Genomic DNA, 115,343 nt, shown 5'->3' on the forward strand with positions numbered 1-115,343 from the left:
ATGAAAGCCTTAGTGAAAGGCGGTGTGGTGGAGCAAATTAAACCCTTTGAACGGGATAAGTACCCCAGCGATATGCTCAATGGCATTAAAGGGTTAATTTATAACCCTTCACGTATTCGTTATCCTATGGCTCGCCTTGATTGGTTAAAAAATCGTGAACACAGTGATCGCAAGCAACGGGGCGATAATCGCTTTGTCCGCGTTACTTGGGATGAAGCGCTGGATCTGTTTTACGAAGAATTAGAGCGAGTGCAAACCACCTATGGTCCTTCTGGCTTATATGCGGGTGCCACCGGTTGGCGCCAAACTGGCCAGTTTCATAGCTGTGGTAGTCATATGCAACGTGGCGTTAATCTACATGGAAACTTTGTTGATAAAGTGGGCGATTATTCCACAGGCGCTGGCCAAGTTATTTTGCCCTACGTCATGGGCTCCACTGAAGTCTATGACCAAGGTACCTCTTGGCCGTTGATTTTAGAACACTCCGATACCATAGTGTTGTGGGCTAACGATCTTTATAAAAACCTCCAAGTGGGCTGGAACTGCGAAACCCATGGCTCTTATGAATATTTAGCCGAGCTTAAAGACAAAATTGCCAGCGGCGACATCACAGTCATTAGTGTGGATCCCGTTCAAAGCAAGACTCAACAGTATTTAAACTGCGAGCAGCAATACATTAACCCACAAAGTGATGTGGCCTTTATGTTAGCGCTCGCTCACACCCTCTATACGGAGCAATTGCACGATGAGCCATTCTTAAATACCTATACCTTAGGCTTTGAGCCTTTTATGGCATACGTATTAGGTAACGCCGACGATCAGCTAGAAAAGACACCCGAATGGGCGATGCCGATTTGTGGAGTCGATGCCGAGCGGATACGCGAATTTGCCCGTCTTTTAGCGAGTGGGCGCACCCAAATTATTTTTGGCTGGGCCATTCAGCGCCAGCAACATGGCGAGCAGCCCTATTGGGCCGGTGCTGTGCTCGCCGCCATGCTGGGCCAAATTGGGCTGCCTGGTGGCGGCATTAGCTATGCCCACCATTACAGTGGCATTGGCATTCCCCCACGGGCGCCAGTGTACCGGGGGGTTTCCAAGAAACTTAGAGCCAGGAAAAGAGCCTGAGCATCCCAGTACTGACTTTAAAGGGGCGAGCCCCATTATTCCCGTGGCACGCTGGATTGATTGTATTTTAGAGCCAGGCGCTAAGCTGCAATATAATGGCAGTGAAGTGACTTATCCTGATATTAAGATGTGTATCTTTAGTGGCTGTAATCCTTGGCACCATCATCAAGATCATAACCGCATGAAACGTGCTTTTTATGAATTAGAAACAGTAATAACCATTGATTACTCGTGGAATGCGACCTGTCGCTTTTCAGACTTAGTGTTACCCGCTTGCACTCAGTTTGAGCGTAATGACATCGACGTCTATGGCGGCTATTCAAAGACGGGGATTTTGGCGATGCACAAATTAGTGGATCCGCTGTTTCATTCGCGCACCGACTTCGATATTTTTACCGACTTAACACGTCGCTATCATCGCCATAAAGAATACACGCAAAATAAAGATGAGTTTCAGTGGCTGCGCGAGCTTTATAACGATTGTCGTCGTGCTAATGAAGGCAAGTACCCCATGCCAGACTTTGAGCAATTTTGGGCCGATGGCTACGTACATTTTGGAGAAGGTGAAAACTGGGTTCGCCATGCAAGCTTTAGAGAAGACCCCGAAGTTAATGCAGTAGGGACGCCATCGGGATTTATTGAAATTAGTAGCCGTAAAATTGGTAGTTACGGCTATGATGACTGCCAGCAATATCCAAGATGGATGGAAAAAGCCGAACGTTCCCACGGCGGGCCTGGTTCAGATAAACACCCTTTATGGCTGCAATCGGTACACCCTGACAAACGACTGCATTCGCAAATGTGTGAGTCTGATGAATATAGAGCCACCTATACGGTACAAGGTAGAGAGCCGGTTTTTATCAGTCCAGAAGATGCCAGCACGCGCGGTATTAACGATGGTGACTTAGTGCGCGTTTTTAATGATCGCGGCCAATTACTTGCCGGTGCCGTGGTATCCGAGTTATTTCCAAAAGGGGTGATCCGTATTCAAGAAGGCGCTTGGTATGGGCCAACGGATGCAAGCCTTGGCGCGCTAGATACCTATGGCGATCCTAATACGCTGACCTTAGATGTGGGGACGTCTCGCTTAGCCCAAGCGCCCAGTGCCAATACTTGCTTAGTAGAGATGGAAGTATTTAACGGCCCCGTACCGCCCGTCACCTCTTTTGGTGGGCCACAGCGGGTGGATGCTTAAACGCTGGACTTAATAATTAATCACCTTGAGAGAGCCATGACATTAACGACTGCCCCGCTCACGCCCGAGCAACAATTAGTGAGTGAGTATTATCAACATCAAGCTTTATTGTGCCAATGGTTTGCTACCTTATTTGCTCGCGAGTTAGATGAGGCTAGCGTGCAAACCTACCTTAAAGGCGGCGCTGATCCGTTACTGGATGAGCTGGAATTAATCGAAGAATTGGCGCCCCTCGTGCGCCCTTTCCGCCAAGCCATTGCCAGCTTAATATTGCTTAGGGAGCCACGCCTTGAATTGGCAGCAGATTTTGCCAGCTTATTTTTAAGCGATGCCCGCCATAGCCCAGCCCCCTACGCTTCATTATATTTAGATGAAGGACGCTTTAGCGGGCCGAGTTTAAGTAATATGCAGCAAAGATTAAATGAGCTGAATATGGCGGTGAGTGAGAGCTTAAATGAGCCCGCCGATCACCTTAGTATCATGTTGGAGTATTTAGCGGCGCGTTACCAAACGCTAGCCAGTTTGCCCACTCCCAGTGAGGAAGCTGAGCTGGTTCAGTTTAGTCAACAAGAGCTGGCCAGTTGGCTACCCCAGTGGGCACAGCGCGCGCAGCAGCTTGATACAGCCAGTGCTTTTTACCCTAGCCTAATGAGGCTGCTTAGCGCCTATATCTGTGCCTAACTGACACTAGTGTTAGCGCGTTTAGCAAAGGCGCTAACATTAGCCAGCAGCTCTTCAGTCATGTGTAGCTCGCTCATGGGGCGGGCTAAAAAGTAGCCTTGACCAAACTCACAACCCAGCTGTTGTAACTTAGTCTGTTGCGCTTTATCTTCAATGCCCTCGGCTACTATTTGCATATCCAAGCTTTGGGCTAAAGAAATAATAGTTTGTACCAAATTAGTGGCGCGCACATCCGTTGCCATATCACTCACAAACGACTTATCTATCTTTAATTTATTAATTGGCAATTGGCGCAAGTGGCTAAAAGAAGAATAGCCAGTGCCAAAGTCATCCAATGCAATCTCAATACCCAGCCCGCGCAACTGCTGTAAAATTTCTGTGGAGTCTGCCGTATCCCATAAGCTGGTATCTTCGGTAATTTCTAACACTAAACTGGTCGCTTCCAGCTGGGTTAAGCGCAATACTCGGCGCACGGTACTGGCTAATTCTCCGTCCATAAAAATACTGGGACTAATATTTACATTTACTTTTAATAAAGGGTGCCCTGCTTGCTGCCAGCGCCGCAATTGAGCGCAGGCACTTAATAACACCCACTCATTTAAGCGATGGGCTAAACCATGCTGCTCAGCTACCGCAATTATCTCTAATGGCGGCACCACGCCATAATCGGGACTCGTCCAACGTAATAAAGCCTCAACAGACTCTATGTTGCCGGTAGCTAGATGATAAATAGGCTGAAAATGTAACACTAAACTATGTTGCTCTATGGCGGCTTGTAACGCGATAGCCAGTTTTTGTCGGCGTAAACGCCGCTCATCCATGCCACTTTCATATAAGCGCGTAGCAAACTGGCGATTATGTTTTGCATAATACATGGCGGTATCGGCATGAGATAATAACTCAACCACTCCCTGAGCTTGGCTCGGATATAAACTGGTACCAATGCAGGCTTGGGGGATAAACAGCCATCGGGCAAGCTTACATCGCGCACTAAGGAGCGCCACATCATGACGGCCATGGCTTGGGCTTCTTCAAGCTCACTTAAGCGCTGAATAATAACAAACTCATCGCCGCCTAAACGAGCGACCTGATCCTGTTCGCCAATAGTATTTTTAAGCCGTTCCGCCACTACTTTTAATAACTGATCCCCTACTTCATGGCCCAAGCTATCGTTAATGGCTTTAAAGTCATTTAAGTCTACCATGTGCACCGCAAGCGCACTTTTATTAGTGTTAGCCCAGCTAATAGCCTCATCAATTAATTGATAAAAATACATACGATTGGGCAAGCCCGTTAAAATATCGTGATAGGCTAATTCTCGATTGCGCCGATTCTCTCGCACTAGCATTAATAAGATTAAACCGCCGCTTAATAATAAGCCGGCTAAATACAGCGCGCCTTCTAAGCGGGTATCTTTTAACACATCAAGTTGCAGCCAGGTATTTTCACTAGAATAATTTTCTACATTAATGGCACGAGCGGCGCGGTGAAAAGGCAATAACTCTTGGCGCAATTGCGCAATCTCAGCTTTATCTTCAGCCTTTAGGGCATAAATGCGCTCTTCCCATGACTCTAACTGAGACACTAAATTATTAAGGAGCTCTTCAACGCCGGCTTGTGCGCGCAGCGGCTGGCTTTCTTTACCTTCTAATAACGTGTTGAGCCGACTCCACAACAACTCAAAGTTGAGCTGGACAAATTCTTCATCTTCAAAGTTTGCGGCTAATGACGATAGCGCCAAATCAAACTTAACTACTTCAATCTCAAGCTCCGAGCTATTCCGCCCCATGGCTTTCATGGTGGAAGAGACATAGCGCACGACATCAAACTCACGAAAATAGCTGTAAATGGAACTGGCACCAAATACCAGCACAATGAGCATGAGGATCAGTAGTTTAATTTTTTTCACTTACTGGACGTCCAAGGTTTTTAATTGCCAAATTAATAGCTCATGATACCGTTTATTATTAAGCTCTTTTAAATCCGATAACGGCAGCATTAACCAAGTGGGGCCCTTATCTCGAATACGCATCTCTTTGCCATCTAAGCGCGTAGTTACCAATAATTGCTCTAACTCAAGATCATGGGTGTCTATTTCGGCAAAATACTCATTATAAGCAATGGCTTTAATGTGATGACCGGTGGCACCAACGCGTTCTAATACCTCTTTTAATAACACCCCACTAAATTGATGAGCACCGTTGGTCCAAGGAGTTTTAGTTGTAAATTCATGCTGCTCAAGCGCATCGAGCATAGCTAAATCAAATTCAGCTTTAGGTTGTTCAGACTTATCTGAGAGGGAGGTGCTATTGCTTACTTTAATATCGCCGGTAATGGTTAAGATAACGCGGCCTTGGGGTGGGTCAAGGGCAGGCAGGGTTTGGGCATTGGCTATCAATGCCACGCTATAAATGAGACCGCCAAGCAACCAAGAAGCCAGAGCAAAAGGATTTTTTATGGGTTTTATTAACATAATAAGCTTCCTCTATCGTCGCAAAATCATTTTAATTAATAAAAACAGACCCGAATTAATCGGGTCTGTGTTTAGTTTATAACCGATTAAGGCTAATCCCTGTTTCTGTCACTGGAGTTAAGGTGGGGTGCACTTGCTGCACATATTCAGTAAATGCCACCGCCGCCGCCTCACAGCTCACTTGAGCGTCTTGGCAATTTAAAGGCTGATTGATGTAATCGGGCGCTATCTTGCCGTGTGCATTTTTGGTTAAACGCGCCACGGGAAAGGCCGCCAGCTTGCCATTAACATAGGCAAGATCTAAGCGATCGGTAAGCACTTGTTGCGCATCAAATAACGTATCTTGGCTGTGAAAACCGCTCAAGGCGACTTGGTATTGCTGATTAGGCTTTAAGCGTGTCCACTGGCCTTGTTGTTGGTATTCTAGGTTATTTACATACCCTCGCCCTGGGCTGGTTTCATTAAATTCATAACGTAAACCGGCGACATAAGGAAACTGACTACCATCTGCGCCCTTAGCGATAGCACTATTAATGGCTTCTAAAATTACGCCCGCGACTTGGCGCCCACTTAATGACACTAAACTCAGCGCCTCTGTTGAGGGCAGCAGCCCCATGTTAATTTGTCCCGTTTTTAATACTCCAACTTCAATATTTTGTTGAGGCGTCCCTGCACTCACTAGTGCAAAGTCTACTTGGCGCCCCGTAACGGATTGCACAGCAGGAGTATTAGCCCAGTACCATTGGCTGGCAGCAACCAGTGGCGCTACTTGAGAGCTTTTACCATCCACCGGCTGCGTGGCATGATTTAGCGTATTAGGCACCATACCAATGGTTTTGCCATAGGCTTGAAGCAAGCTTGGGCGATATTGTTTCGCGATATATTGCTGTAGCGATTTATCTTCTTCTACTATTGCCACCTTACTCGAGTGCGCAATATGTTGGTTAACTTGCTCTAATTGAGCGTCATTAAGGCGCTGTTGTTCGTTATGACTAGCATCACGATAAAACCGACTATCGACTAATAAGGTATTATTGCCCTGACACTGGCTCACCCGACCGTCATAGGTAAAAGTTACGGTCACTTTACCCATGGCTTGGCCACGCTGGCCCGATTGCACCACACAGGTACGGCCTCGGCCATTAGGATTAGTGAAGCTTTGGGCATAAGGTTCATTCTTTGTGCCGCCGATATCACTAAAATCTCCTAATAGAGCATCAGCATGGCCGCCCACAATCACGTCTATGCCATTCACCGACTGCGCCAGCTCGCGATCTTTTTCCAGACCAAGATGGGTCAGCGCCACAATATAGTTAACGCCTTGCTCTTTAAGCGCATTCACCGTGCTTTGAGCGCGACTAATTTCATCACTTACCCGTAAATGACCTAAGTTGGCACCTTGGCTAGCTAAGTCTTGATTAATTAAGCCAAATACTGCCACTACCGGGTATTTACCCGCCTCTTTTACGCTAGCAACTTGTTGTTTCTTATTACCTTTAAAGCGATATAAAACATAAGGCTGCAGATTTTCTTGCTCACTCAGAGCAGGCTCTTGGCGAGTATCTAAGTTAGCCGCCAGCACCGGAAAGTTAACTTGCTCTATAAATGAGGCTAAGCGGGCATTATCCAAGGAGAATTCTCGCTCGCCTAACGTCATGGCATCAAGGTGCATCCGGCTTAGCACATCGGCACTCATTGCCCCTTGATGTTGTTTAAAATAACCGGTGCCTTGCCAGGCGTCCCCTGCATGTAAAAACAAAAAGGCATGCTGCTGATCTTTAGCCTGTTCGCTGAGTTGATTGGCATAGCTAAGCAAGCGCGCACTGCCCCCTGCTTGGGTGTAGACCGCATTATCGGCAAAGGTGAGGCGTACATCGCTGGCATCAAAATGGGCGTGAGTGTCATTAATATGGGCAATCGTCAGACTAAAGGGCTGATCTAATTGTGAGCTTGCACAGCCACTAAGCGTTAACGCTACTAGGCTCGCCATTAAGGTTTTCTTCATGTAGCAAAACACTCCACAACAAAGGTAAATTAAAAAAGGAAAAAGACCATATTACGATTAACCCGCTACTAAAAACTAGCTTTTTACTTTAGCGTTAATACGCGTCTTCAAGAGTCGCGCCTAAGACTGCGCGAATACGGCCACATCGACTGAGCAAGAATAGACTTTTGCCCTCTAAGCAGGACTGCAAAAGATAAAAACTTTGCGCCAGTTAAGACAGAATATTAGAACTATTGTCAGGTACTGCAATCACTTATCGGCAGGGGCTTAACTAGGACTAATTTTCTAAAAAAGTGCCCGATGGTGGCATTGAATGGGCGTGGGCACAGAGCTTAAGCGCCGTTAACTAAGCTGTTTTTCCATAATAAAACGAGTAAAAGCGATGTCTTCTTTTTCAACCCGCTCTTGGGCGACTAACTGATAGCCTCGTTGTTCAAACATGGGACGCGATAATACGCTGGCATCTGTGCCTAAGCAGCTAATGTGGCGGCGTTTAGCTTCTTGCTCAATATCTTCACACAAGCGCCCCGCAATCCCACGACCGGCGTGCTCGCCTAACACATATAAAAGTGCCAAGTGATCATCGGGGTGTAAGGTAGCAAACGCGACTGGAATTTGGTTACAGGCCATGACTCGGGTATAGCCGGTTAGCACTAAGCTTCTAAAGTCAGCGGCATATAAATAAGGAAAGGCCGCCCAAAACTCTACTTGTTCATCACTGTAGCCTTGGCGACCCTGTGCCATCACTGAGTCGTGATAAATTAACTCTAAACTACTGAGGTCGGTGTCTTTAAAATCCCTAATCAGATACATAACAGCTCCGATCAAATAACAAGTAAGCGATATAACTTAATTCAGTATTCATCATCATGACTCACAGCACTTGCTTTGCCTAAGTGTGGCACAGCCAAACACTGGCTTTTCCTTAAGCTTAAGCAAGGTGACACCTATTGTTGTCCCTTATCGGCCAGCGCCGCTAAAACTTAATAGCCGCTTGCCTAAAACTACAGTGATAATGGGCTTAACGTTTAGTCCCCCCTCTTTTGTTATACGCAGCTTGTGAACTAAACACCCCTAGAGCATAACAAAGCTAACTAGGAGTGGCAGCTGCCTTTGATAAGCTTAATGACACTATTGTTCGCTTAAACTAAGTCATACCTTTATAAAGCCATAAAAGCCTCACTTATGCACTCCATTCGCTCGACAGCCCTTTTCTTTTTATAGACTTGCGATATGCTGCCATGATGCACTTTTATTCTGTGTCCATTTTTGTAACCACCTTTATCTAACAACAGAGAACTCATGCTAAAACCATCTTATATCAGCGCCTTGATGCTGGGTGTTATCTTAAGCGGCTGCACTAGCCAAGCTAATACCGCGCCCGTGAGCTCTGAAACAGCGGCTCCCTTAGCCACCAAAGATAACGCCACTAACGCGACTCAATCAGCAACCGCCGCAAGTGCGCGCGCCAGTGAGCTGGCCGACTTTGCTCGCTGGCAGCAGAAGTTTCGCCAACGCGCCATAAAAAGTGGCATTGAACCTCTGATTTTTGACCGTGCTTTTAAATCCGTCACCCTAGATCAACAAGTAATCAAGCTAGACGGCAGCCAAGCTGAATTTACTCGCCAAATTTGGGAATACTTAGATACCGCCACCTCAAAAAGCCGCGTAACAACTGGCAAAGAGAAATGGCAACAACTGCGTACAACGCTGGCTGCCATTGAAAGCCGCTATCACGTGGATGCAAAAGTGGTGATGGCCATTTGGGGCATGGAAACTAACTATGGCTCTTATCGCGGTAATACCAATACCATAGCCGGCTTAGCTACCTTAGCGTTTGAGGGTCGGCGACGAGAGTTTGCCGAGTCGGAGCTGATCGGGGCGTTAAAGATTTTACAAGCTGGCGACGTCAGCCCTGAGAAAATGCGCGGCTCGTGGGCGGGCGCCATGGGGCACACCCAATTTATGCCGACTAGCTACTTGCGCTATGCACAAGACTTTAATAATGATGGCAAGCGAGATATTTGGTCTGAAGACCCCACAGATGCGCTGGCATCTACTGCGGCTTATTTAGCACACTTTGGCTGGCAACAAGGGGCGCCATGGGGAGTGGAAATTAAGCTTCCGGCTAACTTTGATTATGCGCTTGCCGAGCAAAGTAATGTTAAACCCACCGCCTATTGGCGCCAGCTTGGAGTTAGCACTATCACAGGCCAGCCTTTACCGGATTACGGTGACGCAGCCATTTTAGTGCCCGCTGGCGCACAAGGGCCGGTGTTTGCAATTTTTAAGAACTTTAATGTGATCCGTCGTTATAACAACGCCACTTCCTATGCCATGGCCGTGGGTCATCTCGCCGATAAGCTGGAGGGGGGTGGGGAATTTAGCGCAGCTTGGCCGCGCACCGAGCGCGCCCTAAGTCGCAGTGAAAAAGTTCAGTTACAACGCGTCCTCACCGCTAACGGCTTTAACACCCAAGGTGCCGATGGCGTCATCGGTCCTAATACTCACAGCGCCATTCGGGCTTATCAACAAGCAAATGGCCAAGTGGCAGATGGTTATGCCAGTGCCAGCTTATTAGAGCAGCTCACCAAAAAATAATCGCTTGCGCTATAGGTGACTTAAGTTAAAAGACCTACCCTTAAGCCTAAAAAGCAAAGCCTACGCTTTGCTTTTTTTATGCCCTTGCAGCAAAATTTAACTTCTTAAGTCGCGACTAACACTCCCCTTTTTGCTTTAAGAAGCGTGCCAAGGCGAGGTTTTATGCTGCAGCGAGTGCTTAAAATTTGCTATCATATGCCAGCTTGCTTGCTGGGATTAGCGCGGTTATTCACCCAGCACGGCGTCTTCTTTTCGTTAATACGGCGCAAGTGCGCTGGAGTTATTTATGTCATCAGCTGCTGTTACTAAAGACACCCACTTTGTGGTGTGCGCTCTTTATAAGTTTGTTAGTTTAGAAAATCATGAAGCGCTGCGTGAGCCGCTACAAAGCTTACTTGAGTCTCTTGCTATTCGTGGCACTTTACTACTGGCCAGTGAAGGAATTAATGGCACTGTGGCAGGCCAGCCGTTAGCCATTGAACAATTAAAAGCATGGTTTGCACAAGATGCGCGCTTTTATGGCATTGATTACAAAGAATCTCTCAGTACAGAGCAGCCTTTTTATCGCACCAAAGTTAAGCTCAAACAAGAAATTGTCACTATGGGAGTGGAAGGTATTGACCCGCTACAAGTGGTGGGCACCTATGTCGCAGCCAAAGACTGGAACGACTTAATCTCGGATCCTGAGGTAGTGCTAATCGACACTCGCAATGACTATGAAGTGGAAATTGGCACTTTTAAAGGAGCGCTTAATCCTAACACCGATAGCTTTCGTGAATTTCCTGAGTATGTTAAAAACAACCTCGATAGCACTAAGCACAAAAAAGTTGCCATGTTTTGTACCGGTGGTATTCGTTGTGAAAAAAGCACCGCTTACCTTAAAGAACAAGGCTTTGAAGAGGTCTACCACTTGCATGGTGGTATTTTAAAGTACTTAGAAGAAGTGCCTGCCGAGCAGTCATTATGGCAAGGCGAGTGCTTTGTGTTTGATAACCGCGTGACGGTGAATCACCAGCTGCAACCTGGCCAATATCAATTATGCTCGGCGTGTCGCGCCCCGTTATCGCCTTTAGCACTCACTCATGCTCACTATCAGCATGGGGTGAGTTGTGAGTATTGTTATAACACTCATACCCCAGAGCAACAGCAACGCTATGCAGAGCGTGAGCGCCAGTTACAATTAGCGAAGGCGCGCGGTGAAGCCCATATTGGCAGTGATGCTGTCGCGAACGCTCATCAAAGACGAATGGCTAAGCTGGCTCGCAAAAAGCAGCAACAAAGCAAGACAGAGTAAAGGGAATAAGTTACAGCGACTTTCCTAATCATCCACGCTAAATAGCTACCTAACTAAATAAAAGGGGTAAACTTAAGACCCACCTCGGTGAGGTCTGGGCTCTCCCCTTCACTGTTCACGAGACCTCAATGCTCTGGATCCCTTTTACGCTATTTGCCGCTTTTATGCAGGCATGGCGTAATGCCCTACAAAAACAACTTAGCCAAGACTTAGGCGCCACTAGCGTTACTTTAGCGCGTTTTATTTTAGCCGGCCCTTTAGCCGCCTTATATTTAGGCGCACTTTATCTTTGGTCCCCTCTTGAACCGCTGCCACACTTTTCTTGGCGCTTTAGCATATATATTGTCGGCGCGGCGGCGTGTCAAATTGTAGCAACGGCGCTGATGGTGCGCTTATTTCAATTACGTAATTATGCGGTAGGCGTTGGCCTAGCTAAGAGTGAAGCAATTTGGGCGGCCGTGCTAGGTACACTTTTTTTTGGTTCGTTATTAACGCCCCTTGGCTGGCTAGGCGTAATAATAGGAGGGGTTGCCGTGGCGTTATTAAGTGGGTTGCGTAATATTCACGGCGCCATGTCGCCTAACACCTTATTACTGGGGATAGCCAGTGGGCTTACTTTTGCACTCACCTCACTGTGGGTGCGAGAGGCCAGTTTATTACTTGAGCTGTCATTTCCTTTTTCTGCAGCTTGGGTGTTAGCACTGGTAGTCAGCTTACAAACCTTAGTGCTAGTAGCGTGGCTGGGGCTAAAAGAGCCGGCAAGCTTAGTAGGCTTAGCGCGCCGCCCTACGTTAACGGCATTAATTAGCCTATGTAGTTGCTTGGGCTCTATCGGTTGGTTTAGCGCCATGAGCTTAGAAAGTGTGGCACTGGTTAAAACGCTAGGCCAAGTAGAAGTGTTATTTACCCTCCTTATTTCTAGCTATTATTTTAAAGCTAAATTAGCTCGCCAAGACCACTGGGGTTTAGTCTTAATCGTGTTAGCAGCGCTGTGTGTAATGTGGGCTTAGCACTTATAGAGGCTCATTACTCGATAGCGAGGCATCAAAAGGATAGCGTTTAAACAAATAAATACGCCTCACTCCTTCTAATATTAATAAGCCCACCGCCAGCCAAATGGCAATATAAGTCGGCCATTCGCTGGCTTGAATGGTCTCGCCTAATATTAACGACACCACCACCAGCAATACCGGCTCCACATACCCTAATAAGCCAAATAAACTAAAGGGCAATAAGCGACTGGCCAAAATATAACACACTAAAGCCAGCGCACTGACTGTCCCCAGTCCTATCACCAATGGCCATAATACGGGACGCTCAGCAAACGCAGCAAAGGGTTGTTCCACCGATAGCACAAACCACGCCGCTACCGGCATGATAAGTAACATATCACACCATAAGCCGCCGAGATTATCGGTGCTTAGGCTCTTTCGCCATACAAAATAGGCAGGGTAACCTAACGCCACCACCAGTGTTTCCCAAGAAACGCCACCCGCTTGCCAAACCTCGTTACTCACTCCGATGGCCGCCAACCCCACGGCCATCCATTGGATGCGAGTAGGACGTTCTTGGTAAAAAAAGCGTCCAATAACGACCAGCACTAACGGCATCATAAAATAGCCCAGCGAGACCGGTAAGCCGCGCCCATTAATGGGCGCCCACATAAAGATCCATAATTGCACCCCCACCAGCGCTGCCGATAAGGGTAAGCCCCACCATAACTTAGGCCTATGTTTAAGATCTGTATAAATAGCGGCGATATGGCGCCAATCTCCGCTAAACAGCAAAAACAAGCCAACACACGGCATGGTAAGCAGCATACGCCAACCAAACACTACCTCACCGCTGAGCGGCCACATTAAGCTGGCATAATAATATAAAAACGAAAATAACACGGCAGAAAACACCGATAGCGCTATACCTCGAACCATGCTCCCTCCGTTAAATCGTTTAAATATAATGGGCAGCTTATCAGCTGGGCTCTTACTTTTGGCGGGCATTAAAAATAAAATAGGGAAATAACATTAAAATGCAGCACAGCTCACCACTTACTTACCTTTAAAGCGGTATTTAACAAGTAGAGCATTGTTACCTAGGCCCATAAATAGCCCGTTTATGAGTAAATAAAGACAGGCCTTGCACTTTAGTACTTAGCGTCAAGCTTTGAATACTGGCAAACTTTAATTATAAGATGCTCACTTAATCAAGGAGCAAAGATGCCCATTATCCTGTTACTGCCTGTGTGGTTATTACTGAGTGGCTGTCAGCCCGCTCCTGGACACCCGCTTATTTTAGAGCCAATAACTCATTTTGATGAGGCTTTAAAAGAAAGCTCAGGATTGATTGCTTATCAGCAAGGGTTTATTAGTCATAATGACAGCGGTAATCCAGCCGAATTATTTATGCTCACGCCTCAAGGCGACATTAGTCAGCGCCTCAGTGTGCCAAGCCCCAATCACGACTGGGAAGCTATCACAATGCACGAAGACACGCTCTATATTGGCGATATCGGTAATAATGGCGGTCGACGCCAAGACTTACACATCCTTAAATTACAATTAGCAGATAATAAAGTAGAGTTGCTCGCCAAGCTTGCCATTAGTTATAGCGAACAAACGCGCTTTCAACCGCCTATGCACCAGCATAATTTTGATGCAGAAGCGCTCACTTGGGTAGACGGTGAGCTGTGGTTATTTACTAAACGCTGGCTAGATGCCAACACCACCCTCTATAAAGTTGCTCCCAACCCACCATTAACAAGTGCTAGCCCGTTAACGGCCCAACAGCAATTAGCGCCGGCCATGTTAGTCACAGGTGCAGACTTTGACTCCCACACTCATACATTAATGTTAGTGGGTTATAGTAGAAACTGGCTTCATCGCCATGCATGGTTATGGTTGTATCCAATCGTCCAAGGCCAAGTGCTTGAAGAGCAAGGGCAACAATTTAAGCTCAGTGAGCAAGGTCAGTTTGAGGGAGTCAGCTTAGGAGCTGATGGCCATATTTATTTAACGCGTGAAGGCAAGGGGATTAATTTTTTTTCGCACTCAACAGCCGTTACGTGCCCTACTCACTTTTATTCCTAATAACTCGTAGCGATGAGCCACAGTGGCAACGCTAGAATAAGAGCCAAAATTCACTATGATGAAGACAGCGCTCGCACCCGTAAATTGCCTCGGCGCACAGCATGTTCACTCTAGCAGGAGCGAAGAATGACGTTAGCTATTTTTGACTTAGATGAAACCTTAATTGCCGGTGACTCCGCCAGCCTCTGGCTAGAATATTTAGTGGATCGCAAACTCGCCACCCCCGATATTTTAGAAAAAGAGCAAAGCTTAATGGCTGCTTATTATCAAGGCTTGCTGGATATGGATGCGTATATGGCCCTTACCTTAGCGCCAATCCGTTATTGGCCAAGCGAGCTACTTGCTCCACTGGTTGAGGACTTTGTAGTACATAATATTTTACCTATCGTCTATAACGATGCTAAGTCTCGACTTAACTGGCATTTAAACCAAGGCCATACGGTAGTCATTATTTCTGCCACCGGCGAACACTTAGTTAAGCCCATTGCACGGGCATTAGGAGTGGAGCACGCTATTGGTATTATGCTCGATCATAATAACGGTGCCTATACGGGCCTCACCCAAGGCGTTTATAGCTATCAAGAAGGCAAGCTCACCCGTTTAGAGCAATGGCTACAACAGCACCAGCTTCGTCCAAGCTTAAGTTATGGCTACAGTGACTCGCTTAACGACTTACCTTTATTAGAATATGTGGATCGTGCGGCGGTCGTGAATGCCGATAATAATTTATATCGCTTAGGGCTGGCTCGAGGGTGGGAATTATTAACGTGGCGCTAGTTACAAAAACAGCCCTGCTTATAATAAGCGGGGCTGAAATGCCCAGTTAAAGCAGAGTTAAATATCTTGTTTGGGATATTTAGCAAACTCACGAGAGATGTCAGCGTAAAGCTCAACCGCCCAGCGCGGTAAATTATCCGCAAAACCATCAAGGGGCTGGAGGCGTGGATCGTGCGGGGCTATCACTACTGAGGCATGGTGCACGCCCACTTTATTCACCAGTACAAATAACTCTTCAACTGCAATATCCCCCACCGCTAAGCAACCCGTAGACTGTGCTTTGCCATGAATATAAATATCCCCCCTAAGTTACGCCGGCCTTCTTTAGCGGCGCGCATTAAGTCATAAGAATTCGGATAGTCTAAGCGCATTGATAAATGAAACTGACTATTTGGATTAAGGTGGGTAATACGATACATACCCTCTGGCACTTGGCGATCCCCTTCTTTTAACTTAGGGCCGGAGACACCACTGGCTTTGCTAATGGGGTAACTACGAATAAATTTAAACTCACCTTCACTGCGCGCCCACAGCTCCAGTGCTTTTTCTTCTTTCGTCGCCAGCAATACCACCTCTTTAGGGGGATAGCTAACATTGGCCCGCATAAAATAAGGCTTCATACGAATTTCGGCTAAATAACCGTATTCAGACATCACCGCATCCACACTGCTATGAGGATAAGCGGTGGCATTCACCGACGTTGTCATAAATGAGGCCATCATCAAAGCCAACAGGGTACATCCTGGTAAAAGACGCATACGCAAGACTAAACCTTATAATAAAGAAATAAAATCATAATAACCTGTGCCGTCAGTGGATGAAATCTGTCGCAGCAAATTTTTATTGCTGGCCTAATCCTCGTACTCACAGCGTTATGTATTAGGATAGCGCTTAATCTTTCCTATTAGGAGTTTACGATGAATTCCACTCGAGTTACCAGCGCTATACTACTGAGTTTAATGCTCGGTGGCTGTAGCGCCTTGGACTCGCTCCCTTACCTTGGCTCAAGCGAGGCTGACATCAGAGAAAACGCCGCTCAAGGGATAGCCATTACCCAAACCCGTCCCGCTGAGCTAGAAAGCATCCGCTTTTTTACTGACACCCCCTTTGTGAGCGAAGCACTCGCGAGCTGTCTTGAAGAATACCTAGGAGCAAATCAAGACCATACTAAGCGCTATTATAGAGGGCGAGATGTTATTAGAACCAGTGGCACTATTTCAAACTCAGAGAGTACGCTAGGTATTAAGCTAGCAAGCTATAGCATTGACTTTGATTTAGCCGTTCTGGGCCAGCACAATGGCAGCCATTACGGTTTTAGTCAATTACGGCTGGCGCGGTCAGATAAGCTTAAACTTAACAGCCATGCGGCACAGCCTATCTTGGCTAACAGTAGTAGCGCTAAGCGCGCCTATCTTACGCTACGCCAGTTATTTATAAGCTTGGATAAGTGCGTTCAAGAAACAACAGTCGTCAAATAAATAAGCCCAGCCTAGGTAGGCTGGGCTTGTTAACGCTAATTAGCAGACACAAAAAAGCCACTCTTGTGAGTGGCTTTTTTGTTATTACTTTATTTGGTGCCCGGAGCCGGAATTGAACCGGCACGCCCTTGCGAGCGAGGGATTTTAAATCCCTTGTGTCTACCGATTTCACCATCCGGGCAGACTAAGCTAGTGGAGACTGGAGGCGCGTTCCGGAGTCGAACCGGACTAAACGGATTTGCAATCCGCTGCATAACCGCTTTGCTAACGCGCCGTCTGTGTTGCTTGCCTCACTCACTTGCTAGGCATTTTAATGATTCCCGCGCCTAAAGCAACACTAATCTATACTTAAAAGTTCGTTCGCACAATTTTTAAACGCTAAGCCCTATTTTTGTATATTTAATAAACCTTTTGCGTATTTTTTCACTCAATTAAAAGCGTACTTCACGCAGTACATGGGGCTTAAACTATTCAATTAAGTGAGAAAATTCGCCCGCTCACTTATTTTATTTTTTAAAATTACTCGCCAAGCGGTGCAAGTGATCATTATTTAAGCAGAACCGGTAAGATTTCCCCAAGCAGCTTTTAAATAATCATAAGCAGAGTATAAGGTTAAGCCGGTAGCGATATACAAAAAGGCATAACTGGACCAAATCATATAAATGTTGTGCTGCCAAATTAGCCCGATCAAGGCCACCATTTGAATAGTGGTTTTCCACTTCCCTATCCAGCTGACCGCAACTTGTGAACGCTGACCGATTTCAGCCATCCATTCACGCAGCGCTGAAATAATAATTTCTCGCCCTATCATGATCAGCGCAGGTATGGTTACTAACGCACTACTGTAATCTTCTACGATAATAATCAAGGCCGCGGCCACCATCACTTTATCGGCCACGGGATCTAAAAAAGCACCAAAAGGGGTATTTTGTTTTAAGGCGCGTGCTAAAAATCCATCTAGCCAATCGGTGATCGCAGCCAGGGTAAAGATAATGGCCGCCCACATATAAGCGCCCTCAAACTGCAGATAAAACAGTAAAATAAATACGGGGATCAGCAGTAGTCGAAAAAAAGTCAGTAAGTTAGGAATATTTATCATTATATTAACGCCATAAAAGCATGCCGCGCATGGTGAAGTTTAGTGATGCAAGGCATCGTGAATTTTTTCTGCTAATGCTTGGCTAATGCCAGGCACCTTGGCCAGCTCATCAATGCTAGCGCGTTTTACTTCTTGAATGCCGCCCAAATATTTTAATAAGGCTTGACGGCGTTTAGCACCCACCCCGGGGATTGACTCTAAGCTACTAGTGACACGCGCCTTGCCTCGCTGTGCTCTATGGCCAGTAATCGCAAAGCGGTGAGACTCATCTCTAATATGTTGAATAAGATGCAGCGCTGGCATATCGCCAGGCAAATGCCGCTCTTCATGACTGCCACCCATAATTAACGTTTCTAACCCCGCTTTACGGCTCACACCTTTTGCTACGCCTATTAATAGTGGCTGGCGGGGATTATCTCCGAGCTCTCTCGCCAGCACCGCTTCCGCACGGGCTAGCTGACCTAAGCCACCATCAATAAATAAAATATCCGGTAACTTATCAATATCCGCTTGGTGATAACGCCGACTTAAGGCTTGCTCCATCGCCGCATAGTCATCCCCTGGAGTGATGCCCGTAATGTTAAAGCGGCGATACTCACTTTTTTGTGGCCCTTCTTGATTAAACACTACGCAAGAAGCCACCGTTTTTTCCCCCATGGTATGAGAAATATCAAAGCACTCCATGCGAGAAATAGGTCCACAGCGCAAAACTTCTTCTAATTGCAGCAGGCGCTGGCGTTGAGTGCTTTTATGAGCCAAACGACTGGCTAGCGCTGTTTGTGCATTAGTGGTGGCCAATTTAATAAAGCGGGCGCGCTCAGCACGAGTACGACTACGAAGTTTTATACGCCGCCCATAATGCTCACTTAAAGTATCACTTAACAAACGCTCATCGATCAGGGTTTGATCAAGCAAAATTTCAGCCGGTGCTTCTCGCCCCCCACGCCGGAAAGATAAAATTGCAGGACAAAACTTTGTAATACTTCCTCAGCGTCAGTGCCCACCGGCACTTTCGGGAAATAACTGCGCCCGCCTAATACTTTTCCTTGGCGAATAAATAACACCTGCACACAGGCTTGATTGTCGGTAACGGCTAAGCCTATGACATCCAAATCATCTAAAAGATTACCACTGACAAACTGCTGCTCTTGTACGCGGCGCAATGCATGGAGTTGATCTCGATATTTAGCAGCTTCTTCAAAGCGCAGCTCTTGACTGGCCAGCTCCATACTATTAGCTAAGTCTTGTAAAACTTGTTGATTTTTTCCTTGCAAAAATAAGCGCGCCAGTTGCAATTGATGCGCATATTCTTCATCGCTGACTAAGCCTTTTACACAAGGGCCTGAGCAGCGCTTAAGTTGATATAACAAACAGGGGCGTGAGCGATTAGCATAAAAGCTATCGGTGCATTGGCGAACCTGAAACAGCTTTTGCATTAAGTGCAAACTTTCTCGCACCGCTGCCCCATTGGGGTAGGGGCCATAAAACTCGCCTTTTTTCTTGCGAGCACCACGATGCAGCGCAATGCGCGGATGGGGGTGAGCACTAATAAAAATATAAGGATAGGACTTATCGTCTCGCAGCAGCACGTTATAGCGAGGTAAGTGCTGCTTGATGAGATTATGCTCTAAAATAAGCGCTTCAGTTTCGGTGTGAGTAACCGTCACCTGAACATCAACAATATTGCGCACTAAAGCACGAGTTTTTTCCCCGCTCACCTGAGCCCGAAAGTAAGAAGATAATCGCTTTTTTAGGTTTTTTGCTTTGCCCACATAAATAATCACCCCCGCCTCATCGTACATAAGGTAAACACCGGGTTGGTCGGTGACAACAGCAAGAAAAGCTTTGGCATCAAAGGCGGTGGTCATTTGAGCTTAAATTTTTTCCGCATCCAGCATGCCATAACGAATGGCTAAGTGGGTAAGCTCCACATCACCATTAATATCCAGCTTGCTAAACAAACGATAGCGATAGCTGTTAACGGTTTTAGGGCTTAAATTTAGCTGCTCCGAGATATCTGTCACGCGCTGACCTTTGGTGATCATCAACATGATTTGTAGCTCGCGCTCCGATAATTGCTTAAAAGGATTTTCTTGATCGCTAAATTGGCTAAGCGCCATGCGCTGAGCAATTTCAGGAGAAATATAGCGCTGCCCACTTTGAACTAAGCGAATCGCTTTGATCATTTCCTCAGGCGCAGCTCCTTTGGTTAAATAACCACTGGCTCCGGCTTGCATCACCTTAGTAGGAAAGGGATTTTCAGTATGAATCGTTAGTACAATTATTTTAACTTCCGGACTGGCGCGCAATATCTTGCGCGTGGCTTCTATGCCGCCAATACCCGGCATATTCATGTCCATCAAAATCACATCTGGCTGCTGTTCACGACACCAAAGCACGGCTTCTTCGCCGCTTTTGGCCTCGCCCAAGACTTTCATTCCTTTGACGTCTTCAAGTAGGCGTCGGATCCCTGTGCGCACTAACTCATGGTCATCAACCAAGAATACGTTAATCAAAAGAGACTCTCCGACTGGCTTGACGTAGTTATCATCATAAACTCTGCCTTCATCATAACGAAGTTACCCTTGAAAAGAAAACGCTGCATTGCTTTAAGCTCTGTTACTTTAATATCAATAACTTCAACTAATATATAGTCAAAAAAAGCCATTAAAAAAGGCGCCGTAGCGCCTTTGTTATTAGAAGATAGCCTTATTAATTTTCCTCGGAGCTAGATAAATCACCGTACTTAATTTTTGCCGATGATTTTAACGCCATAATGAAACTGGCAAACTCTTTTTGACCTTGAATGCCTGCTTGTCCTTCCTGAATTTGTGCTTGTAACTCAGAGTCATCCTTAGGCGTCACCACCTTATTAAGCTTAACTACCGCAAGGCTTGCATCAGTTAAAGTGACCTTTTGTATACTGGCACTATCTTCGCTTGGGCTTGGCATGGCAAATAAGCGAGTAAGCAGCGCACTGTCTTGCTCACTCTCACGAGTCAGATCCTTTAGCTCTTCGACGCTAAGCTCTTGCTCTGCAAGCCAGGCATCTTGCTTATTATTGGCCCATGCTGTTTGTAATTCGCTCGCCGCTTGCTCGGCTAGTTTAGCGGTCGCGGCGGTTGTTGCTTGCTCGCGCGCTTTGTCTTTCACCTCTGCAAACTCACGAGGGGCGGCTGGGCGCTGTTCAAGCACATGAATAACAATTGCTTTATTATCACCTAATTCAATCACTTCCGAATTCATGTCTTGTTCGCGCAACTCTTTAGCAAACGCTTTACTAATGACTCTTTGGTCATTGAGCGGCGTGGGTGCGTCTTCGGCTGAGAAAAAGTCGGTACTGACCACAGATAAGCCTAGCTCTTGAGCTGCCATATCGAGGGAGTCGGGAAACTCAAACACGAGATCTGCTAAGCGCTGTTCTTGCTCATAAAAGTCATTGGCTGCTTGCTCTTTAGCAAGACGCGCAGCAATACGCTCGCGCACCTCGGCTAGCGGCTGCGTTTTCGCTTCTTTTTTATCTAGCAAAGTAATTAAATGAAAGCCTTCGTTACTTTCCACTACTTCTGATACGTCGCCTACTTCCTTTAAGGCAAACGCGGCGTTATCAAAAGCGGGATCTAAAGTACCTTCTTCAATCCAACCCAAATTCCCCCCCTGCTCGCCAGAGAAGGCATCTTCAGACTCTGTCTTAGCTAGCTCTGCAAATGACTCACCCTCAGCAATACGCTTGGCAATCGCCTTTAATTTGGCTTTCGCATCCTCGCTTTTGGTAAGCATAATGTGCGCTAATTCGCGCTGGCCAGGTTGGCGATATTGTTCAATGTTAGCCTGATACTCAGCTTCAATGGCGGCATCATCTATGTTATCACTGGCTTGGCGATGGCTATCGAGCAAGAGGTAATTAATTTTAACTTGCTCGGGGCGCTGAAACTTCGCTAAATTTTCCTCGTAATAGGCCTTTACTTGCTCCTCACTAAGTTGCACTTGCTCGGCAAATTTAGCTAAAGGAATACGTACTATTTCGCCACTGCGCTGCTGGCGGCTTAGTTTATCTAATAAACCACTTTCTACGGTTAAGCTAAAACTTGAGTCTAACAGCGTATTCACTAATAACTGGCGACTTAGGTCTTGGCGAATATTGTCGCGGAGTTGTTCGGCGCTGATGCCGCTGCGCGCTAATAATTGCTGATAACGGCTATTACTAAATTGGCCGTCTTCTTGAAATTCTGGCAAAGCACGAATCGCTTCGCGCACTTGGTTATCACTGGCATAAATGCCAAGCTCAGCCACTTTTTGATCGATTAAACGCTGCTCAATAAGCTGCTCTAATACCGAGCGACGCAGCTGCTCTACATAAAGGGGATCCGATAATAACTCACTAAATTGTGGGCCTAACTGATCTTCTAAGCGGGCGCGCTCATTACGATAACCATTTTCTAATGCTTGGGCGCTAATGTCTTCACCATTAACAACAGCGGCCACTTCTTGCTTAGGCTGAGAGACATAACTGCCTACGCCTGCCAAAGCAAAAGAAATAATAATAAGGCCTAAAATCACCTTGGACACGGTGCCCTGGGCGCCCGCTCTGAGTTTGTCAAAAAACATAATCTGTTATTACTCCCGCTAATGGGGTATGTCATTATTATCAAAAAAAAAGCGCACCAAGTGATGCGCCTTTTCATTGGGCTTAGCGATGACTGAGCCTCACATCAAAGCGATATTAATTATTCACCGCATCTTTTAGTGTTTTACCTGCTTTAAAACCGGGGGTTTTAGCCGCCGCGATCTCAATAGCTGCACCCGTTTGTGGGTTACGACCGGTACGTGCCGCACGCTCGCGCACAGAAAAAGTACCAAAGCCCACTAAAGAAACAGACTCGCCTTCTTGCAAGGTTTCGCTAATAGCGTCAACAAATGCATCCAAAGCACGGCCAGCCGCCGCTTTAGTGATATCAGCGCCTTCGGCAATCTTATCGATCAGTTGAGATTTATTCACATTCATTCCCCTTGTCGGTTATGCGTTGCTGTTATGAGGCAAGCGTCACTGTAACATTGTTATTAAAAAACGGATGACTCGCTCAAAGCCGAGCCCTAAATACTGGCACTCGTGTCATCCATTTGCAGCACCAGTGGTATAAAGTGTTCCAAGGCTACTGCGTGTTGGCGCTGCTGACAAGTCAGAAACTGCATCCAAACGCGAAAAGCTTAAGCAGATCCCACAGAAAAGCCTTCTGGTGGATGTTCTAGCGCCAATTCCAGCACTTCTTCTATCCAACGAACAGGGCGGATGTCTAAATCCTGCTTAACGTTTTCTGGAATATCTTCCAAGTCTCGCTCATTTTCTTTAGGAATGAGCACGCGCTTAATGCCACCGCGACGCGCAGCCAACAGTTTTTCTTTTAAGCCGCCAATAGGTAACACTTCCCCGCGCAAGGTGATCTCACCTGTCATAGCAACATCAGCGCGCACTGGGTTGCCCGTTAAGCTCGACACCAAAGCGGTACACATAGCCGCACCGGCACTGGGGCCGTCTTTTGGCGTGGCGCCTTCGGGGACGTGTACGTGGATATCACGTTTTTCATGAAAGTCGCTGTTAATACGTAAAATATCAGCACGCGAGCGCACCACTGTCATGGCGGCTTGCACTGACTCTTTCATTACATCACCCAACGAGCCGGTATAGGCAAGTTTGCCCTTACCCGGTACGTTAGCCACTTCAATGGTTAACAGCTCACCGCCTACCTCAGTCCAAGCTAACCCCGTCACTTGACCAATTTGGTTATGTTCTTCAGCTTTACCATAATCAAAGCGCTGTACACCCAAATAATGGTTAAGGTTTTCTTGATTAATAGTGACTTGCTTAATGTCTTTATTAAGCAATATTTCTTTTACTGCCTTACGACACAACTTAGATATTTCACGCTCTAAACTACGCACACCCGCTTCTCGAGTGTAATAGCGAATAATGCCAATAATCGCCGAGTCTTCGATGGTAATTTCGTTTTTCTTTAAGCCGTTTCGCTCAATTTGCTTCTCTAATAGGTGATTTTTAGCAATGTTAAGTTTTTCGTCTTCGGTATAGCCAGACAAACGGATCACTTCCATACGGTCTAATAAAGGACCTGGAATATTCATGGAGTTAGAGGTGGCGACAAACATGACATCAGATAAGTCATAGTCCACTTCTAAATAGTGATCGTTAAAGCTGTTATTTTGCTCAGGATCTAGCACCTCTAGCAAGGCTGAAGCCGGATCACCGCGCATATCAGACGCCATCTTGTCGATTTCGTCCAACAAGAACAGCGGATTACGCACCCCGACTTTGGCCATTTTTTGGATAAGTTTACCCGGCAAAGAGCCTATATAAGTACGACGGTGACCGCGAATTTCGGCTTCATCACGCACGCCGCCAAGTGCCATGCGCACGTACTTACGACCCGTAGCTTTGGCTATTGACTGTCCTAGTGAAGTTTTCCCCACCCCAGGTGGCCCTACTAGGCATAAAATAGGCCCTTTTAGCTTAGCGCTACGACTCTGTACCGCCAGATATTCAATAATGCGCTCTTTCACCTTCTCAAGGCCATAGTGATCGGCATCGAGCATTTGCTCAGCTTTCGCTAAATCTTTTTTAACCTTAGATTTTTTCTTCCACGGCACGGCCACCATCCAGTCGATGTAGCTGCGCACCACAGTCGCTTCTGCAGACATAGGCGACATCATTTTCAGCTTGGCAAATTCAGCATCGGTCTTGATCCGTGCTTCTTCGCTCATGCCGGCATCTTCAATCTTTTGTAGCAAGGCTTCAAATTCATCAGGCACATCATCCATCTCGCCCAATTCTTTTTGAATGGCCTTCATTTGCTCATTGAGATAATACTCACGCTGACTTTTTTCCATCTGTTTTTTAACGCGGGCGCGAATGCGACGCTCCACTTGTAACAGATCCATCTCTGACTCCATCATGGCCATCAGATATTCAAGTCGTTCACCCACATCGTTCATCTCAAGCACTTTTTGCTTATCTTCAAGCTTAAGTGGCATATGAGCGGCCATGGTATCGGCAAGGCGCGCCACATCTTCAATGGCAGACAGTGAGGTCAACACTTCAGGCGGTATTTTTTTATTGAGCTTAATGTAATTTTCAAACTGAGTGATGGCCGAGCGCACTAATACTTCTTGCTCACGCTCTGCAAGCTCTTCAGTTTCAATATATTGGACTTGGGCAACATAGTAGCCCTCGTCCTCTTGTAACTGCTCCATGCGCGCACGCTGGCCACCTTCAACCAGCACCTTTACGGTACCGTCAGGCAGTTTAAGCAATTGCAAAATATTAGCGACCGTTCCTACGTCATAAACGTCGTCGGCTTTGGGATCATCGGTCGCCGCTTCTTTTTGCGCGATTAACAGTACTTTTTTATCTTGCTCCATGGCCGCTTCTAAGCAACGGATGGATTTTTCCCGGCCCACGAACAATGGGATCACCATATGTGGGTATACCACCACGTCACGGAGAGGCAAAACAGGGATGTCGATGCGTTCACAACGCTCTAGGGTCATAGTGTCCTCTCAGCTTGAATGCAATGTAATAAGCGCTTGAGGCAGTATATGGGGGCTAGATCAGAAGATTCAATCATTGAATAGCCAAAAACACAAAAAGGGCCAATATGGCCCTTTAAAACGCTCAAAAATGACTCAAGTGCTGATTAATACAGCGTTATCAGCTTATAGTCTTGCAGCTAGAATTTAGCAGATTAGCGCTTTAATAAAAAACGCGGCCTAAGCCGCGTTACTATCTTTACTCTTCACCGGATACCGCTTGGGTCTCGTTTTTTTGATAAATCAATAACGGAGCAGACTCACCTTTAATAACAGTTTCATCAATGACCACCTTGGCCACGTCAGTTTGCGCCGGCAAATCGTACATAGTATCGAGTAATACCGCTTCTACGATAGAGCGCAGACCACGAGCACCGGTTTTACGCTCCATCGCTTTATGGGCGATAGCACGCAAGGCGTCTTCACGAAACTCAAGCTCTACGTCTTCTAACGCAAACAGCGCACCGTATTGCTTGGTAAGCGCATTTTTAGGCTCAGATAAAATTTGCACTAATGCCGCTTCATCTAACTCAGTTAAAGTAGCGACTACAGGTAAGCGGCCAATAAACTCTGGGATCAAACCGTATTTAACTAAGTCTTCTGGCTCAACCTGAGTAAAGGTTTGGCTTAAGCTGACCGCACTCTCTTTGCTCTTAACCTGAGCGCCAAAGCCAATGCCCGTACCTTTATCAAGACGCTGCTCAATCACCTTATCGAGTCCAGCAAAAGCACCGCCACAGATAAACAGTATTTTTGAGGTATCAACCTGCAAAAATTCTTGCTGTGGGTGTTTGCGCCCGCCTTGAGGCGGCACAGAGGCAATGGTGCCCTCGATAAGCTTCAGTAACGCCTGCTGTACCCCTTCACCGGAGACATCACGCGTAATGGAAGGATTATCGGATTTGCGAGAAATTTTATCAATCTCATCGATATAGACGATGCCGCGCTGGGCTTTTTCTACATCGTAGTCGCATTTTTGCAACAGCTTTTGAATGATATTTTCTACGTCTTCACCTACATAACCGGCTTCGGTTAAGGTGGTGGCGTCTGCCATGGTAAAGGGCACATCCAATAAGCGAGCCAGTGTTTCTGCCAGCAGCGTTTTACCGCAACCGGTGGGGCCAATCAGCAAGATATTAGACTTGCCTAGCTCGACGCCGTCGGTTTCACCGGCATTGCGCAAGCGCTTATAGTGGTTATATACCGCCACTGCCAGCACTTTTTTGGCGTGATCTTGGCCAATCACATAATCATCTAAGTTAGCGCGAATTTCATGGGGCGTAGGGAGGGCATCCCCTTCATGCTTAGGTGAAATATCTTTAATTTCTTCCCGAATGATGTCTTCGCAGAGCTCGACACATTCGTCACAAATGTAGACGGAAGGGCCCGCTATAAGTTTGCGCACTTCGTGTTGGCTTTTCCCACAAAAAGAACAATACAGCAATTTGCCGCCGTCCCCTTCGCCCTTGCGTTTTTCTGTCATTCAGTCACCTCAAATTGCGTACAAGCTGAGCAGTACTCACTCTCTTACTAGAGTGTACAGTACCGCTCCTCGCTTTGCTTAATCGCGCTTAAACAGCACTTCGTCAACGATGCCGTATTCTTTAGCCGTTTGCGCTGACATAAAGTTATCGCGGTCGGTATCACGCTCAATAACCGATAAGTCTTGGCCAGTATGTTCGGCAAGCAAGCGGTTGAGCTTTTCTTTAATATAAAGAATTTCTTTAGCATGGATCTGGATATCCGACGCCTGACCTTGAAAGCCCCCTAAGGGCTGATGGATCATCACGCGGCTATTAGGTAGTACAAAACGCTTACCCTTTTCACCACCGGCCAGCAAAAAAGCGCCCATAGAGGCCGCTTGACCCATGCACAGCGTGCTGACATTGGGTTTAACAAACTGCATGGTGTCATAAATTGACATGCCTGCCGTTACTGAGCCTCCCGGAGAGTTGATATATAAATGAATATCTTTTTCTGGGTTTTCTGACTCCAAAAACAGCAATTGGGCACAAATCAAGTTGGCCATGTGATCTTCTACCTGACCGGTTAGAAAAATCACGCGCTCTTTAAGTAAGCGAGAATAAATATCATAGGAGCGCTCACCCTTGGCAGTTTGCTCAACTACCATGGGAATGAGCGCTGCCATTGGATTACTCATTACTGAATCATGGAAATTTGACATCAAATATTGTCCCTAAAACAAAATGGCCCAAGTGCTCTTACACTAGGGCCATTATACGCAAGAGTTTAACGCCTAAGTCAACTGTTGTTGTTAAGCGTTCGCACCTGACTTGTTCATCAACTCATCAAAGCTTACTTGCTTATCAGTGACATTAGCTTGGCTTAAGATCAGTTCAATGGCTTGATCTTCAATGGCTAAGTTACGTACGTTTTCTAACATTTCTTGGTTTTCGTTGTAATAAGCGATCACTTCTGCAGGATCTTCATAGGCAGAAGCTAACCCTGCAATAATTTCTTGCACTTTTGCATCATCGGCTTTGATGTCGTTTTTCTTGATCACTTCGCCTAATAACAAGCCCACGCGTACGCGGCGCTGAGCTTGATCCTGAAATAGTTCCGCAGGTAATTGAGGCGCATCTTTTTGATCCATGCCACCAAAACGCTGCAGCGCTTGCTTGCGCAAGGTTTCAATTTCGTTATCAACCAATGACTGGGGAACGTCAACTTGGTTTTGCTCAATTAAGCCATCAATCACTTGTTCTTTAACGGAAGCCTTGAGTGCTTGGCTTAATTCGCGTTCCATGTTTTTACGCACTTCAGCTTTTAAACCATCTAAAGAACCATCAGCAATACCAAAGCGCTTTACAAATTCTTCATTTAGCTCAGGCAACTCCTGGGCTTCAACTTTAATGACAGTCACAGCAAATTGAGCAGGTTTACCTTTGAGGTTTTCAGCGTGGTAATCTTCTGGGAAGTTCACTTCTAGAGTGAATTCATCACCGGCTTTCTTACCCAGCAATCCCTCTTCAAAGCCTGGGATCATACGGCCAGAGCCTAATACCAGTACGAAGTCTTGTGCAGCGCCACCTTCAAACTCAGCGCCATCCACCGAGCCCACAAAGTTCATAGTAACCCGGTCATCATTTGCTGCAGCGCGCTCTACTTCAGCCCAGTCTGCATGTTGTTTTTGCAAAGTGACGATCATCTTATCCAAATCGGCATCTTGTACTTGCGCTTGTGGCTTTTCAATGCTTATGGCGTCTAAACCCTGTACTTCTACCTCTGGATAAACTTCAAAGGTTGCAGTAAAAGTAAAGTCTTCACCGGCTTTAAGAGGAGCAGGCTCCATAGTAGGCATGCCAGCAGGGTTCAGTTTTTCACTGATCACGGCTTCAAAGAAGTTGCGCTGCATTAAATCGCCGGCTACTTCTGACTCCACTGAAGCACCAAACATTTTTTGGATAACAGACAATGGTGCTTTACCTGGACGGAAACCGTCAATGCGGCGGGTTTTAGCTAATTGGCGCAGACGGCCATTTACTTCGCCATCTACTTTTTCAGCAGGCACAGTAATGGTCAGGCGGCGTTCCAGGCCTTGAGTCGTTTCAAGTGAAACTTGCATTCTTCTACCTCAATGTTTTTCTGCGCTTAACTGCGCTGTGATTGATTTAAACAGCCTGGGCTGCTTGCTTGAATCTTAATGAAAGACGGTTAATTCAACTCGACCTTCAAGGAAAATGAGACGGCGCATTATAACGATGCACAATGACAGCGTCGAGCTTCTATAGTGCTAGGTTAGCTATATGAGGGCACAAGGTCATTATTCAAGTCAAAATGCCTTAAAAAAATACTTTTTACCCTCTTTTTATACTAATAATAAAAAGGCATGCCCATGCATGCCTTTTTTATTAAGCGACTCGCTCAGCTACGTTTAGCGATAGCTTAGAAAGAAACGCGGCGATATTGGCGGTATTCTGGTCTCCAGAAGTTAGCTTCAATGGCGGCATCTAGGGCGGCATCAGACACTTGTAGCGCTTGTCCTTGCAGCTGTGCGGTTTTCGCCACCGCTTTGGCAATTTGCAAACTCACATGCTGAATGTCTTCTAATGGCGGTAAGAGTGCCCCTTCTGCGTCATTGGCCATGGGAGAGCAGGCTGCTAGCGCGCGACTGGCAGACATTAACATAGCATCGGTCACACGCTTAGCACCGCAAGCCAACACCCCTAAGCCAATACCTGGGAAGATGTAGGAGTTGTTGCACTGTACGATATCAAACAACTTACCTTTGTATTCCACCGGAGAAAATGGGCTACCGGTTGCCACTAATGCTTGGCCATCAGTCCAATTAATAATATCTTCTGGCGTGGCTTCTACTCGAGAAGTCGGATTCGACAGCGGGAACACAATCGGACGTGCACAGTGGCTGTGCATGGTTTGGATCACTTCTTTTGTGAATAAGCCCGGCTGACCCGATACGCCAATTAAGATATCTGGCTTAGCATTTTGGATAACTTCCAGTAATGAAATATTTTCAGCGGCGGTATTCCACTCGCTCGCCCGATTGGCCGACTGCGCTAATGGACGCTGAAAGTCCACTAAATTGGGCATGTTATCGGTGATCAAGCCAAAGCGATCCACCATAAACACTTGCTCTCGCGCTTTTTCATCGCTTAAGCCTTCCGCTTTCATTTGCGCAACGATTTGTTCAGCAATACCACAGCCTGCAGAGCCTGAGCCTAAGAAAGCGACGCGTTTTTCAGACAATTTACTGCCACTGGCTTGGCAAGCAGCCAGCAAAGAACCCAAGGTCACGGCGGCGGTACCTTGAATATCATCGTTAAAGCAGCACAGCTCGTCTTTATAACGATTCAGTAATGGCATGGCGTTTTTTTGCGCGAAATCTTCAAACTGCAATAACACGTTAGGCCAGCGACGCTTCACGGCTTGAATGAAGGCGTCCACAAACTCTTCATATTCTTCCCCCGTGACACGGGGGTTACGCCAGCCCATATACATAGGGTCTTTAAGTAACTGCGGGTTATTGGTACCGGCATCTAATACTACAGGCAAAGTATAAGCAGGAGAGATACCGCCACAGGCGGTGTAGAGCGATAACTTACCAATAGGAATTCCCATGCCACCAATACCTTGGTCGCCTAACCCTAAAATGCGCTCGCCGTCGGTCACCACAATCACTTTTACGTTGCGCTTAGTGGCGTTTTGTAAAATATCATCAATGCGCTCACGATCGGGGTAAGAGATAAACAAACCTCGGGCACGACGATAGATATTAGAGAACTCTTCACAAGCCTGACCCACAGTCGGTGTGTAAATAGTCGGCATCATCAAGCTTAAATGGTCGGTAACTAAGCGATAAAATAAGGTTTCGTTAGTATCTTGGATATTGCGCAGATAAATGTGCTTATCGAGGTCACTTTGAAAAGAAGTGTACTGCTGGTAAGCCCGTGCTACTTGCTCCTCAATGGTTTCGATATTATGCGGCAACAGACCATCAAGGTTGAACGCAATACGCTCATCCTTAGAAAATGCGCCACCCTTGTTTAATAATGGCGTTTCTAATAGGGCAGGTCCGGCAAAAGGTACATAGAGGGCACGTTTTTCATGATGCTCTTTGGGCATAAGACATCTCGCTTAAGTTATAGTCCGCTGGGGATTTATGATTCGAATAATTAGGGGCTCAGCGCCAGTATAAGCCAAGCCCACTTCGCAAACCACACCTTGTACGGCTTAACCTTGGCTTATTCCAAAGTTAAGTTGTTTTGTGCGACGACACAGTTGCGCCCACGGCGCTTAGCTTCATATAAAGCGTCATCGGCATGCTGAATTAGTTGTGCCGTTTTACTGTGTTTATTACCACACACTACGCCCGCGCTAAGGGTGATCATGGTTTCAGTTTCGTCTAAAGGATTTTCAATAGGCTGAGACTCTACCGCCAAGCGTAATGTTTCTGCTTGGCGCGCACCTTGCTCTAGCTCAGTATTTGGCAAAAGCACGGCAAATTCTTCACCGCCATAACGGGCTATGATGGCCTCATTACCAAAAATATCAACCAAGGTAGTGGCTACGCTGACTAATACTTCATCACCCATTAAATGACCGTGCTCATCATTAATGCGTTTAAATTTATCCAAATCTAACAGCATTAACACAAAGTTTTGTTCGCCCGCGCTCTGATGACGCACTTGGTTTAATTGCTCAATAAACAGGCGCCGGTTCATTAGCCGAGTGAGGGGGTCTCGCGTAGACTCGCGATATAAGTCTAATAGCATGCGCAGTTGTCCGGTTTGCACCCACATCATGGCGAGACTAAAACACAATAACAACCACACTCTATCTATAAGCTGGCCATTATTTAAAGTATGCGAGTCTAGCCAATAGTCGGTGCCCAAGACGGCGGCCATTACAAAAACGGCCACCCTCAAGCCAGAGCGAATAGGCAGCGGCAGCACGGCTAATAAAGCTAATAGAAAATAAGGAAACGCTACATAGCCAGCAGGCATAGTGGCGACATCACGAAAACTCCACAAGCTGACATAATTAAAGAGCAATAAAATAATCAGTAGCGCAAATAATGACAGCACCATCCAGCGCCGATTGAGCTTACATAAATAACTTAGCGGTAATAAAGGAGTGAGCATCACGCCCGTGATAAGGCGTACTTTCCAGAGCAGTTTAAAATGAGCCGTATCCAGTACCCACCAATCTACGGCAATCCAACCGGCGACACCGATAATAAGCAAGGTCACCAGCCAGCGAAAACGCACCGCCACAAATCCAATCCGGATGAGTTTAAAATCTCTAGAGTGAGCGTGATCACTCCAGTATTCTTTTATCTCCAACTCATTCCCCTTAAGGTAAGTAATAGAAGGAAATCCCTTCCCTCTGAAAGATATTTTGTTTAGCACTCATGTACTTTGTTACGCGGGCGCAGCGAGTCTTACGCCCTCTCGACTAAATGCGGCATTAAATGTTAGCGTTTAGTTAAAAAAGAGTGCGTTAAGCACTAAGCGGACTAAAGTCTGCACGCGAGCCAGTGTATAATGCCCCATCTTAAAAATCATGGGCTGGACTGAGTTTATTATCGGTTTAGTGTGAGTACAGGCCAACACCCTCAAGATTCATCTAAGCTAAAACGCTAATTTTTCTAAGGAGCAGGCGTGAGCATTAAACTTTATGGTATTAAAAATTGTGACACCATTAAAAAAGCCCGTAAATGGCTAAGCGAGCACGACCTTGCCTATCAATTTATTGACCATAGAGTGGATGGACTCGATCCAAAGGAGCTTAAACAGTGGTTAGAAAAACTTGGCTGGGAAGCGGTATTAAATAAAAGGGGCACGACCTATCGAGGCTTAAGCGAACAGCAAAAAGCGAGTCTCAATGCGACTACGGCGTTTGAGTTATTACTTGCGCACCCGGCGATGATTAAACGTCCGTTATTAGTCACCGAACATAATATGGTACTTGGCTTTAACGATGCCCTATATACAGAGCAATTATTATCAAGCTGAGGTAGGAGTATTTATGATTCCCCAGTGTTTACTTGGCTTAAGCGATCAGCATGTAGAAAATTTGAACGAGGCTGGCCATCGTCTACAACCCCCAGCTAAAGTCGCATTTATGGCCATGCAAAAAGCGGCGCTGGCGGCGGGATTTAATCTAGCGCCGGCCTCAAGCTATCGCAGCTTTGAGCGCCAGCTCAGTATTTGGAATGCAAAATATGAGGGGCAGCGCCCCGTATTAGATGCCCACAGCCAGCCACTGGATGCGCTAAGTTTGGCGCCTGTAGAGCGCATTAATACCATATTGCATTGGAGCGCCCTACCCGGTACCAGTCGCCATCACTGGGGAAGTGACTTAGATGTGTATGATCCCGACTTATTACCCGCAGGCACTAAGCTTGCGTTAGAGCCGTGGGAATATGATGAAGGCGGTTATTTTTATCCACTCAGTCAGTGGTTAAATGCAAATATGGCACGCTTTGGTTTTTATTTACCTTTTGCCTCAGCAAACGGCGGGGTGGCGAGAGAGCCATGGCACTTAAGTTTTCGGTCTCTGGCCAAAGAATGCGCTCAGCAACTCACGCCAGAGTTAGTCGCGCACGCATTAAACAACCAGCATATTTGTGGAAAAGCGCATATCCTTAATCAATTGGATGACATATTTTTGCGTTTTATTAATCCCACCCATCCTGCTTGCGAGGAATAAATTATGAGTACTTGGCTTTGGATAGCACTGCCGCTGTTATTTGTGGTGGGTTTATTTGTCAGCGCCCTTAAAGATACTAAAAATGTAGAGCGCTCAGTAAAGAAAAATCGCGATAAAATGCACTTAAAAAACTGGGATGTAGAAGAGCAAAAAGAAAAAGCACAAGAGGAAAATTGGGGCGTGCCGCCTGCCCCACAAGACAGCTATCACCCTGATGAGCAGGATAATAAGCCACCGCAATAACCAGACTGTGAGTAAACTTGTGCTAAATAGCCGACATGATGTCGGCTATTTTTTTAGGAAAAACACCACCTAATCGCTGGCAAGCACACTCGCTAACGGCGTATGTGCTAAGCCATGACTCTCAGCGACTGCTGGGCAGATAACTTGTCCTAAATGCACGCTTAAGCCTTGTGCTAAATGCGCATTTTCACGCATCGCCGCTTTCCAGCCCAAATTAGCCAAGGCTTTAATAAAGGGTAAAGTGGCATTTATTAAGGCGAAAGTCGCGGTAGAAGCGACAGCGCCGGGCATATTGGCTACGCAATAATGCACAATACCATCCACTTCATAAGTCGGCTCTTGGTGGGTAGTCAGGCGGCTAGTTTCAAAGCAACCGCCTTGGTCAATTGCGACATCCACCAATACCGCCCCTTTTGGTAGTAATGCTAACTGAGCGCGAGTAATCAATTTAGGTGCCGCCGCCCCCACGATAAGCACAGCGCCAATCACTAAATCCGTGTGCACCAACTCTCGCTCAATATTATCTACCGTAGAATATAAGGTTTTAAGACTGGGGCCATAGAGCATGTCTAGCTCTTTTAAACGAGTGAGCGAGGTGTCTACTAGTGTGACTTGTGCACCAAACCCCATCGCCATGCGCGCGGCATTCACGCCCACCACGCCGCCACCTAGCACTAATACCCGTGCTGGCAACACACCAGGTACGCCGCCTAATAAAATACCCCTACCACCTTGGGCCTTTTCTAAACAATGGGCACCGGCTTGAATAGCCATACGCCCTGCCACTTCACTCATCGGCGCCAATAAAGGTAAGCCGCCTTTCTGATCGGTGACGGTTTCATAGGCAATGGCGGTACAGCCTGAGGCAATAAGCGCCTGGGTTTGGGCTAAATCGGGTGCTAAGTGTAAATAAGTAAAAATAACTTGGCCGGCTTTTAATTGGGCACATTCATGAGGCAGCGGCTCTTTAACTTTAATAATAAGCTCAGCATTAGCATAAATATCTTGCGGGTTGGCCGTCATTTGTGCGCCAGCCGCCGCGTAATCGGCATCGGTTAAACCAATAGCCGCACCTGCGCCACACTCTACTAATACTTGATGCCCATCTAGCACCAATTCTTTTACCCCACCGGGAGTTAATCCTACCCGATACTCATGATTTTTAATTTCCCGTGGAACGCCGATGAACATCTATGCCTCTATAAGCCGTGCTGAATGGCGCTATTATAACGCAGCTCAACAACAAAGCAGCTTACTTAAGGGGGTTAAGAGCGCTATTGCTGGCTTATTAGACAAGTGGCTTATCTTTAGCCTATAAGCTGTTATATGCTCAAGTGAACGGTGTGCGGAGGAACCATGGAGCAACTGGAATTTTTTGCTGTGCCCAGCCCCTGCATTGGGGTCTGTCAAATGAATAATAGAGGCTATTGTAAAGGTTGCTTTCGTAGCCGAGACGAGCGCTTTAATTGGCTTAAATTTAGCGATAGCCAAAAACGTGAAGTGATCCGCTTATGCCAAGACCGCAAACGGCGCGTAGTGGCGCTAGCGCGTAAAAAAACAACTCGAACTCGCCTTAGAGGCAACGCCATCTAACCCGGCAACCCCACAAACAGGCTTTGATTTAAATGACGATTAAGCTTCTACTAACCGCTCATTAATCCAGGCGCTAATCAACTTCGCCGGCTCGTGTTCTAAGTGCAAATGATGACTACCGATTAGCGTATGCAAAGTCAGATCCGCTATTTCATTCAATAAAGGCGCGATCAGTGCTAACTCTTCGCCCCCTTTGGCCATCACTAATAACACCGGCATGGTGAGATGTTGTAAAAAAGTCCTCAGTTGCGCCTCAGACATGCGCACTAAAGAAGGCTGTGTCAATGCGATATCAGAGCGCCATACCCACCCTTGTTCGGTGCGCCTGAGCCCGCGCTCTAATAAATGAATGGCGGCCTCTTCATTAACCGGCCAGCGACTATTAATGCGCACCGCCACGGCTTGATCAAAGCTGTCATAGGGCTTAAGGCTGCGCCCACTTAAGCGGGCATTGCGCCGCAACGCCTTGGCCATTAGCGTGGGTAAATCATCTTCTGGATAAGTTAAGGGCACCAAGCCATCGATTAAAAATAAGTGGCTAATACGGGTTGGAAAGGCGCCGGCCAGCAAGCTGGCTACACCTGCTCCTAGCGAATGCCCCAATAAAGCGACGCGTTTAAGCGCTAATACGTCTAAGAGAGCATAGACATCCGCTACATGATCCCAGCTGTAATAACTTTGCCCCCCGCTTAAATGATCCGAAAAGCCATGACCTGCAAAATCCAAGGCGATTAAGCGTACGCGAGATAAGTTACGGGCTAATAAACTAAAACTGGCGACATTATCTAACCAACCGTGCAGTGCTATTATCGGCGCACCTGTTGCAGGCCCCCACTCGCGCACCGCTAATACTCGGCCATGTCTTTTAAATTGCCAGTCTTTATAGGCTACCGTCATGTTCTGGCCTGCCAAGTGCCATTAATGAAATGAAAGCAGGGTAAAAATGAGGATAAAGCACAGAGATGAATAGGGAACATAACCCAAGGCGCAGCTTGGCGGCACAACATACAAAAACCCTTAATAAAAATAACGAGCACAAGGTGTGCTTAATTTAGTCTTGTTGCCATTTATCAACGGCTTGCTGATCACTGTCTTTCGCACTCAGCCAATAGCTGCCCGCGCTAGTTTGTTCTTTTTTCCAAAATGGCGCCTGTGTTTTTAAATAGTCCATTATAAACTGACAAGCGGCAAAGGCTGCCTCGCGATGCTGACTGGCCACCCCGACCAAGACAATTTGCTCACCAAGGGCCAGCTCACCCACCCGGTGAATGACTTTAGTCCCTAATAAAGGCCAACGTGCGTTGGCTTGCTCCACAATACTAAGCAGCGCTTTTTCAGTCATGTGTGGATAATGCTCAAGCGTTAGCCCTTGCACCTGCGTGTTGTTATTCATCTCACGCACTTTGCCAACAAACACCACCACGGCACCGGTTTGATGAGACTCACTCAGTGTCGCGTACTCCGCCGCCATATCAAAATCATGAGTTTGAACTTGGATCATTTAGCCTCCGGTCACCGGCGGAAAAAACGCCACTTCATCGCCGGCTTGAATGGCTGAATTCAGTGCCACCATTTGATGATTCACGCCCACTAATAATTGCGACTTAGCAAGCGCACTGGCCCAAGGCTCACCTTGGCTGACTAAATGTTGGCGCAGCTCTTCTACGGTAGCCACTTGCTGCGCTATCGTAATTTCAGATTGGCCTAATTGTTCTCTTATTTTGGCAAAAAATAGCACTTTAATGGTCATACGCTAAAATCTCCCGACTTACCGCCGCGTTTTTCTAACAGACGAATACCTTCTATCACCATGTCTTTCTGTACGGCTTTACACATGTCATAAATCGTTAAGGCAGCAACCGACGCTGCGGTGAGCGCTTCCATTTCTACCCCAGTTTGGCCGGCTAATTTACAATAGCTTTGAATATGCACGCTATTTCGCGCTATGTCGGGAGTCAATTGGACTTCGACTTTAGACAGCGCCAGCGGATGGCACAAAGGAATAAGATCGGCGGTTTTTTTAGCTGCCATAATGCCGGCAATGCGCGCGGTAGCAAACACATCGCCTTTGTGATGTTGACCATTAACTATTAAGTCTAGTGTGGTACTGGCCATGCTTACCCACGCCTCGGCGCGGGCTTCACGAGTAGTGACAGCCTTGTCGCTCACATCCACCATATTGGCTTCACCGGCGTGATTAATATGGGTTAAGGTAGCCATTACGACCTCGTTTCAATTAAATGCTGCACAAAATTACACGGCTTATGCTGGGCATTTAACTGCTCTAATAAAATACCCTGCCACGCCGTTTTACAAGCCCCTGTGGAGCCTGGCATACAAAAAATAGCGGTATGATTAGCTAAGCCCGCCATCGCACGACTTTGTACGGTAGAAGTCCCCAGCTCTTGGTAGGTGAGGTGGCGAAACAGCTCACCAAAGCCATCTATTTGGCTATCGAGTAACGGAATAATTGCCTCAGGTGTGGTATCTCGGCCAGTAAAGCCGGTACCACCAGTAATTAACACCACCTGAATGTCGGGGTTTGCTATCCAAGCACTCACTTGGGCTCGTACCTGATACTTATCATCTTTTAAGATGGCTTTATCCACTAACTGGTGGCCGGCTTCACTTAAGGCACTCACTAAATACTTACCCGAGGTATCGGTTTGCTCATTTCTAGTATCCGACACCGTTAACACCGCCATATTTAATGACACAAATACCGACGCGGCATGGCTCATAATATCCTCACTTAAATTAATAATGGTGATGGCAGTTATTAGCGATTAATAAGAAACTTAACCGCCAATGGACGCCAAATGGGGCGTCATGCCGCTGTGGCCTTGATGTAGAAAATGGGTGGCTTTTTTATCTAATAAGGCCTCTTGTAGGCGCACTTGTAGCGCCGTTATTTGCGAGGCATCAGATAATAAATCGCGCAAGTCCACGCCATAGTCGCCAAATAAACATAAATGTAACTTGCCCAAGGAAGACACGCGTAAACGATTACAAGTAGCACAGAAATCTTTGGCGTAGGGCATAATTAAGCCAATTTCGCCACAGTAATCCCCATGCACAAACACTTCTGCCGGTCCGTCATTATGTGCCCTAAGTTTTTGTTGCCAGCCTTGTTGTAATAATTGCTCTTTAATCACGCTACCGCGCACATGATGGCGAGCAAAAAGCTCATCCATCTCGCCAGTTTGCATTAGCTCAATAAAGCGCAATTGAATGGGGTTGTCTTTGATCCACGCTAAGAATTGGCCTAAACCATTGTCGTTTAAGCCGCGCATCAACACCGCATTCACTTTTACTTGCTTAAAACCTGCCTCTAACGCCGCATCAATTCCCGCCATCACTTCATGAAAGCGGTTTTGACCGGTGATTTGATGAAACATACGCGGATCTAAGCTATCCACACTGACGTTGATCGCATCCAATCCGGCCTCGCGCCACTGCGATGCAAATTTGGCCATACGATAGCCGTTAGTGGTCATGGCCACTTTTTCAATGCCTGAGGTATTGGCCACAGTTTCTATAATATGTGTGAAATCTTTACGCAGGGAGGGCTCGCCTCCTGTGAGGCGTACCTTAGTGGTCCCCATAGCAGCAAAGCCGCGAGTGAGATGAGCAATTTCTGAGACGGTTAAAAAAGACTTACGCCCATCTGGCATATAACCATCGGGCAAACAGTACTGACATTTAAAGTTACATACATCTGTGATCGATAATCGCAGATACTGAAACTTGCGCGCATGCGCATCTTTTAATTCCAACATAAAAACACCTTTCCAAGAATGGGAGGCCAAGGCATTTCTACCTCTACCCTTACAGCCCTAAGCTGAGCGGTCGAGTCACCTTATTAGTGCACCATAACGGGCAATAACTTAGGCAAACACGACTCGGAGTTTTGACATAACCCGTTTTAACTTATCCTTAACCTTAAAGACAAGGTTAGCTTTAGATCAAGATAAATCGTTAACGACTGCCCATTATGAGAGCTTACGCAAACAAAGTCATGACCTGGCTCATTTTATGCCTCGCAAATTAAAAATAACGTATTAATTTGCGAGGTAATGAAGGCAGAAAAAGTGCGCTAAAGTCCGGTTTGACTGGGAATGTAAAGTTGGCATGAACATTTCATAGCTAGTAGCGAAGTTTTATCCCGTGCACTTTTCAGCATTAGCTGAAATTCGGCCAACCTCTGAGGTTGGCCATTTTTTTACCTAGGACTTATTTGCCTAGGAATTAGCTTGATGAAGGCGCTCCTTCACCAACGCCAAGGTCTCACTAAGCGCCATTTGCCAAGCTGTAAATTGCTGATTAATTAGCGCTTCATCGAGCTGCTTAGCGCTTTGCTCTAGCTTTTCACTTAAAAACTGACAACGTACAGCACCATAACTGCCACAAGCAGCGGTTAGGCTATGACACGACCGCGCCATTTGCACATAATCTTTAGCACTGTAGGCCTGCGCTAAGACCTGCCCCTGAGTCTGGCCATCATTTAAAAACACGGCTAATAAGCGTAATAGTACTGGCTCACCCAACTCTTGGCTCATTTTACTGAGTTGCTCATTATCTAATAACGGTAATTGGTCTTGTAACTGTTGCCAATTAAGCATGCGCGTTATCCCAGCTTTGTAGTTTTCGATAAATTGTCGAAGGACTCACTTCTAGTAACGCCGCTGCACGAGACACATTGCCCTGACAATGACTAATGGCTCTTTCTATGGCTTTACGCTCAAGTGTGGCTAAGGGGACGATAGGGGCAGGTAAATTATCTTGTACCCACTCCCCCGCTAACTGTTGATTAATGGGCTGATCAAGCGGAGCGGGTAGCATATCTAATTCTATCCACTCTCCCTCATGTAGCACGACTGCATTTCGAATGACATTTTGTAATTGGCGTACATTTCCTGGCCAATGATAGGCTTGCAAGCGATCTTTAGTGGCTTCAGATAAGCCCACAAACGATTTATTTTCTTCACGGGCAGCTTGGCGCACTAAAGCAGTGGCAATGCTAAGCACATCGGCACCCCGCTCGCGCAGCGGCGGTAAGTGAATAGGAATAACATGCAGCCGATAATAAAGATCTTCTCTAAAGCGCCCTTGCTCTACTTCAACTAGCGGATCGCGATTAGTGGCGCAAATAATGCGCACATCTACTTGTATTTGTTGTGAGCTACCCACGGGTTGAATTTGTCCGGTTTGCAAAAAGCGCAACAACTTACTTTGCAGCTCTAAGTCCATTTCACAAATTTCATCCATGAATAAGGTGCCGCCATTGGCGCGGATCACCGCCCCGCCTCTGTCTTGTAAAGCGCCGGTAAAAGCGCCTTTCATATGGCCAAACAGCTCACTTTCCATTAAGTCTTTAGGAATAGCTGCACAGTTTAGCGCAATAAAAGGACCATCTGGGCGAGCGCTGCGCTGGTGCAAGGCTTCGGCACACACTTCTTTGCCGGTGCCACTTTCACCGGTAATAAATACGGTGGCACTGCTAGGAGCAGCATTTTCAATTAAACGATAGACTTTTTGCATCGGCAAACTGGCACCAATAAAGCCTTGAAAAGGCGCACCGGCAATATCATGGCGATAACTGTCTAGCATTTGATTGAGTTGGCGAAACTTCATGGTGTTATGCAAGGTGACTTTTAAACGCTCAACTTCAATGGGTTTATTAATAAAGTCGTGCGCGCCTAATCGCATCGCATCCACCGCCACATCCACAGAGCCGTGAGCGGTGATCACAATGGTAGTAATGTTTAACTTCTCGCGGTGCAGCCATTGTAATATTTCCATGCCCTGCATATCGGGCAGGATCAAGTCGAGCAATAATATATCAGGTGCATGATGTGATATGTGCTCAATAGCGGCTTGACCGGTGTTAACCACTGTTAGCGATAGCGGTTCATCTTGCAGGTAGGCTTGGTAAAGCGCAGCTAAAGAGGCTGTATCTTCTACCAGTAAGACATTTAGCCTGTTATCTACCATGTTATTTCTCACTTTTTAACCATATAAGGGCTTTTTCACATCTAGGAGAAAAAAAGCTTGCAGTAAATTAACCCAATGTTAACATCATACCAACACTGAATGTGACTCATTTGTCACCCGTTTTATCTGTTGCAAAGTATGACTCATTTGTAACCCATGTCATCACTTTTGCTATCTGTGGTGATGAGATAAAGACGTTAAGTTCAGTTTGCTACTGTGTATGTTTTTCCTGTTAGTGTGTTGGTAACGACAACTGTTTAGCCTTGTGGCTGCTGCATAACCAGAGGATCCGTGCCTCTGGTTTTTTTTATTTAATACTCACACTTTAAGACCCGCCTAGGCAGGACTGTCTATATCAATAAATTCTACGCTCATATTATGGGTGCGCGCCAGCCACTCACCTAAGGCTTTTACGCCGTAACGCTCGGTGGCGTGATGACCTGCGGCAAAAAAATGCAGCCCGCACTCTCTGGCTACATGCACCGTTTGCTCAGATATTTCACCGCTGATAAAAGCATCTAATCCCAAGTCTGCTGCAAGATTGATATAGCCTTGCCCGCCTCCGGTACAAAGCCCCACTCTGCGAATAAGCGCAGGGCCGCTCTCACATACTGTTACTATCTTACTGCCTAGGTGATGGGCTAGCTGCTCTGTTAATTGTTGGGCCGTGAGCGGTTGTGCTAACTCACCCCACATCGGAATTGACTGCGCATTGCCAAGCTCCATGGCCTGTAATTGGCTTAGGCCAAGCATAGCGCCAAGTTGAGCGTTATTCCCAATAGTCGGGGCAATATCCAGCGGCAGATGATAAGCATAAAGATTAATGTCATGACTTAGCAGTGCTTTTAGTCGACGCCGCTTCATCCCCACCACCACTTCTGACTCGCCCTTCCAAAAGTAGCCGTGATGAACCAAGATGGCATCGGCGTTAGCAGCGATGGCTTTATCGATTAAGGCTTGGCTGGCGGTGACGCCTGTGATCACCTTACGTACCTGTGCTCGGCCTTCCACTTGTAAGCCATTAGGACAATAGTCTTTAATAGCATGAGAGTTAAGCAAGGTATTAAGCTGCTGTTCAAGTTCTAAGTTATTCATAATGCCCCTCTAAACATTGGCACAGAGCGCTAATAGCGCCTTAATATCGCCATAATAAATCATCTAATATTGCAGGTCTTGTTTGATGAACACCGCTTTAGCTTCAGTATTGTCACAGCTTAACGATCCTATGGTTCGTGATTTAGCTTGGGCCTTAGCCAGCTCCAACTTAATTAGCACCTGTGCACTGGCACCCAGCCAACCTTGGTATGACACCTTATTACTAGACTACCAGCCCCGCTTACAGGCGCTCGATAAAGCGCCTCACCTGCTACACCAACACTGTGCGCAGCCCACTAGACTGGGTTTTTATTTTGAAGCGCTGTGGCATTTTTTCTTAATCGACAGTCCGCGCTTTCAAGTGCTGGCCCATAATTGGCAACAAATTTTTGCCGGCACCACCGTAGGCGCTTTTGATTTTTTAGTATGGGATCGTCAATCACAGCGCATTGAGCATTGGGAATTAGCGGTTAAATTTTATTTAATAAGCCAGCCACAACAGCCCTTTGATCATGCTTTTGGTCTTAACACGCGCGACAAGCTGCGTCGTAAATACCATCACATGCTTGAGCAGCAACTGCAACTAAGCCAACATCCCCAAGTTGCGCTACGTCTTGAGCAACAACAGCTTATGCCAAGTCAGCAGCGACTCATTTTAAAAGGCCGGTTATATTACCCCCTTAATTGTCACCAGTTTATTTCGCCTGATAGCGAGCGCGGCAGTTGGGGCACCTCTCCACCGGCTGCGCATTTTATCGCGCAACAAAAATTGGGCTGGCTCACCGGCCATCGCCCTAGCGAGCAAGTCGCCCCCCGACAAAATTACTGTGACAGTCACGGCCAGTGGTATATGCAAGTAGACGCCGCATGGTTAACAAGTACGCAGTCTTAATGACTATTTCTTACGCTTATTCCGTCTTACACTCATCCGGTGCTTGACATGGCAAGCAGCTTTAGTATTGCGCTGCTTTTATCGACAAAAACAGCATAAAAATACGGCTAAAAATACTTATTTAAGTTTATTATCTTTAGGTCGATACTATCAGGGAAATTATCGAATAAGCGACAGGCCTGCAGATATGAATAGACGAAATCAGCACGTAATTGATGAAGAAGTGACTTATCCAAGCTCAGAGCAATTAGTCTCTACCACGGATCTGCGCGGTGTGATCACCTATGCCAATGATATTTTTTGTCGTGTCGCCGGTTTTCTACCTGAAGAAATGATCGGTAAAAATCATAATTTGATCCGCCATCCTGATATGCCAAAAGCGGCTTTTCGCGATTTATGGCGGCATGCAAAAGCCGGACGGCCGTGGCGAGGCGCGGTAAAAAATCGCTGCAAAGACGGTCGCTACTACTGGGTAGATGCCTATGTCACACCTATTTATGTAGAGGGTAAAATTACCGGTTACCAGTCGGTACGCACCCAACTTGATAGCCAGACGCGTGCTGTGGCAAGTCGCGCTTATCGCCAGCTGCTTAAACAAGAAAAACTAAAACACACGCCCTCACCCTTAGTCGCTAAGGTAAAATCAGCGCTGCCTTTAGTCGGTTTTATGGGTTTATTAGCCCTGATTGGCTGGCTAGCGGGCTTGATCACCTTGGGTATCTCCTTATTACCCTTAGCCTGGTTATTAGTTAGTTATCGCCAAAGCTGGCTCGGTTCACGGCAGTTTTTTACTAGCTTGAGCCAAGAGTATGACAGCATTTCTCGGGCTGTTTATTCAGGCAGCGCGCCCCATGCCATTGCTGATTACCATTTAAAAATGTGGCAAGCGCGCAATCGTACTATTTTAGGGCGAGTAGATGATGCCACCGAATCGCTAAAAGAGTTGGCTCATTCAATGATGCAGTCTATGTCGAGCGCGCGGCGCGAATTAAGCCAACAAGATAGCGATACTCAACAAATTGCCGCAGCAATTAATGAAATGTCAGCCACCGCCAATGACATTACTCACAGCACCCAACAAGCCAGCACCAATGCCAGTGAAGCGCAACAACAGTGCTTAGCCGCGCAAATGCAACTAGAGCAAACTCGCGAGCAAATTGTAAGCTTAGCCAATGAAGCTAAAGAAGCGGTCGCGGCCACCTTAGCGTTAACCGATGAGTCTAAGCGCATTGGTAGCTTAATGAACGAGATCCAAGGTATTGCCGATCAAACTAATTTATTGGCGCTGAATGCGGCTATTGAGGCGGCGCGCGCCGGTGAACATGGCCGGGGCTTTGCTGTAGTAGCTGAAGAAGTACGCGCCTTATCGACCCGCACCCATGGGGCTAGCGAGCAAATACAAACCAGTATTAATCATATTCAGCACACCTTGGAACAATGGCATAGCATGATGGACAACAATAGAGGGCGCAGCCAAGAATGCGTGCAGGCGGCAGCAGCCGGCAGCGACAGCTTAAACCGAGTAGTGACAGAAATTAATCATATTGTGTCGATGACGGTAGAAATATCCTCAGCCGCGGCGCAACAACAGCAAGTAGCCGAAGAAATTAGCCATAATGTGCATGATATTTCTACCCGATCTTCCGCTAACCTAAGCACGATTAGCCAAATGGAAGACTCAAGTAAACAACTGTTAGCTCGCTCTCAAGGACTCAATGATCTTACTCGTACTTTTTCCTAAACCATGAGCCTTAATAGCTCACAAGCCGAGCGCCAAATTTTAGCAGTATTAGCGCACGTGCCTGCTGGAAAGGTGGTCAGCTATGGCCAGCTTGCCGACTTAGCTGGCTTACCCAGACGGGCCCGATTGGCAGGGAGAGTGCTGCGCACCGCGGACACTCGCCATTTGCCTTGGCATAGAGTGGTGGCGGCAAGCGGACAATTAAGCTTGGTTAAAGGCAGTGCGCCGTGGTTGGAGCAGCGCCAGCGTTTACTCAGTGAAGGCGTGCGCTTTAAAGGCAATCCACTTAGCGGTAATACGGTAATCATGGCGCAGTACCAGTGGCAGCCCGACTTGGCTCAGCTGTTAATACTATTGGATTATTAAAGCTTAAAATAAGCCCAATTGCTGGCCACTCATATCGCTAAACTGCAGGCCAATAAAGGGTAAAATGGCCTCAGCAATGGGTTGCAGTTGGCGATCCACATAATGCTGATAATCAATGGCGGAGCTAAGGTACTCTTGTGGCTCTGGACCATTGATGGTCATTAAATAACGAATTTTCCCTTTACGTTGATAACGCAGCGCCTTACCTAAGCGCGCATTATGTTCATCCGCTTTTCGGGCTGCTCGCACTTGGGGTGGCTGAGATTTCACATATTGGGCTAGCGGTCGGCGCAACCGCTTTTCATATACCAGCTCATTATCGAGCTCACCGGCTAAGGTCGCGTTTAGGGTGTGGCGTATAAAATCACTGGGGTCGTGATCATGAAACACTAAGCGATAAAGCTCAGTTTGAAAGCGCTTAGCCAGAGGCGTCCAATCTGAGCGCACACTTTCTAAGCCCTTAAACACCAGCGTATCAAGGCCCTGCTCACGCTTTAATCCGGCATAGCGCTTTTTAGAGCCTTGCTCTTGATTACGAATAGTAGGCATTAAAAATCGGGAAAAATAACATTCAAATTGCAGCTCTAACTTACTCTCAAGCTGTAATTCATCGGCAAGCTTTTGCTGCCAGCGGTGGGTCACCAGCTCGGCTAAACGCCGCCCTTCTGCGCTGGCCGATTGTTCATTATGCTCGCCACTGAGCAGCACAAATATAGAGTCGGTATCGCCATAGATCACTTGCTGGTGCTCACTGATCCAGCGCGCACTTTGTTGCATAATGTCATGACCGCGCAAGGTAATAGATGACGCTAAGCGCGTATCATAAAAGCGACAGCCGCCTGAGCCTAATACGCCATAAAAAGAATTCATTAAAATCTTTATTGCTTGGGAGCGCGGCGCATCTTGTTCACGCTTTGCTTGGTCTCGCTCATGCCATAACTGCTCAATAATGGCGGGCAAAAAATGCTGATGGCGAGAAAATTGTGCGCCTCTATATCCAGGGATAGCGTCCGGCTCGTGCGCACCCACAATTAAGCCCAAGGGATCAATATGAAACGTGCGAATAATAGCGGGATATAAGCTTTTAAAATCCAGCACTAACACATGGCGATACAGCCCCGATTGGGAGTCCATCACATAGCCGCCTGGGCTGGCAAGTCCGCCACCAGCGGGCAAATTAGGGGCCACATAACCGGCGCGGTGTAAATGAGGCAAATAAACTTGAGTAAAGGCGGCCACCGAGCCACCTATTCGGTCTAACTCTAAGCCGGTTAATTGACTGCGCAGACGTAAAAAATCCAGTAATCGAGTGTGTACAAAAATATCCCACACCAAACGACAATCTTCTAAATTATAGGCCGCCAGTTTTGGCTTGTTATGATAAAAATCGCGGATAATGGTGGCTAGGCGATGTTCAACATCTTCTGTTTGTTTACCACGATGTAATAATTGCTGCGCCACGTTTTCTAAACTAAAACTGGCAAACTGATAACAAGCGGTTTTAAGGGCGTCTATACCATCAATCACCACCCTTCCTGCCAAGCTAATAAAAGATTGACCGCTGTATTTAGACTCTCGCAACAACATGGCTTGCCCGCCACGGCCAATACGCAAGCTTAGCCCATGTAAGTCGGCGCGCTTTTGTAATACCCTAAAATCAAAGCCCACCACATTCCAACCAATAATGATGTCGGGATCGTAGTCGTTGAGCGTATTAACAAAGGCCCTTAATAGCGCTTTTTCATCGGCTTGCCAGCGAATATCCATATTAGCGGGCTCAGGCGTGCCTATCATCAACACACAGGCTAAGTGTTGGCCATACAAGCCAATAGAGTACAACTCCCCTTGGCCCGAGCATTCAATATCAAGAGAGAGCACCTTAAATTGAGGGCTGTAATCACTGGCTTTTAAGCGAACGTCAGTAAGAGTAGTGACGCCCGCGCGGGTACTTGGCTTACCAATAAACGCCACGGCACCACGAATAAAGCGATTTAATAAAAAGCGCTCCTGTAAGCGGATATCATCTTCAAATACGCTGACGCCGACTTGGCGCAACAGCTGCGCCGCATGTTGCTGGCTATTAATAGTAGGAAAATACACCACGGCAACCGGTTCATGGCTAAAGGTATGCAAGCCAGGCTCAGCCCAGTCATAAGTAAGGGCTGCTTGGTGTAAGGTTTGGCACACTTGCTCTTTTTGACTAATAGGCACCATCAATAAGGTACGCTCGCCGCTCACTACAAGGCGTACCGGGCCTTGGTCAGTACTCAACCAATAGATAATTTCACAACCTTGATGGCGATCGCGACTGTGGCGGGTGAGTAAAAAGCCCTGATGCAGCGTATTCATAATGACCTTGTAGCACTTTATATGGGTGAGCGAGTGAAGCAGTTAACACGAACAAGGGATTATAGCGAGTAGGCTTAAATAATGGCGAGCCAAAAAATTCAGCCCCGATAAACGGGGCTGAATAGCAATATTAACAAACAGGCTTAGCGCAATAAATCGGTACGCTCAAACGCCGGCACCAAGGTATCGGCAAATTGTCGTAAAATAGCCGCGGATACCGGCACCTTATCTTTATCGCTTAGCGTAATGCTGCTTTGCTCACCTAAATCTCCTAGCTGCACTCGGTACTTTTGCTCAGGTATGGTGAGCGCTGGCAGGCTTAAGTCTTGCCATTTACCTTTTCTTAAGCCATCAAACTCCACATCCACATAGCCTAGTGCTTGTTGGCGGTTAGTAAGACTAAAGCCCAACTGAGGCAATAGGGTCACCAAGCGCTTCCAGCTGCGATCATATCCCTCTGCCACTAATAAGCGACTTTGGGCGGCTTGCAGCTCCACCTGAATAGGACTTTTATCTAGCAGGTTTTGTTGCTGCGTTAGCTTGCCTTGGTAATACAAAGAAAAGGCATTAAGCATGGCGGCTTCATCTTTTTGCTTGGTTTGCGCCAATACCTTGCCCGAATCCGCCAAGCTCACTTCCAAAGACACAGCGCGGCGCACTTCATCTGGCGTTAGCTGCCAATTAAAGCGCTGCTTTGGATTACTAATGGGGCTGCCATTACTGCTCCAACCGCTTGTCGACTCATGAGCATCGGCTTTTTTATCACTAAAAAAATCCGCCAAGGCTTGGTTTAACTCTTGTTGGAGTGGCTGATCTAGGCGCTGTTGATAAAACCACAATCCACTGGCGTTATCCATTATTTGCGAGCCGCGCACTAAGGGTAATACTTGAGTTGGCGGGCGTACATCGACCGCCTTGCCCGTGACGCCACTTGGCTTAATTTTAGGGATAATGTAGTCGTTATTAAAATTAGGCGCTTCTAAGCCCGCAGGGATCAACAAAGGCGCGGTTCTTAGGCTGGCATCTTCATAGTCAAAGCTACGGTTTGCTTGAGCTCGTTTTTCTGGACTGCTACAGGCAGCCAGCACACTAACGGCCAACACACTGATAATTAGGTTTTTGCTATTCAAATGTTTATCCACGCCCGATTAACTCCGCTTTAATTAACGCTTACTTTTTTGAGGAAAGCTCTGATAGAAAATAAGCTAAGACTCAGCACCAAAAAGGCAAACGCGGCTATTAAGATACTCACACTTTACTTAAAATTAGTGAACTGTGGCCAGCTTACTGAATACTCGAGCTACTGACTATGAAAAAGATACCGCAAAAGCATGCACCTGTGTTGAGCCTCAGCCAAGAAATGCGCATCAGCACAGTGTATTCACCTTTTTTAAAAATTAGATTTAAGCTGCTGAGCGGCCTAAAAATATTGCCAAATACTAGTGTTGGCGTGGGGTGAATACAAGCTGCCTGTGGCGAGGTACGCAATCTATGCTAGAGTCGGTGCTTCCATTTATTTGCTGAAACAGGCTTTAAATATGAATTACTTATCTGCTGGCAGCCCAGCCCCCGCCTTTACGCTTAACGACCAAAATGGTCAGGCCGTGAGCTTAAGCGATTTTAATGGTAAAAAAGTATTGGTTTATTTTTATCCTAAAGCCATGACACCAGGCTGTAAGGTACAAGCTTGTAGCCTGCGCGATAGCCAAGCTGAGCTGACTGCAAACAACGTAGTGGTATTGGGAATTAGCCCAGATCCTGTCGCTCGTTTAAAGAAATTTGAAGAAAAGGACGAGCTTAACTTTACGCTGCTCTCTGATGAAGACCACGCTATTGCCGACGCCTTTGGTGTATGGGGCCTAAAGAAATTTATGGGCAAAGAATATGAGGGCATTCACCGCATTAGCTTTTTAGTTGATGAGTCAGGGACGGTTGAGCAGGTGTTCGACAAGTTCAAAACCAAAGATCACCATCAGGTGGTATTGGATTATTTAGCTAAAAAGTAAGCGCTTAGCTCAAACTCGCGATTAAAAACTGTCTCGCCACGGAATACACGGAAACACACAGCAAAATGAAAACCCGTTAATAAGCACTTTTATCGGTCGTAGTAGGATCTTACAAATAAAAATACTTAACGTTTTTAATAGGGTGCTGAGTCGGTGTTGTGCCGTGTATTGCGTGGCAAAAGTAGCTTTCTTATCAAGGCTGCATTTTTTTAACTAGCCAAAAGCCAGCCAGCATGGCTAACACAAATAGCCCTGCTTGCCATTGTAAGCTGGCTAATAGCGCCATGGCCGACCCCGGACAAATGCCCACCCAGCCCCAGCCTGCCCCAAATAAGCTCGCCCCTATTACTAAGCGCTTATCAATAATCGGCTTTGCTAGCTTTGGTAAGTCGTTACCTAACACACATTGTGTTTGGCCAGCTTGGCGCCATCTATAATAACCTGGCATAAACACCGCCAAGGCTGCTGCCATCACCAGCCCTAAACTGGGATCCCACTCGCGCGTAATATTTAAAAAACCCTGCACTTTTTCAGGATTAATCATGCCAGAGATGCTAATACCTAAGCCAAACAAGGCACCGGACGCTAAAGCCACAACCATTAATAATCGTGATTTATTTAACATTTATTTGTCCCCAAACACACTGACTACTAGCATGGCCACACTCATAAACCACACAGTAGCGATGAGGGAGCGCCAAGAAAGTCGCCCAATGCCACAAATGCCATGACCACTGGTGCAGCCACTCCCAAGGCGAGTGCCCAGCCCTACCAATAAACCGCCCATCATTAGCTTAACGCTTGAGATACTCGCCAATGAAGGCGCATTTACACTGCCACTTAGAAATAACAACGCCGGCACACCCACTAAACCCAGCACAAATGCCCCACGCCATTGTCTCTCTCGGGGCTCACCTAGCCCTGCGACAATGCCACTGATGCCGGCAATTTTACCGCCCACCAGCAGTAACAATAAGGCGCCAGCCCCAATACAGGCGCCGCCGAGTAATGCCGAGCCAGGCGTAAAGTTAACAATGTTCATAGTGTTACCTTTGTAAATTAGCGTTAGCTAATAATAAAGGTAACCTTATATTAGTAAAGACTTATTTTAAATAAGTTAAAGTAATTGTCTGTTTATCGAGGCCTGTCATAGCCAACCATGAGTGCATTATTTACAATAGCGAGGTTTGCAGTCTGAAATGGCGCTAAGACGCGCGCGAGATAAGGAATGTTTATTTTATGCAGTTACCTGCATTGTACCGCCCTGCACATCAATTATGCTTTTTTCGCTTAGACTCTCAGTTCTATTTAACGCCCCTTACGGCAGTACCTAGCGATGAATTTGTGTTGCCAGATGCTAATCAGTCTTTGCTAAGCCAGTTGTCGCAAGACGATAGAAGCCAGCTTGAGCAAGTGTGCGCTCTTGGCGCGGCCACTAGCTTAGCGCTGACGATTGCGGGACGACGCTGGACCTGCCACCTTGCGCCGGTGGAAAATAACCAATGGTTATTAAGTGCCAATATGCTCAGCCACCAACAAAGCGATAAGCTGGGTCTCACCGAATGGCAGCTCGCCCAGCAATGGCAAAGCCGCCACACCGAGCCTGCTGGCGTCAGCATGCCCCAGCTTGTCGACACCTTATTAACAGAACAAGATGCAGACCGCGTTATTTTATGGCGCCATTATCCCGATGAAGAGATACTGCGCCCCCTTTATAGCCAAGGCATTGCGTTTAACCTGCTGCCCGTTAAAGCGGAGCGGCGCTATTTACGCACGCTGCAACAACGTGGCGGCTTAAGCTATAGCCACTGTGGTGAGCAACCGCTACTTAGTGCTTTTAGCTATTTAAGCCCAGACGGCATAGTGCACCGCCTAGATGTGCCCTTATTATTTGATAAAAAACTAATTGGCGTATTAAGCCTTGAATATACGCGCGCCCGTGAAGCCGTGAGTGGCGCCGATATGCAGTTTGTCGCCACCATTGCCGCTCAATTAGCACAATTAATTAGCCAGCCAGCGGCCGAGGTTGAGCTTAGTACCGACAGCTCCCTTGCCGCTCTCACGCCTGTTTTATTACGCCACACCGGCCAAGATTTTTTTAATCAACTGATGCAAGAGCTGTCGCGGCTGTTTCAAGCCGACATGGTGTTAGTGGGCTTAATTGCACCGCCTTATGAAAAAGTGCGAGTGGTGTCTTGTGTGCTAGAGGGAGAGTTACAGCCGCCTTTTAGCTTTAACTTAGCGGATACGCCCTGCTACGAAAGCATGATCAACGCACCTCATATTAGTATTTATCACCAAGATGTGGCTAACACATTCCCTAACGCTAATATATTAAAGCAGCACCAAATTCAGGCTTATGTTGGGCTAACAGTCACCGACTATGAACAAAAACCGCTAGGTAATATGGCGTTGTTATTTAAACGCCCACTGCGTACTGCAAGCCAAATTCAAAGCATATTAACGCAATTAGAGCACAGAGTGAGTGCTGAGTTACTCCGGCGCAAAGATCAAGAGGCACTGATGCTCTCGGCCGTAGCCTTTGATACTCAGCAAGGCGTATTTATTACCGACAGTGACTTACTTATTCAGCGCGCTAACCAAGCCTTTTTGCTGATCAGTGGCTATTTTTGTGAAAGCTTATTAGGACAATCGGCGCTAAATTTACGCGCAGACAGCCCCTATACGGCCAATGTTGATGGCATAGAGCACAGCCTAACCCAGCACCAAACTTGGCAAGGTGAGCAATTATTACTGCGTGCCGATGGTCAAACAGTACCGGTTAATTTGCGAATGTCACAAGTGCGCGACCGCCTAGGGGTCACTCACTATGTGGGAGTAATTGAAGATTTAACCCAACAAAAATCAAGCCAAGAGCGCATTCAGCAAATGGCGTATTTTGATAAGCTTACCGGCTTACATAATCGCCACTATATGGTGGATCACATTAGCCACACCATTGCCGATGCCCAAACGAATGGCCTGCGCGGTGCGCTATTATTACTCGACTTAGATGGCTTTAAGAGTATTAACGACTCACTGGGTTATCGCATTGGCGATAGCATCTTAGTACAAGTGGCCGAGCGCTTAGCCGCCTTTGCCGAGCAATTAGATAATGCCACCTTAGCGCGAATTGGCAGTGATGAATTTGTATTGTTATGCCCCAATATTGGGTACAGTTTTACCCAAACAAAAACCCGTATTGAACAACTGGCTTATCGGCTACGCGAGCAATTTTTATTGCCTTTTCAGATAGAGAGTTTGCGCCTACATATTAGCGCCAGTGTGGGCATTAGCTTATTCCCCGTAGCTGAGCTCGGGCTAGAAGAGTACTTACGCCAAGCCGACACCGCCAATCACATTGCTAAACAAGTGGCACCGGGCAGCCATATATTTTTTAGCCAAGAAATGGCCGATGAAATTCAAGAACGCTTAGCGCTCGCCAACGAATTACAGCTAGCGCTACACAATAATGAATTAGAACTTTATTTTCAGCCGCAACAGCGCGTGCAAGATAATGTATTGGCGGGCGTAGAAGTATTATTACGTTGGCATCCTAAAGGGCGCGCCCCCATTCCTCCAAATGTCTTTATTCCCATTGCCGAAGAAACGTCACTTATTTGTGATATTGGTAGCTGGGTTTTACAAAATGCCTGTGAGCGTTTTAGTGCCTGGCAACATCTACCTGGGCGGCCACAGCATTTTTCCGTCAATATTAGTGCGCGCCACTTTCACAGCCCCGACTTTATTTCTCAACTGTCATTATTAATGCACCAATATCCAAGCTGTCGAGATTGCTTAACGCTAGAAGTAACCGAGGGCGTGTTTTTAGAAAATTTAGCCGAGAGTCGCAGCCGCATGGCGCACATTAAATCGCTCGGCATCCATATTTCTATTGATGACTTTGGTACTGGCTATTCCTCTTTTGCTTACTTGCGTGAACTACCAGTAGATGAGCTGAAATTAGACAGAGCCTTTATTCAATATGTGGCTGAGCGCCCCCAAGATAAAGCCATTATTCGCAGCCTCTTAGAGCTGGCTCATACCTTAAACATGGAAGTGGTAGCCGAGGGAGTAGAAACTGCTCAACAGTTAGCGACCTTAGCCGAGCTAAGCTGCTTTATGTATCAAGGTTATTATCGTGCTCGCCCTATGCCAGAGCAAGAGTTACTGGACTGGCTGGCACAAAGCCAATAAATAACAACGGGGTATTTAAAAAGGCTCATTATGAGCCTTTTTTATTAGGCATAAATAAAAAATAGATATTCTTGGCCATTTTTCACGGGTTCTTTAGCAAAGCGATAGCCGTGCGCAAGCGCTTCTTCTGGCACATTACGAAACGAGCCTGGGCAGTCGGTGATCACTTGTAATAGCTCACCTTGGTTCATATCTGCCAAAGCTTCTAGAGTATAGATGACCGGATACGGGCAAGACTCACCGCGCAAATCCAAGGTGAAATCGGCTTCTAGCTCAGTGGACATAGGTTCTCTCTTGATGACTGCGCAATCGCGCCTGATGATAACGACGCTCATGATACAAGGTGAGCCAATAGAGTAAGCCTAACATACTTAACGTAGCGATCAGTGCCGCACCAGGGCCATAACTGGTAAGTAAATTCACCTTAGCGCCACTGCTCACTAACGCGTTATACACACCTAAATGATCCCAAGCATAGGCCAATAAAGTAGCGCCAATTATATTGCCGGCGAACACCGGCAAGAACAATACCTGCCCTTCCATTAACCGATACATCATGCCGGTTTCACAACCAGAGGCCAGCACAATGCCAAAACCAAATAAAATACCGCCCACCAAGGTGCTCAGTGCCGCCACTTGAGTAATGGGAGTAAGCCCATATTGTACAATTACAATAAATGTCACTATCGAGCTTAAGGCCATGCCCGCGATAATCGCCTTCGCCATTAGGCTTCGCCCTACCAAAAACAAGTCGCGAAATGCCGCGGTAAAACAAATTTGCCCGCGCTCAATTAATATGCCAAATGCCATACCAAATAATGCACCCCAACCTAAGCGCGAGTGGTTATTGATAAAAAAATAAGCCACTAAGCTTAAATAACTTATCAGTAACACAGCACCTATATAAGGCTGAATAAGGCGCACTTTAACAACCGAGGGCTTAGCGGCGCCGCGCGATAAGCTCGGCCGCCCTTTCCACCAGCGAACTTGAGTGAGCTTTGCGCCAAAGAAAGTGCCAATACCGGTAGCCACAATAAAAATCCAAGAATGCAGCGAAAACTGCGGCACCCCAGTAAAAAATGCCGCTAAATTACAGCCCAGTGCTAAGCGCGCGCCAAAGCCGGCAATAATGCCGCCTAATAAGCCTTGAGCATAACGGCGCTTTTGTTGCGGCAAGCGAATTTTAAAACTATTACTCAGTAGCACCATCACCAGTGCGCCAATAAACATGCCCCACACTATCCAGCCATCGGCGCGACTCCAAGTTGAGCCCTCAAGCTTTACCATTTTAAAGTACTGCCATTCACTGGCATCCACACCAAACAGCAATAAGAGATCGCCGCCTAAGCGCGTGAACTCACCGGTTACCGCCCACACCGTAGAGGTTAAGCCAAAGTAAATCGCGCTGAGTAAACCCGCCATCAGCAAAACAAAATAAGGACTCCAATGACGCTGGAAAAAAGCTGGAAGCATAATGAAAAAGCCTAATAAAAAAGCGATGAATAGCGCTAAAGAGCCGTATCTTAAAGCAATAGCGCTAACGGGTGCCAGTATTAATCCGCCACTCATACTAAAAGATAAGTAACAATCTGCGCCTTAATAGAAAATCCTATATTTGTGCTGGGCATAACAGCGCAATAAAGGTATAAATTATTGTAAAACTACATTACTCGGCCGAGCTTACATGATGGATCATAACTTAATAGCCCTATCTACTTGGCTAGGATTAACTGCGCCCTTAGCCAGTATCTTACTGGTATTAACGCTGGCGTTAATTGGCTGTATGGTGCGCTTGAGACAAACAAATAAAGCACAGCGCCAACAACTTAGCCTTATTCAACAGCTACAAGAAAATACCGACTCGTTTCGCTATTTAGTAGAAACCGCCCATGAGGGTATTGCTGTGGTGCAAAATCACCGCTTAGTCTATTTAAATCCACGCTTATGTGAGATGAGCGGTTATACAGAAGAGGAGCTGAAAGCCTTGCCCTCTTTTATACCGCTGGTGGATCCTTCGGTGCGCGATATTATGCTGGCGAATTACCAGCGCCGTTTAGCAGGCGAGCCCACCCCACAGCGTTATGAAAGTTTATTTGTGCGAAAAGATGGCACCAGCTACCCCATAGAGCTTAGCGGTGTGGCCATAGTGTGGCGTGGCGAAGCGGCGACCTTAAATATGCTCACCGATATTTCTGAGCGCAAAGCCGCAGAAGAAAAAATGCATTATTTAGCCCATCACGACAGTCTCACTGGCTTGCCTAACCGTGCTGCCTTACAAGAGCGCTTGCAGCATGCAATCACCTTAGCGCAGCGTAACCAACAGCCATTAGCCGTGTTATTTATTGATCTTAATGGCTTTAAACAAATCAATGACACCTTTGGCCATGAGGTGGGCGATGCTCTACTGCAACAAGTGGCCCATCGTATTCAGCCTTTGTTTAGAGAGTCTGATACTTTTGCCCGCATGGGCGGCGATGAATTTATTCTATTACTGACCCAAGTAACAGATGCACAAAGCATTAGCCAAAGCATGCAGCGCATTGAAGAGGCCATGGCCGCACCTTTTATCATCCAAGGCCAGCATTTACATTGTTATGTAAGCCAAGGCGCGGCCTTATATCCAGAAGATGGTGAGACGGTACAAGTCCTATTAAGCCACGCCGATCACAACATGTATGCCAGTAAACGCCACTACTACCAAAAACAAGGCAGCGCTTAAGTGCGAATTTAGCAACCTAGCTTAGCGACCCGCTAAGCGATGTAGCGCGAGCCACACTAACAGTGGAATAATAAGCAGCAGTGCAAGGGCCACAATAATAGCCACACTCACCGGCAAACCCGCAGCAAAGGCCAGTGCAAAAGCCAAACCACTGACCGCCGCTACCGGGTTAAGGGTTGCTAATAATCCTGCATTATCTGGCGCACCACTAAATAGCCAGCATAAGGCAAAAAACACTACTAGCGCAGCCAGCGTAGCCAGCACTCCACTTAGCTTCATACGCCCTACCCTGTTAGCCGCTTTTAGTTGATAGCAGCAATTAACTGGCGAACCTCATTTGTTTGTAAAGGCCGCACTAAACGAGCCAGCTCTTGGCCATTGCGTAGCAATATTAACGTCGGCCAAAGTTTGACCTTAAATGCCCGCCCCAACGGTTTGCCCTTACCGTCATATATTTTAATATGACGCAGCCCTGTATGTTCTGTTACTGCTTCCTTTATCGCAGCACTTGCAGCCTGACAGTGTCCACACCAAGGCGCACCAAACTCAAGTATGACGTCACCAGACAACTCGCCAATTTGCTCAAAGGTAAATGTTTCTTCTAAGTAGTCAGAATTAGAACCAAGATCATTAGTTATCATCCCATTTGCTCCCTTTTATAAATTATCAGAATGGCCACTGAAGCGTTGCTAACGCCGCCAACACAGGCGAGCGTAGCGAGTCCAGCCTGCTTGCTGGCGATTGTGCTTGGTCTTGTTAGTTGTCCTGTGCTAACGTTTGTACACACACAACAAGTTGGATGCTCTTATGGATACTAGAATTCAGTTTCGAGTCGATGAAGAAACCAAGCGCCTAGCCCAACAAATGGCTGAAAGCCAAGGCCGTACCCTTAGTGATGCTTGCAGAGACCTTACGGAACAATTGGCAGATCAACAACGTAAAGCCTTGTCTCATGATGTTTGGCTAAGTGAGCAAATAAATTTAGCTTTTGAAAAATTAGATGCCGGCAAATCTACTTTTATTGAACATGACCAAGCCAAATCCATAATGGCAGAACGTAAAGCTAAGATCCGCAGCCGGAGTGTTAACCCGTGATTCTATGGGAAGAAGAATCTCTGAACGACCGAGAAAAAATTTTTGAATTTCTTTATGACTTTAATCCTACGGCTGCAGATAAAACAGATCAGGTAATTGAAGATAAAGTAGAAAATTTACTTCAACAGTCATTAATGGGCGTGCAACGAGATGGGATAAAAGGTCGATTACTCATAATCCCAGAGATATCAATGATAGTTTCCTATTTAGTTGATGGCTCTGTCATTCGTATCATGAGAGTACTACATCAGAAACAAAAATTTCCGACGTAACGCCGCCAACACAGGCGAGCGTCAGCGAGTCCAGCCAGCTTGCTGGCGTTTGTGATTGGCTTTGTTATGAGTTTTAAGCAAACAATTAACATGGATGGTCTGTTAAAGTTTGACACTAGTGTTCGAAATATTTATATAACTCTATAAAAAAACCAAGCTAAGCCAGTTAGTAAAATAATAAATATACTTACGAGTAAAATAATTATTAATAGTAATCGATATATCACTTTTAACTGTTTTTCAACACTCAAAGTGGATATCTTATTTTCTTTAGCTATATTGATAGGGCTATCTATAGAATGCGCAGTAGCAACATTAGCTATAACGCTACCCCCGGCACCAATAAACGTAGCACCTGCAATAGTGACTATTGCAATAAAGGCAAAATTTAAATTTTCTGGAACATCAAATATTTGACTCTCTTTTATTTCTAGTCCTAGCGCTGCGCTTAATATCAGCACAAAGAAAGTACCACTGGTTATCATCAATGTTCCTTTATCTAGTTGAGTGATTTCATAGTGCACCATCCATAAAAATAATATTATATAACTAAGCGTAAAACCAAAAACAGAAAATCCAACATAGCCAAATGCACCTAAAAACAAAGATAGGACATAAATAAACCAGCCTATCACACCATATTTTTTACTTTTAGTAGCCTTATTTTTCATGATCTTTATACTCTAAGCAAATATTATAGGGCTATTTGGGATATGTACGCATAACAGCTAATTATGAGCTGTAAGTAAGAGCAAAGAACTCTCTGTAGGTAATCAAAGCTACCCAGCCAATATTGAATGAAGTACACCGAATGTTCAACGAGATGACCAGCTGAGATCTTGGATATTGAGCACCACAGCCAACTACCTTGCCCTGCTCCGTATTTGGCAGATAGCTGACTCATAACGCCTCAAACACAGGCGCAGCTTTGCTGCGTCCGAGTGCTTTGACTTGTTATGAGCTTATACGACGAGCGCCATTTGTTTATGTATTTCACTTTCTTTCTTTAATGGTTTAGATGACGCATTTAACTTTTCAATATCATTTAATAGAGCCACTAAAGACCTACCGACGGCATAAGCTAAGTTAACAGGGACGGCATTACCTATTTGCTTATATTGTGCAGTCAATGGGCCAGAAAAAATCCAGGCATCTGGGAAGGTTTGAATTCTTGCGTATTCCCTTACAGTTAATGGTCGATTTTCTTCTGGATGACACCTTTCAGTTTGTTTTTGTGCTGGTGAACAAGTTAATGTAAGGCAAGGCTCATCCCATGATAAGCGCCTTGCCATACCTGTTTTTCCTCCACCCAGAAAGTAGCTTTTTTTCATATATTCACGTTGTAGATCATCTGATAGATCGCGCCAATACCCACCCTGAGGTACTTTAGCTAGAATTTCGGCTTTTCTTTTTGGGTAAGTCTGGCCTTCTGATTTAGGCGTATCGGTATCAAATAAGTCGCCTTTTTTCAAGGCATCGCGCATAGTCATTATTCTTGTATATGGAGAAGGCCAGTTAAACTTAACAAAAGGTGCTAAATCTTTTCGAATGCCTATCAAAAACAGTCTTTCTCTTTTTTGAGGGACTTGATAGAAAACAGCCTTAAGAACTCTAGGGTCAACAAGCTCATAACCTATTTCATCTATAACATTGGTGATAGATTCAAGTGTTTTTCCATCATCATGTTTCAGCAACCCTCGAACATTCTCAGCTACAATTACTTTTGGGTTTGTTTCTTTTACAGCTCTTGCAAACTCAAAGAATAGAGTGCCTCGAGTATCCTCAAATCCTAATTTTTTACCTGCATAAGAAAAGGCTTGGCAAGGAAATCCGCCTGATAAAATATCAACTTGATCTCTATGTTTAGAGAATTCAACGTTAGCGACATCACCCTCTACAACATTCCATAAAGGCCGGTTTGCACGCAATGTATTACAAGCATGTCTATCAAACTCATTCAACAACAAAGATTGAAACCCAGCTTTCTCAAGCCCTAACGCTAAACCACCTGCACCAGCAAAAAGTTCAACTAACTTGTAGTCCCTATCTGGTTTAATAGTGACTTCTTCATCCCATTTACTATTAAACAATAGCTGAGCTTGTTCAAAATGTTCAATTTGAGAACGATGATATACACGGTAGTTATTATCAGGGTGCCTTTGCGGCACTAATGTACCATTGCTATCCCATCTTCTTAATGTTTCTTTAGAAACACTTAAAATATCAGCTACTTGAGCGATTGAGTAATAGTCAGGAATCATCTCGTTTACCCGTAAACATTTGCAATATGCATGCACTGTATGCAAATACAGCCGACCTGTCAAACCTTAGTCATGGTTACTCAATTCTTTTATTTGATCTGTTGCTGCTAGCCTCTTGATTACTTCATCGAACTCTTTGCTAAAATCAGCTTCAACAGCAACTGAGCCTATAGCATCAAGTAAGTCATCGTAAAATTCAGGGTCACCTGTTAATCGATGCCAAAATTCCTGTCCTATAAATACTGGATAATGATGATTCTTGGTGATTTTCTTATAGAAATTGCTTAGGTCTTGAGGTTTTCCGTATATAACCCCCACAATGAGATCTTGATGCGTAATTCTTAGATTATTCGTCCTAGAAAGATGGATTACATCTGTAAAATGACCTGCAATTGTTTGGACATCATCTTTGTTGATTGTGTTCGGGCCAGATTTTAATTGGCAGTATTTTCTGTGACCGTCCACTTGGTCAATAAACTCAATATCAATTCCATTTGTTGTGCTTCCAAATGTACCAAGCACTTCATTAGTAAACTTTTGAATTCCAGTACCGAAAATTGTTGTAACTGATGTCCCTAACACTCGCGGCAAAAGAAGAACTCTTGCAATACTTTCTGGAGAGGAATTTCCAGTAAGAAAATTTGCTAAATAAACGGCAGTAAAATGGTTGATATTAAACTCATTTGGATTTATTAACTTTTCAGTATTAGCAATATGCGATTTTGCAAAACTTTCAGTAAACCATTCTTTCGCATCGCTTAAAATTTTGTCTTTATCTAACATAAATTAACTCATTTAATTTTTATAAAATGCGGCTCATAACGTCGTCAACACGCGCGGCTTTGGAGTGAAGGCGAAGCCGGAACGAAAAAGCTGTCGCCGTGCTTGGCCTTGTTAGGCCAGAAGTTATCACTCCCCATCTTTGTCATCATTAATATCTGTGAACGGTATTGCTGGGTAATTTGCCTGTATCTTTGCGATATCAGGAGCGGTATACCACTTAACAGGTGCTATTTTACTGGCACCATCTATTACCTCTTGAGCCCCTTTCGTTAACCGTGTTCCACCAACCCCCCAATGCTCTGCGTAGGTTAGATTCTTAGATATTTCATCTATAAAGCTCTGTGCAACAGCTTTGTTAATTGGCTTTGTATAATTTTTGACTTGGATTCTTACATCAATTTGAGCGTTTGATAGAGCAGTTGTAGATTCACCCCGCACAACAATTTCATCAAGTTTTTGTGATAGGTTGTGAGGGCATTTTAGGGCTATATCCACCCCACCCTCTGGCGTAGTGGTGGTGTTTGCTCTTATGACCTCTATGCTTGGCTCGTGAACACCTAAGTTTGAGAATATTGCGGTAACCGCAAGCTCACCTTTTCTACCTTTCTCAGAATTCTTAGACATATTTTCACCCGACCACAAGCTTTATACTGATATCGTCAGAATATTGAGACTCTTTTTCTTTAAGGATTTCTCTTATCTTCAGCCAAATTAGAAGATTGGAAAACTCCTCGTCCAGCGCTTTGGAAACAAGTAGTCCATCTTTGGTCTGAAGCTTTACCTCTTCAACAAATCTAACCAGAGTATTGTCAACATGCCGCAAAATATTTTCCACATAGCTGAGGCTTTCATCTTTTATGATAGATACAGGTATATCAGCTTCCTCGCCCTTTGATTCCTTGATTTCCAGCTCAGAGATAAAATCATTTTCTTCGATCCAATCGACAAGCTCGTCAGGAATATATGCTGCCAAAACGTTTTCCGAGCTCTCATCTATGGGTATTTCATCTTCAAGATCATATCTGACTAATATTAGTTTTTTTGACATAGAAAGATTCCTTCTGGCATTGCCACTAAATTTGAATATCAGCCTAACGCTTCAATCAACCGCCGCGTTAGCGGTCGATTGGATTGACTTGTTAAATTTGAATTTGTCAGCCACATATTTAGCCGAATTTTCTATATATGGAAAAACAGTACTCTCGTTGATATTAAGAAGATCCAATTCTTTCAATATAGATTTTTTATTCGTTATCGTAATTCTTGATATTTCTATATCGGGCGTTCCACTTTCATCGAACACTGCATCTAGTCCGAACAATAGAAATGCTCCAGACTGAGAAGATATGCGATCGTTACTTTGCTTGCCCTTTACGCAGATGATTTTTCGTAGATCATCTGGAACTATTCCTGGTTCGAAAAATGGTTTTTCTTCTCTAATAAAATGAATAAGACGCTTGATAGGAAGCTGATCATTAAATTTATTCCCATCAAATCCGATCAAGTCTTTTTCTGTTTGAGGAAGCCTAGCTAGATTGGATATACAACTTGCTACATCGGAGTCGAAATATTTTATGGTTTTCCTTAGCATCGAAAAAACCACCACCTCTCCATCTTCATCTAACGAAGACTTACATGCAAAATAAAGGGCAATCAGAGGGTTAGATGTAATATCTAACAGCCTCGTAGGTAACGAGTAATGTTGCATTCGTACCAAGCTATCTAATGTATAAACATCGGACTGAAAATCATTTGAATTAGAAACCAACAACTCTCTGTATAATACATGTTCATTATCTTTATATAGATAATTCCCATCTTCGTCTTTTCTAAACAAAGATGGCTCTAACTTATATCTTTTCTTACTAGAATGACCGCGATAGAACACCTCACAGCCTTCATCTTTATTAAGTAACAATACTTTTCCAATGAAGCCTTGAACTTTGCTGATTTTTGGATTGGTTGACTTTTCAGATGTAGGTCTCTCTGGTTTACTTTTCATTGACTCGTGTTCTGGATCAATAATTCCAGATGCTCTGAGTCTGGTAAACAAATCCTCATCTTTTACTGCCCAATGAGTTCTATTCATCTCCCAGCCGCGAATATCCAGTAATGGTGCTATAGGAAGAATCTGTTGAAATGGTATAGGGGCAATGTCTTCTTGAAACTCAAATTCAATAAGTATGCTACGACCATGCTCTTTTATAGATGTTAAGTACCCAACCCTAACATCTGAATACTCACCTTCGTACGCAAATAAACAAGGATAACTTTTAAGATTTTGGATATGCATTTCGCTCAATCCCTTGAGGGCGAACGCAATATCTTCATTCGTATACTCAAGGAATCGGCTCTTATCATACTCATAAAAGCCTTGCTCCCAAGCTCCATCCATAGCTGTTACGAGTAAGTTATACATCTGGTGTTTAGTTCCTTAGTAAATTTAACGCTGCCAACACAGGCGAGCGTCAGCGAGTCCAGCCAGCTTGCTGGCGTTTGTGATTGGCCTTGTTAAATTTCAACTACTACTACTACTACTACTACTACTACTACTACTACTACTACTACTACTACTACTACTACTACTACTACTACTACTAATATTACAACAACGAAACAATAAGTGAACCTATTGATGCAATTGATGCGGCTGTTGGTAAAGAACCAATTAATGCATTTACAACAGCCTTACTTGGCTTCTCACTTTTGCACTGTTCTTCTATTACGCCCACAACTTCTATAGCTTCTGCTTTCTCTTGAGTTGATAATTCGAGTCGGTTTATCTCTGCCTTTAAGGCCTTAATACTTTCGGACAAATCATTATTGACATTTACAATGTTGTTAGAATTATCCGTTGAATTATTATTCACCCTAGCGTTTGGACCATTAATATTATAAGTAATAGATTGGATCGCTTTTTCAGCCTCTGGCAGTCCGAGTTTTTTTACCTTCATTTGATAGTGAGCCGGAATTACTCCACCAGCTCCTTCGTGAAAGCCAGGATCAATAACTTGGAATGTTTCAGTGCCACCATTAGACATTACACGCTGAATTAAATCATTAGGTTCAACTAAGACATCTGACCTCATTAAGTAAATTCCTTTACTCTGGACGCTAGCATTCATTTCGGGGCTTTTAGTGCCATCAGATTTTAAAACTTGGATCTTGTCTTTATTCATACTCGAAAATGGCATGAAGCCCTCCTTTGCAATTTAACAGCTAATTAGGTGCTAGCTCAATCACTATCAATCAGTTCCGACAACACTTTTACCGCTTTTACCGCATGTAAGTTAATAGATTCGCTTTCACAAAGTAATACTGGATCGATTGAGTAACCTTTATATTTAAAACCAGAAAAATACTTCTCATCTGAAAAAAACTGCTCCACTGAGCAACCATGAGGATAATAGATCTCCCCATCGTCATTTTGTGTTACCGAGTACTCAGGAAACAAAACTACATTTTTCCCCCTACCACCCCTTTGAACCGAAGAAAATGCGATGCCATGTACTTGATTCAGAAAGTTAACTCTTAAAACCTCGAAAAACAACTGAGTTAATCTATAAGTTTTGGCGTCTCCTGCGGTAGAAGGTTTTACCAGCTCCGAATATAGCTGACTAAAAAAGTAAACGGAGTCGATTTTATTGCCTAGACCTTCTTGGAAAGGATCTTGGTGCCAGCCAATATCGGAGGGCTTGATCTTTTGAAATGCGTCTAAATCGATTAACTTAAAACCATTTATTGCTTTGAAAGCGCATGTAGCGATTTTTACTCCAGCTATTGGCCTCAACTCTGCTTGACATGTCTCTCTATCCAGTGCGCCATAGAATGCAGAAACCCCGCTCGGTGTCATTCTCTGTTCAGAGGCTATCTCAACTGGTGGTGGTCCTAGTTGACGAAAAGGAGCGAGTTTAATATCTTCCTTTTCTTTATTGCTATTAAATATCCTGCCACGGTACAGGATAGATCCTTTATTTATCCTTTTAAGGTATTTATTTACAAGCTTACCGCTTTCAACTGCAGGAGAAAGTATTGACTCAATTAAGGATGTGATTTCTCTATTTGAATATCTATATTCATGATTTAGCTTATTAACAAAAATAGACCATTTCAATGAATGTGATGAGCAAGTATCCTCAGGATAACGGAAAGAATCAACCAAGGAAATCAGAGGCTCTTTTCTGAAGAAATAATTTATATAATCGAGTAATTCATCAAAAAACATGTTGTTGAAAAAACTTTCATACCACTGAAAGAATTCGTAACCATCGGAATAAATAGTAATATCTTCGTGAGCGTGATAATAATGTCCTTGCAGCTTGCTATAGAAGGAAAGAGGAGTTAGTAACTCTTCAAGCTTGGACTTTATGTATTCAAACATGGTATCTCGTTGTAGCGTGAAGTTTTCATTATCACCACAATAGCTACAAACAGAACTTTTACCATTATCGCGAATATACTTTTCAAGTGAGTAGATTGAAGCGCAACGTGAACAGACTAATTTTTCGCTCAAAATACACTCCAATAGTTCAAGATGTGTCTCTCACCTAACGCCCGCATCATAGGCCGCAGCGGCAGCTGCGGTCCTATGCATGCGTTTGTTATGTGTAAGATTTTTACAACAAATCCACCAATATCTTGCAACATATAAACCAAATATATTGTTGAATCTAATTGTAGTTTTTAGTTTTTGCTGAAAGAGCAGCAACTAGCAGTCCAACTGACATAACCCCAAAAAATGACATAAAAGATCCAGCCAGGTTTATTACATCATGACTCTGCTGTATTTCTTTGATCGTAATATTGGTGAATGCTTGAAAGGAAAATATTAACGAGTCACCTAATTCCATGTGCGTACATGATGACTCATTAAAGTATCCAAATAAAGAAAAGCTCATAATGGCAAACAACGAAAATAGGATTATATTAAAAGGACGTTCACCATATCCCCAATATACTTCTTGAAATGCCATCCATATGAAACTTAAGAAAGAGAATATGCGTCCCCCGATCTTGCTCCGACTATCCAAGCTAGAAAACGTGTTCCATAGACCTTTCCTTTTTTCCTTTTTCTCAAGGTAGAAATGCTTACCAGCAAGATCGGGGAAACCTAGATGAGAGTAAATCATTTTTGCCGATTGATTAAACCTTCCTCGCTCTGCAAAAGACCCATCATTTATATCTAGATGTTCAAAGCAACAATCTGATACCTCAGTATCTTTAAGTCTTAATTTCAAAGTTTTTTCTCGAATCGACGAGCGATATAGCTTCGAATCACTCAAGCTGATCTTCGATTCACAATACTCAAAAACACATTCAGACAAATCTCCCTTGCTAACATGAATCTCAATAGAGCATTGGTGGAATGTTGCAGCATGGACATTTCCAACAATATTCACGTTGCGCAATGTAGAGTACGAAATATCTTGAAAACTGGTAATAATCGGATTTATGAGAGTGATATTATCAACATTTGTAAACTCAAGGTTTTTCTCACCCACAACACCATCTACAACCGTTACACCCCCACCACCTAACTTCAACAATTCAAGGCTTGGCGGAGAAATAGGTCTATTAGTCGAAGATAATATTTCATCGATAGTAACACTGGGCATAAAATAGGGTATATAAAATTGAATACTTGAATTGCTATTTATGTAAGTTGATGTCTGGCAAGATCGTCCTGAAGGAGTAAGACATCTAACAAAATCTTTAATACATGAACGGCTTGCGTGAAATACCCAGCTCTTATTTTTAGAAGCCCAATCAATATAGCTATAAAACTCAACCGATCTAGTTACCTTTTTCTTTCTTACTTGTTTCTCATTCTTCTTTATAAAACAGTGACGTAGAATTGGCTGGGCAGGCTCATTAGGATGCAAGCGTAAACTAACATCATGCTCGACAAATCTAATTGATTGACCATAGTGCCTAATGAAACGTGCAGGCCCATGAAAAATCAAATCTTGTCTTGTTAGCCCAGATTGTTCTGAAAGCCAAATAGAAAAGAATGGCAGAGTCTCAAAAAGAAAATCCACAATACGAGGGAAATCATACTCCCTTCTCCAATTATTAAACTCTTCATCAGTCCAGGTGAGCCAGTCATCTGGGGACAGTTCAAGCTTTTCTTCTAACACCCTGTCGCTCATACCACCACGCAAAATATATTTTCATCTATTTAGTTAGTATGTTGTGAACATACTAACTAAATCATATCGATCTCTGTAGAGGTTTTCTTATTGCTGACAGAGGACAGTTTACTTTGAGCTAAATACACATAACGCCCGAAACAGGCGAATTTATGGAGGCGATTGTTTTGTGCCAAGCTTTTCCGGCACAAAACGAGCGCCGGAGTAAATTTCGCATGGTTACGATTGTTATAGAAAACGAAGACGCGCACTTTGAGCCACCGCTGCACTTGTAATTAACAAAACCCACGAATAAGCCAAAGCCTGCGGCACCTACTATTTTGTAAACTGCCAAATCAGCCACCCAAATGAGACATTGCTGCCGAGCACCACCGATGGTGTTCGTACTATTCCAGAGACCTTAACGAAGCTGCGTTGAAACACTCTCAGAATTACGGGCTGAATCTTTAGAATAGTTCCTCGCAACCCGGCTTGTGAGATGTTACCGCCGGTTACTGCAATTTATTTTTTAAACGAAAACCGGACCGCTATAACGCCCGCAGCACGGGAAAATTTGAAGCGCAGCGGAAAATTTGTCCCAGTGCCTGCGTTTGTTAACTTTCTTGCTCAACAGGCATACCCCGAAGAATCATTTCAAATGTATACTCTGTTTCACAATGGCCACATTTGAACTTATAGCCATCTTCAATTTTGGAAAAGAAAACCGTTGCCTCTTTATGACAAACGCCACACTCGAAAACGTATTTTGATCCAAATGAAACATTATCCTCAGAGGTTCTTATTGCATACTCGATACGGCATGAATCATTTTGGCATGCAATCGATTCGTTTGACTTGACATAATGCTGTGTATACAAAATATTTTGCCCGCAGGCTTCACATGGGAAGAATTCGTAGTTAGCTTTAACTACCATTAAGTTGCCTTTGGTAAGTTTGCCTAACTGATCAAATATCTTAACAATTTTATTTTTGTCGATTATATAGTCAGTTAACTTTTTTGGCATTGGAAGATGCAAATAGCTACCAAGAGAGTTATACAGCTTATTCAAATCTTTTATTGAAATATTGTTGTAGGTTATTGTGTCTTTAAGTTCGCCGTCTTCGCTAAATATACTTAAACGTAAGTCTTTATCGGCTAGATCATCGAAATCCGACAATAGTTTTATGGCTTTGTTGGGTTGCCAAGTTTCAATTATTGTTCTGGGTATTTCTTCAGCCCCGGCAAGCAATTGCTGATACACATGAGCTTCGATGAAGTACCTTAGTTCTAAGCAGGCGTACCTAAAAGACTGCAAATCATCAAATTCCAGCAATGATCTGGCTTTCTCATAATGAACATCCTTTTCGTATCTATTTACATCGACCATCTACAATCCTGGTATGAAAGTTAACGCCCGCAGCAAGCGCGGCTTTAATAGTGGAGGCAAAGCCGCAACGAAAAAGCCGTCGCATTGCCTGCGTTTGTTAGGCCTTGGATAACAGTATTGCTGAAACGCCATATTTAGGAAAAAATGCGCGATATTCCTTGTCACTTATTTCGAGTATTGCTTCTAGCTCGGGCTCTCCTTGATAACCTCGCTGCTCAAATAAACCTCTCAAATTTTCCATCTGCTTATTCAAGTGGTCTTCTAAATCTTTGAGCATAGCTTTTTGCTTATGCATAGTCATCACTGCTTGTACGTTATATCCCGAGCTCACCATACCCCCTCCAATTGGAGCGTATACCGTTCCATCGCCTACCGTTACGAAAGCATTAGCGTTTTTAGAACGAAGAATTTTTCGCTCCTGTTCCGTCACCTCAGTTGAAGAAATAACACCCTTAATTTTGTATTTCTCCACCACATCTGGCCAGTTCCGATGAATTATCTCGACAATGTCTTGGTCTGCCCAAGAGCAATGTTCGAATACACCAATAGTGTAAAATTTGTCATCAGCAAGCAACGCAAACAAAAGCGGACCAGTACGTTTAATAAACTCACCCTCCATATGCTCACCGAGATGAAAATGATGAACACCCCAATCATTTAGCATGGAGTCTTTGCTGTTAAGCTTATTAACCAACTTACTAAGATTTGGGGTTATATCTTGACCTGACTCAATCAGGTTTTTTAATATTTCCCAACCAGGAGCTTGTTCTGGAGGACATATAAAACTGTCAGACTCAACCACTTCCCGCTGCTTTTGGTCTGGTCGTCGTTGCTCAGCATTGAAATACAAGAGTGGAATTTCGGTATCTGGTACTGACGAAACATCATACCCCCAATGAGATACTAAGATATCTTTTAATAATTCAACCCAATCGGCGAAAAAGTTAGCTTTTATTTTCATTGATACCTCGAACTAAAACTATTGGCCTAACGCTTTGCTAAGCGGCAATAAAATAGTTGGCTAAAATTAGCGAGGAACGAGCAAAAGCCAACAGTTTTTTGTCCGTTTTAGCAACTTGTTAGCAGCATTACATACGCAAGCCTGAAAACTTGGTACATAATGAATAATAAATTGATTTTTTTAAACTAGCTTCACTATAATTTGGAGGAAACCAAGATAACCCTGAGTCAATTGCCGATAAAAAACAAAGTGAGTTTATTGCTGCGATTGTTTTATAGAAGTTAATGGGTGTTCCATAATCTGAGTCGGCAAATGAGCCGTGGGCAATACCATTTCTGTTTGTATTATCCTCATGGGGATATGAACTTGAGTTTGAATATAAGTTGTTTACAACAAAATATTCAAAGGATTCAATCATTGATTCGACTTCTTCGTAGGCTCCAAGCTTTCGCTCGACAACATCATTTTTACAGCTTTCACATATATTTCGAATTGTCTGTTTAACGTGTTTATGGTGAACACCTCGTTTAACGGCCAACTTTCTAGCAACGCCTTCAATAACAGGAATTAATGTAGCAACAGCGGAATAATGTAACCCTAGAAAGTGTGCTTCAATCCCATTTTGTAATATGGTGATGTAATCTTTTATAAATGGAGTATCAGAATATTTTTCAACGAATAAGCTAGATAAGTGATTACCTGAATAAATTGAAGATAAAATATTCTCTAATTCACTTTGAGTTAAATTAGCTTCACCCTTGATATTAGCCCCAAGAATACTCTCCATATCTCCCATAGTTACATATGGAGGAATAAACCAACCAATTTTTTTAAACTCTGTCACCCAAGAATCTAAACTACCCACCGAGATATCCTTATGCTGCTAACGCTAAGCTAAGCGGACTAAAGTTGCTGGCTACAATGTGAAGCGAAGCGAAACTGAGCCAGCATTTTTAGTTCCGTTTAAGCGCCTTGTTATAACCTTACTTACTATCTTTATCTAAATCCCGTAATTGCTGAAGCTTAGACTTAAAATCCTCATCCATTAATGTGTGCCATGTATTACCTATAACAATGTAAACGATAACAGAGGTAGTTATTGCTAATAAAACTAACCAATACGAATAGAAGCCAAGTAAAAAAACCAATCCTACCAGGAAGCTAATGATTGCAATAGTAGGAACAGATTTTAAGTTATGCCATGGATAAAGAGGATAAATCCGATTTATCATCGCCTCGGAGTTTCCAAACCACAATAGAAAAATGGCCATGCCAGAGTTGACTATTAAGCTAATGCAAAAACAAATAGACGCAAAGCTAATCGCTAAAGCTTCTTGAACTTGAGAGCTAGCACTTAATAGTGAGAGAAAGTAGCCGATTGACAACGCTGAGAATGATGAGTGCACCCAAAAATATATAGAACAAAAATCTTTATTGATCATGCACCCGAACCTTATCCAGAGTTATAACGCCGCCAACACAGGCGAGCGTCAGCGAGTCCAGCCAGCTTGCTGGCGTTTGTGATTGGCCTTGTTATGTCTCTGTGAAATAGCCACAGTCGGAACATTTAAAACCGTGCTTATGAAAAAAAAAGGAAACCCTATAACGATGAACAACAAATAGGCTGGAACTTTTCCTTTTGTATGATGTTCGACATTTTCACTACCACAATTTTTACAAGTTTCAATACTAGAACCACACTCAGCATCTACTGCTAATGAGAAATCATTTGTCAAAAGAGTGATTGCCGCGCTTTCATGTTCCTTGGCGACTAACACTCGAACACCGCCCATTGCATTAGAGTATAACCATTGCATATTTATCGTATGTTCATCTGCGACAAATGCAGGGATACCCGCACTGCTTAATGCCGCTTTAGCAATATTCGCGTCCAGAGGAAATGAATAACTCGCAATTACTATAAGATTACTCATAACTCTCCTTGTAAACATAACGCCGCCAACACAGGCGAGCGTCAGCGAGTCCAGCCAGCTTGCTGGCGTTTGTGATTGGCCTTGTTATGAGTTGTAAATAAGAGCAAAGAACTCACTTCAGGACTCTTTAGGTAAACAACGCTACCGCTGCCAATATTGAATGAAGCACGCCGAATGTTCAACGAGATGACCAGCTGAGATTTTGGATATTGAGCACTACAGCCAACTACCTTGCCCCGCTCTCCGGCAGGCGATGCTGGCGCTACCCTTTTGCTTCGCCATTTCAGTTTGCACAGCTCTGTGATAACGCTATAAACGACTCTGTGGCTGGCAGATTATTGACTCATAACGCCGCCAACACAGGCGAGCGTCAGCGAGTCCAGCCAGCTTGCTGGCGTTTGTGATTGGCCTTGTTATGAATTTAAGTAAGAGCCATAACTTATTGCCGGATTTTTCGATTAAACGAAGCGTCTTACCGTTGGCCAATATTGAATGAAGCACACCGAATCCAGCACGAAAGGCTGGCCATCCAGGCGCTTGAACACAACCCAGTACCAGAAGTCTTTGCCTTCTTCTTGGTGATATTTGATAGACAACAATGCTAGATCTGGCAAGGACTCCCAAGAGTCAAACGGTACCTCATCCCTGGAAGTTTCAACACCTGCGTTTAACAGCATACGTCGCACATACTGGGTATCAGACCACAATGATTTATCTGAGGCATAAATACCCATAGCATTAGCAATGGCTTTCATCTCTGGGTAACTATGACCAAGAATGTTGGCAACAGAAGCAATTCCGCATCCAGTGGTTTCTTCCTGAACTACTGACTCAAGCACTGACCTCTCCTTTAATGCATAACGCCGCGCTCACCGCGTAAATTGCGAGCGTAGCGAGTAATTTATCCGAGTGCAGCACATTGTTATGCGATCTCGTGCGTTAGCAACTTCTTAAACTCCGCCACGAGTAGTTTTTCTCTTTCTTCTATAAACTGCCTGAAGTTTTCTAATGTAAGATCAATATCTGGGATATAGTGTCTTTCCATATACGCTTTTTTATCTTTTTGATTCGGATACTTTTCTTTTATCCAGACATCAAAATCCTTACCTGATTTTTCTTGGTTAGGGACTCCCTCAAGTAACTGCAAATTAGCTACATAATTATAGTTTTCGAGATAGAACTCGATATCCTCGGCTTTGATCCCACGTTTCTCAAGCCGCTTTCTAGTAAATAACTTTTTTGGAAATATGTGGTCTTGATGGAACTTATTTCTGAAATCGAGCGATGGATAAATAAATGCAAGGGCGGAATAAGTGTATGCTTGCGCATATTGATAATACAAAAGATTATCTATTTCATCATCATCAAATGATATAGCCTTAGTCCCGCCTTTCAATTTATTCACAATACCAAGCAATGGAAACCCATCTTCAGAAGCGTTTATGACCTCACGAATCGGTCTAAGCACATTGTCTGGCTGTCCGCTAAACGTTCTTTTCAAGAGCACCATCACAAGCCACTTGAATATCTTTTGCCTATCATTTTGATATTTCGAAGATTCAGCAAAATTGTCTGGACTACCAATTTTATAAAGATATCCAGCTACGGGTATAAGGGCGTTATTTGAGGTTAGCGTCTCTCTGTGGTAACCAAGACTTGAAATCAAAACAATTGCAGACTTGATTGCTTTTGTTATGTCATCCCACTGCCTCTCAATGATGAGCATATTTTCCTGATTAAAATTATCAACCTTAAATGCGATATCCCTAAAACCAGATATAACCAAGCAGCTTTTCAACACAAAATCTTTATTAATATTGAAGCCATCCCCTATGGCGTTTATTTCGTCAACGAATTCTGTAATTTCCTCTCGCGCATCTTTTTCTTTCCATTGCGCAGTGGCTATTGAAAGCAAAAGATCAGAATAACTTAATTGTGTTCCACCACTATTGACGCGAATAAATATATTGAGAACCTTATCTAAACTTTCACCCTTCTCCAAAAAGAAATTTATAGACTTATTTTTATGGATAACCTCCCACAGTTTGTATAAAGCCTCATTTGCAAATTCAGCCTTATCCTCTTCGAGCTTGAGCAAACCATTTTTGATTAAGTATTTATTTATGTCAGCAGGTTTTTCGAGATCGAGAATGTCGCCAACTATAAACCAAAAATGGTCATCATCAGACTGCTGATGCTCTTTCTTCGTCAAGAACTTAAAGTCAAATACAAAGTCAGCATCCTCTGCACGCGAAAGCAGATTAAGGCATAGCTTTCTTTTTGGAAACGCGGAATCATTATCCCATCTCTTTCGAGGGAGTTTATAGGCATACGTTCCTTTTAATCCTATATAGAGAGATGTAAGACGCTGTTGACCATCCAATATAGCGGTAATTCCATTTTCACCACTTATATCTGCCTTTGGATTATGCGTGTTATCTCGTTCATGGTACTCACGAACAAACTCATAGAACTGAAAATTGCTTATATTCTGCCTCTCGACTTCCCAAAATAGAAATGAACTTATTGGGTAATCCCTCATTAGTGAATCAAAAAGACGTTCTATCTGATCCACCCCCCAAACAAATTCACGTTGAATGGCCGGAAGCAAATAATTCTTCTTGTGTACATTATCAATCGCTTCTTTGATCGTTATCGGCTCTACAAATGCCATTCAATTTACTCCGTTTATTTATTCGCATAACGCGAAGTTAAGGGGCTGGCGGTACGCCAGTCCCAGCGAGTGTAACGAGCGAGCTTGAATGCCTTGTTAGCTTTCTCGCTCCCTTGTTCTTTCGCGGATGCTGAGCAAACGTATTTTTGTATTTGGACTCAAATACTCATCATCATAAAATATTACGCCTTCTTCTTTCATGCTTTCCAGCTCATTTATAATTCGCTTGGATGGAATATTATCTCTTAACGACTCCACCAGCTCTTCAGCGGTAACAATTTTTCTTCTTCTGGCGAAAGATCGCAAGGCCATTAATATATGATTTCTAACAGTTTCTTCTCTGGCTTCAATTTCAATCATCCTTGAAGTTTGAATTGCGTTATCTAGCAATACTTCTAGTTCTTTCCCGATGCCTGAAACCCTTCCGTCTACCATCTGCTGCTTTTCTAGAATCTCATTTAACTGTTTGTCCAGAGCAGACTTTATCTCTTGTACTTTTTCTTCGGCTTTTCTGTCTGCCTCTTCAAGGATATCGCTTTTGTTTCCAGCACCACTACCAACTCCATCGCCACTCCAAATATGCTTTCGCATATCAGAGACCGTATCCTTCATCATAGAAAAAGTATCCGAATAAAGCTTGTCGAACAAATTCTCTAGTCGTTTAACGCTCGCATCAATTCCTTTGGCCGCTTCAGTTGTTGACTTGGATGCCTCGTTGGACATTTTGAAAAATACGATGGACAACCATATCGCCCCAATCGCAAGAACCAATGAGGTTATCGAAGCTATCAGGCCAACCATCTCAATCCCTGACAAATATTTATCCACCGTAAGTAACTCCTTTTCGGTCCTTTAAGCTAACGCAAAGCGCACCGGTGGCCTTTACAGAGCGAAGCGGCGTAAAGGACATCCGAGTGCCGCGTTTTGTTAAGGCTTTCGCCCCGTAGTAATTTGATTAGACAGCACCGGGAGCACATAAATTGTTCTCAACATAGCCTCAGCTATCTCCAGAGCAGCTATTAGCTCCGGTGGTCGAGCAACCTCTACTTCATGGGCTGCGACATTCCCTAAAAACCGATGGCCGTGCAATATAGCCGCTTGATCATTTGATAAAACGCCATCGCTGGCCAACCCATCAATTAGCTTTTCAAGATTACCACCTTTGACCTTTCTGTCTTTGCATATGGCTTCTATTAATGCACGTAAACCAATTGCCGTTAATAGTGGGAGTTGAGCATTCATAGCACCAATAATTTCGCGGTAAATGGACCGGATTTTCTGCGGCAGCAGGTGATCATCGCCAAAGGTTTGGCGCTGGTTTCTTGAATTTGGATAAGTTCGCCAGCTTGAATCCATCTCCCCAGTGTGCGGATTCCAGTCAGCCTCGTCCCATTCCGAAATGGCGTATGCATAACTATCGCAGCCTGCGCACTGACAAAAATAATGCTTCTGACCCCATTTCTCAGCTTCAAATGGATGAGAGTCCACAGAACGCTCTGCAATAATTAGGTGGTTGGTAGAGCGTTTACAGTCGCCACAGTAAATTTTGATCTTATCTCCGATAGCCATACTCTCGTAGCCTTAACAGCTAATTCAACGACTAATGACATCTATGCAAACCGCACCTATTCCGCGAAGCATACACCTCATCATTAAAATTTCTCTTTTTATCAAAAGCTTAAGGCTCCATAAAACGACGCCTCGGGGAATAAGCGTCAAATGTCGCTTTCCACACTAAATTTCTGTTCGTTTATGCATTTTTGCTCACAGTAACTATTCCATATTTTTCAGTGCTTTATAAGCTTTGTAGACCAAGAATCATGAAGTTTTACGACAATTGTCGTATAGCTCCGGTTTCGTTGTGCAATCATCGCAGCAGCAACTAAACTACTGTATATAAGAACAGTGTACAGGTGAGCGCATGATTATGGATGTACCACCCAAACTGCCAGACCAGCCTACTCGCTTCATGGATCAACTGCGTGCCTTGATCCGTAGCCGAAATCTGGCCTACAAAACAGAGCAAACTTATTGCCACTGGATTAAACGGTTTATTCGCTTTCATGGCATGCGCCACCCCTCTACCTGCTCTAAAAAAGAGGTAGAGCAGTTTCTTTCTCATCTTGCGGTACAGCGCAACAACAGCGTAAGTACACAACGCACCGCTCTGAATGCGCTCGTTTTTCTGTTTCGGGAATTTCTTCAGCAACCGCTGGGTGAGTTGTCGTTTGAGCTGGCAAGAAAGCCTAGGCGACTGCCCACGGTTTTTACCCATGATGAAGTTAAAGCCGTAATAAGCCACTTAGAAGGCACCTCACAACTGGTGGCGCGTTTAATGTATGGCTCAGGCCTGCGCATTAACGAAGTGTTGCGGCTTCGAGTCAAAGATATCGATTTTGGCATGCAGCAAATTATTGTGCGCAGCGGTAAAGGTAATAAAGACCGAGTAACCCTGCTGCCAGACTCCTTGCTAACGCCACTGTCTCTGCAAATTGAAGCCTGCCTGATACTCCATAAGCAGGACCTGGCGAGTGGCCATGGTGAGGCTTACCTGCCCTTTGCACTGAATCGCAAATATTCGAGCGCAGCCAGTGAGCCGGCTTGGCAATATCTGTTTCCGGCGGGTAAGTTGGCCATAGACCCACGCAGCAATGTGGTGCGTCGCCATCATTTATTGGATCGCGGCGTGCAACGAGCCATTGGAGCGGCCATTCGCAAGGCTGGTATTTACAAACAGGCAAACAGCCACGTGCTGCGTCACAGCTTTGCTACCCGGTTACTTGAGGCCGGGTACGACATTCGTACTATTCAAAAACTGCTGGGCCATGCCGATGTGCGTACCACAGAAATTTATACCCATGTGGCACGCAAGGGAGGATTCGGGGTGAGAAGTCCGGTCGACGATGGTTTTTAGCGAGCCGACAGGCTAGCGCAGAGCCTTACAGGCGTCTATTATCTCATTTTTTATTATAAGACAGCACCCGCTACATGCACTTGGCTCAATTGAAGCCTCGCATTATAAGCAAGAATAAGTGGCAACATGAATTCAGATAGGGTGATTGATGTAGACTGTCGTTCTTTGCCTTGCTTGGATTAAGTAATCGCTCATCATTGCTGTGGAATTTTCAGTCGATTTGCCCTTTAAAAGCTAAAACAATTGGCAACGGACCCCACGGAACACGGAAATATAAAGATCAAACCGGAAAGGTCTATTAGTAGTAAGAGCCAAATATCGCATCCTGAACGAGATGAACTCTTACTATTAAAAAGCGCTTGTCGGCCGCGATCTTGTCCGTGCGCTCTGCTCTTTTCCGTGGCAAAAATAGCTCTTTTTTTAAGGTTTCGGCTGCGTCGACATGCGAGAGCAAGTGCTCGCCTGCAAAACATCAAAACCCTGCGCTGATCCTACCCTTCGCCCATAAAAAACCGGCCAATCGGCCGGTTGTTATTTACGCTAGTTATTAAATTACTTAGCTAATTTATTTAACTATTTAGTTAGCTAACATATTTAGCCGCTTACTTATTTTGCTAAAAGCGCATTGGCTTTTTCAACAACGTTATCAACGGTAAAGCCAAAGAACTTAAATAGCTCATCGGCAGGAGCCGACTCACCGAAGCTGTGCATGCCAATAATATCGCCGTTTAGGCCAACGTATTTAAACCAGTAATCAGCAATGCCCGCTTCTACTGCTAAACGCTTAGCAACGGCCGCTGGCAATACGCTTTCTTTATATTCCACAGATTGTGCATCAAACACATCGGTACACGGAATAGACACCACTCGCACTTGCTTGCCTTGGGCGCTTAACTGCTCACTTGCCGCGATGGCCAGCTCAACTTCGGAGCCGGTGGCAATAATAATCAGCTCTGGCATGTTGGCACAATCTTTGAGCACGTAGCCGCCTTTAGCCACATCGGCCAGTTGCTGCTCGTTGCGCTCAATTTGGCCTAAGCCTTGGCGAGAGAAGATCAATGACGTGGGGCCGTCTTTACGCTCAATGGCCGACTTCCAGGCCACGGCAGACTCCACTTGGTCACAGGGGCGCCAAGTGCTCATGTTGGGCGTTAAACGCAAAGATGCAATTTGTTCAACCGGCTGGTGGGTGGGGCCGTCTTCACCCAAACCGATAGAGTCGTGGGTATAAACGAAAATGGCGCGCTGCTTCATGAGCGCGGCCATGCGCAGGGCATTACGGGCATATTCCACGAACATCAAGAAAGTGCCGCCGTAAGGAATAAAGCCGCCGTGTAAGGCCACGCCATTCATAATGGCGCTCATGCCAAACTCGCGTACGCCGTAGTGCAGGTAGTTGCCGCTAAAATCATCACTGCTGATGGCTTGTGAGGCTTTGTGCATGGTCAGGTTAGAAGGCGCTAAGTCGGCACTGCCGCCCAACAACTCAGGCAAGATAGCACCAAAGGCATCGAGGGAGTTTTGTGAAGCTTTACGAGTGGCAATTTTTGCCGGATTAGCTTGCAGCTCTTTAATAAAATCGCTGCTGGTTTGTGCCCAATCAGCAGGCAGATCACCTTTTAAGCGACGGGTTAATTCTGCGGCTAATTCAGGAAACTCAGCTTGATAAGCGGCAAAAGCTTTATTCCACTTGGCTTCGGCGGCGGCGCCCTGCTCTTTGGCATCCCATTTAGCATAAATGTCAGCGGGAATATCAAAAGCGGCATGCTCCCAACCCAATTTTTCACGGGTAGCGGCCACTTCAGCATCACCTAGCGGTGAGCCGTGAGAATCGGCGGTGCCGGCTTTATTGGGTGAGCCAAAACCAATAACGGTTTTACAGCAAATTAAAGTGGGGCGTGAGCTATCGGCGCGGGCGGCATCAATGGCTTGGGTTAACGCGGCTGAGTCATGACCGTCGACATTGGCAATCACTTGCCAGCCGTAAGCTTCAAAGCGTTTAGGAGTGTCATCACTAAACCAACCGTCTAACTCACCATCAATAGAGATGCCATTGTCATCCCAAAAGGCAATCAGCTTACCTAACCCTAAGGTGCCAGCTAGTGAACAGGCCTCGTGTGAAATGCCTTCCATTAAGCAACCATCGCCTAAAAAGGTATAGGTGTAGTGATCCACAATCTCATGATTGGGGCGGTTAAACTGGGCCGCTAAGGCACGCTCAGCAATGGCCATACCCACGGCATTAGTAATGCCTTGACCTAGCGGACCTGTGGTGGTTTCTATGCCAGGAGCATAGCCGTATTCTGGGTGGCCCGGTGTTTTAGAGTGCAATTGACGAAACTGTTTCAGATCCTCAATCGACAAGTCATAACCCGTTAGGTGCAATAAAGAGTACAACAACATAGAGCCGTGACCGTTAGATAAAATAAAGCGGTCGCGATCGGCCCAGTTAGGGTTGCTGGGGTTGTGTTTGAGGTAATGGCGCCACAACACCTCGGCAATATCAGCCATGCCCATAGGGGCACCGGGGTGGCCAGAATTTGCTTTTTGTACGGCATCCATACTGAGTGCGCGCACGGCATTGGCCAGCACTTGACGAGAAGGCATCAACATCTCCTGAGACAGTTACGTAATATAAAAGAGGTAAGGTGAGCAAAAATTGTCGCGCGTATTGTCCCAAAGACTGTGGAGCGGCGCAAATTTAATCTTAACAAGTGTGCGCTTGGCCAACTAACTCAACATAAGGGCAAAAAAGTGGCTTGATATTGTGTTGAGCTTACGACATTTTGCTGGTAATCGCGGATGGCTCTCTTTAGAATAGCCGTCTAGATGTTAATACCGCCATCGTTCATCGTCGCTTAGCACTTGCTGGTTTATGCAGTTGGGGTTTGCCAAGGTGGTTTATTAGCACATCGGAATTACTTTATTACGTTAGGAAATCATCATGGCCAAACTATTTACCTCCGAGTCCGTATCCGAAGGTCATCCGGATAAAATTGCCGATCAGATCTCAGATGCGGTGTTAGACGCCATTATTGAACAAGATCCCAAAGCGCGTGTGGCCTGTGAAAGCTTCGTTAAAACCGGCATGGTGATTGTGGGCGGTGAAATTACCACTACCGCTTGGGTGGATATTGAAGATTTAGTGCGCAAAACCGTGAGTGACATTGGCTACACCAGCTCAGAAATGGGCTTTGATGGCGCCAGCTGTGCGGTATTAAACGCCATTGGTAAGCAGTCTCCAGATATTGCCATGGGCGTGGATCGCCGTGATCAAGACCCTTATGTACAAGGTGCCGGCGACCAAGGCTTAATGTTTGGCTATGCCTCTAATGAAACTGATGTCTTGATGCCCGCCCCCATTACTTATGCTCATAAGCTAATGCGCCGCCAGGCAGAAGTGCGAAAGTCTAAAGAGTTGGCTTGGTTGCGCCCCGATGCAAAATCACAAGTCACCTTTGTTTATGATGAGCAAGGCAAGCCCAGCGCCATTGATGCGGTAGTGTTATCTACTCAACATTGTCCTGAAATAGACCAAGCCACACTGCAAGAAGCAGTAATGGAAACCATTATTAAGCCGGTGTTACCGGCTGAGTGGTTAACTAAAAACACCAAGTATTTTATTAACCCTACTGGCCAATTTGTCATTGGTGGCCCCATGGGCGATTGCGGTTTAACGGGTCGTAAAATTATTGTTGATACCTATGGCGGCATGGCACGCCACGGTGGCGGTGCGTTTTCGGGTAAAGATCCCTCTAAGGTAGACCGCTCTGCCGCCTATGCCGCGCGTTATGTGGCGAAAAACATTGTTGCGGCGGGTCTTGCTGAGCGCTGCGAAATTCAGGTGTCTTATGCCATTGGCGTGGCTGAGCCTACTTCAATTAGCGTAGAAACCTTTGGCACGGGTAAAGTAGCAGAAGACTTAATTGATGCGCTAGTACGTGAGCACTTTGATCTGCGCCCTTATGGCCTTATTCAAATGCTGGACTTAAATCGTCCCATCTATCAGCCTACTGCGGCTTACGGTCATTTTGGTCGTGATGAGTTCACTTGGGAAGCCACCGATAAAGCCGCGTTATTGCGCGATGCGGCGGGGTTAAAATAAACGCTAACATAAGCACATTTAAAGGGAAGCTGCGGCTTCCCTTTTTATTGGTTAACCATTTAACATAGCGCACCACGCTGCCTAAGCCCGTAGGACGAGATTAGAAAATAGGTAATAATGACCGCTGATTTAGAACAAAGAGTGCGTGAGCGAGTAGTGCAATGCCTGCGCATTGCCGCTCACGAATTATCACGAGAGTTTATAGAGCCTGTGGTGCGCTTTAACCAAGGGGGGCGTATTGCAGGCTCGGCGTGGCTAGAGCGCTGGGAGCTGCGCTTTAACCCCATATTGCTGGCCGATAATGAAGCTGAATTTATGAGTGATATTGTGCCTCATGAAGTGGCGCACCTTGTTGCTTTTGCCTGTTTTGGTAAGGTAAAACCTCATGGCCGTGAATGGCAGCATATTATGCACGCCGTATTTGGCTGTGAGCCGCGCACGCGCCACCGTTTAGACACCACTAAAGTGGCACCTACTTTTAGTTATCACTGCTCATGTCGACAGCATCAATTGACCCTTAGGCGCCATAACAAGATAATGCGCGCCAAGCAGCGTTATTTATGTTTGCACTGTAATGGTGAATTGCAGCCTATTTAAATACCTCTGAACTTGTTGCTGATGCACATTCACTGCTAGGAAATTATTTTTTATGAACATGTTTCGGTTACTTCGTCGCTATCGTATCGCGGCTATTTTTGTTGTCTTTAGCAGCCTATTTTCAAGCTTTGCGGTTTTAGCCAGTGACATAGTGGTAGGCTCTTGGAACATTCAACGCTTAGGCCATGGCAGCCAAAAAAGCTTTGCCGCCTTAGCCACTATTGCCGGCAAGGTGGACTTGCTAGCAGTACAAGAAGTGATGACCGAACAAGGCATTACAGACTTAGAGCGCGCCTTAGAAAAGCACACTGGTGAGTCGTGGAGCCATTTACTTTCTCATGCGCTGGGTGCCAATAGTTATAAAGAACACTATGCCTTTATCTGGCGAGACTCGGCGGTAAAATATGTAGATGGCGCTGTGGTCTATTTAGATAAGCAAAATCATTTTGCGCGCGAGCCTTTTTCAGCCCGCTTTCAGTCTAAGCGCGATCACAGCGAGCTAGCCATGGCGACGGTACATATTGTGTATGGTAAAACTATTAAAGACCGCACCCCAGAGATTAATGCGTTAGCCGAATACTGGTTATGGATGAAAGAAATTTATCCTAATACGCCTCTCGTATTAGCAGGCGATTTTAACCTCGACCAAGCTCATGCTGCTTGGGCGCCACTCAAACGCTATGCCAAACCGCTAATCACCCAAGGTGCCTCCACGCTGTCTGACACCGCCGGTAAATACGTTAATCTTTACGATAATATTTGGGTGGAGCGCGACAGTCATTTAAAAATAAAACAACAGGGCGTGATTGATTACCCCAAGTTAATTGGCTGGGATCACAGTAAAAGCCGCAAACATGTCTCCGATCATGCGCCTATTTTTATGGCGTTAGGTAATAGTCAGTTTGATAATGCCACTGCCAGTTTAGCGCCTTTTAGCCAAGCGCCCAGTAATTACGTGGCGCCAAAGAAAAACCCTAAGCCTCAGGTGGCAGCAAGCACCCAAGACCGTGAAATACGTGCCAATAAAAACTCTGGTATTTTTCATCGCGCCGATTGCCCCAGCTATGCCCGCTTAGGCGTAAAAAATCGCGTCGTGTTTGACAGTGTACAAGCGGCACAACAAGCCGGTTATCGCCTTGCTAAAAACTGCCCCTAAGCCAACACCCGCTGTTTTATAGCGAGTGATTCGCTCTCGCGCTACACTAGCGCTTATTTAGGCTTTATGAGTAAGCGGCCTAGTGCCCTGCTCTTTTAAAAAAGATGTGTGTAATTTATGCGTATACCGCGAATTTATGAAAACCAGCCGCTGCAAACGGGACTTACGCTGACACTGTCTAGCGATAACGCGAATCATGTGGGCCGTGTATTACGTATGCAAGCAGGTGAGTCGCTGCTGCTATTTAATGGCTTAGGCGGACAATATCACGCCACTATTACCACCGCGGATAAAAAAGTCGTACAGGTAGAACTGGGGGCTTTTGATGATCAAGAATGTGAGTCGCCACTGCCTTTTCACTTAGGACAGGTGATCAGTCGGGGTGAAAAAATGGAATTCACCATTCAAAAATCCGTAGAGTTAGGGGTAAATGAAATTACCCCGCTCTTTTCTAGCCGCTGTGGCGTTAAACTTAGCGGTGAGCGCTTAGAGAAGAAAATTCAACAATGGCAAAGCATTGCCATTGCAGCCTGTGAACAATGTGGGCGCAACCAAGTGCCGATTATTCATCCCGCCTTGCCATTAGCAGACTGGTTAGCGCAAGCCACCACGGATTTAAAACTGAACTTGCATCCTAAAGCAAAATTAAGTGTCAATACCTTGCCCCCGCCCCGTACCGGCGTGCGATTATTGATAGGGCCAGAGGGTGGCTTATCAGAGGAAGAAATTAGCCAAGCCAGTGCTCACGATTTTATCGATATTTTATTAGGCCCCCGGGTTTTAAGAACCGAAACGGCGGCCTTGACCGCCATTACTGCTTTGCAATGCCGATTTGGAGATCTTGCATGACCGCGATTAAGTTAGGAATAGTGATGGACCCCATCCAGTCCATCACTATCAAAAAAGACACCAGTTTCGCCATGTTGCTAGAAGCACAACGCCGTGGTTACGAACTGTGGTATATGGAAATGGCCGATTTAAGTTTACGAGGCGGTGATGCTTATGGCCGCATGGCCAGACTGACGGTAAAAGAAGATGCCACTCAGTGGTTCACCTTAGAAGAGCCGCAGTTGCAGCCTTTAAGTGATCTGGACGTGATCTTAATGCGCAAAGACCCGCCTTTTGATACCGAATATATCTATGCCACTTATTTATTAGAGCGCGCCGAAGAAAAAGGCACCCTCATCGTAAATAAGCCGCAAAGCCTGCGCGATGCTAATGAAAAGCTCTATACCGCTTGGTTTTCTGAGTTTACGCCTATTACTTTAGTCACTCGCAGCGCCCAAGATATCCGTGAATTCTATCAAGAGCACAGCGATATTATTATTAAACCCTTGGATGGCATGGGTGGCGCCTCTATTTTTAGAGTACAGCAAGGGGATCCTAACTTAGGCGTTATTATTGAAACCCTCACCGAACATGGTAGCCGTTACTGCATGGTACAAGCCTATATACCGGCGATTAAGCAAGGTGATAAGCGAGTATTAGTAGTGGATGGCGAAGTGGTGCCTTATTGCTTAGCACGCATTCCCCAAGGCGGAGAAACCCGCGGTAACTTAGCCGCTGGAGGTTTGGGAGTCGCTCAACCCCTAAGCGACAGCGATCGCCGCATAGCAGAGGCACTAGGCCCTACCTTAAAGGCAAAAGGCTTGATTTTTGTAGGGCTCGATATTATTGGTGATAAGCTAACTGAAGTAAACGTAACCAGTCCCACGTGTGTACGTGAGATTGAAAATGCATTTCCGGTAAATATTTGTGGAATGCTGATGGATGCCATTGAAAAGCGGCTATCCTAAATAAAGACCCGACTCCCCACCCAAGCGCAGGGGTGGGGCCATTTCTGCAGCAAAACGAGATGACATGGATTCATTGCAACATCATTTTCTTATTGCCATGCCCAGCCTCAAAGACCCTTTCTTTGGTGGAGCGGTTACCTATGTGTGCGAACATAATGACGAGGGGGCCATGGGCTTGGTAATAAATATTCCTATCGACTTACCCCTATATGAATTATTAGCTCAACTGGAAATGGCACCAGAAGACGAGCGCTCCGAGCTTAAACGCCCCGTATTACAAGGGGGGCCGGTAGCCGCCGATCGGGGCTTTGTGCTGCACACCCCAAAAAATGGCTTTAGCTCTAGCCAACTACTGGCCGATAATTTAATGATTACCACCTCACCCGATGTACTAGAAACGCTTGGCTCTGAAGAAGCGCCCGAGCATTATTTAGTGGCACTGGGTTATGCAGGCTGGACACCTGGGCAACTAGAACAAGAGCTCAGTGAAAATAGCTGGCTTACGGTGCCCGCCGATACGGAATTACTCTTTGATACGCCCTTTTCTAAGCGCTGGCAACAAGCGATTGCTCGCTTAGGCGTAGATCCCCAGCATTTATCTTCACAAGTAGGTCATGGATGAGCCGCACTTTGCTTGGCTTTGATTACGGAACTAAAAGTATTGGGGTGGCCGTGGGCCAAGAGCTCACCGCGACGGCTCGCCCCTTATTGGCATTAAAAGCCCTTGATGGTATTCCTAATTGGGATGACATTGCACGTCTCGTTAATGAATGGCAGCCCCAATTACTCATTATTGGTTTGCCGCTTAATATGGATGGCAGTGAGCAAGATATCTCACGGCGCGCCAGAAAGTTTGCTAATCGATTGCATGGCCGCTTTGGTATTCAAGTGGAGTTGCAAGATGAGCGGCTCACTACCACAGATGCTAGAGCCAGATTGTTTGAAGCGGGGGGCTATAAGGCGCTAGGTAAAGATGCGGTGGATGCAGTGTCGGCGCAATTAATCTTAGAGTCGTGGTTGGAAGGTAACTAATTGTGAAGTGTGAAAAAATAAAATAACCTGCGCTTAACGGCAAACATTTTTATCTGCGCATCTGGCCTTATGGGCAACAGCTTTAAATGTAACTATTTATCCCTTACGCTTCGTATTTAAAAAACAAAAAACCCGCCGTAGCGGGTTTTTTAGTCTCTATTTACCCAAAGGGTAATTAGATAGCTTCGATTTGTGAAGCTTGAGAACCTTTAGCACCTTCAGTAGCGGTGTAAGATACCTGTTGGCCTTCAGCCAATGTTTTGAAGCCACTCCCAGTGATTTCAGAGAAATGTGCGAACAAATCTTTGCTGCCATCAGCAGGAGTGATAAAACCAAAACCTTTTGCTTCGTTAAACCATTTTACGGTACCAGTAGCCATAATAAATCTTACCTTTATTTAAGTGTGACGAGCGAATGCTCTAATAATGCAACAAATATCAAATAAGGGAAGCTGGGTGACTGTGGTGCCTAATGGAACGAACAATAAACAACGGCCGCGCTAACTTGAATCTTTTGCTGAAGTGCACTCTACGGCAGTCTTAACATGGCGTCAAACTATATCGTCATTATATTTATGCTTAAAAACAATAATGATAAAACAAAAATTATTGGGAACTTTTTTGAAAACTTTTAATGTAAATAAAATGCTCTAAGTAAATAAAATTTTTAAATAAAAAAAGGCGCCCTAAGGCGCCTTGGTTAGCTTATTTAAAATAAGCTTATTTTTGCTTGGCAATTCGAGCATGCATTTCTTGCACCGAGATGACCGACGCGGTGGCGTCATAAGCCATGGCCATACAAGTCGCAATGCCCCCGTTTAAAGTGGTGCTATAAGCCAACTTTTGAGCCAAGGCGCCACGGCGCAATTGGCGTGAGTCTTCAATGGCTTGGCGCCCTTCTACCGTGTTAACGATATAGGTGTACTCATTATTCTTAATACGATCCAGAATATGAGGGCGACCTTCATGCACTTTGTTCACTAAGCGGGGATTAATATTCGCCTCACCCAGTACCACGGCAGTGCCATGAGTCGCATCTAGCTCAAAGCCGGCTGCTAATAGCGCTTTGGCTAATTCAACCACGCGCTTTTTATCGCTATCACGCACGGACAATAAAGCACGACCACTAGTAGGCACAGCATTGCCTGCCCCTAAATGAGCTTTACCAAAAGCTTCAGCAAAGGTTTCACCTACTCCCATCACTTCACCGGTAGAGCGCATTTCTGGGCCTAATAAGGGGTCAACACCCGCAAATTTATTAAAGGGTAAGACCACTTCTTTTACTGAGAAATACGGCGGAATAACTTCCTTGGTTACGCCCAGTTCAGCTAAGGTTTTACCCGCCATGACACGCGCAGCCACTTTAGCCAGTGGGATGCCGGTAGCTTTAGAGACAAACGGTACGGTACGCGCGGCTCGGGGGTTCACTTCTATTAAATAAATATCTTGGCCTTTAACGGCAAACTGAATATTCATCAAGCCTACCACACCCAGCTCTAACGCCAGCTTTCGTGCTTGCTCGCGCATTTCATCTTGTGCGGCTTGGCTTAAGCTATAAGCAGGCAATGAACACCCTGAGTCACCAGAGTGCACGCCAGCTTGCTCGATGTGCTCCATAATGCCGCCGATGACTACGTCTTTTCCGTCGCAAATGGCATCTACATCCACTTCAATGGCATCATCTAGGAAGCGATCTAGTAACACCGGCGCTTCGTTAGACACAGTCACTGCTTCTTTAAAGTAGCGGCGCAAGTCTTGCTCGTCATAGACAATTTCCATGGCGCGACCTCCTAACACATAGGAGGGGCGCACCACCAGCGGATAGCCAATACGCTCTGCAATCACCACCGCTTGCTCAAGAGCAGTCACGGTGCCATTTTCTGGCTGTTTTAAGCCTAAGCGCTCAACCGCTTGTTGAAAGCGCTCACGGTCTTCGGCGCGGTCAATGGCATCCGGGCTAGTACCAATAATAGGTACGCCAGCCGCTTCAAGCGCACGGGCCAGTTTTAATGGCGTTTGACCGCCGTATTGCACTATCACACCTTCAGGCTGCTCAATGCGCACTATCTCTAGCACATCCTCTAGCGTCACCGGCTCAAAATAGAGGCGGTCTGAGGTGTCATAATCCGTAGAGACGGTTTCTGGATTACAGTTAACCATAATGGTTTCATAACCGTCTTCACGCAGCGCTAACGCCGCATGCACACAGCAATAGTCAAACTCTATGCCTTGACCAATACGATTTGGACCACCGCCCAAAATCATAATTTTCTTATTAGTAGAGGGCTTAGCTTCACACTCTTCATCATAAGAGGAATACATGTAAGCGGTGTCGGTCGCAAACTCGCCTGCACAGGTATCCACGCGCTTATAGACGGGGAAAATACCTAAACGATGGCGCAGCTTGCGCACTTCATCTTCGGATAAACCCAGCAGTTTACCTAAGCGAATATCAGAAAAGCCTTTGCGTTTTAGGTTACGCAATAGAGCAGGAGTCACATCGCTGACGGCTAGCTCATTCACTTGATTTTCTAGCTTAATAAGATCTTCCATTTGCACTAGGAACCAAGGGTCCACGTTAGTCAGCTTAAAAATGTCATCTAAGCTCATGCCAGCACGAAAAGCATCGCCAATATACCAAATACGCTCCGGACCGGGCTCTTTAAGCTCGTGACGAATACGCGCCATGCTATCGGCGTCTTTTAAGTCGATAATAGGATCAAGACCATGCTGGCCGGTTTCTAGGCTGCGCAGCGCTTTTTGTAATGACTCTTGAAAGTTACGGCCAATAGACATGACCTCACCCACCGACTTCATCTGCGTGGTGAGGCGATCATTAGCACCGGCAAATTTTTCAAAGTTAAAGCGCGGCACTTTAGTGACGACGTAATCAATGGCAGGTTCAAACGAGGCAGGCGTGCGGCCACCTGTGATGTCGTTTTGCAGTTCATCTAGCGTATAACCCACTGCCAGCTTGGCGGCAATTTTGGCAATCGGAAAGCCGGTCGCTTTAGAGGCAAGAGCAGAAGAACGAGATACCCGCGGGTTCATCTCGATCACCACCATGCGCCCGGTTTTGGGGTCAATACCAAACTGAACGTTAGAACCGCCAGTTTCTACCCCAATCTCACGCAAGATGGCCAAAGAGGCACTGCGCATGATTTGGTATTCTTTATCGGTTAAGGTTTGCGCCGGCGCTACGGTAATGGAGTCACCGGTGTGCACGCCCATAGCGTCAAAGTTTTCAATGGAGCAGACGATAATGCAGTTGTCTTTTTTATCGCGCACCACTTCCATTTCATACTCTTTCCAACCAATTAAAGACTCATCAATCAATAATTCATTGGTAGGAGATAAGTCTAGACCCCGAGTACAAATGTCTTCAAACTCTTCTCGGTTATAAGCAATACCGCCACCAGTGCCACCCATAGTAAATGAGGGGCGAATAATACAAGGGAAACCCACTTCGGCTTGTACTTGGTAAGCTTCATCCATGCTCCGGGCAAAGCCCGCGCGAGGGCATTCTAGGCCGATATTTTTCATCGCTTTATCAAAGCGGCTACGGTCTTCTGCTTTATCGATAGCGTCGGCACTGGCGCCAATCATTTCTACGCCAAATTCAGCCAACACGCCGTGCTTTTCTAAATCCAGTGCACAGTTTAGGGCAGTTTGGCCACCCATGGTGGGCAATACCGCATCGGGGCGTTCTTTCTTAATAATTTCTCGTACCACTTCCCATTGTACGGGCTCGATATAGGTTGCATCGGCCATTTCTGGGTCGGTCATTATGGTGGCGGGATTAGAGTTCACCAAAATAACGCGATAGCCTTCTTCGCGTAGCGCTTTACACGCTTGGGCACCGGAGTAGTCGAATTCGCAGGCCTGTCCGATCACTATCGGGCCTGCGCCCAAGATCAGGATGCTTTTTATGTCTGTACGTTTTGCCATGACTCTGCCTACTCCTTACGCGCTGTGCTGTTTAATCAAATCAATAAAATGGTCGAACAGGTTAGCGGCTTCGCCCGGGCCTGGGCTGGCTTCGGGATGCCCCTGAAAACTGAACGCTGGCTTGTCGGTGCGCTTAAAACCTTGAATGGTGCCATCGAATAATGAACGATGGGTCACTGCAATATTGCTAGGTAAGCTGGCTTCATCCACTGCAAAGCCGTGGTTTTGGCTGGTGATCATCACTCGGTCGTGCTCAAGGTCATGCACTGGATGATTAGCACCATGATGGCCAAACTTCATTTTCATGGTGTTAGCGCCACTGGCCAAGCCTAATAACTGATGACCAAGGCAAATGCCAAATATAGGAATATTGCTATCAAGCAACGTCTTGATGGCGCTAATCGCATAATCACAAGGCTCAGGATCCGCTGGGCCATTAGATAAGAAAATGCCATCAGGCTGCAGCGCTAATACTTCATCGGCACAGGTGGTTGCCGGCACCACAGTTACCCGACAGCCGCGATCAACCAACATGCGTAAGATATTACGTTTTACGCCGTAGTCATAGGCGACAACGTGATAGGGCAAATTGGCAAGAGCCGGTTCAAAAAAGCCTTCACCTAATTGCCAGCTACCTTGCTGCCAAGCATATTGGCGGTCGGTGGTGACCACTTTTGCCAAATCCATGCCTTTAAGACCCGGAAAAGCTTTTGCTTTGGCTAGCGCACTCGCTTCATCTAAATTTTCACCGGCAATAATGCAGCCAGCTTGTGCCCCTTTTTCCCGTAAGATGCGAGTGAGTTTACGGGTATCTATATCGGCAATACCCACTATGTTGTGAGCTTTGAGGTAGTCAGGTAGAGACTGTTGGTTACGAAAGTTTGAGGCTACAATAGGAAGTTCGCGAATAATCAGGCCTTGAGCTTGCACCTTATTAGATTCTTCGTCTTCGTTATTAGTGCCGGTATTGCCTATATGAGGATATGTGAGGGTAACAATTTGGCGAGAATAAGATGGGTCTGTGAGAACTTCTTGGTATCCCGTCATCGACGTATTGAATACCACTTCACCAACGGTACAACCGTCGGCTCCTAGGGATGTACCATGAAAGACTGAACCGTCTTCTAGTACAAGCAGTGCTGAGTGAGTCAAGACAACCTCCGAGTTAATTCTTATAAATCAACAATTTACCTGGTTGTCCCGAGAAGCTAACAATAAAGTAGTAATGTCTTCTCGGCTAATACTGGGCAAATTCTGCGTATTTTATATAAAAGCGGTGTTTGCGACAAACTATTTTATAAAAAATGACTCATTTTCTAGAGTGGCTGAAAATGAGCTTTTATGTCTGATAAAAAGCGCCGAATAAGAAAAATCCAAGGGCACAACTCGGCGCTAGCGCCAACTGTAGCCTAAAACTAACTAAACCACGTAAAAATAAAAATTCACAAATTAAAACCTAATAAATCAACAAGATAAAAATCATTAAAAAATGAAAACTGGCCTAAAAATCACGCTAACCTTAGGCGGACGTAGAAGCTTAGGCCAAAATATAAACGGTTTTACTTTAGATTTAAGACATCTTGCATGTCATATAAACCTGGCGATTGTGTAGCAATCCAAGCCGCCGCGCGTACTGCACCATTAGCAAACGTTAATCGATTAGAGGCTTTATGAGTAATTTCTACTCGCTCACCAATATCGGCAAACATCACCGTATGCTCGCCCACAATATCTCCAGCACGCACGGTAGCAAAACCTATGGTATTAAGATCACGTTCACCGGTAATACCCTCTCGACCATATACGGCACAGCTTTTTAAATCGCGCCCTAAGGTATCCGCTATTACTTCACCCATGCTGAGTGCGGTGCCTGATGGTGCATCCACTTTATGACGATGGTGCGCTTCAATAATTTCAATATCAGTGTAATCGCCCATTACTTTGGCGGCTTGTTCAAGTAATTTAAAGACTAAATTCACCCCTACACTGTAATTAGAGGCCATGACAATGGCGGTGTTATGAATGGCGGCATTAATTTGCGATTTTTCTGCTTCATTAAAGCCGGTGGTGCCAATGACCAGTCGCTTACCATGCTGTTGCGCTAATGCAATGTTAGCTAATGTGACGTCGGGGCGAGTGAAGTCGATAATTACATCCACCTCATCAATCACGGCAGCTAAGTCGGCGCTGACTAAGACCTCTAATCGCCCTACATTCGCTAACTCACCCGCATCGGCACCCAACACCGAAGAGCCTGCATGCTCAATAGCAGCAGTGAGCACCACACCTGATGTTTGACTTACTGACTCAATCAACACCTTACCCATACGGCCATTACAACCAGCTACGGCAATGCGAACCGGACTTGTCATGCTGTTTTTCCTTTGTCTAAATACTTGAAACGATAGCGCCAAATTTTGCCAGATAAATGAATGCTTTAGTATTAAATTTACAGGCATAAAAAAACCGGCGAAGCCGGTTTTTAATGTCTTACAGAATTTCTAAAAGCTCAACTTCGAAAAGTAAGGTCGCACAAGGAGGAATGGCACCCGCACCTTGCTCACCATAAGCTAATTCATGAGGAACATATAACTTCCACTTAGAACCTACTGGCATCAGCTGCAGCGCTTCAACCCATCCTTTAATGACACCGGTCACGGGGAACTCAGCCGGCTCGCCGCGCATCACTGAGCTGTCAAACACAGAGCCATCAATAAAGGTACCATGGTAATGCACACGTACGGTGTCGTTAGCGCTAGGTATGGCGCCTTCACCTTTAGTCAACACTTCATATTGCAAGCCTGACGCTGTTTGGCTAATTTCGGCACGCTCGGCGTTAGCCGTTAAAAACTCAGCTTCTGCTGCTTTTGCTTTAGCAGACTCAGCACTTTGCTTTTCTTTCATGCGCTCAGTGATCACTTGAAAAGCACTGTTAATGTCTTCGCGAGACACGGCGAAATCTACGCCATTAATGGCATCGGCCAAACCTTGTTGTACGGCAGAGATTTCTAAGCCTTCAAAAGATTGCTGAGTTAACTGATCGCCAATCTGGCGACCTACGCCATAGCTGGCTTTTTGCTCTGTAGTCTCATATGAGGACATAATGCTTCCTAAATGTGTGGCTAAAAAAGGCATGCTAACAAATAACGTCCGCCAGCTAAATGGTCATGTACTGCACTTGGTTAATAATGCAGCGCCGCGTACGCCCCCCGCCCCACCAAAATGAGCAGCAACGACAGGGCAAGCTGTCATATTGTGCATTAAATAAGAGGGGATCCGCTGAGTGACTTCTTTATATAACCAAGGCTGCTCACTAAGACCGCCTCCTAACACTATGATATCGGGATTAAATTGCGTCATTAGCCCCGCTAGGCTGCTGGCTAAAATATCTAAATACATAGCTACGGCTTGGGTCGCGTGAAGCTCCCCTTGCTGCCAGTCGTCAATAATTTCAGGCCCCGCTTTATTCACTCCAGCATTAGACTTAACAAGATGTTGATATAAATTGCCTAAGCCGGTGCCAGAGATATAAGTTTCTAAACAACCTAATTGCCCACAACCACAAGCAAATAAAGGTAAGTTAGCAAAGCGCGACCAGATAGCGGCATTAATAATGGCATGGCCAAACTCACCACCCCCCCCGCTTGGCTATTTACTAATTGGCCTTGATAAGTAATGGCCCCACCTACTCCAGTGCCTAAGGTAATGCCTAAGGCAAGCTTAGCCTGAGCCGCGGCACCGCCATTTGCCTCTGATAATAAAAAACAATTCGCATCATTATCTATTGCCACTGGGCGCTGTAAATCTATAGCTAAGTCATGAGCTAAAAATTGGCCATGAATACTTAAAAGATTAATTGCTACCACTTGACCATTTTCTTGTAATACACCGGCAAAGCCGATTCCTAGCCGACCGGTTATTTGCCAATGCTGATCCGCCGCTCTAACCCAACCTTTGATAAGGCGACGTAGGGCCTGATAATCATGGTTAGGCGTTGGCTGAACATCGCGCATCACTTCTTGGCCTTGCTCATTAAATACCGCCCACACCATGTTACTGGCGCCCATATCAATGCCGTAATACATATTCAGCCCTAATAAATGATGAAAACTCTAATAAAACCATTAAGTAACAGCTTACTGGCAGTCGAAAAGCAAATATCTGGTGTGTAAAAGTAAGGCAGGCAAAAAACACCTCAAGCGGCTTAAGCTTAAAGTGTCTCTTATTAAGATAAAATCTTAATAGCCACGACCTAAATAACGGCGCTTTTATAAGCTTTTTTACATATAAAGGCTACCAGCATGGCTCTTTACGGTATTAAATAAAGAAAGCCACTTTAATTATTTTATCTAATGGTGCTGTTCAGGTGCCACTTGACCTACACCGTCTTGGGTATGATCTGTTAGCAGCCACAAGGTGTATTTATGTAAGTCAGGATGCTGGGCTAGCGCCACGAGAAAAGCGCCGCCCACTTCGCGATAACCAAGCTCATAATTTTTCAAAGTAGTGGGTGGAACTTGAAGTAATTCAGCAAACTTAGGCCGACTTAACCCCATAGACTCGCGTATTTGGCGGATCTTCTTTCCAACTAAACTGGTATCTGGATTCATAGTTTTATACTCCTATCGAAGAATTTCGATAACAAAAACCCATCCTTGGTTACCTTAGTTTAACACCACAAAATAGACTCGTTGTGCTCTTGCCCTATTTTAACCAAAATAATGAAAAAAAGACTCAACTAACGCTATTTAATCTGAAATCAAAAGTTGTCTATCAGGTAAGCTGCGACAATTTTAGCCTTTTAGACTAGGCTCCATCTTGTGGCGGACTTTAAAAACCGCTAGTCTGAATTGGTACGGGCATACTCAAACAGGACTTGGAGTAAATTAATCACTCTAATGCTTGGCTAACAACAACAATGACCCCGTGCTTCATAGCTGTTGAACTGCTTAATCAGCTCAACGACCGTGATACATTAATTTCGACTCGAATCGAAAGCTCATAAATGAGGAAGACAACATGAAAAAGACAGTGGCTCCTACTTTAATCGCAATGGCCATCGCTGCCGCCGGTATTTCAACAACTGCACAAGCGAATGACTGGTATTTGGGTGCGGGTGCAGGCTATGCCGACACCAGCGATATCGAGAGAAATGACACCGGTTTAAGCGGTGACGGCGAAGCCGTTAGCTTGTTTACCGGTTATAACTTCAGCGACTACTTTGGTACTGAGCTGGGCTTTACCCGCTTTGGCCAAGACGTTGACACCAATGCGCTGACATTGTCTGCTATTGGGCGTATGCCACTGAGCGAGCGCATGTCGCTGTTTGGTGAGCTGGGTGCACTGGGCTATGACATTAAAGCCAATGGCGGCGACAAAGGTCTGTCTCCTATGGCAGGTTTAGGTTTAACTTACCGCGCCTCTGATCTCGTAGACGTGCAAGCACGCTACCGTCGCGTTGAAGACATGGGTGAATTCAATAAAGTAGGTTTTGAAACCGACATTAACAACTACATGTTAGAAGTGGTATTGCACCCTAACCGCGGTGAGAGCACACCTCCTCCTGTAGCACCGGTTGCCCAACAGCCTGAAGCAGAAACCACCTATGAAACTCGTAGCGTAACTGCTGATGGTTCTATCTACTTTGCATTTGATAAGTCTGACTTGTCTGGCGAGTCACGCGCTACGTTAGACGAAGTTGCTCGTTTTGCTGAAGAGAACCCAGACTACCAAGTAGAGCTGGCCGGTTATGCTGACCGTTTAGGTACTGCAGAATATAACCGTAAGTTGTCTGAGCGCCGTGCAATGGCTGCTAAAGAGTACTTAGTTGATCGTGGTGTTGCTGCCCAGAACATCCAAACTGCATGGTACGGCAGCGAGTTGGCTGAAGGCCAAACTGAAGCTGAGCGCCAGCGCGACCGTCGTGTTGATGCAAAAGCACAAGCGACCATCGAAGTTGAAATCGTAGAATAAGATTTTACTCGCTAATATTAAACGGCTCTTAGGAGCCGTTTTTTTTGTCTTTAATAACGTAAGCCATGGCATACTCTTGCATCAGATTATTACAATTTAGGATTGTTAATGCGTTGCCACTGCCATAGCCAGCTACTTTTTAGTGATTGTTGTCAGCCCTACCTTAGCGGTTTATTGCCTGCTCCGACTCCCATTGCACTTATGCGCTCACGCTACACGGCGTTTGTGTTAGCCGATGGCGACTACTTGTTGGCTACGTGGCATCCCGCGACTAAGGAGCAACTTTGTGCACATGAATTAGCTGCGGCGGGTCGTTCTTGTGAATGGCTAGGCTTAAAGATTATTTTTAGTCGTACTGATACAGCCACAGAACAAGGAGTGGTGGAATTTAAAGCCCGCTATAAAGAGCAAGGAAAAGTAGCCGTACTACATGAACAATCCTATTTTGAGCGAGTGCAAGGTAACTGGCGATATAAAGACGGTGTGCTTAACCCACCTAAGATCCCGGCAAATCAGCCCTGCCCTTGTGGAAAGTTACAAGATGGACGGATTAAAAAGTACAAACACTGCTGTGCTCAGCACTGAATTTTTTAACTTACACGAATTTATTACGCAAAGCGCTTATACTCACTTATCTTTTTTACTCGCTAATAGAATATGGCAATGGAACGAAAAATACTGTTAACACACTGTCCCGATGCGAAGGGATTAATCTCTAAAATTACCAATATTTGCTATAAGCATCAGCTCAATATTATGCGTAATGATGAATTTGTCGACTATGAAAATGGTCACTTTTTTATGCGCACCGAGCTTGAGGGCTACTTTAACGATCATACTTTATTAGCAGACTTAGACGATGCGCTACCCCACGGCAGTGAGCGCCGTTTAGTCCCCGCGGGCCATAAGCGCGTTGTTATCATGGTGACTAAAGAAGCCCATTGCTTAGGAGATATTTTAATTAAGCAGTTTTCGGGCGCTATGACCCTTGATATTGCCGCTGTGGTAGGGAATTACGAAGCATTAGCTGACTTAACGGCTAAATTCGATATCCCGTTTCATTGCGTGTCTCACGAGGGCTTAAATCGTGCAGAGCATGAGCAAAAAATGATGGCCATTATCGATGACTATCAGCCCGACTATGTCATATTAGCCAAGTATATGCGTATTTTAAGCCCCGATTTTGTAGCTCGCTATGAGCAGCGATTAATTAATATCCATCATTCTTTCTTACCGGCCTTTATTGGTGCCAGCCCCTATCGTCAGGCGTATGAGCGCGGTGTTAAGATGATTGGCGCCACCGCCCACTTTGTGACTAACGAGCTTGATGAAGGACCGATCATTGAACAAGACGTCATCCATGTGAATCATGTCTTTAGTGCCTCTGATATGGCAAAAGCAGGACGAGATGTAGAACGTTCGGTATTAAGCCGCGCACTTAATTTAGTCTTGGAAGAAAAAGTCTTTGTTTATGGCAATAAGACGGTAGTGTTTAAATAGGGTTAAGAACAGCTATACGCTTGACGACGTAGCTATACGTAAAAACTCACCGGATAGTTCAATGTTGTTGTTTTTTTATGCCCACCTCATTGGTGAAAATGACCTCAAAACGGCCTTGTTTAAAATCTAAGATCGAAATACCGGGGCAAACCCCGGTATGAGGGCACAACAGCGCGAACTCAGTATTGTTTTTAACGTAGGGCGTAAAGCTTATCGCTATCATTTATGGCTGTTAGCAAACGCAGCCAGTTGTTCTGGCGTGGCGTCCGCTTGGAATTGTGCTTTCCATTGCTCATAAGGCATGCCATAAACATGTTCACGAGCTTGGTCATAATCCATAGCGACTTCTTGCTCTTTAGCAGCGGCTAAATACCATTTACTTAAGCAATTGCGGCAAAAGCCCGCTAAGTTCATCAAATCGATATTTTGCACGTCTTTGCGCTCGTCAAGATGCGCTAATAAGGCACGAAATGCGGCGGCTTCTAATTCAGTCTGAGTTTGCTTATCCACTATTATCTCTCCTAACCAACAAAGCGCCCTTATGCAAATAAGGGTAAAGTATTATTATATCGACTTTAAGCTGAATAATCATGAAGGCCGTGGCTGGCAAGTGCTAAAAGTGCGATGCTATGGCTTAATTCATCGCTTAATAAAGGTGATATAAATGGCAGATAATAATGAGCGCAGTCATTTTTTTGCACATATGGCACGGATGAAGCTAATCCACCGCTGGCCACTGATGCGCAATATTTCTCAAGAAAACGTGGCCGAGCACAGCTTACAAGTAGCCATGGTAGCCCATGCGCTGGCCGTCATTAAAAACACCTTTTATCAAGGTCAGCTTGATCCGGCTAAAGCCGCCATGCAAGCGCTATTTCATGATGCCAGTGAGGTGCTAACCGGCGACTTACCGACGCCAGTTAAATACTATAACGATGACATGGCACGCGCTTATAAAGAAATTGAAAGTAATGCGGAGCAGAGTTTAATTAAGATGCTGCCCACAGAGCTACAAGCGGCTTATGCTCCCCTACTCAGTGCTCACAGCGATGATGACTATGGTCATTTAGTAAAATCAGCAGACTTATTGTGTGCTTATTTAAAATGTATTGAAGAGCTTAGCGCGGGCAACCAAGAGTTTGCTGCTGCCAAGCAGCGACTACGCACTATGCTTGAAGCGCGCATGAATGCGGAAATCCGTTATTTTATGCAGGTATTTGTACCAAGCTTTGCACAATCGCTAGATGAAATATCGAGCAGTGAATTTTAGCCAGAAAGCGTCCGGCTACAAGCGCCCAGCCAGCTGTTCATTGCTGGGCGTTAATCGTGTTAAGTTACTCTTTACGCTCTATCCAAAGCGTAACTTCGCCGACCTTAAAGCCAAACTTAGTCATTTCAGCGCGATTTAATACCCGTTTTTCATCTAACTGATACATCCAATCATTAAAGTTAATGTGCCATACCTTACCCTCCACCGGTACCGCTAAGGTGTAGCGCCAATTAAGGGCATAACCTTGGGTTTGGCCGGTGGCGGGCACCACTACATCTCCAGCAGTGCCGGTATAGTGGCCATCTGCGGTTTTCTCAATCTGCCACACGCGGCGTTGTTTTTCGCCGTCGTCATAAACAAAGTCTTCTTCTAGCGTGCCTTTATTCCCCTGCCAAGAGCCGACCATGGCAACGCTAAAGCGGCGTAATACTTTGCCAGACCTATCTTGTATCATGCCATGAGCGCTCAACTGGCCATTAAAGTATTTATCTAACTCAAAGCGCGGCGTGGTATTGGCATAGTCATCAATTTTGCTGCTGCATGACATTAAGCCTAAGCTCAGAATCACTAGGGTGACTAGCGTTAACAGTAAGTTTTTGATCCGCATCTTATTGTCCTTTTAATTGACGAGTGAGCTTAGGATTACGGCTATCTTCAGATAGCCAAATCGCGAGAAACGCCGGTCCAAAGTCAGGGTCATGAATTTCGCCTAATACTTTTTGATTAAAGTAAAAAGTACTGACTCCTGACTTACTGACTCGAATCGCTAATTCATCCCCTTTATTGACCGAGGGCCAAATGCGAGTGAGCTGGGTGACCCAACTGGGAGACACCTTAATGTTTAAGCGCTGCCACTCTTCTAATGTGGCTTCGATTAATGCATCGCGACTGATTGACTTTTGATAGGCCAAGATCAGTGCTTGAGGATAGTGCCCCTCTTGGTACTGACCATTACGGCTGTAGAAATGCGCTTGATAAAGATTAAACAACATCCATTTCATTTGGCCCTGACCCACTCGTTGCAAGTTAGACTCAGCCACAGCCTGCTCTTTCACTCGCTGTTGCGCTAATAACGAAGGCGCCAGCATAAGACTAAAGATCGTTAATAGCAGCGTGGCAACCTTAAGTAAGTGAGTCATCACTGTGTCTCCTTAAAGTGACGTCTAGGCGGACTAATGTGATTAATAATAATGACCATAACGGCGCTAATAACAGCAAAGTCCACCCAGGCCCTAAAGGTAAGTCCACCGCCCCTAAGCGCCAGCCCGTAATGTAAGAGCTGGGCCCTGTTACAGCGCCTAGCAGTGCTTGTTGCCAGCGAGGACGCGTCGCTAGCCAAGCCATGCTATGACCAAGTGTTAGCACAAAACCGACCCACAATAAGCCTAACCAAACTGGCCATTGGCTAAAGCTAAACACGCCACTCAAGGTAAGCACGACATCTACACTTAAGCCCAATAACGCAAGGCTTACTACCTTGAAATCAAGGCGAGGATTAGGAGTGACAATAAAATGCGCCATTAATAACAGCGCTAATAACCAAGCGACTAAGTTTTGCCCCATAACAGCGAGCAACCAAAAGCCGTAAAAACCAACTAATTGAGCCCATTGCCACTTAGACATCTGCGCGCTCCTGGTTTTGCTGCCGTTAGGTGTATGAGCCCTATGCTGCCTTCACGAAATCCACCTTCGCAATAGGCAAAATAAAAGGCCCAAAGACGATGAAAATCTCGACTGTAGCCTAAGTCTTGTAAAGCCATTTCTTTATGTTGAAAGCGACTCGCCCAAATATGTAAGGTGTGTGCATAATGCTGGCCATAGTCTTGAAGATGACTGATGGTCATATCGGTTTGTGCTGTTAAATGGCGAGCCATTTCACTGACTGAGGGTAAACAGCCACCAGGAAAAATATAACGCTGAATAAAGTCCACACCACTGCGATAACTGTGGTAGCGCTGATCGGCAATGGTTATGGCTTGAATAAATAATTTGCCATTAGGTTTAAGTAAGCGATTGAGCGCTGTAAAATACACAGGTAAATATTCATGACCCACGGCTTCAATCATTTCTACCGACACTAATTTATCGTATTGGCCGGTTAAGTCGCGATAATCCTCAAGCAATAAATTCACTCTATCGCTTAAACCTGCAGCCTCTACTCGAGCTTGAGCCACCTTGAGCTGCTCGGCAGATAAGGTGGTCGTGGTTACGCGACAGCCATAATGCTCGGCGGCAAAGCAGGCTAACCCGCCCCAGCCGGTACCAATTTCCAGCAGATGATCATCAGCACCCAGCTCTAACTGTTGGCAAATTAAATGTAATTTATGCTGTTGCGCTTCTTCTAAGCTGGCGGTGGCACTGGGAAACACCGCCGAGGAGTATTGCATCAAAGGGTCTAAAAACAGCTGATACATGTCATTGCCCAAATCATAATGGGCGGCAATATTGGCACGACTACCGACCAGCGAATTGCGATTAAACTTATGCTTTAACTTATGCCAAACAGTGGTCAGCCACGCGAGGCGGCGTTCAAACTTATCTAAGGTAGCCATATTACGAGCAAATAATTGCACCACTTTGGCTAAGTCAGCACTATCCCAATTGCCTTCCACCCAAGCTTCGCCCGCCCCTATGCTACCGCCCAACATCAGTTGTCGATAAAAGCGTGGCTCATGTACCTGAATATGGGCTTGTAAAGTGGCATGACGATCGCCAAAAAAAAATACTTGGCTGCCCTCTTTAATGGTTAATCCTGCTGCTGTCAGTTCATTAAGTAACGAAAATGCTAAGCGACGTGCTAAGCGATCAAGTTGCCGTGGTTGCGAGCGGATAAGCGTCGTTTCCATGGAAGTGTCCTTTAACAGGGAGAATGATAGGGAATACGTTTTAAAAATAAACGCACTGCTTGCCAATAAATGCCGCGTATTATGGTTAGCGTCATCCAGGGCCAATGTAGCCAAGCCGCCTTTAGCACGCTGCGCTCAAACACATGGCGCCGCAGGCTTAAGGTGGCATCAAAGACTAAATCAGGGTCACGATTTTCTATGTGCACCAGCACCTTAGATTTATCTATTTGTGGCGGGCTTATACGCCAGTGATACTGCATGGCCATGTCCATAAAAGGCGACACATGAAAGTCTTTATCGGTCGGTTCAAGAGTGTGTAGGTCCACTAAATAGCAGTGGCGCTGATTCCAAGGGGTGTTATGTACCTCCATCAGCGCATAGCGCGCCTGCTGGCCTTGATAACAAAAAAAGACATTCAATGGGCTAAAGTAAAGCCCAAAGCAGCGCACCTGACCCAACATCACCACCCGATCAAGCTCGCTTATCCTGCCACCTAAGTGAGCCACTTCATTTAACACTGCCGTTTTTAAGGGCGTGGCGGGATCACCTAAATAATCTCGGCGACGAAAACTTAACGCAGCAAAGCGCTCTAGAGCAAATAACCGACTGCGCCGAGCCAGCTCTGCTAATTCATCTAAGTCCAGCGCCAGCATATATAAGCCATAGCTAAAGTTATGAGCTTTAGGCAGAAAACGCCGGTGGCGTACCGAGCCTTGGTAGATGGCGCTCTGTAGCAGTTGAGGTTGGATATTGAAGTCGGGATTTGTGTTCATAAGCCAATACCAAAACGGGCACAGACATCGAGGGCACTATTAACACCATCTTCATGAAAACCGTTATACCAGTAGGCGCCACAAAAGTGGGTATGCTGTAGGCCACATATCTCAAAGCGGCGTGACTGAGCAGCAATGGCGCCGGAGTTATAAACCGGATGAGCATAATTAAAGCGGCGTAATATTTTTTCAGGCGCTATGGCATCGCCCCGATTTAGCGTGACACACACCGTTTGCTCAGACTCGAATCCTTGCAAAATATTCATGTTATAAGTAACCGCTGGCAAGGCCTCTTCATAGCCATCAAGCCAATAATTCCAACTCGCCCAAGCCCGAGGCTCTTTGGGCAATAAAGCGGTATCGGTATGTAACATAACTTCGTTATCTCGATACTCAAGGCCACTTAAGATTGCTTGCTCTTTAGCCGTCGCATCACTAAGTAAGCGCAGCGCTTGGTCGGAATGACAGGCCAGCACCACTTCATCGAAGGCTTCACTGCCCGCCGCCGTAGTAATGGTTACGCCATCTTCATGTCGACGAATACTTTGTACCGGTGTTGAAAGGCGAATATCGGATAAAGGAGCAGTCAGTGCCGGAATATAGCTGCGCGAGCCGCCCTGTACTACGTACCACTGTGGACGGTCAATCAGGTTAAGCAGGCCATGATGGTTAAAAAAACGTAAGAAGAACGCTAGGGGAAAGGCGCGACTACCAGCCAAAGAAGATGACCAAATCGCCGCTACCATGGGCAAAATATAATGGCCGGTAAAAAAGTCTGAAAAGCCATATTGGGTTAAAAAGTCGCCTAAGGTATCACTTTGATTAAGCGTGCCTTCTTTAAGTACCTTTTTACACAATAAGTTAAAGCGCACTATCTCAGCTAAAAAACCGTAAAATTTTAAGCTAACGAGGTTACTGCGCTGAGCAAACATAGAGCCTAGAGTATGACCGTTATACTCGAGTCCTGTTTGAGCTTGCTGCACACTAAAGCTCATTTCAGTGGCCTTGGCTTTGACGCCAATGCGCGCTAATAACCGTTCAAAGTTGGGATAAGTGCGATCGTTAAAGACAATAAAACCCGTATCTACCGCCAGCGTCTTGCCGTTAACTTGCACATCAACCGTGGCGGTATGGCCGCCCAAATAATCATTGGCTTCAAATAGCGTGACGCTATGTTGTTCACTTAACAGCCAAGCCGTGGTGAGACCCGAGATCCCACTACCCACAATGGCTATTTTTTTAGCCGCCGCTTTTTTGTCGGCCAACTTGTTATGACCATCACTCATGACTCTGTCCTTACCATACGCTGAGCTAGCCGACGCCACAGGCCCTGGGGTAACCAAGATAAAAGGCGTAACACTGTGATCAAGCCAAAGGGAAAACTAATTTCTGACTGCCCCTTAGCGAGGCCACGGCGAATAGCACGGCTGGCATAATCGGTGTTCACTTGACCTGGCATAGCAAAGTCATTTTTTTGTGTAAGCGGCGTATCAACAAATCCAGGACGGATCAGACTAACGGCTATATTATGTGGCGCTAAATCGATAGCCAGTGTGCGCACTAAATAATCTAAACCCGCTTTAGAGGCGCCGTAGGCTTCGGAGCGCGTGAGCGGTAAAAAACTCACCGAAGAGCTGACTACGGCTAAGCGCCCACCTGATTTTATATGCGGGATAAGTGCCGCCACGCAGTTGGCGGTGCCAATTAAATTGACGTTAATAACGCGAGCAAACCGCGCAGCATCAAAATTAAGTACATCTTCTATATATTCGCAGTTGCCGGCATTGAGTATCACCAAATCACAGGGCGCTAACTGGGCCACCGCCTGTTTTATCTCGTCGGCATCTTGCATATCAAACACACAGGCCTCAACGCTTATCCCTGAGAGCGCGAGCTGTAATTTTTCATGATCTCGCCCACAAGCCACCACTTGCCAGCCCTCGGCGGCATAGTCTTTGGCAAGCTGTAAGCCCATGCCAGAGCTGGCACCAGTAATTAAGACGCGCTTCATTGGCTAAGCCTCCGCTTTAGGGATTTTACTAAGGCGCCCATCACCGGAATATGCTCATAGAGCATGGCGCCTAAGTCGAAGTAATCGCGATGAAAATCGACTTGTTCACTAAAGTGCAAGTGGCTGACACCGGGCACACTAATCTCTTCTCCCCCATTGAGCTTGGGATGAGAAAAACGCATCTGCCAGCGCACAAACGCCTCTCCTTCTTGTTCTATAATCTGTGCTATCTCAAATTGACAGTGGCGAACATGGCTAAATAAGTGTTCAAAATAACGCTGTAAATTCGTTAATCCCGCCAGCTGATGACTGGGGTCTTCAAACACAATATGAGGCGCATAAATGGCTTGCAGCCCGCTTAAGTTAGTGGCCGACAAAACTTGATATTCCCGACAAAACACCGCGAGAGCTGGGCTCATATCACCTCCTGATCGAGTTCTTTAAGCATGGCTTGGGCTTGCTGTTGTGCACTTAACTCATGGGGCGATAAATGCTCACGGCTGTTATCTTTTAGGGCATCAAACATGGCGATGGCATGTAGACGAGCGCGTTTATGATCCACAATCGGTGCTGGATACTGATGAGCGGGTTGATGTTGGTTTAGCCAATCATGAGGACTATGAATATATTTAGTGGGCACGTCGGCAAGCTCAGGCAGCCATTGGCGAATAAACTCACCCTTTCCATCAAAGCGCTCACCTTGGGTGGTGGGATTAAAAACTCGAAAATAAGGAGCCGCATCCGCACCGGTACCGGCCGCCCACTGCCATCCCCCATTATTAGCTGCCAGCTCGCCATCAATTAAGCACGACATAAAATAGTCTTCGCCTTGACGCCAGCTTAAATGCAGATCTTTAGTAAGAAAACTCGCCACTATCATGCGCAAACGGTTATGCATCCAACCAGTAGCATTAAGGCAGCGCATCGCCGCGTCCACAATAGGATAGCCAGTTTGGCCTTGGCACCACGCTTGAAAAGCGCCGCTATCTTGGCTCCATTGCAAGCCTTCAGTGTCGGGCTTAAAAGCACGATTCATTGATAATTGCGGAAAAGCGACCATTAGATGACGATAAAACTCTCGCCAAATCAGCTCGTTTAACCACGCAAATCCTTGCTCCCCACGACTCATAGGTAAAAAACCCAGTTGCTGCTCAATAGCGGCTAAGCATTGATTAGGTGAAAGAACGCCCAGCGCTAAATAGGGCGATAAACCACTGGTGCCTGCCACCGCTGGGTAGTCTCGCGCATGACCGTAGTCATATAAGTGCGACTCACAAAATTGTGCTAAGCGTTGGGCTGCGGCTCGCTCGCCACAAGGCCAATGGTTACTACTGACTCGCTCACCTTTTAGCTCAATATCTCTAGGAGTTAGCGGCTTAGCTTGCGCATTAGGAGGCGGTAATAAGCGAAAACCTGAGGCGCGTAATTGAGCCAACCAAGTTTTTGAAAAGGGCGTAAATACCTTATACATATCGCCGCTTTGGGTAGTCAGACTGCCAGGGTTAAAAACGCAGTCTCCATTAAATACGTGTATCGACGGGGTGTTTTTTAAATGCGCTTGTACCGCTTTATCGCGACGGCGTTCATCAATCGCAATCTCACGATTAGCATAAAGGGCATCGTGTGGATGTTTAGCCAGCCAAGCGGCTAAGCACTGAGGCACGTCACTAAATCGCGCTACCTCTAAGAGCGTCAAATCAATTCCTAATTGGCTTAGCTCTGCACTGAGTGCCTGTAAATGGCGACTTAAAAAATCCCTTTGTATGGCACTTCGCCCATGGCTTTGCCACTGCTCTAGGCAGTCAATATAAATAGCACTGACGGTGGCGCCGTTTACACAAGCTTCGAAAAGTGCTGGGTTATCAGCTACTCGCAAGTCGGATCTAAACCATACTAAATGACGCATCATGTTCCCTCTTAAGATCACTCACGCCCACCGAAAACGGTCGGTTGAGCCAGCCTTGCTGCAGATAAATAGTGCCAAGCTCACCCACATAAAAAGTATTACTAGGCAACAGCGCATCTGCTTCCAAAAACCAGCGCTCATTTAGACCCGCACCCAACACCACCACTAGCCCATCAAACTTCAAACGCCCTGCAGCAAGGGGCAAGGTGTGTGGATCAAGTAGGCCCAAATTAAAACTACGACATTCCATGCCCTGTAATTCAAACTGAGTAAACAGGGCATGTTGTTTATGCACCTGCCCCACTCTAGCGACCGCAATAATGGGGCCGCTTTTAATGGTTAATAGTTGCTGGATTAAGCGCATTAATAGAGCACGAGCACTTTGCTCAATTAATTGACCATCGGGTCTGTGCAATTGCGCTAGTGCTAATAACCAGGGCTCAAGCACTTTGCGCAGCACTAACTCTGCTGGATACAAGCTGGCTAATTCTAAAATTTCTGCTTCTAAGCGGCTTAAGTTTAAGCCAAGCGCTGAGTCCATTAATTGGCTTTGAGCTTGTTGCCAATTTGAACCACTCACCTGTGGGCTAGGCGTATTAAGCAGGCTTTTGACTTGCCCAATACTGACCCCTTGTTCTAGCCAATGCAGAATATGGCGGATCAGGTTGATGTCCGCTTCGCTATACAGGCGATGGCCTTTTTCGGTGCGTGCCGGTTTCAATAAACCATAGCGACGCTGCCAAGCCCGCAAGGTCACCGGATTAATGCCGGTTAAGCGCGACACGTCGCGAATAGGATAAAGTGGGGTTGAATCGCCGCTGATGGGGGCGGTTAGTTGAGTGTCAGATGCCATAGCGCAATCGCAATGCCTCCGGATGAGGATTTAAATAAACTTGCTGCTGCAAATAGTCATTAGGAAATTCGTTAAGGTAATGTCTAAATAGGGTAATAGGCGCAAATAACGGCAAAATACCTTGATGGTATTGGCTAATTGTTTCTGTTAACTCTTGGCGCTGGCTGGCATTAAGGACGCGCTTAAAATAGCCTTGTAAATGTTGTAATACATTGGTGTGATTATTACGCGTCACCGGTTTACTTAACGCTTGCATTAACTCAGCAATATAGGCATCGGCAATCACAGGAACATCACGGGAGAGATCAGATAATAGTTTGCCTAATTGCTGGTAACTTTCTCGATGATGCGCCATTAATAAGTATTTATAGCGACTATGAAACTCAATTAGGCCTGCTGCGCTCATTCCTTCATGGCACAAGCACTGCCAGTCGTGAAGTGCAAATACACGGGTGACAAAATTTTCCCGTAAATGCACATCATTTAAGCGCCCATCTTCTTCTAGGGGTAACAATGGCTGGGCTTGCATTAGCTGCTCGGCATAAATACCAATCCCATCTTTAGTATTACCATTGCCCGCTTCGTTATAGACTCGCACCCGTTCCATACCGCAACTGGGTGATTTAGCACATAGCACATAGCCACTTAAGCCGCCAAATTGAGCCGCCATGGTCTTACCATAATCAGCCAGTGCTTGAGTCACATCTTGGCCTTTCGCAGTTTGAGCAATCACCTGCTCGCCCTTATGAATAAGACGAATACTAGGACGAGGCGTCCCTAAGCCAATGGCCATTTCCGGACAAAAAGGGACAAATTGCACATGATTAGCTAACTGCTCGGTGCAAAAATCCGAGCGCTTATGTCCGCCATCAAAGCGCACCTGTTGGCCAATTAAGCAGCCGCTAATGCCAACACGAATTACCTTAGGATCAAACTTGTACATAGTTCACCTTGTTGTACAACTATTCATATAAGATAGTCGTTGTTGTACAAGAAGATCAAGCTTGTATAAGAAAAATTTCAGTCAGTGATAAAAACAGTGAAAAATTAAGTCATTTTTAAATTAATAACGCATACCACGTCGGTCGCTATCAGCGCCTTAGTAAAGAGAGAGGAAGTGAGGAGGGACAAGTACAGAGGTGGAAAAGTATTAAAACAGCTCGCTAGCCGCTAGCGAGCCTAAAACAGGCGAACATTAATAGGATTAATCCAGCTTATGGCGGGCAATTTCTATTTCATCACTGTATTGGCGTAATAATTCAGCCTTACTTTTCATCATGATTTCGCCACCCTTGCCCACGGCCATGTGCTCAGGATTGTCGACGTGTAGGGCTTGCCACATTAATACGGCTTGCAAACTGCTTTCTTTTTGCTCGCTACTCAGCACACTACCATCGGGCCACTTACCAATCTCAACCGCGGTTTTAAGACGTTGGTAAACATCTTCGGGCATTCGAGAAATCACCTCTTGAAATGAGGACATGCATTACCTCCTATCGTCTGATAAATCATCATAAAAATGAAAGCCAATTTTCTATAGCAATAAAAAAGGGCAGCCGAAGCCACCCTTATTTGCCCTCGGTATGCTAACCGAGATTAATATCGTAATTACTGAGGTAAGTCCATTAATACGATACCGGCCATTTTTTGCATCACACGTACTACTTGGCAGCTATAACCGAATTCGTTGTCATACCAGACATAGAGTACAGCACGATCGTCTTCAGCAATAGTCGCTAACGAGTCAACGATGCCCGCAAAACGAGAGCCGACCATGTCAGTAGAAACCAATTCGCTGCTGGTGCTAAAGTCAATTTGCTGATGCAGTGGAGAGTCTAAAGACACTTCTAATAAATAGTCATTTAGCTCTTGGGCATTGGTTGGCTTGTCGAGATTTAGGTTTATCACCGCCATAGATACGTTAGGTGTAGGTACGCGGATCGCATTACCGGTTAATTTACCTTTAAGCTCTGGCAGCGCTTTAGCCACGGCAGACGCCGCACCTGTGCTGGTGAGAACCATGTTCAATGCCGCGCTACGGCCACGACGATCACCTTTATGGAAGTTATCAATCAGGTTTTGGTCGTTAGTATAAGAATGCACGGTTTCCACATGACCATTCTTAATGCCGTATTTATCACTGACCGCTTTTAATACCGGAGTAATAGCATTAGTGGTACAAGAAGCGGCAGAGACAATGTGATCAGCCTCTTTAATCATGTCGTCGTTAACACCGAACACGATATTTTTAATGTCGCCCTTACCAGGAGCCGTTAATAATACTCGCGCTGCACCTTTGGCTTTTAAGTGCTGACCTAAGCCTTCTTCATCGCGCCAAATACCCGTGTTATCGACGATTAACGCATTGTTAATATCGTATTGGGTATAGTCGATCTCAGCTGGGCTATTAGCATAAATCACTTGGATGTAGGTGCCGTTGGCAATAATGGCATGGTTTTCCAAGTCCACTTCAATGGAGCCATTAAAGGGGCCGTGTACCGAGTCACGACGCAGTAAGCTGGCACGTTTTTCAAGATCATCGGCCGAGCCGCGCACCACAATGGCACGCAAGCGCAAGCCGTGGTTACCACCTGAGCGCTCAATTAATAAACGCGCGACCAAACGCCCAATACGACCAAAACCATATAAGACGACGTCGGTGGCATGGTTGGCGTGATCGTGATCCAGAGCGGGCGCCAATTCTTTTTCTAAGAAAGGCACCAATGCTGTGTCATCGTTATGATTTTGCCAGTAGCGAACGGCAAGCTTTCCTAAGTCGATGCTTGCCGGCGCTAAGTCCAGCTCAGTGAGTGCTTTTAATACAGGGTAGCTTTGGCTAACTTTTAGCTCTTCGCCTTCATGGCGGCTTACCACACGGTGCGCTTTGATAATCTCAATGGTAGAAGCATTGAGCAAGGGGCGCGCATGCACGCTAATTTCTACACCTTGGTCGCGATATAACTTGCCGATCAGGGGCTGCATAGATTCTGCCAACGCTTGGCTTTGCTGCCAAGCAGACAGGTAACTCTCGTGGGTCATTGACCGAGTCCTTTTATCAAGTAACTATCATTAAGATTGATATCAACCGCAAAACGGCTGCATCACGTTATTAAAGTGCGCCCATTTTAGTTGATAGGGGGTATGATTACCAGACTAAGCACCGACGGGTTGATAGGCAGATGAACATTAAAAAAATGATATTGCTGTTGGCGAGTCCATTATTGTTAGCCGCTTGTGACAGAGACCGCATTCCTAATATTTGTGAAGACACACCCCAATATTGTGTAAACTTACATGAGGACAGTTGGTGTAAGTTTGAGCGCACAGCGTTAATTCGAGCACGTAAAGAAAACGGCATTAATCAAAGTGATGCCAATGCCTATCAATTAATAAATAAATTAACGTCTTATCACGACTGTTTATCCCCCTTATTAGATATTGAATATAAACGACGCAAAGAACGTAAAACCGATAAAGTAGATGCCGTGTATTACGCCCAAGAAGCGTTGCAGGATTTAGCAGTTAAAACTAAAGATTCTGACTATCCTTATCTGCTGCTCTGGCACTGGCAACACGAGGGAAACTATGGCGCTAAGAGCCGTTTCCTCAAGCTTGCAGACCGTCCAGAAATGCAAGAGCCTGAGCTACAAAATGCCCTTGGAGAGCTGCTAATGTTACGGGATCAACCCCGTGCCGAGCGCGCCTTTCATCGGGCCTTAAGTTTGTATAAAAAAGATCAAGAAATAAATACAGATATTATTGCCAATATATTAACGATTTTTATTAACCAGCAAAATTATGAACAAGCGTGGATTTGGACTCGTGTATTAAGCAAATTAGATTATAAAGAAAATATTGATACTGAACGCATGGATGCGTATGCCAAATTTAATGAAACTGAACGCCAAGAAATGCAAAATAAAGCGAATGATATTGTAAGTAAATTAGCGAAAGGCACCTATCAAGTCCCTTTAAAATAACGCTAATAATAGTGCCTAATAAGTTTTAAAACATTGCGTCACATTTGGACGGGAAGCTTAAAAATACGCCGTAATGCCAACACAATTAACAATGGCATGCTAGTTTGAGCAGCCATTTTGCTTAGGCTGCTCAGAACTGATTGACGCGCGCGGTTATTTTTGTCAGCTTTATCTCATCAATAAGTCCCTAATATAGAGTAGCCAAATGACAATTAAGGTAGGAATTAACGGCTTTGGCCGGATCGGACGGTTAATGTTTCGTGCCGCATGCGAGCGCGACGATATGGAAGTCATCGCCATTAATGACTTACAAGATATAGAGTATATTGCCTATATGTTGAAATACGACTCCACCCATGGTCGATTTAACGGCCAAGTGGACGTAGAAAACGGTCAGCTCTTGGTAAATGGTAAAACAATCCGAGTGAGTGCAGAGCGCGAGCCTGCAAAGTTAAACTGGCAAGGGGTGGATATCGTCGCAGAAGCGACAGGCTTATTTATGACCGACGAAAAAGCTCGCGCGCACATAAGAGCCGGCGCCAAAAAAGTGGTGCTTACCGGTCCTTCTAAAGATGAGACGCCCATGTTTGTGATGGGTGTTAACCAACATCAGTATGCTGGCCAAGACATTGTATCTAATGCCTCTTGCACCACAAATTGCTTAGCACCACTGGCCAAAGTAATTAATGATAACTTTGGTATTGTGGAAGGCTTAATGACCACAGTACACGCCATGACGGCAACTCAAAATACCGTGGATGGCCCTTCTCAAAAAGATTGGCGCGGCGGGCGTGGGGCATCGCAAAATATTATCCCCTCCTCCACCGGTGCTGCTAAAGCCGTAGGAAAAGTGATTCCAGAGCTTAACGGTAAGCTGACCGGCATGTCATTTCGTGTTCCTACTGCTAACGTGTCGGTGGTGGATCTCACGGTGCGTCTAGAAAAAGCCACCACCTATGAGCAAATTTGCGCCACACTACACGCAGCTGCCCACGGGGAGCTACAAGGTATTTTAGGCTACACCGAAGAGGCCGTGGTCTCGAGTGACTTTATCAGCGACCCACATACTTGTGTGTTTGATGCATCCGCTGGCATTACCCTCAATGATAATTTCGTCAAGCTGATTGCTTGGTACGATAATGAAATGGGTTACTCTCATAAGACACTCGACTTAATCGCTCATATTTCAGCTTAAGCCCCCAACTAGCCGTTGTTAAAGCAGCGGCTAGCTCCGTCCAAATTTGTCCGAGCGCTTGCCTAGGCGCTAGTCAGCCTCTCGCGTTATGGGTAAGCTTTGCGCATATTAGCCACTACTATTTACCTTTGAGGCCAAGTTATGAATAAGATACTGCTCGGTACTGCCTTATCTTTAAGCCTGTTAGCAGGCTCGGCAACGGCGGGTTCTAATTTTTCTTATCAACAACCTCGCGTGACCGTAGCTCAAGCACTGCGCATGACCGAAGATCACGATATTCGTCTTACGGGTCATGTCGTTGAGCAAGTAGGCAAAGAAAAATATCTGTTTGATGATGGGACTGGCACTTTATTAGTAGAGATTGATAACGATAAATGGCGCGATATGCGGGCCACATCTCGTACTCGTCTCACTATATGGGGCCAGCTTGATGAAGATGAACGCGGCAATACGCTGCAAGTGGATCATCTTGAGTTAGCTCGCTAGCGTGAGTAGATAATCAAATCAACCTTGCAGTCGATATTGATCTTAATCAAGGCTTACCGTAACGGTTAAGCCTTCACCTCGATATTAGTCAATGAGCATAGTAAAATACTTAATTCGGCCGCACCCTGCGCCCTACTGACTTGATATCAGAGATTATTGTAATGTCCGACTCCTTTAGCCCTACCCCGCCTCTGTTTGTTCCTGAATTATTATCACCCGCTGGTACCTTAAAAAATATGCGCTATGCCTTTGCCTATGGGGCGGACGCCGTGTATGCCGGGCAACCGCGTTATTCGCTGCGAGTACGTAATAATGAGTTTAATCACGAGAATTTAAAAATTGGCATCGATGAAGCTCATGCCCTAGGTAAAAAGTTTTATGTGGTGGTTAATATTCAACCCCATAACGCCAAGCTAAAAACCTTTATCCGCGATATGGAGCCGGTGATCGCCATGGGTCCCGATGCTTTAATTATGTCGGATCCGGGGTTGATTATGTTAGTACGCCAACATTTTCCAACCGTAGCTATTCATCTTTCAGTACAGGCTAATGCGGTAAACTGGGCATCGGTTAAGTTTTGGCAAGAATATGGCATTGAGCGCGTGATTTTATCGCGCGAGTTATCATTGGAAGAAATTGAAGAAATTCGCAGCCAGTGTCCCAAGGTTGAGCTCGAAGTCTTTGTGCACGGCGCCTTATGCATGGCCTATTCGGGTCGCTGCTTACTCTCAGGCTATATGAATAAGCGCGATCCTAATCAGGGAACTTGTACTAATGCTTGCCGCTGGGAATATAAAGTCCATCCCGCAAAAGAAGATGAAACAGGGCAAATTGTTCATCGCCAAGAGCCCATCGCCGTACAAAAAATAGATCCCCGACACCCGCCCGAACCCACCTTAGGCTTAGGTGCGCCTTATGAACACCCAGTATTATTAGAAGAAGGTAATAAACCAGGTGAATATATGGCGGCCTATGAAGACGAGCATGGCACTTATATTATGAACTCTAAAGACTTGCGCGCCGTGCAATATGTGGAGCGCTTAACTCAGATGGGCGTGCACTCGCTAAAAATTGAAGGTCGCACTAAGTCTTTTTATTATGTGGCACGCACCGCCCAAGTTTATCGAAAAGCCATTGACGATGCAGTGGCAGGCAAGCCCTTTGATACCAGCCTAATGCATACACTAGAAAACTTAGCGCATAGAGGCTACACCGAAGGCTTTTTAAAGCGCCATGCCCATGCAGATTATCAAAATTATGAAGCTGGCCATTCGGTGTCTACTCAGCAGCAGTTTGTCGGCGATATTCTTCGCCGAGATGGCGATTGGGTAGAGGTGGAAGTAAAAAATAAATTCAGTGTCGGCGATCAATTAGAGTTGATGACACCCGCAGGTAACATTAACTTTACGCTGTCACAGATTAAAAACCGCAAAAAAGAATTAGTAGCAGTGGCTCCTGGCAGTGGTCATGTGGTGTGGATCCCCTTAGCCAAAGAAGTAGAGACGGCATTTGCTATTTTAGTTAAGCATCTTTAACCAAGGCGCTTATTAATAAAAAAAGCCGAGACAGGTCTCGGCTTTTTGTTTCTCAAAGAGCAGGCTTAGCGCTTATTGAGTTGGCGTATCATTATTGTCTGTAGCCGGTGTTTCTGGTGTCACAGGCTGAGTCTCGCCAGCTTCAGTTGGCTCAGTGGGCGCAACAGGCTCTTTCGCTTCTTTAATTGATAAACGAATGCGGCCTTGACGATCCACTTCTAATACCTTAACCGCTACCGTGTCACCCACACTGAGATGATCAGAGACGTTTTTCACGCGCTCTTCGGTAATTTGTGAGATATGCACTAGGCCATCTTTGCCTGGCAAGATATTCACAAAAGCACCAAAATCCGCTAAACGTACCACTTGCCCTTGATAAATGGTGCCAGGCTCTACTTCCGCCGTTAGTTGCTGAATACGACTAATAGCAAGCTTAGCGGCGTCACCATCCACAGCAGCAATTTTTACGGTACCGTCATCATCTAACTCAATGGTAGTGCCGGTTTCTTCGGTGAGCGCACGAATAGTGGCGCCGCCTTTACCAATAACATCACGAATTTTTTCAGGGTTGATCTTAATAATATGAATGCGCGGAGCAAAATCAGAAATTTCTTCCCGTGGGCTTTGCAGCGCTTCGTCCATCACATTTAGGATATGTAACCGCGCATTACGCGCTTGGGTCAGTGCCGCACCCATGATCTCTTTAGTAATGCCCTCAATCTTAATGTCCATCTGCAGCGCAGTAATACCTTCCGTAGTACCGGCTACTTTAAAGTCCATGTCACCTAAGTGGTCTTCATCACCTAAAATATCAGACAAGACCACGAAGTTTTCATCTTCTTTAACTAGACCCATGGCAATACCCGCCACCGAGGCTTTAATAGGCACGCCGGCATCCATTAGTGCTAATGAAGTACCACACACGGAAGCCATAGAGGAAGAGCCATTTGATTCGGTGATTTCCGACACCACACGTACTGTGTAGGGGAAAACATCGACACTGGGCATCACAGCAGCTACACCGCGCTTCGCTAACCGACCATGACCAATTTCACGGCGTTTAGGACTACCCACCATGCCGGTCTCACCCACACAATAAGGAGGGAAGTTATAGTGCAGCATAAAATTATCAGTGCGGGTGCCAGTTAACTCATCAATTAATTGCGCATCG

At 45.5% G+C, this 115,343-nt stretch carries 113 protein-coding genes, 2 tRNA genes, 2 pseudogenes and 1 riboswitch (2 of these 118 cut by a window edge); of the genes and pseudogenes, 37 read left to right on the forward strand and 80 right to left on the reverse strand.

The window, feature by feature from the left end:
* The 3 genes in view from CBP12_RS13665 to torD are tightly spaced (at most 36 nt apart) and all read left to right on the forward strand, a layout consistent with a single transcriptional unit that may run on beyond the window.
* Positions 1 to 1,125 carry the 3' portion of a molybdopterin-dependent oxidoreductase gene (locus CBP12_RS13665; RefSeq protein WP_232455146.1) on the forward strand. Its footprint begins 150 nt before the window's first position, so the window shows 1,125 of its 1,275 coding nt (coding positions 151–1,275); its start codon lies off the left edge, out of view; its stop codon occupies positions 1,123 to 1,125.
* Entirely contained in the window at positions 1,034 to 2,320 is a 1,287-nt protein-coding gene (locus CBP12_RS13670) for a molybdopterin dinucleotide binding domain-containing protein (RefSeq protein ID WP_232455147.1), read from the forward strand. Before CBP12_RS13665 ends, CBP12_RS13670 begins: the two co-directional genes overlap by 92 nt.
* 36 nt (positions 2,321 to 2,356) lie before the next feature.
* Positions 2,357 to 3,001, forward strand: a complete 645-nt coding sequence (torD, locus tag CBP12_RS04445) for a molecular chaperone TorD (protein ID WP_086963351.1) — start codon at positions 2,357 to 2,359, stop codon at positions 2,999 to 3,001.
* Here the strand turns inward: torD and CBP12_RS13675 are convergent.
* The 5 genes from CBP12_RS13675 to CBP12_RS04465 form a co-directional block, all read right to left on the reverse strand.
* The gene (locus tag CBP12_RS13675; protein WP_232455148.1) at positions 2,998 to 3,822 is read right to left on the reverse strand and encodes a putative bifunctional diguanylate cyclase/phosphodiesterase; all 825 of its coding nucleotides are present in this window, start codon (positions 3,820 to 3,822) and stop codon (positions 2,998 to 3,000) included. The two genes, torD and CBP12_RS13675, sit on opposite strands and share 4 nt — an antisense overlap.
* On the reverse strand, positions 3,765 to 4,910 hold the full coding sequence (locus tag CBP12_RS13680) for a GGDEF domain-containing protein (protein ID WP_232455149.1): 1,146 nt from the start codon (positions 4,908 to 4,910) through the stop codon (positions 3,765 to 3,767). Before CBP12_RS13680 ends, CBP12_RS13675 begins: the two co-directional genes overlap by 58 nt.
* On the reverse strand, positions 4,911 to 5,474 hold the full coding sequence (locus tag CBP12_RS04455) for a hypothetical protein (RefSeq protein WP_086963354.1): 564 nt from the start codon (positions 5,472 to 5,474) through the stop codon (positions 4,911 to 4,913).
* Positions 5,475 to 5,550: 76 nt separating this feature from the next.
* Positions 5,551 to 7,479: a bifunctional metallophosphatase/5'-nucleotidase gene (locus tag CBP12_RS04460; protein ID WP_086963356.1), complete on the reverse strand. Its 1,929-nt coding sequence runs from the start codon at positions 7,477 to 7,479 to the stop codon at positions 5,551 to 5,553.
* A 342-nt stretch (positions 7,480 to 7,821) separates the two neighbouring features.
* Positions 7,822 to 8,292 (reverse strand): GNAT family N-acetyltransferase, encoded by a 471-nt coding sequence (locus tag CBP12_RS04465; protein WP_086963358.1) that lies wholly within the window; start codon positions 8,290 to 8,292, stop codon positions 7,822 to 7,824.
* A 489-nt stretch (positions 8,293 to 8,781) separates the two neighbouring features.
* On the opposite strand from CBP12_RS04465, the gene CBP12_RS04470 reads away from it, so the two are divergent.
* The 3 genes from CBP12_RS04470 (at position 8,782) to CBP12_RS04480 (ending at position 12,384) form a co-directional block, all read left to right on the forward strand.
* A complete protein-coding gene (locus CBP12_RS04470; RefSeq protein WP_086963360.1) occupies positions 8,782 to 10,080 on the forward strand; it encodes a lytic murein transglycosylase in 1,299 nt (432 codons plus the stop codon).
* Between the two features lie 286 nt (positions 10,081 to 10,366).
* Positions 10,367 to 11,374: an oxygen-dependent tRNA uridine(34) hydroxylase TrhO gene (trhO, locus tag CBP12_RS04475; protein WP_086963361.1), complete on the forward strand. Its 1,008-nt coding sequence runs from the start codon at positions 10,367 to 10,369 to the stop codon at positions 11,372 to 11,374.
* Between the two features lie 128 nt (positions 11,375 to 11,502).
* Positions 11,503 to 12,384: a DMT family transporter gene (locus tag CBP12_RS04480; RefSeq protein ID WP_086963363.1), complete on the forward strand. Its 882-nt coding sequence runs from the start codon at positions 11,503 to 11,505 to the stop codon at positions 12,382 to 12,384.
* Positions 12,385 to 12,387: 3 nt separating this feature from the next.
* On the opposite strand, the gene rarD is transcribed toward CBP12_RS04480, so the two are convergent.
* Positions 12,388 to 13,305 carry an EamA family transporter RarD gene (rarD, locus tag CBP12_RS04485; protein ID WP_086963366.1) on the reverse strand — a complete coding sequence of 306 codons (918 nt, stop codon included), beginning with the start codon at positions 13,303 to 13,305 and terminating at the stop codon, positions 12,388 to 12,390.
* A 285-nt stretch (positions 13,306 to 13,590) separates the two neighbouring features.
* Here rarD and CBP12_RS04490 point away from each other — a divergent pair, with 285 nt between their 5' ends.
* Together CBP12_RS04490 and CBP12_RS04495 are read left to right on the forward strand one after the other, a co-directional pair.
* Positions 13,591 to 14,460, forward strand: a complete 870-nt coding sequence (locus CBP12_RS04490; protein ID WP_086963369.1) for an SdiA-regulated/phytase-like domain-containing protein — start codon at positions 13,591 to 13,593, stop codon at positions 14,458 to 14,460.
* Between the two features lie 126 nt (positions 14,461 to 14,586).
* Positions 14,587 to 15,237 carry an HAD family hydrolase gene (locus CBP12_RS04495; protein ID WP_086963371.1) on the forward strand — a complete coding sequence of 217 codons (651 nt, stop codon included), beginning with the start codon at positions 14,587 to 14,589 and terminating at the stop codon, positions 15,235 to 15,237.
* A 57-nt stretch (positions 15,238 to 15,294) separates the two neighbouring features.
* Here CBP12_RS04495 and CBP12_RS13685 read toward each other — a convergent pair whose 3' ends face one another.
* Both CBP12_RS13685 and CBP12_RS13690 read right to left on the reverse strand, forming a co-directional pair.
* Positions 15,295 to 15,492, reverse strand: coding sequence for a hypothetical protein (locus CBP12_RS13685; RefSeq protein ID WP_232455150.1), 198 nt, complete (start codon positions 15,490 to 15,492; stop codon positions 15,295 to 15,297).
* A gap of 2 nt (positions 15,493 to 15,494) precedes the next feature.
* Positions 15,495 to 15,944 carry a L,D-transpeptidase family protein gene (locus tag CBP12_RS13690; protein ID WP_232455151.1) on the reverse strand — a complete coding sequence of 150 codons (450 nt, stop codon included), beginning with the start codon at positions 15,942 to 15,944 and terminating at the stop codon, positions 15,495 to 15,497.
* A gap of 210 nt (positions 15,945 to 16,154) precedes the next feature.
* On the opposite strand from CBP12_RS13690, the gene CBP12_RS04505 reads away from it, so the two are divergent.
* Positions 16,155 to 16,715 (forward strand): hypothetical protein, encoded by a 561-nt coding sequence (locus CBP12_RS04505; RefSeq protein ID WP_086963373.1) that lies wholly within the window; start codon positions 16,155 to 16,157, stop codon positions 16,713 to 16,715.
* A gap of 94 nt (positions 16,716 to 16,809) precedes the next feature.
* Here the strand turns inward: CBP12_RS04505 and CBP12_RS04510 are convergent.
* From CBP12_RS04510 to CBP12_RS04570, 13 genes and pseudogenes are all read right to left on the reverse strand, one after another.
* A tRNA-Leu gene (locus CBP12_RS04510) sits at positions 16,810 to 16,896 on the reverse strand.
* A 19-nt stretch (positions 16,897 to 16,915) separates the two neighbouring features.
* Positions 16,916 to 16,989 (reverse strand) — tRNA-Cys (locus CBP12_RS04515).
* Between the two features lie 276 nt (positions 16,990 to 17,265).
* Positions 17,266 to 17,814, reverse strand: a complete 549-nt coding sequence (gene pgsA / locus CBP12_RS04520) for a CDP-diacylglycerol--glycerol-3-phosphate 3-phosphatidyltransferase (RefSeq protein WP_086963375.1) — start codon at positions 17,812 to 17,814, stop codon at positions 17,266 to 17,268.
* Positions 17,815 to 17,853: 39 nt separating this feature from the next.
* Positions 17,854 to 19,682, reverse strand: a pseudogene (gene uvrC / locus CBP12_RS04525) (excinuclease ABC subunit UvrC).
* A gap of 6 nt (positions 19,683 to 19,688) precedes the next feature.
* Positions 19,689 to 20,330, reverse strand: coding sequence for a UvrY/SirA/GacA family response regulator transcription factor (gene uvrY, locus CBP12_RS04530; RefSeq protein WP_086963377.1), 642 nt, complete (start codon positions 20,328 to 20,330; stop codon positions 19,689 to 19,691).
* Positions 20,331 to 20,526: 196 nt separating this feature from the next.
* Positions 20,527 to 22,422 carry a SurA N-terminal domain-containing protein gene (locus CBP12_RS04535; protein WP_086963378.1) on the reverse strand — a complete coding sequence of 632 codons (1,896 nt, stop codon included), beginning with the start codon at positions 22,420 to 22,422 and terminating at the stop codon, positions 20,527 to 20,529.
* Positions 22,423 to 22,537: 115 nt separating this feature from the next.
* Positions 22,538 to 22,813, reverse strand: coding sequence for an HU family DNA-binding protein (locus CBP12_RS04540; protein ID WP_086963379.1), 276 nt, complete (start codon positions 22,811 to 22,813; stop codon positions 22,538 to 22,540).
* A 209-nt stretch (positions 22,814 to 23,022) separates the two neighbouring features.
* Positions 23,023 to 25,374 (reverse strand): endopeptidase La, encoded by a 2,352-nt coding sequence (gene lon / locus CBP12_RS04545; RefSeq protein WP_086963380.1) that lies wholly within the window; start codon positions 25,372 to 25,374, stop codon positions 23,023 to 23,025.
* Between the two features lie 238 nt (positions 25,375 to 25,612).
* Positions 25,613 to 26,896 (reverse strand): ATP-dependent protease ATP-binding subunit ClpX, encoded by a 1,284-nt coding sequence (clpX, locus tag CBP12_RS04550; RefSeq protein ID WP_086963381.1) that lies wholly within the window; start codon positions 26,894 to 26,896, stop codon positions 25,613 to 25,615.
* A gap of 78 nt (positions 26,897 to 26,974) precedes the next feature.
* Complete coding sequence (clpP, locus tag CBP12_RS04555) at positions 26,975 to 27,598, reverse strand: ATP-dependent Clp endopeptidase proteolytic subunit ClpP (protein ID WP_086963382.1); 624 nt, start codon at positions 27,596 to 27,598, stop codon at positions 26,975 to 26,977.
* Between the two features lie 90 nt (positions 27,599 to 27,688).
* Positions 27,689 to 28,999: a trigger factor gene (tig, locus tag CBP12_RS04560; protein ID WP_086963383.1), complete on the reverse strand. Its 1,311-nt coding sequence runs from the start codon at positions 28,997 to 28,999 to the stop codon at positions 27,689 to 27,691.
* Positions 29,000 to 29,319: 320 nt separating this feature from the next.
* A complete protein-coding gene (locus CBP12_RS04565) occupies positions 29,320 to 31,017 on the reverse strand; it encodes an NAD-dependent malic enzyme (protein ID WP_086963384.1) in 1,698 nt (565 codons plus the stop codon).
* 119 nt (positions 31,018 to 31,136) lie between these two features.
* Positions 31,137 to 32,237, reverse strand: coding sequence for a GGDEF domain-containing protein (locus CBP12_RS04570; RefSeq protein ID WP_086963385.1), 1,101 nt, complete (start codon positions 32,235 to 32,237; stop codon positions 31,137 to 31,139).
* A gap of 318 nt (positions 32,238 to 32,555) precedes the next feature.
* Between CBP12_RS04570 and CBP12_RS04575 the strand changes: the two genes are divergently transcribed.
* From CBP12_RS04575 to CBP12_RS04585, 3 genes are read left to right on the forward strand one after another with little or no spacing between them, the layout of a single operon-like run.
* Entirely contained in the window at positions 32,556 to 32,909 is a 354-nt protein-coding gene (locus CBP12_RS04575; protein WP_086963386.1) for an ArsC family reductase, read from the forward strand.
* Between the two features lie 13 nt (positions 32,910 to 32,922).
* The gene (locus CBP12_RS04580) at positions 32,923 to 33,606 is read left to right on the forward strand and encodes a M15 family metallopeptidase (RefSeq protein ID WP_086963387.1); all 684 of its coding nucleotides are present in this window, start codon (positions 32,923 to 32,925) and stop codon (positions 33,604 to 33,606) included.
* A 3-nt stretch (positions 33,607 to 33,609) separates the two neighbouring features.
* On the forward strand, positions 33,610 to 33,849 hold the full coding sequence (locus CBP12_RS04585; protein WP_086963388.1) for a hypothetical protein: 240 nt from the start codon (positions 33,610 to 33,612) through the stop codon (positions 33,847 to 33,849).
* A gap of 69 nt (positions 33,850 to 33,918) precedes the next feature.
* Here CBP12_RS04585 and ald read toward each other — a convergent pair whose 3' ends face one another.
* Positions 33,919 to 35,040 carry an alanine dehydrogenase gene (gene ald, locus CBP12_RS04590; RefSeq protein WP_086963389.1) on the reverse strand — a complete coding sequence of 374 codons (1,122 nt, stop codon included), beginning with the start codon at positions 35,038 to 35,040 and terminating at the stop codon, positions 33,919 to 33,921.
* A 165-nt stretch (positions 35,041 to 35,205) separates the two neighbouring features.
* Between ald and CBP12_RS04595 the strand changes: the two genes are divergently transcribed.
* A complete protein-coding gene (locus tag CBP12_RS04595) occupies positions 35,206 to 35,442 on the forward strand; it encodes a DUF1289 domain-containing protein (RefSeq protein ID WP_157420043.1) in 237 nt (78 codons plus the stop codon).
* 39 nt (positions 35,443 to 35,481) lie between these two features.
* Here the strand turns inward: CBP12_RS04595 and CBP12_RS04600 are convergent, their stop codons facing one another.
* The 9 genes from CBP12_RS04600 to CBP12_RS04640 all read right to left on the reverse strand — a co-directional run bounded on the left by CBP12_RS04600 (position 35,482) and on the right by CBP12_RS04640 (position 42,534).
* Positions 35,482 to 36,339, reverse strand: coding sequence for an alpha/beta fold hydrolase (locus tag CBP12_RS04600; protein ID WP_086963390.1), 858 nt, complete (start codon positions 36,337 to 36,339; stop codon positions 35,482 to 35,484).
* 154 nt (positions 36,340 to 36,493) lie between these two features.
* Positions 36,494 to 36,943 (reverse strand): molybdopterin synthase catalytic subunit MoaE, encoded by a 450-nt coding sequence (moaE, locus tag CBP12_RS04605; RefSeq protein ID WP_086963391.1) that lies wholly within the window; start codon positions 36,941 to 36,943, stop codon positions 36,494 to 36,496.
* The gene (gene moaD / locus CBP12_RS04610; RefSeq protein ID WP_086963392.1) at positions 36,944 to 37,192 is read right to left on the reverse strand and encodes a molybdopterin synthase sulfur carrier subunit; all 249 of its coding nucleotides are present in this window, start codon (positions 37,190 to 37,192) and stop codon (positions 36,944 to 36,946) included.
* Complete coding sequence (gene moaC / locus CBP12_RS04615; RefSeq protein ID WP_086963393.1) at positions 37,189 to 37,662, reverse strand: cyclic pyranopterin monophosphate synthase MoaC; 474 nt, start codon at positions 37,660 to 37,662, stop codon at positions 37,189 to 37,191. Before moaC ends, moaD begins: the two co-directional genes overlap by 4 nt.
* Positions 37,662 to 38,183, reverse strand: a complete 522-nt coding sequence (gene moaB, locus CBP12_RS04620) for a molybdenum cofactor biosynthesis protein B (RefSeq protein ID WP_086963394.1) — start codon at positions 38,181 to 38,183, stop codon at positions 37,662 to 37,664. The genes moaC and moaB overlap by 1 nt, the downstream gene beginning before the upstream one ends.
* Positions 38,184 to 38,240: 57 nt before the next feature.
* Positions 38,241 to 39,221, reverse strand: coding sequence for a GTP 3',8-cyclase MoaA (moaA, locus tag CBP12_RS04625; RefSeq protein WP_086963395.1), 981 nt, complete (start codon positions 39,219 to 39,221; stop codon positions 38,241 to 38,243).
* A riboswitch (molybdenum cofactor riboswitch) is annotated at positions 39,211 to 39,362 on the reverse strand. (Overlaps the previous gene by 11 nt.)
* A 321-nt stretch (positions 39,363 to 39,683) precedes the next feature.
* Complete coding sequence (locus tag CBP12_RS04630; protein ID WP_086963396.1) at positions 39,684 to 40,064, reverse strand: Hpt domain-containing protein; 381 nt, start codon at positions 40,062 to 40,064, stop codon at positions 39,684 to 39,686.
* The gene (locus tag CBP12_RS04635; RefSeq protein WP_086963397.1) at positions 40,057 to 41,436 is read right to left on the reverse strand and encodes a sigma-54-dependent transcriptional regulator; all 1,380 of its coding nucleotides are present in this window, start codon (positions 41,434 to 41,436) and stop codon (positions 40,057 to 40,059) included. Before CBP12_RS04635 ends, CBP12_RS04630 begins: the two co-directional genes overlap by 8 nt.
* Before the next feature lie 336 nt (positions 41,437 to 41,772).
* Positions 41,773 to 42,534: a Nif3-like dinuclear metal center hexameric protein gene (locus tag CBP12_RS04640; RefSeq protein WP_456299466.1), complete on the reverse strand. Its 762-nt coding sequence runs from the start codon at positions 42,532 to 42,534 to the stop codon at positions 41,773 to 41,775.
* Between the two features lie 82 nt (positions 42,535 to 42,616).
* Between CBP12_RS04640 and CBP12_RS04645 the strand changes: the two genes are divergently transcribed.
* From CBP12_RS04645 to CBP12_RS04655, 3 genes are all read left to right on the forward strand, one after another.
* Complete coding sequence (locus CBP12_RS04645; protein WP_086963399.1) at positions 42,617 to 43,423, forward strand: DUF1853 family protein; 807 nt, start codon at positions 42,617 to 42,619, stop codon at positions 43,421 to 43,423.
* Between the two features lie 187 nt (positions 43,424 to 43,610).
* Complete coding sequence (locus tag CBP12_RS04650) at positions 43,611 to 45,164, forward strand: methyl-accepting chemotaxis protein (protein WP_086965370.1); 1,554 nt, start codon at positions 43,611 to 43,613, stop codon at positions 45,162 to 45,164.
* 3 nt (positions 45,165 to 45,167) lie between these two features.
* Entirely contained in the window at positions 45,168 to 45,530 is a 363-nt protein-coding gene (locus CBP12_RS04655; RefSeq protein WP_086963400.1) for an MGMT family protein, read from the forward strand.
* 3 nt (positions 45,531 to 45,533) lie between these two features.
* On the opposite strand, the gene CBP12_RS04660 is transcribed toward CBP12_RS04655, so the two are convergent.
* Positions 45,534 to 47,879 (reverse strand): DNA polymerase II, encoded by a 2,346-nt coding sequence (locus CBP12_RS04660; RefSeq protein ID WP_086963401.1) that lies wholly within the window; start codon positions 47,877 to 47,879, stop codon positions 45,534 to 45,536.
* 143 nt (positions 47,880 to 48,022) lie between these two features.
* A complete protein-coding gene (gene bamC, locus CBP12_RS04665) occupies positions 48,023 to 49,021 on the reverse strand; it encodes an outer membrane protein assembly factor BamC (RefSeq protein ID WP_232455153.1) in 999 nt (332 codons plus the stop codon).
* Positions 49,022 to 49,417: 396 nt separating this feature from the next.
* Here bamC and bcp point away from each other — a divergent pair, with 396 nt between their 5' ends.
* On the forward strand, positions 49,418 to 49,885 hold the full coding sequence (gene bcp, locus CBP12_RS04670) for a thioredoxin-dependent thiol peroxidase (RefSeq protein WP_086963402.1): 468 nt from the start codon (positions 49,418 to 49,420) through the stop codon (positions 49,883 to 49,885).
* Between the two features lie 193 nt (positions 49,886 to 50,078).
* Here the strand turns inward: bcp and CBP12_RS04675 are convergent, their stop codons facing one another.
* Positions 50,079 to 50,510 carry a DUF6691 family protein gene (locus CBP12_RS04675; protein ID WP_086963403.1) on the reverse strand — a complete coding sequence of 144 codons (432 nt, stop codon included), beginning with the start codon at positions 50,508 to 50,510 and terminating at the stop codon, positions 50,079 to 50,081.
* Positions 50,511 to 50,927: a YeeE/YedE family protein gene (locus CBP12_RS04680; RefSeq protein WP_198341858.1), complete on the reverse strand. Its 417-nt coding sequence runs from the start codon at positions 50,925 to 50,927 to the stop codon at positions 50,511 to 50,513. It abuts the gene before it with no gap.
* A gap of 197 nt (positions 50,928 to 51,124) precedes the next feature.
* Between CBP12_RS04680 and CBP12_RS04685 the strand changes: the two genes are divergently transcribed.
* Positions 51,125 to 54,082 carry a sensor domain-containing phosphodiesterase gene (locus CBP12_RS04685; RefSeq protein ID WP_086963404.1) on the forward strand — a complete coding sequence of 986 codons (2,958 nt, stop codon included), beginning with the start codon at positions 51,125 to 51,127 and terminating at the stop codon, positions 54,080 to 54,082.
* Between the two features lie 44 nt (positions 54,083 to 54,126).
* Here CBP12_RS04685 and yedF read toward each other — a convergent pair whose 3' ends face one another.
* On the reverse strand, positions 54,127 to 54,366 hold the full coding sequence (yedF, locus tag CBP12_RS04690) for a sulfurtransferase-like selenium metabolism protein YedF (RefSeq protein ID WP_086963405.1): 240 nt from the start codon (positions 54,364 to 54,366) through the stop codon (positions 54,127 to 54,129).
* Complete coding sequence (gene yedE / locus CBP12_RS04695; protein ID WP_086965377.1) at positions 54,356 to 55,555, reverse strand: selenium metabolism membrane protein YedE/FdhT; 1,200 nt, start codon at positions 55,553 to 55,555, stop codon at positions 54,356 to 54,358. Before yedE ends, yedF begins: the two co-directional genes overlap by 11 nt.
* Positions 55,556 to 55,766: 211 nt before the next feature.
* Here yedE and CBP12_RS04700 point away from each other — a divergent pair, with 211 nt between their 5' ends.
* Positions 55,767 to 56,801 (forward strand): sensor domain-containing diguanylate cyclase, encoded by a 1,035-nt coding sequence (locus CBP12_RS04700; RefSeq protein WP_086963406.1) that lies wholly within the window; start codon positions 55,767 to 55,769, stop codon positions 56,799 to 56,801.
* A 21-nt stretch (positions 56,802 to 56,822) separates the two neighbouring features.
* On the opposite strand, the gene CBP12_RS04705 is transcribed toward CBP12_RS04700, so the two are convergent.
* Positions 56,823 to 57,080 carry a hypothetical protein gene (locus CBP12_RS04705; RefSeq protein WP_086963407.1) on the reverse strand — a complete coding sequence of 86 codons (258 nt, stop codon included), beginning with the start codon at positions 57,078 to 57,080 and terminating at the stop codon, positions 56,823 to 56,825.
* A 23-nt stretch (positions 57,081 to 57,103) separates the two neighbouring features.
* Entirely contained in the window at positions 57,104 to 57,442 is a 339-nt protein-coding gene (locus CBP12_RS04710; RefSeq protein ID WP_086963408.1) for a thioredoxin family protein, read from the reverse strand.
* Positions 57,443 to 57,608: 166 nt separating this feature from the next.
* Here CBP12_RS04710 and CBP12_RS04715 point away from each other — a divergent pair, with 166 nt between their 5' ends.
* Both CBP12_RS04715 and CBP12_RS04720 read left to right on the forward strand, forming a co-directional pair.
* Positions 57,609 to 57,896, forward strand: a complete 288-nt coding sequence (locus CBP12_RS04715; protein ID WP_086963409.1) for a type II toxin-antitoxin system RelB/DinJ family antitoxin — start codon at positions 57,609 to 57,611, stop codon at positions 57,894 to 57,896.
* Positions 57,893 to 58,168, forward strand: a complete 276-nt coding sequence (locus CBP12_RS04720; protein ID WP_086963410.1) for a type II toxin-antitoxin system RelE/ParE family toxin — start codon at positions 57,893 to 57,895, stop codon at positions 58,166 to 58,168. Before CBP12_RS04715 ends, CBP12_RS04720 begins: the two co-directional genes overlap by 4 nt.
* A 131-nt stretch (positions 58,169 to 58,299) precedes the next feature.
* Here the strand turns inward: CBP12_RS04720 and CBP12_RS04725 are convergent, their stop codons facing one another.
* From CBP12_RS04725 to CBP12_RS04815, 18 genes are all read right to left on the reverse strand, one after another.
* The gene (locus CBP12_RS04725; protein WP_086963411.1) at positions 58,300 to 58,839 is read right to left on the reverse strand and encodes a hypothetical protein; all 540 of its coding nucleotides are present in this window, start codon (positions 58,837 to 58,839) and stop codon (positions 58,300 to 58,302) included.
* A gap of 291 nt (positions 58,840 to 59,130) precedes the next feature.
* Positions 59,131 to 60,429 carry a DNA (cytosine-5-)-methyltransferase gene (gene dcm, locus CBP12_RS04730; RefSeq protein WP_086963412.1) on the reverse strand — a complete coding sequence of 433 codons (1,299 nt, stop codon included), beginning with the start codon at positions 60,427 to 60,429 and terminating at the stop codon, positions 59,131 to 59,133.
* Between the two features lie 66 nt (positions 60,430 to 60,495).
* Positions 60,496 to 61,212 (reverse strand): PmeII family type II restriction endonuclease, encoded by a 717-nt coding sequence (locus CBP12_RS04735; RefSeq protein ID WP_086963413.1) that lies wholly within the window; start codon positions 61,210 to 61,212, stop codon positions 60,496 to 60,498.
* A gap of 126 nt (positions 61,213 to 61,338) precedes the next feature.
* Positions 61,339 to 61,836, reverse strand: coding sequence for a hypothetical protein (locus CBP12_RS04740; protein ID WP_086963414.1), 498 nt, complete (start codon positions 61,834 to 61,836; stop codon positions 61,339 to 61,341).
* A 4-nt stretch (positions 61,837 to 61,840) separates the two neighbouring features.
* Positions 61,841 to 62,260: a hypothetical protein gene (locus CBP12_RS04745; RefSeq protein ID WP_086963415.1), complete on the reverse strand. Its 420-nt coding sequence runs from the start codon at positions 62,258 to 62,260 to the stop codon at positions 61,841 to 61,843.
* Between the two features lie 51 nt (positions 62,261 to 62,311).
* Positions 62,312 to 63,631 (reverse strand): FRG domain-containing protein, encoded by a 1,320-nt coding sequence (locus CBP12_RS04750; protein WP_086963416.1) that lies wholly within the window; start codon positions 63,629 to 63,631, stop codon positions 62,312 to 62,314.
* Between the two features lie 184 nt (positions 63,632 to 63,815).
* Positions 63,816 to 64,406 carry a hypothetical protein gene (locus CBP12_RS04760; RefSeq protein WP_086963417.1) on the reverse strand — a complete coding sequence of 197 codons (591 nt, stop codon included), beginning with the start codon at positions 64,404 to 64,406 and terminating at the stop codon, positions 63,816 to 63,818.
* A gap of 41 nt (positions 64,407 to 64,447) precedes the next feature.
* Positions 64,448 to 65,725, reverse strand: coding sequence for an RES family NAD+ phosphorylase (locus CBP12_RS04765; protein WP_157420045.1), 1,278 nt, complete (start codon positions 65,723 to 65,725; stop codon positions 64,448 to 64,450).
* Between the two features lie 157 nt (positions 65,726 to 65,882).
* Positions 65,883 to 67,349, reverse strand: coding sequence for a hypothetical protein (locus tag CBP12_RS04770; RefSeq protein WP_198341859.1), 1,467 nt, complete (start codon positions 67,347 to 67,349; stop codon positions 65,883 to 65,885).
* 605 nt (positions 67,350 to 67,954) lie between these two features.
* Complete coding sequence (locus CBP12_RS04775; RefSeq protein ID WP_086963420.1) at positions 67,955 to 68,728, reverse strand: hypothetical protein; 774 nt, start codon at positions 68,726 to 68,728, stop codon at positions 67,955 to 67,957.
* 97 nt (positions 68,729 to 68,825) lie between these two features.
* Positions 68,826 to 69,689 (reverse strand): hypothetical protein, encoded by an 864-nt coding sequence (locus tag CBP12_RS04780; RefSeq protein WP_086963421.1) that lies wholly within the window; start codon positions 69,687 to 69,689, stop codon positions 68,826 to 68,828.
* A gap of 127 nt (positions 69,690 to 69,816) precedes the next feature.
* A complete protein-coding gene (locus tag CBP12_RS04785; RefSeq protein WP_086963422.1) occupies positions 69,817 to 70,554 on the reverse strand; it encodes a hypothetical protein in 738 nt (245 codons plus the stop codon).
* A gap of 118 nt (positions 70,555 to 70,672) precedes the next feature.
* Positions 70,673 to 71,131: a hypothetical protein gene (locus CBP12_RS04790; RefSeq protein ID WP_086963423.1), complete on the reverse strand. Its 459-nt coding sequence runs from the start codon at positions 71,129 to 71,131 to the stop codon at positions 70,673 to 70,675.
* A 48-nt stretch (positions 71,132 to 71,179) separates the two neighbouring features.
* Positions 71,180 to 71,623, reverse strand: coding sequence for a putative signal transducing protein (locus tag CBP12_RS04795; protein ID WP_198341860.1), 444 nt, complete (start codon positions 71,621 to 71,623; stop codon positions 71,180 to 71,182).
* Positions 71,624 to 72,081: 458 nt separating this feature from the next.
* Positions 72,082 to 72,462: a hypothetical protein gene (locus CBP12_RS04800; protein WP_086963424.1), complete on the reverse strand. Its 381-nt coding sequence runs from the start codon at positions 72,460 to 72,462 to the stop codon at positions 72,082 to 72,084.
* 83 nt (positions 72,463 to 72,545) lie between these two features.
* Positions 72,546 to 74,297, reverse strand: a complete 1,752-nt coding sequence (locus CBP12_RS04805; protein ID WP_086963425.1) for a GmrSD restriction endonuclease domain-containing protein — start codon at positions 74,295 to 74,297, stop codon at positions 72,546 to 72,548.
* Positions 74,298 to 74,393: 96 nt separating this feature from the next.
* Positions 74,394 to 75,125: a hypothetical protein gene (locus CBP12_RS04810; RefSeq protein ID WP_086963426.1), complete on the reverse strand. Its 732-nt coding sequence runs from the start codon at positions 75,123 to 75,125 to the stop codon at positions 74,394 to 74,396.
* A 99-nt stretch (positions 75,126 to 75,224) separates the two neighbouring features.
* Positions 75,225 to 75,866: a DUF4145 domain-containing protein gene (locus CBP12_RS04815; protein ID WP_086963427.1), complete on the reverse strand. Its 642-nt coding sequence runs from the start codon at positions 75,864 to 75,866 to the stop codon at positions 75,225 to 75,227.
* A 352-nt stretch (positions 75,867 to 76,218) separates the two neighbouring features.
* On the opposite strand from CBP12_RS04815, the gene CBP12_RS04820 reads away from it, so the two are divergent.
* Complete coding sequence (locus CBP12_RS04820; protein ID WP_086963428.1) at positions 76,219 to 77,211, forward strand: integron integrase; 993 nt, start codon at positions 76,219 to 76,221, stop codon at positions 77,209 to 77,211.
* A 606-nt stretch (positions 77,212 to 77,817) separates the two neighbouring features.
* On the opposite strand, the gene tkt is transcribed toward CBP12_RS04820, so the two are convergent.
* A complete protein-coding gene (gene tkt / locus CBP12_RS04825) occupies positions 77,818 to 79,818 on the reverse strand; it encodes a transketolase (RefSeq protein WP_086963429.1) in 2,001 nt (666 codons plus the stop codon).
* Positions 79,819 to 80,155: 337 nt separating this feature from the next.
* Here tkt and metK point away from each other — a divergent pair, with 337 nt between their 5' ends.
* The 7 genes from metK to ruvX all read left to right on the forward strand — a co-directional run bounded on the left by metK (position 80,156) and on the right by ruvX (position 85,897).
* Positions 80,156 to 81,316 carry a methionine adenosyltransferase gene (gene metK / locus CBP12_RS04830; RefSeq protein ID WP_086963430.1) on the forward strand — a complete coding sequence of 387 codons (1,161 nt, stop codon included), beginning with the start codon at positions 80,156 to 80,158 and terminating at the stop codon, positions 81,314 to 81,316.
* A 117-nt stretch (positions 81,317 to 81,433) separates the two neighbouring features.
* On the forward strand, positions 81,434 to 81,913 hold the full coding sequence (locus CBP12_RS04835; protein ID WP_086963431.1) for a SprT family zinc-dependent metalloprotease: 480 nt from the start codon (positions 81,434 to 81,436) through the stop codon (positions 81,911 to 81,913).
* A gap of 52 nt (positions 81,914 to 81,965) precedes the next feature.
* Complete coding sequence (locus CBP12_RS04840) at positions 81,966 to 83,069, forward strand: sunset domain-containing protein (RefSeq protein WP_198341861.1); 1,104 nt, start codon at positions 81,966 to 81,968, stop codon at positions 83,067 to 83,069.
* 117 nt (positions 83,070 to 83,186) lie between these two features.
* Positions 83,187 to 83,918 carry a 16S rRNA (uracil(1498)-N(3))-methyltransferase gene (gene rsmE, locus CBP12_RS04845; RefSeq protein ID WP_086963432.1) on the forward strand — a complete coding sequence of 244 codons (732 nt, stop codon included), beginning with the start codon at positions 83,187 to 83,189 and terminating at the stop codon, positions 83,916 to 83,918.
* A complete protein-coding gene (gene gshB / locus CBP12_RS04850) occupies positions 83,915 to 84,865 on the forward strand; it encodes a glutathione synthase (RefSeq protein ID WP_086963433.1) in 951 nt (316 codons plus the stop codon). Before rsmE ends, gshB begins: the two co-directional genes overlap by 4 nt.
* Positions 84,866 to 84,929: 64 nt before the next feature.
* Complete coding sequence (locus tag CBP12_RS04855) at positions 84,930 to 85,487, forward strand: YqgE/AlgH family protein (protein WP_086963434.1); 558 nt, start codon at positions 84,930 to 84,932, stop codon at positions 85,485 to 85,487.
* Positions 85,484 to 85,897 (forward strand): Holliday junction resolvase RuvX, encoded by a 414-nt coding sequence (gene ruvX, locus CBP12_RS04860; RefSeq protein WP_086963435.1) that lies wholly within the window; start codon positions 85,484 to 85,486, stop codon positions 85,895 to 85,897. Before CBP12_RS04855 ends, ruvX begins: the two co-directional genes overlap by 4 nt.
* 175 nt (positions 85,898 to 86,072) lie before the next feature.
* Here ruvX and CBP12_RS04865 read toward each other — a convergent pair whose 3' ends face one another.
* From CBP12_RS04865 to CBP12_RS04900, 7 genes and pseudogenes are all read right to left on the reverse strand, one after another.
* A complete protein-coding gene (locus tag CBP12_RS04865; RefSeq protein WP_086963436.1) occupies positions 86,073 to 86,276 on the reverse strand; it encodes a cold-shock protein in 204 nt (67 codons plus the stop codon).
* A 340-nt stretch (positions 86,277 to 86,616) separates the two neighbouring features.
* Positions 86,617 to 89,844: a carbamoyl-phosphate synthase large subunit gene (gene carB, locus CBP12_RS04870; RefSeq protein WP_086963437.1), complete on the reverse strand. Its 3,228-nt coding sequence runs from the start codon at positions 89,842 to 89,844 to the stop codon at positions 86,617 to 86,619.
* 15 nt (positions 89,845 to 89,859) lie between these two features.
* Complete coding sequence (gene carA, locus CBP12_RS04875; protein ID WP_086963438.1) at positions 89,860 to 90,996, reverse strand: glutamine-hydrolyzing carbamoyl-phosphate synthase small subunit; 1,137 nt, start codon at positions 90,994 to 90,996, stop codon at positions 89,860 to 89,862.
* A 407-nt stretch (positions 90,997 to 91,403) separates the two neighbouring features.
* Positions 91,404 to 92,216, reverse strand: a complete 813-nt coding sequence (dapB, locus tag CBP12_RS04880) for a 4-hydroxy-tetrahydrodipicolinate reductase (RefSeq protein WP_086963439.1) — start codon at positions 92,214 to 92,216, stop codon at positions 91,404 to 91,406.
* Between the two features lie 118 nt (positions 92,217 to 92,334).
* On the reverse strand, positions 92,335 to 92,946 hold the full coding sequence (locus tag CBP12_RS04885; protein WP_086963440.1) for an FKBP-type peptidyl-prolyl cis-trans isomerase: 612 nt from the start codon (positions 92,944 to 92,946) through the stop codon (positions 92,335 to 92,337).
* 63 nt (positions 92,947 to 93,009) lie between these two features.
* Positions 93,010 to 93,929, reverse strand: a pseudogene (locus CBP12_RS13875) (ROK family protein).
* 264 nt (positions 93,930 to 94,193) lie between these two features.
* A complete protein-coding gene (locus CBP12_RS04900) occupies positions 94,194 to 94,454 on the reverse strand; it encodes a helix-turn-helix domain-containing protein (RefSeq protein ID WP_086963443.1) in 261 nt (86 codons plus the stop codon).
* Between the two features lie 409 nt (positions 94,455 to 94,863).
* On the opposite strand from CBP12_RS04900, the gene CBP12_RS04905 reads away from it, so the two are divergent.
* The 3 genes from CBP12_RS04905 (at position 94,864) to purU (ending at position 97,317) form a co-directional block, all read left to right on the forward strand.
* Positions 94,864 to 95,817, forward strand: a complete 954-nt coding sequence (locus CBP12_RS04905; protein WP_086963444.1) for an OmpA family protein — start codon at positions 94,864 to 94,866, stop codon at positions 95,815 to 95,817.
* 108 nt (positions 95,818 to 95,925) lie between these two features.
* Complete coding sequence (locus tag CBP12_RS04910) at positions 95,926 to 96,402, forward strand: YchJ family protein (protein WP_086963445.1); 477 nt, start codon at positions 95,926 to 95,928, stop codon at positions 96,400 to 96,402.
* 78 nt (positions 96,403 to 96,480) lie between these two features.
* On the forward strand, positions 96,481 to 97,317 hold the full coding sequence (gene purU, locus CBP12_RS04915; RefSeq protein WP_086963446.1) for a formyltetrahydrofolate deformylase: 837 nt from the start codon (positions 96,481 to 96,483) through the stop codon (positions 97,315 to 97,317).
* Positions 97,318 to 97,536: 219 nt separating this feature from the next.
* Here the strand turns inward: purU and CBP12_RS04920 are convergent, their stop codons facing one another.
* Positions 97,537 to 97,827: a DUF1244 domain-containing protein gene (locus CBP12_RS04920; RefSeq protein ID WP_086963447.1), complete on the reverse strand. Its 291-nt coding sequence runs from the start codon at positions 97,825 to 97,827 to the stop codon at positions 97,537 to 97,539.
* 154 nt (positions 97,828 to 97,981) lie between these two features.
* Between CBP12_RS04920 and yfbR the strand changes: the two genes are divergently transcribed.
* Complete coding sequence (gene yfbR / locus CBP12_RS04925; RefSeq protein WP_086963448.1) at positions 97,982 to 98,587, forward strand: 5'-deoxynucleotidase; 606 nt, start codon at positions 97,982 to 97,984, stop codon at positions 98,585 to 98,587.
* 64 nt (positions 98,588 to 98,651) lie between these two features.
* Here the strand turns inward: yfbR and CBP12_RS04930 are convergent, their stop codons facing one another.
* The 13 genes from CBP12_RS04930 to CBP12_RS04990 form a co-directional block, all read right to left on the reverse strand.
* Positions 98,652 to 99,194, reverse strand: a complete 543-nt coding sequence (locus CBP12_RS04930) for a DUF3833 domain-containing protein (RefSeq protein WP_086963449.1) — start codon at positions 99,192 to 99,194, stop codon at positions 98,652 to 98,654.
* A 1-nt stretch (position 99,195) separates the two neighbouring features.
* Positions 99,196 to 99,726 (reverse strand): chalcone isomerase family protein, encoded by a 531-nt coding sequence (locus CBP12_RS04935; protein WP_086963450.1) that lies wholly within the window; start codon positions 99,724 to 99,726, stop codon positions 99,196 to 99,198.
* A complete protein-coding gene (locus CBP12_RS04940) occupies positions 99,710 to 100,210 on the reverse strand; it encodes a DUF2878 domain-containing protein (RefSeq protein WP_086963451.1) in 501 nt (166 codons plus the stop codon). Before CBP12_RS04940 ends, CBP12_RS04935 begins: the two co-directional genes overlap by 17 nt.
* Positions 100,183 to 101,433: an SAM-dependent methyltransferase gene (locus tag CBP12_RS04945; RefSeq protein WP_086963452.1), complete on the reverse strand. Its 1,251-nt coding sequence runs from the start codon at positions 101,431 to 101,433 to the stop codon at positions 100,183 to 100,185. The genes CBP12_RS04940 and CBP12_RS04945 overlap by 28 nt, the downstream gene beginning before the upstream one ends.
* An 11-nt stretch (positions 101,434 to 101,444) precedes the next feature.
* On the reverse strand, positions 101,445 to 102,206 hold the full coding sequence (locus tag CBP12_RS04950; protein WP_086963453.1) for a DUF1365 domain-containing protein: 762 nt from the start codon (positions 102,204 to 102,206) through the stop codon (positions 101,445 to 101,447).
* Positions 102,203 to 103,492, reverse strand: coding sequence for an NAD(P)/FAD-dependent oxidoreductase (locus CBP12_RS04955; protein WP_086963454.1), 1,290 nt, complete (start codon positions 103,490 to 103,492; stop codon positions 102,203 to 102,205). Before CBP12_RS04955 ends, CBP12_RS04950 begins: the two co-directional genes overlap by 4 nt.
* Complete coding sequence (locus CBP12_RS04960; protein WP_086963455.1) at positions 103,489 to 104,217, reverse strand: SDR family NAD(P)-dependent oxidoreductase; 729 nt, start codon at positions 104,215 to 104,217, stop codon at positions 103,489 to 103,491. Before CBP12_RS04960 ends, CBP12_RS04955 begins: the two co-directional genes overlap by 4 nt.
* A complete protein-coding gene (locus CBP12_RS04965) occupies positions 104,214 to 104,636 on the reverse strand; it encodes a nuclear transport factor 2 family protein (RefSeq protein ID WP_086963456.1) in 423 nt (140 codons plus the stop codon). Before CBP12_RS04965 ends, CBP12_RS04960 begins: the two co-directional genes overlap by 4 nt.
* On the reverse strand, positions 104,633 to 106,123 hold the full coding sequence (phrB, locus tag CBP12_RS04970) for a deoxyribodipyrimidine photo-lyase (RefSeq protein WP_086965381.1): 1,491 nt from the start codon (positions 106,121 to 106,123) through the stop codon (positions 104,633 to 104,635). Before phrB ends, CBP12_RS04965 begins: the two co-directional genes overlap by 4 nt.
* Positions 106,101 to 106,976, reverse strand: coding sequence for a MerR family transcriptional regulator (locus tag CBP12_RS04975; RefSeq protein ID WP_086963457.1), 876 nt, complete (start codon positions 106,974 to 106,976; stop codon positions 106,101 to 106,103). The genes phrB and CBP12_RS04975 overlap by 23 nt, the downstream gene beginning before the upstream one ends.
* A complete protein-coding gene (locus CBP12_RS04980; RefSeq protein WP_086963458.1) occupies positions 106,966 to 107,919 on the reverse strand; it encodes a YbgA family protein in 954 nt (317 codons plus the stop codon). The genes CBP12_RS04975 and CBP12_RS04980 overlap by 11 nt, the downstream gene beginning before the upstream one ends.
* A gap of 261 nt (positions 107,920 to 108,180) precedes the next feature.
* Positions 108,181 to 108,459 (reverse strand): YeaC family protein, encoded by a 279-nt coding sequence (locus tag CBP12_RS04985; RefSeq protein WP_086963459.1) that lies wholly within the window; start codon positions 108,457 to 108,459, stop codon positions 108,181 to 108,183.
* Positions 108,460 to 108,584: 125 nt separating this feature from the next.
* Positions 108,585 to 110,015 (reverse strand): glyceraldehyde-3-phosphate dehydrogenase, encoded by a 1,431-nt coding sequence (locus CBP12_RS04990; RefSeq protein WP_086963460.1) that lies wholly within the window; start codon positions 110,013 to 110,015, stop codon positions 108,585 to 108,587.
* A 140-nt stretch (positions 110,016 to 110,155) separates the two neighbouring features.
* Between CBP12_RS04990 and CBP12_RS04995 the strand changes: the two genes are divergently transcribed.
* From CBP12_RS04995 to trhP, 4 genes are all read left to right on the forward strand, one after another.
* The gene (locus CBP12_RS04995; RefSeq protein WP_086963461.1) at positions 110,156 to 110,956 is read left to right on the forward strand and encodes a DUF2989 domain-containing protein; all 801 of its coding nucleotides are present in this window, start codon (positions 110,156 to 110,158) and stop codon (positions 110,954 to 110,956) included.
* Between the two features lie 205 nt (positions 110,957 to 111,161).
* The gene (gene gap, locus CBP12_RS05000) at positions 111,162 to 112,151 is read left to right on the forward strand and encodes a type I glyceraldehyde-3-phosphate dehydrogenase (RefSeq protein WP_086963462.1); all 990 of its coding nucleotides are present in this window, start codon (positions 111,162 to 111,164) and stop codon (positions 112,149 to 112,151) included.
* Positions 112,152 to 112,292: 141 nt separating this feature from the next.
* Complete coding sequence (locus CBP12_RS05005) at positions 112,293 to 112,637, forward strand: YgiW/YdeI family stress tolerance OB fold protein (protein ID WP_086963463.1); 345 nt, start codon at positions 112,293 to 112,295, stop codon at positions 112,635 to 112,637.
* 191 nt (positions 112,638 to 112,828) lie between these two features.
* Complete coding sequence (trhP, locus tag CBP12_RS05010) at positions 112,829 to 114,172, forward strand: prephenate-dependent tRNA uridine(34) hydroxylase TrhP (protein WP_086965383.1); 1,344 nt, start codon at positions 112,829 to 112,831, stop codon at positions 114,170 to 114,172.
* A 72-nt stretch (positions 114,173 to 114,244) separates the two neighbouring features.
* On the opposite strand, the gene pnp is transcribed toward trhP, so the two are convergent.
* A protein-coding gene (gene pnp, locus CBP12_RS05015) for a polyribonucleotide nucleotidyltransferase (RefSeq protein ID WP_086963464.1) crosses the window boundary here: on the reverse strand, positions 114,245 to 115,343 show its 3' portion. 1,076 nt of this gene lie beyond the right edge of the window; the window shows 1,099 of its 2,175 coding nt (coding positions 1,077–2,175); its start codon lies off the right edge, out of view; it ends in the stop codon at positions 114,245 to 114,247.

This window comes from Oceanisphaera avium (assembly GCF_002157875.1).
GTDB classification, from domain to species: Bacteria; Pseudomonadota; Gammaproteobacteria; order Enterobacterales; family Aeromonadaceae; genus Oceanimonas; species Oceanimonas avium.

Excerpts from the sequence above, each read along its gene's own strand:
- CBP12_RS13670 (WP_232455147.1), top strand. The coding sequence starts at position 1,034 with ATGCCCACCATTACAGTGGCATTGGCATTCCCCCACGGGCGCCAGTGT.
- torD (WP_086963351.1), top strand. The coding sequence starts at position 2,357 with ATGACATTAACGACTGCCCCGCTCACGCCCGAGCAACAATTAGTGAGT.
- CBP12_RS13675 (WP_232455148.1), bottom strand. The coding sequence starts at position 3,822 with ATGGATGAGCGGCGTTTACGCCGACAAAAACTGGCTATCGCGTTACAA.
- CBP12_RS04455 (WP_086963354.1), bottom strand. The coding sequence starts at position 5,474 with ATGTTAATAAAACCCATAAAAAATCCTTTTGCTCTGGCTTCTTGGTTG.
- CBP12_RS04460 (WP_086963356.1), bottom strand. The coding sequence starts at position 7,479 with ATGAAGAAAACCTTAATGGCGAGCCTAGTAGCGTTAACGCTTAGTGGC.
- CBP12_RS04465 (WP_086963358.1), bottom strand. The coding sequence starts at position 8,292 with ATGTATCTGATTAGGGATTTTAAAGACACCGACCTCAGTAGTTTAGAG.
- CBP12_RS04470 (WP_086963360.1), top strand. The coding sequence starts at position 8,782 with ATGCTAAAACCATCTTATATCAGCGCCTTGATGCTGGGTGTTATCTTA.
- trhO (WP_086963361.1), top strand. The coding sequence starts at position 10,367 with ATGTCATCAGCTGCTGTTACTAAAGACACCCACTTTGTGGTGTGCGCT.
- CBP12_RS04480 (WP_086963363.1), top strand. The coding sequence starts at position 11,503 with ATGCTCTGGATCCCTTTTACGCTATTTGCCGCTTTTATGCAGGCATGG.
- rarD (WP_086963366.1), bottom strand. The coding sequence starts at position 13,305 with ATGGTTCGAGGTATAGCGCTATCGGTGTTTTCTGCCGTGTTATTTTCG.
- CBP12_RS04490 (WP_086963369.1), top strand. The coding sequence starts at position 13,591 with ATGCCCATTATCCTGTTACTGCCTGTGTGGTTATTACTGAGTGGCTGT.
- CBP12_RS04495 (WP_086963371.1), top strand. The coding sequence starts at position 14,587 with ATGACGTTAGCTATTTTTGACTTAGATGAAACCTTAATTGCCGGTGAC.
- CBP12_RS13690 (WP_232455151.1), bottom strand. The coding sequence starts at position 15,944 with ATGACAACGTCGGTGAATGCCACCGCTTATCCTCATAGCAGTGTGGAT.
- CBP12_RS04505 (WP_086963373.1), top strand. The coding sequence starts at position 16,155 with ATGAATTCCACTCGAGTTACCAGCGCTATACTACTGAGTTTAATGCTC.
- pgsA (WP_086963375.1), bottom strand. The coding sequence starts at position 17,814 with ATGATAAATATTCCTAACTTACTGACTTTTTTTCGACTACTGCTGATC.
- CBP12_RS04535 (WP_086963378.1), bottom strand. The coding sequence starts at position 22,422 with ATGTTTTTTGACAAACTCAGAGCGGGCGCCCAGGGCACCGTGTCCAAG.
- lon (WP_086963380.1), bottom strand. The coding sequence starts at position 25,374 with ATGACCCTAGAGCGTTGTGAACGCATCGACATCCCTGTTTTGCCTCTC.
- clpX (WP_086963381.1), bottom strand. The coding sequence starts at position 26,896 with ATGACAGAAAAACGCAAGGGCGAAGGGGACGGCGGCAAATTGCTGTAT.
- clpP (WP_086963382.1), bottom strand. The coding sequence starts at position 27,598 with ATGTCAAATTTCCATGATTCAGTAATGAGTAATCCAATGGCAGCGCTC.
- tig (WP_086963383.1), bottom strand. The coding sequence starts at position 28,999 with ATGCAAGTTTCACTTGAAACGACTCAAGGCCTGGAACGCCGCCTGACC.
- CBP12_RS04565 (WP_086963384.1), bottom strand. The coding sequence starts at position 31,017 with ATGCCCAAAGAGCATCATGAAAAACGTGCCCTCTATGTACCTTTTGCC.
- CBP12_RS04580 (WP_086963387.1), top strand. The coding sequence starts at position 32,923 with ATGATTCCCCAGTGTTTACTTGGCTTAAGCGATCAGCATGTAGAAAAT.
- CBP12_RS04585 (WP_086963388.1), top strand. The coding sequence starts at position 33,610 with ATGAGTACTTGGCTTTGGATAGCACTGCCGCTGTTATTTGTGGTGGGT.
- ald (WP_086963389.1), bottom strand. The coding sequence starts at position 35,040 with ATGTTCATCGGCGTTCCACGGGAAATTAAAAATCATGAGTATCGGGTA.
- CBP12_RS04595 (WP_157420043.1), top strand. The coding sequence starts at position 35,206 with ATGGAGCAACTGGAATTTTTTGCTGTGCCCAGCCCCTGCATTGGGGTC.
- CBP12_RS04600 (WP_086963390.1), bottom strand. The coding sequence starts at position 36,339 with ATGACGGTAGCCTATAAAGACTGGCAATTTAAAAGACATGGCCGAGTA.
- moaE (WP_086963391.1), bottom strand. The coding sequence starts at position 36,943 with ATGATCCAAGTTCAAACTCATGATTTTGATATGGCGGCGGAGTACGCG.
- moaD (WP_086963392.1), bottom strand. The coding sequence starts at position 37,192 with ATGACCATTAAAGTGCTATTTTTTGCCAAAATAAGAGAACAATTAGGC.
- moaC (WP_086963393.1), bottom strand. The coding sequence starts at position 37,662 with ATGGCTACCTTAACCCATATTAATCACGCCGGTGAAGCCAATATGGTG.
- moaB (WP_086963394.1), bottom strand. The coding sequence starts at position 38,183 with ATGAGCCATGCCGCGTCGGTATTTGTGTCATTAAATATGGCGGTGTTA.
- moaA (WP_086963395.1), bottom strand. The coding sequence starts at position 39,221 with ATGTTGGAATTAAAAGATGCGCATGCGCGCAAGTTTCAGTATCTGCGA.
- CBP12_RS04630 (WP_086963396.1), bottom strand. The coding sequence starts at position 40,064 with ATGCTTAATTGGCAACAGTTACAAGACCAATTACCGTTATTAGATAAT.
- CBP12_RS04635 (WP_086963397.1), bottom strand. The coding sequence starts at position 41,436 with ATGGTAGATAACAGGCTAAATGTCTTACTGGTAGAAGATACAGCCTCT.
- CBP12_RS04645 (WP_086963399.1), top strand. The coding sequence starts at position 42,617 with ATGAACACCGCTTTAGCTTCAGTATTGTCACAGCTTAACGATCCTATG.
- CBP12_RS04650 (WP_086965370.1), top strand. The coding sequence starts at position 43,611 with ATGAATAGACGAAATCAGCACGTAATTGATGAAGAAGTGACTTATCCA.
- CBP12_RS04655 (WP_086963400.1), top strand. The coding sequence starts at position 45,168 with ATGAGCCTTAATAGCTCACAAGCCGAGCGCCAAATTTTAGCAGTATTA.
- CBP12_RS04660 (WP_086963401.1), bottom strand. The coding sequence starts at position 47,879 with ATGAATACGCTGCATCAGGGCTTTTTACTCACCCGCCACAGTCGCGAT.
- bcp (WP_086963402.1), top strand. The coding sequence starts at position 49,418 with ATGAATTACTTATCTGCTGGCAGCCCAGCCCCCGCCTTTACGCTTAAC.
- CBP12_RS04675 (WP_086963403.1), bottom strand. The coding sequence starts at position 50,510 with ATGTTAAATAAATCACGATTATTAATGGTTGTGGCTTTAGCGTCCGGT.
- CBP12_RS04680 (WP_198341858.1), bottom strand. The coding sequence starts at position 50,927 with ATGAACATTGTTAACTTTACGCCTGGCTCGGCATTACTCGGCGGCGCC.
- CBP12_RS04685 (WP_086963404.1), top strand. The coding sequence starts at position 51,125 with ATGCAGTTACCTGCATTGTACCGCCCTGCACATCAATTATGCTTTTTT.
- yedF (WP_086963405.1), bottom strand. The coding sequence starts at position 54,366 with ATGTCCACTGAGCTAGAAGCCGATTTCACCTTGGATTTGCGCGGTGAG.
- yedE (WP_086965377.1), bottom strand. The coding sequence starts at position 55,555 with ATGCTTCCAGCTTTTTTCCAGCGTCATTGGAGTCCTTATTTTGTTTTG.
- CBP12_RS04700 (WP_086963406.1), top strand. The coding sequence starts at position 55,767 with ATGATGGATCATAACTTAATAGCCCTATCTACTTGGCTAGGATTAACT.
- CBP12_RS04705 (WP_086963407.1), bottom strand. The coding sequence starts at position 57,080 with ATGAAGCTAAGTGGAGTGCTGGCTACGCTGGCTGCGCTAGTAGTGTTT.
- CBP12_RS04710 (WP_086963408.1), bottom strand. The coding sequence starts at position 57,442 with ATGATAACTAATGATCTTGGTTCTAATTCTGACTACTTAGAAGAAACA.
- CBP12_RS04715 (WP_086963409.1), top strand. The coding sequence starts at position 57,609 with ATGGATACTAGAATTCAGTTTCGAGTCGATGAAGAAACCAAGCGCCTA.
- CBP12_RS04725 (WP_086963411.1), bottom strand. The coding sequence starts at position 58,839 with ATGAAAAATAAGGCTACTAAAAGTAAAAAATATGGTGTGATAGGCTGG.
- dcm (WP_086963412.1), bottom strand. The coding sequence starts at position 60,429 with ATGATTCCTGACTATTACTCAATCGCTCAAGTAGCTGATATTTTAAGT.
- CBP12_RS04735 (WP_086963413.1), bottom strand. The coding sequence starts at position 61,212 with ATGTTAGATAAAGACAAAATTTTAAGCGATGCGAAAGAATGGTTTACT.
- CBP12_RS04740 (WP_086963414.1), bottom strand. The coding sequence starts at position 61,836 with ATGTCTAAGAATTCTGAGAAAGGTAGAAAAGGTGAGCTTGCGGTTACC.
- CBP12_RS04745 (WP_086963415.1), bottom strand. The coding sequence starts at position 62,260 with ATGTCAAAAAAACTAATATTAGTCAGATATGATCTTGAAGATGAAATA.
- CBP12_RS04750 (WP_086963416.1), bottom strand. The coding sequence starts at position 63,631 with ATGTATAACTTACTCGTAACAGCTATGGATGGAGCTTGGGAGCAAGGC.
- CBP12_RS04760 (WP_086963417.1), bottom strand. The coding sequence starts at position 64,406 with ATGCCATTTTCGAGTATGAATAAAGACAAGATCCAAGTTTTAAAATCT.
- CBP12_RS04775 (WP_086963420.1), bottom strand. The coding sequence starts at position 68,728 with ATGGTCGATGTAAATAGATACGAAAAGGATGTTCATTATGAGAAAGCC.
- CBP12_RS04780 (WP_086963421.1), bottom strand. The coding sequence starts at position 69,689 with ATGAAAATAAAAGCTAACTTTTTCGCCGATTGGGTTGAATTATTAAAA.
- CBP12_RS04790 (WP_086963423.1), bottom strand. The coding sequence starts at position 71,131 with ATGATCAATAAAGATTTTTGTTCTATATATTTTTGGGTGCACTCATCA.
- CBP12_RS04795 (WP_198341860.1), bottom strand. The coding sequence starts at position 71,623 with ATGAGTAATCTTATAGTAATTGCGAGTTATTCATTTCCTCTGGACGCG.
- CBP12_RS04805 (WP_086963425.1), bottom strand. The coding sequence starts at position 74,297 with ATGGCATTTGTAGAGCCGATAACGATCAAAGAAGCGATTGATAATGTA.
- CBP12_RS04815 (WP_086963427.1), bottom strand. The coding sequence starts at position 75,866 with ATGGCTATCGGAGATAAGATCAAAATTTACTGTGGCGACTGTAAACGC.
- CBP12_RS04820 (WP_086963428.1), top strand. The coding sequence starts at position 76,219 with ATGATTATGGATGTACCACCCAAACTGCCAGACCAGCCTACTCGCTTC.
- tkt (WP_086963429.1), bottom strand. The coding sequence starts at position 79,818 with ATGCCTTCTCGTCAAGTGCTGGCCAATGCCGTGCGCGCACTCAGTATG.
- metK (WP_086963430.1), top strand. The coding sequence starts at position 80,156 with ATGGCCAAACTATTTACCTCCGAGTCCGTATCCGAAGGTCATCCGGAT.
- CBP12_RS04835 (WP_086963431.1), top strand. The coding sequence starts at position 81,434 with ATGACCGCTGATTTAGAACAAAGAGTGCGTGAGCGAGTAGTGCAATGC.
- CBP12_RS04840 (WP_198341861.1), top strand. The coding sequence starts at position 81,966 with ATGAACATGTTTCGGTTACTTCGTCGCTATCGTATCGCGGCTATTTTT.
- rsmE (WP_086963432.1), top strand. The coding sequence starts at position 83,187 with ATGCGTATACCGCGAATTTATGAAAACCAGCCGCTGCAAACGGGACTT.
- gshB (WP_086963433.1), top strand. The coding sequence starts at position 83,915 with ATGACCGCGATTAAGTTAGGAATAGTGATGGACCCCATCCAGTCCATC.
- CBP12_RS04855 (WP_086963434.1), top strand. The coding sequence starts at position 84,930 with ATGGATTCATTGCAACATCATTTTCTTATTGCCATGCCCAGCCTCAAA.
- ruvX (WP_086963435.1), top strand. The coding sequence starts at position 85,484 with ATGAGCCGCACTTTGCTTGGCTTTGATTACGGAACTAAAAGTATTGGG.
- CBP12_RS04865 (WP_086963436.1), bottom strand. The coding sequence starts at position 86,276 with ATGGCTACTGGTACCGTAAAATGGTTTAACGAAGCAAAAGGTTTTGGT.
- carB (WP_086963437.1), bottom strand. The coding sequence starts at position 89,844 with ATGGCAAAACGTACAGACATAAAAAGCATCCTGATCTTGGGCGCAGGC.
- dapB (WP_086963439.1), bottom strand. The coding sequence starts at position 92,216 with ATGACAAGTCCGGTTCGCATTGCCGTAGCTGGTTGTAATGGCCGTATG.
- CBP12_RS04885 (WP_086963440.1), bottom strand. The coding sequence starts at position 92,946 with ATGTCCTCATATGAGACTACAGAGCAAAAAGCCAGCTATGGCGTAGGT.
- CBP12_RS04900 (WP_086963443.1), bottom strand. The coding sequence starts at position 94,454 with ATGAATCCAGATACCAGTTTAGTTGGAAAGAAGATCCGCCAAATACGC.
- CBP12_RS04905 (WP_086963444.1), top strand. The coding sequence starts at position 94,864 with ATGAAAAAGACAGTGGCTCCTACTTTAATCGCAATGGCCATCGCTGCC.
- CBP12_RS04910 (WP_086963445.1), top strand. The coding sequence starts at position 95,926 with ATGCGTTGCCACTGCCATAGCCAGCTACTTTTTAGTGATTGTTGTCAG.
- purU (WP_086963446.1), top strand. The coding sequence starts at position 96,481 with ATGGAACGAAAAATACTGTTAACACACTGTCCCGATGCGAAGGGATTA.
- yfbR (WP_086963448.1), top strand. The coding sequence starts at position 97,982 with ATGGCAGATAATAATGAGCGCAGTCATTTTTTTGCACATATGGCACGG.
- CBP12_RS04930 (WP_086963449.1), bottom strand. The coding sequence starts at position 99,194 with ATGCGGATCAAAAACTTACTGTTAACGCTAGTCACCCTAGTGATTCTG.
- CBP12_RS04935 (WP_086963450.1), bottom strand. The coding sequence starts at position 99,726 with ATGACTCACTTACTTAAGGTTGCCACGCTGCTATTAACGATCTTTAGT.
- CBP12_RS04940 (WP_086963451.1), bottom strand. The coding sequence starts at position 100,210 with ATGTCTAAGTGGCAATGGGCTCAATTAGTTGGTTTTTACGGCTTTTGG.
- CBP12_RS04945 (WP_086963452.1), bottom strand. The coding sequence starts at position 101,433 with ATGGAAACGACGCTTATCCGCTCGCAACCACGGCAACTTGATCGCTTA.
- CBP12_RS04950 (WP_086963453.1), bottom strand. The coding sequence starts at position 102,206 with ATGAACACAAATCCCGACTTCAATATCCAACCTCAACTGCTACAGAGC.
- CBP12_RS04955 (WP_086963454.1), bottom strand. The coding sequence starts at position 103,492 with ATGAGTGATGGTCATAACAAGTTGGCCGACAAAAAAGCGGCGGCTAAA.
- CBP12_RS04960 (WP_086963455.1), bottom strand. The coding sequence starts at position 104,217 with ATGAAGCGCGTCTTAATTACTGGTGCCAGCTCTGGCATGGGCTTACAG.
- CBP12_RS04965 (WP_086963456.1), bottom strand. The coding sequence starts at position 104,636 with ATGAGCCCAGCTCTCGCGGTGTTTTGTCGGGAATATCAAGTTTTGTCG.
- phrB (WP_086965381.1), bottom strand. The coding sequence starts at position 106,123 with ATGCGTCATTTAGTATGGTTTAGATCCGACTTGCGAGTAGCTGATAAC.
- CBP12_RS04975 (WP_086963457.1), bottom strand. The coding sequence starts at position 106,976 with ATGGCATCTGACACTCAACTAACCGCCCCCATCAGCGGCGATTCAACC.
- CBP12_RS04980 (WP_086963458.1), bottom strand. The coding sequence starts at position 107,919 with ATGTACAAGTTTGATCCTAAGGTAATTCGTGTTGGCATTAGCGGCTGC.
- CBP12_RS04985 (WP_086963459.1), bottom strand. The coding sequence starts at position 108,459 with ATGTCCTCATTTCAAGAGGTGATTTCTCGAATGCCCGAAGATGTTTAC.
- CBP12_RS04990 (WP_086963460.1), bottom strand. The coding sequence starts at position 110,015 with ATGACCCACGAGAGTTACCTGTCTGCTTGGCAGCAAAGCCAAGCGTTG.
- CBP12_RS04995 (WP_086963461.1), top strand. The coding sequence starts at position 110,156 with ATGAACATTAAAAAAATGATATTGCTGTTGGCGAGTCCATTATTGTTA.
- gap (WP_086963462.1), top strand. The coding sequence starts at position 111,162 with ATGACAATTAAGGTAGGAATTAACGGCTTTGGCCGGATCGGACGGTTA.
- CBP12_RS05005 (WP_086963463.1), top strand. The coding sequence starts at position 112,293 with ATGAATAAGATACTGCTCGGTACTGCCTTATCTTTAAGCCTGTTAGCA.